At 61.7% G+C, this 114,561-nt stretch carries 103 protein-coding genes, 2 pseudogenes and 1 riboswitch (2 of these 106 running past the window's edge); of the genes and pseudogenes, 66 read left to right on the forward strand and 39 right to left on the reverse strand.

What is annotated here, in order from left to right:
* The 19 genes from P3T22_RS07025 to P3T22_RS07115 all read left to right on the forward strand — a co-directional run.
* Positions 1-53, forward strand: the 3' portion of a protein-coding gene (locus P3T22_RS07025) for an ABC transporter permease (protein WP_063499806.1). Its footprint begins 949 nt before the window's first position; only the last 53 of its 1,002 coding nucleotides appear in the window; its start codon lies off the left edge, out of view; it ends in the stop codon at positions 51-53.
* A gap of 46 nt (positions 54-99) precedes the next feature.
* Entirely contained in the window at positions 100-1,032 is a 933-nt protein-coding gene (gene rbsK, locus P3T22_RS07030; protein ID WP_429324596.1) for a ribokinase, read from the forward strand.
* Between the two features lie 247 nt (positions 1,033-1,279).
* Positions 1,280-2,524, forward strand: coding sequence for a Crp/Fnr family transcriptional regulator (locus P3T22_RS07035; protein ID WP_063499804.1), 1,245 nt, complete (start codon positions 1,280-1,282; stop codon positions 2,522-2,524).
* A 71-nt stretch (positions 2,525-2,595) separates the two neighbouring features.
* Positions 2,596-3,360: a flagellar motor protein gene (locus P3T22_RS07040; RefSeq protein WP_063499803.1), complete on the forward strand. Its 765-nt coding sequence runs from the start codon at positions 2,596-2,598 to the stop codon at positions 3,358-3,360.
* An 84-nt stretch (positions 3,361-3,444) separates the two neighbouring features.
* Positions 3,445-4,155: an OmpA family protein gene (locus tag P3T22_RS07045; RefSeq protein ID WP_429324597.1), complete on the forward strand. Its 711-nt coding sequence runs from the start codon at positions 3,445-3,447 to the stop codon at positions 4,153-4,155.
* A gap of 1,066 nt (positions 4,156-5,221) precedes the next feature.
* Positions 5,222-5,401 carry a Flp family type IVb pilin gene (locus P3T22_RS07050; RefSeq protein ID WP_429324598.1) on the forward strand — a complete coding sequence of 60 codons (180 nt, stop codon included), beginning with the start codon at positions 5,222-5,224 and terminating at the stop codon, positions 5,399-5,401.
* Between the two features lie 136 nt (positions 5,402-5,537).
* Positions 5,538-6,074, forward strand: a complete 537-nt coding sequence (locus P3T22_RS07055; protein WP_429324599.1) for an A24 family peptidase — start codon at positions 5,538-5,540, stop codon at positions 6,072-6,074.
* Positions 6,075-6,110: 36 nt separating this feature from the next.
* Positions 6,111-6,944, forward strand: coding sequence for a Flp pilus assembly protein CpaB (gene cpaB / locus P3T22_RS07060; RefSeq protein ID WP_429324600.1), 834 nt, complete (start codon positions 6,111-6,113; stop codon positions 6,942-6,944).
* Positions 6,945-7,030: 86 nt separating this feature from the next.
* Positions 7,031-9,022 carry a type II and III secretion system protein family protein gene (locus P3T22_RS07065; protein WP_429324601.1) on the forward strand — a complete coding sequence of 664 codons (1,992 nt, stop codon included), beginning with the start codon at positions 7,031-7,033 and terminating at the stop codon, positions 9,020-9,022.
* Between the two features lie 23 nt (positions 9,023-9,045).
* Positions 9,046-9,339 (forward strand): hypothetical protein, encoded by a 294-nt coding sequence (locus P3T22_RS07070; protein ID WP_429324602.1) that lies wholly within the window; start codon positions 9,046-9,048, stop codon positions 9,337-9,339.
* A 46-nt stretch (positions 9,340-9,385) separates the two neighbouring features.
* Positions 9,386-10,588 (forward strand): AAA family ATPase, encoded by a 1,203-nt coding sequence (locus P3T22_RS07075; protein WP_429324603.1) that lies wholly within the window; start codon positions 9,386-9,388, stop codon positions 10,586-10,588.
* A gap of 55 nt (positions 10,589-10,643) precedes the next feature.
* Positions 10,644-12,029, forward strand: a complete 1,386-nt coding sequence (locus tag P3T22_RS07080) for a CpaF family protein (RefSeq protein ID WP_429324604.1) — start codon at positions 10,644-10,646, stop codon at positions 12,027-12,029.
* Between the two features lie 34 nt (positions 12,030-12,063).
* Positions 12,064-13,041, forward strand: coding sequence for a type II secretion system F family protein (locus P3T22_RS07085; protein WP_429324605.1), 978 nt, complete (start codon positions 12,064-12,066; stop codon positions 13,039-13,041).
* A 53-nt stretch (positions 13,042-13,094) separates the two neighbouring features.
* Complete coding sequence (locus P3T22_RS07090) at positions 13,095-14,063, forward strand: type II secretion system F family protein (RefSeq protein WP_429324606.1); 969 nt, start codon at positions 13,095-13,097, stop codon at positions 14,061-14,063.
* 34 nt (positions 14,064-14,097) lie between these two features.
* The gene (locus P3T22_RS07095; RefSeq protein WP_429324607.1) at positions 14,098-14,964 is read left to right on the forward strand and encodes a sterol desaturase family protein; all 867 of its coding nucleotides are present in this window, start codon (positions 14,098-14,100) and stop codon (positions 14,962-14,964) included.
* A complete protein-coding gene (locus P3T22_RS07100) occupies positions 14,961-15,479 on the forward strand; it encodes a TadE/TadG family type IV pilus assembly protein (protein ID WP_429324608.1) in 519 nt (172 codons plus the stop codon). The genes P3T22_RS07095 and P3T22_RS07100 overlap by 4 nt, the downstream gene beginning before the upstream one ends.
* A gap of 1 nt (position 15,480) precedes the next feature.
* On the forward strand, positions 15,481-16,113 hold the full coding sequence (locus P3T22_RS07105; RefSeq protein ID WP_429324609.1) for a TadE/TadG family type IV pilus assembly protein: 633 nt from the start codon (positions 15,481-15,483) through the stop codon (positions 16,111-16,113).
* 48 nt (positions 16,114-16,161) lie between these two features.
* Positions 16,162-17,523 (forward strand): TadE/TadG family type IV pilus assembly protein, encoded by a 1,362-nt coding sequence (locus tag P3T22_RS07110; RefSeq protein WP_429324610.1) that lies wholly within the window; start codon positions 16,162-16,164, stop codon positions 17,521-17,523.
* Between the two features lie 55 nt (positions 17,524-17,578).
* Positions 17,579-18,295 (forward strand): methyltransferase family protein, encoded by a 717-nt coding sequence (locus P3T22_RS07115; protein ID WP_429324697.1) that lies wholly within the window; start codon positions 17,579-17,581, stop codon positions 18,293-18,295.
* 108 nt (positions 18,296-18,403) lie between these two features.
* Here the strand turns inward: P3T22_RS07115 and P3T22_RS07120 are convergent, their stop codons facing one another.
* From P3T22_RS07120 to P3T22_RS07140, 5 genes are all read right to left on the reverse strand, one after another.
* Entirely contained in the window at positions 18,404-19,459 is a 1,056-nt protein-coding gene (locus P3T22_RS07120) for a HoxN/HupN/NixA family nickel/cobalt transporter (RefSeq protein ID WP_429324611.1), read from the reverse strand.
* Positions 19,460-19,620: riboswitch (adenosylcobalamin (AdoCbl) riboswitch) on the reverse strand.
* A gap of 214 nt (positions 19,621-19,834) precedes the next feature.
* Positions 19,835-21,223, reverse strand: coding sequence for a PepSY-associated TM helix domain-containing protein (locus P3T22_RS07125; RefSeq protein WP_429324612.1), 1,389 nt, complete (start codon positions 21,221-21,223; stop codon positions 19,835-19,837).
* 149 nt (positions 21,224-21,372) lie between these two features.
* On the reverse strand, positions 21,373-23,751 hold the full coding sequence (locus P3T22_RS07130; protein WP_429324613.1) for a TonB-dependent receptor: 2,379 nt from the start codon (positions 23,749-23,751) through the stop codon (positions 21,373-21,375).
* A gap of 83 nt (positions 23,752-23,834) precedes the next feature.
* Entirely contained in the window at positions 23,835-24,236 is a 402-nt protein-coding gene (locus P3T22_RS07135; protein ID WP_063500817.1) for a DUF2946 domain-containing protein, read from the reverse strand.
* Positions 24,237-24,341: 105 nt separating this feature from the next.
* Positions 24,342-24,938, reverse strand: a complete 597-nt coding sequence (locus tag P3T22_RS07140; RefSeq protein ID WP_063499785.1) for a hypothetical protein — start codon at positions 24,936-24,938, stop codon at positions 24,342-24,344.
* 682 nt (positions 24,939-25,620) lie between these two features.
* On the opposite strand from P3T22_RS07140, the gene P3T22_RS07145 reads away from it, so the two are divergent.
* The 4 genes from P3T22_RS07145 (at position 25,621) to P3T22_RS07160 (ending at position 27,609) form a co-directional block, all read left to right on the forward strand.
* On the forward strand, positions 25,621-25,818 hold the full coding sequence (locus P3T22_RS07145) for a hypothetical protein (RefSeq protein WP_063499784.1): 198 nt from the start codon (positions 25,621-25,623) through the stop codon (positions 25,816-25,818).
* A gap of 104 nt (positions 25,819-25,922) precedes the next feature.
* Positions 25,923-26,492, forward strand: a complete 570-nt coding sequence (gene phaP, locus P3T22_RS07150) for a TIGR01841 family phasin (protein WP_429324614.1) — start codon at positions 25,923-25,925, stop codon at positions 26,490-26,492.
* Positions 26,493-26,639: 147 nt separating this feature from the next.
* Complete coding sequence (phbB, locus tag P3T22_RS07155; protein ID WP_063499782.1) at positions 26,640-27,383, forward strand: acetoacetyl-CoA reductase; 744 nt, start codon at positions 26,640-26,642, stop codon at positions 27,381-27,383.
* A 28-nt stretch (positions 27,384-27,411) separates the two neighbouring features.
* Positions 27,412-27,609, forward strand: a complete 198-nt coding sequence (locus P3T22_RS07160; protein ID WP_063499781.1) for a hypothetical protein — start codon at positions 27,412-27,414, stop codon at positions 27,607-27,609.
* Here P3T22_RS07160 and P3T22_RS07165 read toward each other — a convergent pair.
* Positions 27,602-27,739, reverse strand: a pseudogene (locus tag P3T22_RS07165) (LysR family transcriptional regulator); the annotation flags it as partial. The gene P3T22_RS07160 and the pseudogene P3T22_RS07165 sit on opposite strands and share 8 nt — an antisense overlap.
* Before the next feature lie 7 nt (positions 27,740-27,746).
* Here P3T22_RS07165 and P3T22_RS07170 point away from each other — a divergent pair.
* Positions 27,747-27,836 (forward strand): annotated as a pseudogene (locus tag P3T22_RS07170) (transcriptional regulator); the annotation flags it as partial.
* Between the two features lie 32 nt (positions 27,837-27,868).
* Here the strand turns inward: P3T22_RS07170 and P3T22_RS07175 are convergent.
* Positions 27,869-29,062 carry a porin gene (locus P3T22_RS07175; RefSeq protein ID WP_429324615.1) on the reverse strand — a complete coding sequence of 398 codons (1,194 nt, stop codon included), beginning with the start codon at positions 29,060-29,062 and terminating at the stop codon, positions 27,869-27,871.
* 83 nt (positions 29,063-29,145) lie between these two features.
* Here P3T22_RS07175 and P3T22_RS07180 point away from each other — a divergent pair, with 83 nt between their 5' ends.
* From P3T22_RS07180 to P3T22_RS07195, 4 genes are all read left to right on the forward strand, one after another.
* Positions 29,146-29,400 carry a hypothetical protein gene (locus P3T22_RS07180; RefSeq protein WP_429324616.1) on the forward strand — a complete coding sequence of 85 codons (255 nt, stop codon included), beginning with the start codon at positions 29,146-29,148 and terminating at the stop codon, positions 29,398-29,400.
* A gap of 213 nt (positions 29,401-29,613) precedes the next feature.
* On the forward strand, positions 29,614-30,516 hold the full coding sequence (locus tag P3T22_RS07185; RefSeq protein WP_429324617.1) for a LysR family transcriptional regulator: 903 nt from the start codon (positions 29,614-29,616) through the stop codon (positions 30,514-30,516).
* 106 nt (positions 30,517-30,622) lie between these two features.
* Positions 30,623-32,590, forward strand: a complete 1,968-nt coding sequence (locus tag P3T22_RS07190; protein WP_429324618.1) for an aconitase family protein — start codon at positions 30,623-30,625, stop codon at positions 32,588-32,590.
* Between the two features lie 136 nt (positions 32,591-32,726).
* Positions 32,727-34,190, forward strand: a complete 1,464-nt coding sequence (locus P3T22_RS07195; protein ID WP_429324619.1) for an MFS transporter — start codon at positions 32,727-32,729, stop codon at positions 34,188-34,190.
* A 56-nt stretch (positions 34,191-34,246) separates the two neighbouring features.
* Here P3T22_RS07195 and P3T22_RS07200 read toward each other — a convergent pair whose 3' ends face one another.
* Genes P3T22_RS07200 through P3T22_RS07210 form a run of 3 tightly spaced genes read right to left on the reverse strand, consistent with a single transcriptional unit; the run spans position 34,247 to position 38,169 of the window.
* On the reverse strand, positions 34,247-36,310 hold the full coding sequence (locus P3T22_RS07200; RefSeq protein ID WP_429324620.1) for an ATP-binding protein: 2,064 nt from the start codon (positions 36,308-36,310) through the stop codon (positions 34,247-34,249).
* Positions 36,297-37,784: an ATPase domain-containing protein gene (locus P3T22_RS07205; RefSeq protein WP_429324621.1), complete on the reverse strand. Its 1,488-nt coding sequence runs from the start codon at positions 37,782-37,784 to the stop codon at positions 36,297-36,299. The genes P3T22_RS07200 and P3T22_RS07205 overlap by 14 nt, the downstream gene beginning before the upstream one ends.
* Before the next feature lie 25 nt (positions 37,785-37,809).
* Positions 37,810-38,169, reverse strand: coding sequence for a HigA family addiction module antitoxin (locus tag P3T22_RS07210; protein WP_063499547.1), 360 nt, complete (start codon positions 38,167-38,169; stop codon positions 37,810-37,812).
* Between the two features lie 337 nt (positions 38,170-38,506).
* On the opposite strand from P3T22_RS07210, the gene P3T22_RS07215 reads away from it, so the two are divergent.
* From P3T22_RS07215 to P3T22_RS07285, 15 genes are all read left to right on the forward strand, one after another.
* Positions 38,507-39,472 carry a LysR family transcriptional regulator gene (locus P3T22_RS07215; protein WP_063499546.1) on the forward strand — a complete coding sequence of 322 codons (966 nt, stop codon included), beginning with the start codon at positions 38,507-38,509 and terminating at the stop codon, positions 39,470-39,472.
* A gap of 173 nt (positions 39,473-39,645) precedes the next feature.
* Positions 39,646-40,137 (forward strand): hydroxyquinol 1,2-dioxygenase, encoded by a 492-nt coding sequence (locus P3T22_RS07220; RefSeq protein ID WP_429324622.1) that lies wholly within the window; start codon positions 39,646-39,648, stop codon positions 40,135-40,137.
* Positions 40,138-40,174: 37 nt separating this feature from the next.
* A complete protein-coding gene (locus tag P3T22_RS07225) occupies positions 40,175-41,167 on the forward strand; it encodes a hydroxyquinol 1,2-dioxygenase (RefSeq protein ID WP_429324623.1) in 993 nt (330 codons plus the stop codon).
* A gap of 95 nt (positions 41,168-41,262) precedes the next feature.
* On the forward strand, positions 41,263-42,726 hold the full coding sequence (locus tag P3T22_RS07230; RefSeq protein ID WP_063499543.1) for an aldehyde dehydrogenase family protein: 1,464 nt from the start codon (positions 41,263-41,265) through the stop codon (positions 42,724-42,726).
* Positions 42,727-42,732: 6 nt separating this feature from the next.
* Positions 42,733-43,791: a maleylacetate reductase gene (locus tag P3T22_RS07235; protein WP_063499542.1), complete on the forward strand. Its 1,059-nt coding sequence runs from the start codon at positions 42,733-42,735 to the stop codon at positions 43,789-43,791.
* Positions 43,792-43,852: 61 nt separating this feature from the next.
* Positions 43,853-44,050: a hypothetical protein gene (locus P3T22_RS07240; protein ID WP_181448437.1), complete on the forward strand. Its 198-nt coding sequence runs from the start codon at positions 43,853-43,855 to the stop codon at positions 44,048-44,050.
* 8 nt (positions 44,051-44,058) lie between these two features.
* A complete protein-coding gene (locus tag P3T22_RS07245; RefSeq protein ID WP_063499540.1) occupies positions 44,059-44,412 on the forward strand; it encodes a Rieske (2Fe-2S) protein in 354 nt (117 codons plus the stop codon).
* Positions 44,413-44,423: 11 nt separating this feature from the next.
* The gene (locus tag P3T22_RS07250) at positions 44,424-44,669 is read left to right on the forward strand and encodes a hypothetical protein (protein WP_429324624.1); all 246 of its coding nucleotides are present in this window, start codon (positions 44,424-44,426) and stop codon (positions 44,667-44,669) included.
* 158 nt (positions 44,670-44,827) lie between these two features.
* Positions 44,828-45,670, forward strand: a complete 843-nt coding sequence (locus P3T22_RS07255) for a dioxygenase (RefSeq protein ID WP_082855510.1) — start codon at positions 44,828-44,830, stop codon at positions 45,668-45,670.
* A 14-nt stretch (positions 45,671-45,684) separates the two neighbouring features.
* Positions 45,685-46,434 (forward strand): SDR family NAD(P)-dependent oxidoreductase, encoded by a 750-nt coding sequence (locus P3T22_RS07260; protein WP_063499537.1) that lies wholly within the window; start codon positions 45,685-45,687, stop codon positions 46,432-46,434.
* Positions 46,435-46,451: 17 nt separating this feature from the next.
* The gene (locus P3T22_RS07265) at positions 46,452-47,333 is read left to right on the forward strand and encodes a 3-keto-5-aminohexanoate cleavage protein (RefSeq protein WP_429324625.1); all 882 of its coding nucleotides are present in this window, start codon (positions 46,452-46,454) and stop codon (positions 47,331-47,333) included.
* Positions 47,330-47,869, forward strand: coding sequence for a gamma carbonic anhydrase family protein (locus tag P3T22_RS07270; protein WP_063499535.1), 540 nt, complete (start codon positions 47,330-47,332; stop codon positions 47,867-47,869). Before P3T22_RS07265 ends, P3T22_RS07270 begins: the two co-directional genes overlap by 4 nt.
* A gap of 11 nt (positions 47,870-47,880) precedes the next feature.
* Positions 47,881-48,858: a quinone oxidoreductase family protein gene (locus P3T22_RS07275; RefSeq protein ID WP_429324626.1), complete on the forward strand. Its 978-nt coding sequence runs from the start codon at positions 47,881-47,883 to the stop codon at positions 48,856-48,858.
* Complete coding sequence (locus P3T22_RS07280) at positions 48,855-49,205, forward strand: cupin domain-containing protein (RefSeq protein ID WP_063499533.1); 351 nt, start codon at positions 48,855-48,857, stop codon at positions 49,203-49,205. The genes P3T22_RS07275 and P3T22_RS07280 overlap by 4 nt, the downstream gene beginning before the upstream one ends.
* Positions 49,206-49,295: 90 nt before the next feature.
* A complete protein-coding gene (locus tag P3T22_RS07285; RefSeq protein WP_429324627.1) occupies positions 49,296-50,033 on the forward strand; it encodes a helix-turn-helix domain-containing protein in 738 nt (245 codons plus the stop codon).
* An 18-nt stretch (positions 50,034-50,051) separates the two neighbouring features.
* Here the strand turns inward: P3T22_RS07285 and P3T22_RS07290 are convergent, their stop codons facing one another.
* Complete coding sequence (locus P3T22_RS07290) at positions 50,052-51,149, reverse strand: LacI family DNA-binding transcriptional regulator (RefSeq protein ID WP_429324628.1); 1,098 nt, start codon at positions 51,147-51,149, stop codon at positions 50,052-50,054.
* Between the two features lie 312 nt (positions 51,150-51,461).
* On the opposite strand from P3T22_RS07290, the gene P3T22_RS07295 reads away from it, so the two are divergent.
* The 11 genes from P3T22_RS07295 (at position 51,462) to P3T22_RS07345 (ending at position 63,873) form a co-directional block, all read left to right on the forward strand.
* Positions 51,462-52,460: a sugar ABC transporter substrate-binding protein gene (locus P3T22_RS07295; RefSeq protein WP_236720979.1), complete on the forward strand. Its 999-nt coding sequence runs from the start codon at positions 51,462-51,464 to the stop codon at positions 52,458-52,460.
* A gap of 95 nt (positions 52,461-52,555) precedes the next feature.
* Positions 52,556-54,067 carry a sugar ABC transporter ATP-binding protein gene (locus P3T22_RS07300; protein ID WP_063499530.1) on the forward strand — a complete coding sequence of 504 codons (1,512 nt, stop codon included), beginning with the start codon at positions 52,556-52,558 and terminating at the stop codon, positions 54,065-54,067.
* Between the two features lie 51 nt (positions 54,068-54,118).
* The gene (locus P3T22_RS07305; RefSeq protein WP_429324629.1) at positions 54,119-55,042 is read left to right on the forward strand and encodes an ABC transporter permease; all 924 of its coding nucleotides are present in this window, start codon (positions 54,119-54,121) and stop codon (positions 55,040-55,042) included.
* Entirely contained in the window at positions 55,039-56,046 is a 1,008-nt protein-coding gene (locus P3T22_RS07310; RefSeq protein WP_429324630.1) for an ABC transporter permease, read from the forward strand. The genes P3T22_RS07305 and P3T22_RS07310 overlap by 4 nt, the downstream gene beginning before the upstream one ends.
* A 535-nt stretch (positions 56,047-56,581) precedes the next feature.
* Positions 56,582-57,700, forward strand: a complete 1,119-nt coding sequence (locus P3T22_RS07315; RefSeq protein WP_429324631.1) for a porin — start codon at positions 56,582-56,584, stop codon at positions 57,698-57,700.
* 108 nt (positions 57,701-57,808) lie between these two features.
* Entirely contained in the window at positions 57,809-58,939 is a 1,131-nt protein-coding gene (locus tag P3T22_RS07320; RefSeq protein WP_063499527.1) for a YncE family protein, read from the forward strand.
* A gap of 117 nt (positions 58,940-59,056) precedes the next feature.
* Positions 59,057-59,389, forward strand: coding sequence for a hypothetical protein (locus P3T22_RS07325; protein ID WP_063499526.1), 333 nt, complete (start codon positions 59,057-59,059; stop codon positions 59,387-59,389).
* A 149-nt stretch (positions 59,390-59,538) separates the two neighbouring features.
* Positions 59,539-60,117: a GlcG/HbpS family heme-binding protein gene (locus P3T22_RS07330; RefSeq protein WP_082855372.1), complete on the forward strand. Its 579-nt coding sequence runs from the start codon at positions 59,539-59,541 to the stop codon at positions 60,115-60,117.
* A gap of 39 nt (positions 60,118-60,156) precedes the next feature.
* Complete coding sequence (locus tag P3T22_RS07335; protein WP_429324632.1) at positions 60,157-61,359, forward strand: acetamidase/formamidase family protein; 1,203 nt, start codon at positions 60,157-60,159, stop codon at positions 61,357-61,359.
* A gap of 102 nt (positions 61,360-61,461) precedes the next feature.
* On the forward strand, positions 61,462-62,751 hold the full coding sequence (locus P3T22_RS07340; protein ID WP_082855371.1) for an MFS transporter: 1,290 nt from the start codon (positions 61,462-61,464) through the stop codon (positions 62,749-62,751).
* A 162-nt stretch (positions 62,752-62,913) separates the two neighbouring features.
* A complete protein-coding gene (locus tag P3T22_RS07345; protein ID WP_063499525.1) occupies positions 62,914-63,873 on the forward strand; it encodes a fumarylacetoacetate hydrolase family protein in 960 nt (319 codons plus the stop codon).
* A gap of 63 nt (positions 63,874-63,936) precedes the next feature.
* On the opposite strand, the gene P3T22_RS07350 is transcribed toward P3T22_RS07345, so the two are convergent.
* Positions 63,937-64,812, reverse strand: a complete 876-nt coding sequence (locus P3T22_RS07350; RefSeq protein ID WP_158515344.1) for a helix-turn-helix domain-containing protein — start codon at positions 64,810-64,812, stop codon at positions 63,937-63,939.
* Positions 64,813-65,103: 291 nt separating this feature from the next.
* Here P3T22_RS07350 and P3T22_RS07355 point away from each other — a divergent pair, with 291 nt between their 5' ends.
* Entirely contained in the window at positions 65,104-65,892 is a 789-nt protein-coding gene (locus P3T22_RS07355; protein ID WP_429324633.1) for an alpha/beta fold hydrolase, read from the forward strand.
* A gap of 23 nt (positions 65,893-65,915) precedes the next feature.
* Here P3T22_RS07355 and P3T22_RS07360 read toward each other — a convergent pair whose 3' ends face one another.
* On the reverse strand, positions 65,916-66,119 hold the full coding sequence (locus P3T22_RS07360) for a hypothetical protein (RefSeq protein ID WP_063499522.1): 204 nt from the start codon (positions 66,117-66,119) through the stop codon (positions 65,916-65,918).
* Positions 66,120-66,494: 375 nt separating this feature from the next.
* On the opposite strand from P3T22_RS07360, the gene P3T22_RS07365 reads away from it, so the two are divergent.
* Positions 66,495-69,407: an ATP-binding protein gene (locus P3T22_RS07365; protein ID WP_429324634.1), complete on the forward strand. Its 2,913-nt coding sequence runs from the start codon at positions 66,495-66,497 to the stop codon at positions 69,405-69,407.
* Between the two features lie 65 nt (positions 69,408-69,472).
* Here the strand turns inward: P3T22_RS07365 and P3T22_RS07370 are convergent, their stop codons facing one another.
* From P3T22_RS07370 to P3T22_RS07385, 4 genes are all read right to left on the reverse strand, one after another.
* Positions 69,473-71,011, reverse strand: a complete 1,539-nt coding sequence (locus P3T22_RS07370; protein ID WP_429324635.1) for an efflux transporter outer membrane subunit — start codon at positions 71,009-71,011, stop codon at positions 69,473-69,475.
* Positions 70,990-72,111, reverse strand: a complete 1,122-nt coding sequence (locus P3T22_RS07375) for an HlyD family secretion protein (RefSeq protein ID WP_429324636.1) — start codon at positions 72,109-72,111, stop codon at positions 70,990-70,992. Before P3T22_RS07375 ends, P3T22_RS07370 begins: the two co-directional genes overlap by 22 nt.
* 64 nt (positions 72,112-72,175) lie before the next feature.
* The gene (locus tag P3T22_RS07380) at positions 72,176-73,786 is read right to left on the reverse strand and encodes an MFS transporter (RefSeq protein ID WP_429324637.1); all 1,611 of its coding nucleotides are present in this window, start codon (positions 73,784-73,786) and stop codon (positions 72,176-72,178) included.
* A gap of 221 nt (positions 73,787-74,007) precedes the next feature.
* On the reverse strand, positions 74,008-76,374 hold the full coding sequence (locus P3T22_RS07385) for a DNA polymerase II (protein ID WP_429324638.1): 2,367 nt from the start codon (positions 76,372-76,374) through the stop codon (positions 74,008-74,010).
* Between the two features lie 171 nt (positions 76,375-76,545).
* On the opposite strand from P3T22_RS07385, the gene P3T22_RS07390 reads away from it, so the two are divergent.
* Positions 76,546-76,971 (forward strand): PRC-barrel domain-containing protein, encoded by a 426-nt coding sequence (locus tag P3T22_RS07390; protein ID WP_063499518.1) that lies wholly within the window; start codon positions 76,546-76,548, stop codon positions 76,969-76,971.
* Positions 76,972-77,156: 185 nt separating this feature from the next.
* Here P3T22_RS07390 and P3T22_RS07395 read toward each other — a convergent pair whose 3' ends face one another.
* On the reverse strand, positions 77,157-78,167 hold the full coding sequence (locus P3T22_RS07395) for a DUF2891 domain-containing protein (protein ID WP_429324639.1): 1,011 nt from the start codon (positions 78,165-78,167) through the stop codon (positions 77,157-77,159).
* 208 nt (positions 78,168-78,375) lie between these two features.
* Positions 78,376-79,572, reverse strand: a complete 1,197-nt coding sequence (locus P3T22_RS07400) for an amidohydrolase family protein (protein ID WP_063500778.1) — start codon at positions 79,570-79,572, stop codon at positions 78,376-78,378.
* Between the two features lie 292 nt (positions 79,573-79,864).
* Here P3T22_RS07400 and P3T22_RS07405 point away from each other — a divergent pair, with 292 nt between their 5' ends.
* Positions 79,865-80,746, forward strand: a complete 882-nt coding sequence (locus tag P3T22_RS07405) for a LysR family transcriptional regulator (protein ID WP_063499516.1) — start codon at positions 79,865-79,867, stop codon at positions 80,744-80,746.
* 124 nt (positions 80,747-80,870) lie between these two features.
* On the opposite strand, the gene P3T22_RS07410 is transcribed toward P3T22_RS07405, so the two are convergent.
* From P3T22_RS07410 to P3T22_RS07460, 11 genes are all read right to left on the reverse strand, one after another.
* Positions 80,871-82,193 carry an NAD(P)/FAD-dependent oxidoreductase gene (locus P3T22_RS07410; RefSeq protein WP_063499515.1) on the reverse strand — a complete coding sequence of 441 codons (1,323 nt, stop codon included), beginning with the start codon at positions 82,191-82,193 and terminating at the stop codon, positions 80,871-80,873.
* A complete protein-coding gene (locus P3T22_RS07415) occupies positions 82,193-83,485 on the reverse strand; it encodes an NAD(P)/FAD-dependent oxidoreductase (RefSeq protein ID WP_063499514.1) in 1,293 nt (430 codons plus the stop codon). Before P3T22_RS07415 ends, P3T22_RS07410 begins: the two co-directional genes overlap by 1 nt.
* Positions 83,486-83,558: 73 nt before the next feature.
* Positions 83,559-85,163 (reverse strand): DUF3138 family protein, encoded by a 1,605-nt coding sequence (locus P3T22_RS07420; RefSeq protein WP_429324640.1) that lies wholly within the window; start codon positions 85,161-85,163, stop codon positions 83,559-83,561.
* A gap of 39 nt (positions 85,164-85,202) precedes the next feature.
* Positions 85,203-86,114, reverse strand: a complete 912-nt coding sequence (locus tag P3T22_RS07425) for an ABC transporter permease subunit (RefSeq protein ID WP_063499512.1) — start codon at positions 86,112-86,114, stop codon at positions 85,203-85,205.
* On the reverse strand, positions 86,111-87,085 hold the full coding sequence (locus P3T22_RS07430) for an ABC transporter permease subunit (RefSeq protein WP_063499511.1): 975 nt from the start codon (positions 87,083-87,085) through the stop codon (positions 86,111-86,113). The genes P3T22_RS07425 and P3T22_RS07430 overlap by 4 nt, the downstream gene beginning before the upstream one ends.
* Entirely contained in the window at positions 87,082-88,245 is a 1,164-nt protein-coding gene (locus P3T22_RS07435; RefSeq protein ID WP_063499510.1) for an ABC transporter ATP-binding protein, read from the reverse strand. The genes P3T22_RS07430 and P3T22_RS07435 overlap by 4 nt, the downstream gene beginning before the upstream one ends.
* A 209-nt stretch (positions 88,246-88,454) precedes the next feature.
* Entirely contained in the window at positions 88,455-89,576 is a 1,122-nt protein-coding gene (locus P3T22_RS07440; RefSeq protein WP_063499509.1) for a polyamine ABC transporter substrate-binding protein, read from the reverse strand.
* A gap of 73 nt (positions 89,577-89,649) precedes the next feature.
* The gene (locus P3T22_RS07445; RefSeq protein ID WP_429324641.1) at positions 89,650-91,092 is read right to left on the reverse strand and encodes an aspartate aminotransferase family protein; all 1,443 of its coding nucleotides are present in this window, start codon (positions 91,090-91,092) and stop codon (positions 89,650-89,652) included.
* Positions 91,093-91,153: 61 nt separating this feature from the next.
* Positions 91,154-92,488, reverse strand: coding sequence for a glutamine synthetase family protein (locus tag P3T22_RS07450; RefSeq protein ID WP_063499507.1), 1,335 nt, complete (start codon positions 92,486-92,488; stop codon positions 91,154-91,156).
* A gap of 32 nt (positions 92,489-92,520) precedes the next feature.
* The gene (locus P3T22_RS07455) at positions 92,521-93,315 is read right to left on the reverse strand and encodes a gamma-glutamyl-gamma-aminobutyrate hydrolase family protein (protein ID WP_063499506.1); all 795 of its coding nucleotides are present in this window, start codon (positions 93,313-93,315) and stop codon (positions 92,521-92,523) included.
* 329 nt (positions 93,316-93,644) lie between these two features.
* Positions 93,645-93,848 carry a hypothetical protein gene (locus P3T22_RS07460; protein ID WP_035516723.1) on the reverse strand — a complete coding sequence of 68 codons (204 nt, stop codon included), beginning with the start codon at positions 93,846-93,848 and terminating at the stop codon, positions 93,645-93,647.
* Between the two features lie 436 nt (positions 93,849-94,284).
* Between P3T22_RS07460 and P3T22_RS07465 the strand changes: the two genes are divergently transcribed.
* The 3 genes from P3T22_RS07465 (at position 94,285) to speB (ending at position 97,523) form a co-directional block, all read left to right on the forward strand.
* A complete protein-coding gene (locus P3T22_RS07465; protein WP_063499505.1) occupies positions 94,285-94,836 on the forward strand; it encodes a cupin domain-containing protein in 552 nt (183 codons plus the stop codon).
* Positions 94,837-94,925: 89 nt separating this feature from the next.
* Positions 94,926-96,419 (forward strand): aldehyde dehydrogenase, encoded by a 1,494-nt coding sequence (locus P3T22_RS07470; protein WP_429324642.1) that lies wholly within the window; start codon positions 94,926-94,928, stop codon positions 96,417-96,419.
* Between the two features lie 135 nt (positions 96,420-96,554).
* Entirely contained in the window at positions 96,555-97,523 is a 969-nt protein-coding gene (gene speB, locus P3T22_RS07475) for an agmatinase (RefSeq protein WP_063499503.1), read from the forward strand.
* 186 nt (positions 97,524-97,709) lie between these two features.
* On the opposite strand, the gene P3T22_RS07480 is transcribed toward speB, so the two are convergent.
* From P3T22_RS07480 to P3T22_RS07500, 5 genes are all read right to left on the reverse strand, one after another.
* Entirely contained in the window at positions 97,710-99,329 is a 1,620-nt protein-coding gene (locus tag P3T22_RS07480) for a T6SS phospholipase effector Tle1-like catalytic domain-containing protein (RefSeq protein WP_429324643.1), read from the reverse strand.
* Between the two features lie 32 nt (positions 99,330-99,361).
* Positions 99,362-99,895 (reverse strand): DUF3304 domain-containing protein, encoded by a 534-nt coding sequence (locus P3T22_RS07485; protein WP_429324644.1) that lies wholly within the window; start codon positions 99,893-99,895, stop codon positions 99,362-99,364.
* A 103-nt stretch (positions 99,896-99,998) separates the two neighbouring features.
* The gene (locus tag P3T22_RS07490) at positions 99,999-100,496 is read right to left on the reverse strand and encodes a MarR family transcriptional regulator (protein ID WP_429324645.1); all 498 of its coding nucleotides are present in this window, start codon (positions 100,494-100,496) and stop codon (positions 99,999-100,001) included.
* A gap of 32 nt (positions 100,497-100,528) precedes the next feature.
* Positions 100,529-101,548: a VTT domain-containing protein gene (locus P3T22_RS07495; RefSeq protein WP_429324646.1), complete on the reverse strand. Its 1,020-nt coding sequence runs from the start codon at positions 101,546-101,548 to the stop codon at positions 100,529-100,531.
* A gap of 379 nt (positions 101,549-101,927) precedes the next feature.
* Positions 101,928-103,874, reverse strand: coding sequence for a putative bifunctional diguanylate cyclase/phosphodiesterase (locus P3T22_RS07500; RefSeq protein ID WP_063499499.1), 1,947 nt, complete (start codon positions 103,872-103,874; stop codon positions 101,928-101,930).
* A gap of 659 nt (positions 103,875-104,533) precedes the next feature.
* On the opposite strand from P3T22_RS07500, the gene P3T22_RS07505 reads away from it, so the two are divergent.
* Complete coding sequence (locus P3T22_RS07505; RefSeq protein WP_006049832.1) at positions 104,534-104,812, forward strand: HU family DNA-binding protein; 279 nt, start codon at positions 104,534-104,536, stop codon at positions 104,810-104,812.
* Between the two features lie 263 nt (positions 104,813-105,075).
* Here the strand turns inward: P3T22_RS07505 and P3T22_RS07510 are convergent, their stop codons facing one another.
* The 3 genes from P3T22_RS07510 to P3T22_RS07520 form a co-directional block, all read right to left on the reverse strand.
* Positions 105,076-106,194 carry a 3-deoxy-7-phosphoheptulonate synthase gene (locus P3T22_RS07510; RefSeq protein ID WP_063499498.1) on the reverse strand — a complete coding sequence of 373 codons (1,119 nt, stop codon included), beginning with the start codon at positions 106,192-106,194 and terminating at the stop codon, positions 105,076-105,078.
* A 122-nt stretch (positions 106,195-106,316) separates the two neighbouring features.
* The gene (locus P3T22_RS07515; RefSeq protein WP_148662322.1) at positions 106,317-107,123 is read right to left on the reverse strand and encodes a DUF72 domain-containing protein; all 807 of its coding nucleotides are present in this window, start codon (positions 107,121-107,123) and stop codon (positions 106,317-106,319) included.
* Positions 107,124-107,282: 159 nt separating this feature from the next.
* Entirely contained in the window at positions 107,283-108,014 is a 732-nt protein-coding gene (locus P3T22_RS07520) for a TetR/AcrR family transcriptional regulator (RefSeq protein WP_429324647.1), read from the reverse strand.
* Between the two features lie 279 nt (positions 108,015-108,293).
* Between P3T22_RS07520 and P3T22_RS07525 the strand changes: the two genes are divergently transcribed.
* The 4 genes from P3T22_RS07525 to P3T22_RS07540 all read left to right on the forward strand — a co-directional run bounded on the left by P3T22_RS07525 (position 108,294) and on the right by P3T22_RS07540 (position 114,147).
* The gene (locus P3T22_RS07525) at positions 108,294-109,475 is read left to right on the forward strand and encodes an isovaleryl-CoA dehydrogenase (RefSeq protein WP_063499496.1); all 1,182 of its coding nucleotides are present in this window, start codon (positions 108,294-108,296) and stop codon (positions 109,473-109,475) included.
* A 134-nt stretch (positions 109,476-109,609) separates the two neighbouring features.
* Entirely contained in the window at positions 109,610-111,217 is a 1,608-nt protein-coding gene (locus tag P3T22_RS07530; RefSeq protein ID WP_063499495.1) for a carboxyl transferase domain-containing protein, read from the forward strand.
* A 29-nt stretch (positions 111,218-111,246) separates the two neighbouring features.
* Entirely contained in the window at positions 111,247-112,032 is a 786-nt protein-coding gene (locus P3T22_RS07535; RefSeq protein WP_429324648.1) for an enoyl-CoA hydratase/isomerase family protein, read from the forward strand.
* An 87-nt stretch (positions 112,033-112,119) separates the two neighbouring features.
* A complete protein-coding gene (locus tag P3T22_RS07540) occupies positions 112,120-114,147 on the forward strand; it encodes an acetyl/propionyl/methylcrotonyl-CoA carboxylase subunit alpha (protein ID WP_063499493.1) in 2,028 nt (675 codons plus the stop codon).
* Positions 114,148-114,156: 9 nt separating this feature from the next.
* On the opposite strand, the gene P3T22_RS07545 is transcribed toward P3T22_RS07540, so the two are convergent.
* A protein-coding gene (locus P3T22_RS07545; RefSeq protein ID WP_063499492.1) for a phosphate/phosphite/phosphonate ABC transporter substrate-binding protein crosses the window boundary here: on the reverse strand, positions 114,157-114,561 show its 3' portion. The gene runs 387 nt beyond the window's last position; the window shows 405 of its 792 coding nt (coding positions 388-792); the start codon falls outside the window, past its right edge — the gene reads right to left on this strand; it ends in the stop codon at positions 114,157-114,159.

Consider the following 114,561-nt stretch of genomic DNA (forward strand, 5'->3'; position numbering starts at 1 on the left):
TTGTCGTGGCTGTCGTGCTGGATACATATAGAAGCCGGCGCCGCGCCGCATAAATTGACCAATATGGACCATGCGTAGATGGTCAGCAGGAGAGTGAACGTGTCGAAAGAAGCGAAGCAGGGCCGCGTACTCGTGGTGGGCAGCATCAATACCGACCTGGTCGCCCGTGCCCCGCATTTGCCGCGGGCCGGCGAGACGATCGGCGGACATGAGTTCTCGCAGGTTGCCGGCGGCAAGGGTGGCAACCAGGCCGTAGCGGCCGCTCGCATCGGCGCGCGCGTGGCGATGGTTGGCCGCGTGGGGAAAGATGCGAACGGCGCCCAGCGGGTCCAGGATCTGGAAGCGGAGGGTATCGACTGCGCGGGTATTGACGTCGACCCGGCCCAGCCTACCGGCGTGGCGATGGTGACGGTGTCGGACGACGGGCAGAACACGATCGTGGTGGTCGCGGGCAGTAACGGCGAACTCACGCCTGAGAACGTCGCGCGCCACGAAGCGGCGATCAAGGTCAGCGACGTCGTGGTCTGCCAACTGGAAACGCCGTGGGATTCCGTCCACGCAACCCTCGCGCTCGCACGGCGGCTGGGCAAGATCACCGTGCTGAACCCGGCGCCGGCAACCGGCCCGCTGCCCGCGGAATGGCTGCCGCTCGTCGACTATCTTGTGCCGAACGAGGTCGAGGCCGCGATACTCGCCGGCCTGCCGGTCGAATCGCAAAGCGGCGCGAGAAGGGCGGCGCTGGAACTGCAACGCGGCGGCGCCCGCAACGTGATTGTCACGCTCGGTGCGCAAGGCGCTTACCTGTTGCCGGAAGGCGGCGAAGGCACGCATTTTGCCGCGCCGCAGGTGCGGGCGGTCGATACGACCGCGGCCGGCGATACCTTTATCGGTGTCTTTGCCGCCCAACTCGCCGCCCGGCAACCGCTGGAAGGCGCGATCAGCCTTGCACAACGCGCGGCTTCGATTTCCGTCACGCGCGCGGGTGCTCAGCCGTCGATCCCGACTCGCGCGGAAGTCGACCGCGCAGCCTGAGAATCTGTCATAGGGCCGAGGTCCGGCTCAGACCCGGCCCGGATCGAACAGATTCGAACTGAAATCGCAGCACTGCGCGGCGAGCCGTGCGATTTCTGCATTGAGCGATACGTCTGACGATTGAGAAGGTTAAAGATTTGCGTTCTGCATGTCGTTATCCAGTCCAATAGGTCGGGACCATCGGACATATTCGTGCCTCACGAAGGGATGGGATGAACGATGCAATAGCTCTTCGGGGGAATGAATCTTGAATCACCAACGATCGCCATGGTCGCGCGCAGCGGCTCCGGGCGAAGTCATCTATTCGGAAGGCTTCGCAGGCGATGCCGTCATCTACGTGATCGCAGACGGCAAAGTCGAAATCTCCACTCAATGCGACGACAAAAAGGTCATTCTCGCCACGCTGGGAAAGGGCGAGTTTTTTGGCGAAGTGTCCTTGTTGCCGGCCGAACCGCGCGCACACACCGCGAAAGCCATTAGCTTCTGTCAGTTGACCGTGATCGCGGCAAGCGTCGTGGAAGAGGAGCTCGAACGCGTATCGCCGCTGCTGCGCCATATCGTGCGCACCATGATCCGCCGCGTGAAGAAGAAGGACGATATCCTCGCCACCAATACGCATGCCGATTTTCTGCCAGGTGTTCTCTCGTACGCGCATGTTCTGTCGCTGATGGCAGGCACTGAGAACGCAGACCGGGTGGACGGACGCACGCGTCGCGCTCAAGGGGAGGAATTCTCGCTGCCCCTGCCTGAAGTCATCAAGAAGTGCCATGCGATTGCGGGCCATTCCCGTCCGCATGTGATGGCGATGCTCAAGCGCATGGAAAAGCTCAACCTCGTGACGCTCGAACCGGGCCGCTCCGATCGCGTCAGCACGATGTCTGCGCGCTATTCGACGCAAGACGGCGCAGCCGGGCGGCAGCTCGTGACCTTCGATCCCGTGCGGATCACGGAACGGGCGCAGCAGGTGGCGGACCACGATCTCGATGTCTCGATCAATAGCGAACTGGAACTGATCGAGCTCGCGGACCTGGAAGCGCTGATCGGCGTCGAGAAGAATCTGATTCTCAACAAGCTCTCGAATGGGGAAATTGCGGAAGACATCTTCGCGTTTCGCAAGACCCGGGTACTGAACTACGTCGAGGAAAAGGGCATCACGTATTTTTCCCGGCGCAATCCTCGTGGCACAAGCGAAATCAAGTCTCTGGCCGACCTGGAGTTTGTCGACCAGCGAACCTTGTTCGAAGCCGTGAGCGCCTTCGACACCTATGACCTCGCAAAATTGCTCGCCGCGGTGACGGGCGAGCCGGTCGCCGATCGTTTGTTCTCGGTGATGACCGAGGCGCGAAAGAAGGAGGTGTCGTGGGTCATGCGTCGTGAAATCAAGATCGATCCGCTCGAGATTGCCGAGATCGAAGAGCGATTCATCGAGACCGTACGCGCGATCAAATCGTCGGCCGCCTCTGCGGCGCCGCTTTCCAATGTGGATGTCTGACGCCTGGTGGTCGGACAACAGGCCGCGTTCAGGTCCGGTCCGATGACCGGGGCAGCCATTCGAGAGGATGTATGGATCTTTTGACGCTATTTGGCGCCCTGTTTGGCGTGACGGCCATCGTGGCCGGATTTTCGCTCGAGGGCGGGCACTTCACCTCGCTGTTTCAGCTGGAGGCGTTCGTGATCGTTTTGGGCGGCACCTTTGGTGCGGTGATGATCCAGAACACGTGGGCCAGGTTTTATGACGGCGTGAAGCAACTGCGGCTCGCCTTTGTGAAAGCGCGGCAGGTCGACCGGGAAAGCTTGTCGGTCCTGCTCGAGTGGGGCGATCAGGCGAAGCTGAACGGCATGCTCGTGTTCGAGTCGATCGAGGCTGCCGGCATCAATCCGTTTGCCAAACGAGGCCTGGAGCTGCTGGCCAACGGGGTCTCGACTGCCGTGCTCGAAGACGCCTTGCAACGGGAACTGGATGCCTATGAGCGCAATCACATGGCGGCCGCGCGGATCTGGCAGCAGGCGGGTGGCTATGCGCCGACGTTCGGCATTCTGGGCGCGGTGCTTGGCCTGATCCAGGTGACCGGCCATATGCTCGAGCCGGCGCAACTCGGGCAAGGTATTGCCGTCGCGTTTGTCGCGACCCTGTACGGTCTCGCGTTGGCGAATCTGGTCTTTCTGCCGTTGTACGGAAAGATCAGGGCGCAGGTGGATAGCGAATTGCGCTTTAGACGCTTATACCTCGATGGCTTGCTCGCGATTTCGCGCAAGGAGTCGCCCCACACGATCGAAACCCGGCTGGCGGGCGACATCCGGGAAAGATCGGCTGAGTTGCTGGGCTAAGCGGCCTCGAAGCCGGCCTCGAGCGGTTGGCGGCAGCGCGCCAGGCGCCCATTCAAACGCAATTCGGAAGCAGACGTTTCGAGCATGAGCACCTCTTCGGGTAACAAGCGCCTTGCGGCGGACAGAACCGGCTATCAGCACGACGACCACGACGGCGACGGCGAGGCGCAGTCCGGGCGCTGGCTGATTTCCTATGCGGACCTCATCACCACGCTGATGGTGCTGTTCCTCGCGCTTTACGTGCTGCAGTTGGCGAAAAACCGCGAGCTCGAAGTAAAGGCGCTCGCGCACCGCGAGGTGAACGGGCAGACGCCTGCCGGCAGCGCTCGCGCGCCAGTCGCCGTGGCTGGCGTGCCCGATGCCGCGAGGCGGCAGCTTCTTTCGTTGCTGGCGCCGCTTCAGGACAACCGCCAGATCACGATTTCGAATGCCTCACAGGGTGTGGAAATCGCCATCAACGCGAAAGTGCTCTTCAACTCGGGCGACGCGCATTTGTTGCCGGAATCTTTCGGGGTGTTGGATCAGATCGCCGGGGTACTGCGCGACCGTTCGAAAAACAATATCCTCGTCGAGGGACACACGGACAGTGTGCCGATATCGACCGCGAAGTACGAATCCAACTGGGAACTGTCGTCGGCACGCGCCGGTGCCGTGGTTCGATTCTTTGCCGATAAGGGAATCGAACCTCACAGAATGGCCGCTATCGGCAGGGCGGACAACTTTCCGCTGATCATCGGCGACGATGCGGCAGCGCGAGCTGCGAATCGCCGCGTCACTATTCTTGTGGAATATTGAGGCGCGAGAAGAGTGAGCTCGCTGCGAATCAACACGTGTCTCTCTGCCGTCCACATGAATCAAAACAGGTCAGTTCACGCGGCTTCTCATGCAGCGGTGAACCAAGCCGGACGCCATATGCTTCGCGAGCATCCACGGTGCCATGTGACGTGCGAGGCGCGATGCTTTTCTGTCGGCCGCTCGCAAAACAATATCGCTTGAAACACACCGTTTCGCCGCGTGGCGCGCTACCAGTAAGGCGCGGCGCTTAATGCGAGGCGAAGCGGGCGCATCGCGTGCGCCACTCAAAAAAATGCACGCGGTGCGCCGCTTGTCACACGTTCAAGCGATTCATAAATCCTCCGTCAATCCGCGTAGTGCGGGCCAGCGCACATAGCGATGTAAGCGCCGGCCGCGTCGACTCTGCGACACATCGGACAAAACGACGGCTCGCCGTCTCAAACTTGCGACAGTCCGGTCCGCGAACTGAAAAAGCTCCCTCATTGATTTACGGTTCGGCATATTTGACCTGAGCATTCGTCAAATCATTACCAGTCCTTGTGGCCAAGGGTTTTCCCGCCCTCCGGAAATGACGCGAGGCACATGGCGGCCATCCGCAGCGACGGCCATCCACGGTGTATCAGACGCGAATCAACGTGCGATGCGACCCCCCTTGCGGCAGGGTATGACGAATCGCTCATCACCGCCTGGCAAGGCGTTGAAGGCACCTGGCACAGCCCGTGCAATAAGCGAGTCACAAAGCGAAACACGTTGCAGCCGGGAAGCAGAAAACGAGTGGCAGCACAGAGCACATCCCAGCAGCAGCAAAAGTCTTCGTAAAACGCGTCGGGGAGTTCAACGCGCTTTACGAGGTGCGGCGGGGCCAACGAAAACGGATGTCGAGCAAGCACGGCGCGATTGATCGATACGGGGTATCGGCCATTCGCGATCGGGACGACGTGAAGCGCTGACCTCGCCACTTTTTCCGTCTCTAAGGGCGGACCTTGAAAGCCGCGCCAGTGGACCTGTTTTCAGGCAGCTGTGACGGTACAAACCGAAGTCAACTTTCACTCTTACGGGGGTTAGCATGAAGAACACGATCCAACAATTCCTGCGCGAAGAAGACGGTGTTGCAGCGATCGAATATGGCCTGCTGGCCGGGCTGATTGCGGTGGCGATCATTGCGACTGTGACGACCCTGGGTGGTCGACTCAACGCCGTGTTTGGGTACGTTTCGACGGCATTGAACATCACCGCCCCGGCCTGACGCATCACGCAGCAACAAGCGCATACCCGATCGCCCGCCCTGTTTCGACGGTCTTTCGAAACAGGGTAGCGACGGCCCTCACGCTTAAAAGAAACGACTCCAGAAGGGCAATTCGATCATTGAAACGGAGCAGACAATGAACGGGGTTCCTTTTCCGGTTGGGCCGTGCGTGATGACGTTGGCTCTCCTCGCGGCTTTGTGGGACATGCAAACACGCCGGATTCCTAACTGGTTGGTAGCGACAGGATTGATCGTGGCGATACCGGCGCAATGGTTCACGCAAGGCGTTATCGACGGAATGCAGATGTGGTTGGGCGGCATGCTCGTGGGCGGCGTGTTTTTCCTGCCGGGCTACGCGATGCGGCTGATGGGCGCGGGCGACGTGAAGCTGATGGCAGCGATCGGCGCTTTCTGCGGCGCTTACGGCGCACTCGAGATTGGGTTGGCGACCTGCGTGATCGGCGGGATCGGGTCGCTGACGATATTGTTCCGGCGGCGCCAGATGCGCGCCGGACTGAGCGGGGCGGCGGCATTGCTGATGAGTTGCACGACGCCGGGGAACGGCGCAATGCAGCGGCAAGGCAGTGTGGCCGAAAGTAGTGCGACGGGGTCCATGCCATACGGAGTGGCCATTGCAATAGGCAGCGCACTCGTGTTGTTCTACAGCGTGTGACGCAGACCAGCAGGCCAAAAAAATCGGGGGTTGAAAATGAAAAACGCGCGCGCTGTAACGATGCTGCTGATCGCGACGCTGGCCGGCCTAACCGCGGTCGTGTTCGCTTCGCGGTGGATGGTCTCGCAGGCGTCGAATGCCACCACCAAGGTAGTGGTGGCCGCAACCGATATCAATCTGGGTCAACGGATTGGACCTGACTTTCTGAAGCTCACCGACTGGCCGTCGAACAGCGTGCCGCCGGGTGCGTTCACCGACGTCCAGAAACTCGACGGCCGCGTGCTCAAAGAAAGCCTGCTGCACGGCGAGCCGATCGTCGAAGCGAAGCTGACGCCGGTCGGCACGCTCGGCGGCTTGTCGGCGGTGATTGGCGAAGGCAAGCGGGCCATCACGGTGCGCGTGAACGACGTGATCGGCGTAGCGGGCTTCGCGCTGCCGGGCAACTACGTCGACATCATCGTCAACACGCAGAAAGACACTCGCGATCCCGGCGCTCAGCGCGACCAGAACATCTCGAAGATCGTGCTCGAAAAGATTCTCGTGCTGGCCGTCGCACAGGAAGTCGGCCGCGACGAAACCAAACCGAAGGTGGTCGATGCGGTGACGCTCGAAGTGTCGCCGGAACAGGCCGAGAAGATCGACCTGGCGCGCAGCATCGGCACGCTCTCGCTGGTGTTGCGCAACCAGATCGATCCGCAGGCGATCGACACCGCCGGCGCGACCAAGGCAACGCTGCTGAAGATGCCAGTTGCCGTGGTCGCTGCGTCTGAACCGAAACCGGTGCACATCGTACGGAAAGTGGCGGTACGCGCACCGGGCAACTGCGTGCGCGTGCTCGACGGCTCGGACGTGAGACAAGAATGTTTTTGACAGGCCTTAGCCTGCAAGCCGTGACCGATGCGTGACTGACCTCCAGGTACAGCACGTAAAAAAGCGGCACATAACGGGGGTAGGACATGAACGCCAGAACCAATCAGCGCGCTCGCGCGCCGCAGGACCCGCTCGGCCCGCACAAAGCGAATTCGTGCTCGCCACGCGGCCGGACCCGGATCGCCGGAGCTTGCACCTGCGTGGTGGTCGGACTGTATCTGTCGATGCTGCCGGTGGCGCAAGCGGCCGGCCAGAATGCGGCAGACAACGTGCCCGTCCTGCCGGACATGCCGCTCAGCGTGGCGTCAAACGGAGCCGTGCATCTGACCATCGCCGCCACAAGCATGGGCGGCGCTGCATCTTCCGGCGGCGCGGCGCAAGCCAGCCGCGGACCCAACTGCAGCGGCCCGGTCGCCGAACATAGCTCGGTCACGATCCCGGTCGGCAAGTCGGCGATGGTCGACGTGCGCGAACCCGTGCGCAGCCGCACCGTCGGCAATCCTTCCATCGTGCAGGCGATGCTGGTGTCGCCGCAAACGCTTTATCTGCTCGGGTCGGACGTCGGCACTACCAACATGATCGTGCAGGGCCGAAGCGGCTCCTGCACGATCATTGACGTGAGCGTCGGCGCGGACCCGGGCGGGCTGCAACAGACGCTCGCCGCGTTGATGCCGGAGGAAACTGGCATTCAGGTCAAAACAGCCGCCGATACGCTGGTGCTGACCGGCACGGTCACTGATGCAGTCAAGGCCGAGCGCGTGATGGAACTGGCACGCGCCTTCGTGGCCCGGCCGACTACCGCGTTGCAAGGCGGTGCGCCGATGGGAAGCGGCCCGCTGCCGATCGGCACGCCGCCGCGCGCAATGGGGGCGCCGGCGCCGTCGCTCGGCGGGGCGAACGGCGAACGCATCATCAACATGATGCGTGTGGCCGCGCCGCAGCAGGTGATGCTCGAAGTGAAGGTTGCCGAAGTATCGAAGACGCTGATCGACCAACTGGGCGTCGCGGCCAACATCCAGGGTGGCATCGGCAGCTGGAGTTTCGGTTTGCTGGCGAATTACCTGTCCGGCGGATTGAGCGCGTTGACCGCTTCGAAAGCGAACAATCGACCGCTCAATCTCGCGGTCGACGCGCAGAAAACCGATCAGCTCGTGAAGATCCTCGCCGAGCCGAATCTGATGGCGATCAGCGGGCAGGAAGCGAGCTTCCTCGCGGGCGGCAAGGTTTACATTCCGGTACCGCAAAGCAACGGCTCGGGCGGCACGACGATCGTTCTCCAAGAAGAGCAATACGGTGTCGGCCTGACCTTCACGCCGACGGTGCTCGAAGGCGGCCGCATCAACCTGAAGGTGTCGCCGGAAGTGTCCGAGCTGTCGTCGACCGGCGTGGTGGTGAGCGCGGGCAATTCGAACACGACGACGATCCTGCCGCTGATCACGACGCGGCGCGCCTCTACCACGCTGCAGGTGTTCGACGGGCAGAGCTTCGCGATCGGCGGCCTCCTGAAGAGCAATGTGACCGGCTCGATCAAAGGCCTGCCCGGCGCGGCCGAACTGCCGGTGCTCGGCGCGCTGTTTCGCAGCACCAGCTACGAGCAGGACAAGACCGAACTGGTGTTCGTCGTGACGCCGCGTCTCGCCAAGCCGCTGCCGCAGCACTATCCGATGCCGACCGATGGCTTTAGCGATGCCAGTGAAGCGAACGTGTATCTGACCGGTCATATGGAAGGCACGAAGCGCGCCGCGCCGGCAGCGGGGGCCTCGGCACCGGTTGCACCGAATTCGCCCTCGACACCGGCCGCGCCTGACACGCCCGCGGCAATCAGCCAGGCACCGGTGGTGACCACGCCTGTCGCAACGCCGCCCACGTCCACGCAACCGTTGTCACCCACGCAACCCAAGCCAGGCCAGGAGGATCATACGCCGGCTCCGGTGGCGGCCACCCCGGCCCTGCCATCGACGGCAACGGACGGCGGCGCGCCGCAATTGCTTACGGTCGTGAAACCCGACCCGGCTCACGACGCCGCGCTCGTCAGCCAGGCATCGGCGGCCGGCGCCGACTCACACGCCGCGCGCTGAATCGCGGCTCATCGGAGATCGACATGACATCCACCAAGACACTGATTCGTGCCGCCGTGTGCGCCGGCCTGAGCGCCGCACTCGCCGGCTGCCTGACTTCGACGCCGCACTGGGACGCAACGTTCGGCGACTCGGTCAACCAGATCAAGGAAATGCAGACGCTCAATCCGCAAGGCTCGGCCAACACCGATCCGGTAGCGGGCATTGACGGCACGGCGGCGGCCGCGGCGCAGAAGAGCTACGCCAAATCGTTCACGGCGCCGCCCGCGCCGACCAACAGCTTCACGATCGGCATTGGTTCGTCGAGCAATTACTGAAACGGCGTAGCCCGGCGGCTCGGGCTCAAGCCAACGGAGACTCACCATGATCGATACCCTCCTGATTTCGTCCAGCGCCGAGCGCGCGCCGCAGATCGCCGCGCGTCTCGAAGCAAGCGGCATCGCATTCCGGCTGCACACGCTGTACGGCACCGTGAGGCAGTTGCGCGTGCACGCCGCGGCGATCAAGAGCGCCGATCTGCTGATCATCGACGACGCCGAACTGACGCCGCGCGAACTGAGCAGCGTCGAGGAGGCGCTGTCTCCCACGCCGAATCTGCACTGCATGCTGGTGACGTCCGCGCCTTCGACCACCCTTTTGATGGCGGCCATGCGCGTCGGCGTGCGGCACGTACTGTCCTGGCCGCTCGACGAGGCGGAACTCGTCGACGCGCTCGCCCATGTCTCGGCCAAGAAACACGCGGGCGTACGCCGTGATGGCCGTGTGGTCTCGTTCACATCGTGCAAGGGCGGCAGCGGCACGACGCTGATCGCCGTGAATCTCGCATACACCCTCGCCGCGCAGCGTGACAAGCGCGTGCTGCTGATCGATCTGAACCAGCAGTTCGCTGACGCTAGTCTGCTGGTCGCCGACAAACCTCCGCCGGCGACACTCGCCGACCTGTGCGCGCAGATCGACCGGCTCGACGCCGCCTTCTTCGAAGCCTGCGTGATGCACGTTCATGCGAACCTCGATGTGCTGGCTGGTGCGGGCGACCCGGTCAAGTCGGGCGAGCTGCGCGCCGCGCATCTGGAGCGGATCCTGACGCTGGTACGCGAGCAATACGACGCGGTGCTGATCGACGTCGGCCAGAACATCAATCCGCTTGCCATTCATGCGCTCGATCACAGCGACGCGATCTGCATGGTGGTGCGGCAGAACATCCTGTATCTGCATGCAGGCCGCCGCATGCTCGACATCTTCAAGGAACTCGGTTATCCGGCAAACAAGGTGAGGTTGATCGTCAACCAGTACGACAAGAATGCACGCATCGATCTGCCGACGCTCGAAGAAACGCTCGGCGCGAAGATCGCGCATCACTTGCCGCGCGACGAAAAGCAGGCCACCGAGGCGCTCAACCACGGCGTGCCGCTTGTCACGTCGGCGAAGGGCGGCGCGCTCGCTCAAGGCATCGCGCAACTGGCTGACATGCTGTGGCCGCGGCCCGTCGAGGCACGTAAGAGCGTGCTCGGCCGGCTGTTCCAGGGCCGGCCGACTTCGCCGCCGCAACTGAAGGCCGGACACTGAACCGGGCCAGGACTAACCAGACCCGGCTGCCATTGAAAAGAAAGCGGAGAGCACCATGTCATTGCGCGAACAGTTAATGATGCAAAACGGCACCGTGCCGTTCGACAGCACGGACGGCGGCACCGCGGCGGCAGCTGGCATCGCGGCCGAAAGCCTCGCGGCGCGCCGCGCGTACCAGCAACTGAAGATGAGCATTCATCAGGCGATCATCGACCGGGTCGAGCTCGACAAGCTGCAACGCCTGTCGCCCGAACAGATCAAACGCGAACTGGCGCAACTAGTGGAACGGATCATCGACGAGGACAAGATTCCGATGAACGAACTCGAGCGCCGCCGTCTCGCGCAGGACGTCCACGACGAAATGGTCGGGCTCGGTCCGCTCGAACCGCTGCTCAACGACCCGACCATCTCCGACATTCTCGTCAACACGTCGCAGCACGTGTACGTGGAGCGGCGCGGCCGCCTCGAACATACCGACGTGACTTTCTACGACGACGCCCATCTGATGAAGATCATCGAGCGCATCGTCTCGCGCGTGGGGCGCCGGATCGACGAATCCACGCCGATGGTCGATGCGCGCCTGCCCGACGGTTCCCGTGTCAACGCGATCATTCCGCCGTCGGCGATCGACGGTCCGCTGGTCTCGATTCGCCGCTTCGCGGTGAATCCGCTGACTGTCACCGACATGGTGAACAACCAGAGTTTTACGCCCGCGATGGCGCAACTGCTCGAAGCGCTCATCAAGGCGAAGCTGAACGTGCTGATCTCCGGCGGCACGGGTAGCGGCAAGACCACGCTGCTCAATCTCCTGTCGGGGTTCATTCCGAACGACGAACGCGTCGTGACGATCGAGGACGCGGCCGAATTGCAGATGCGTCAGGAGCATGTGCTGCGACTCGAAACACGGCCGCCGAACATTGAAGGCAAGGGTGAAATCTCGCAACGCTCGCTGGTGCGTAACGCGCTGCGGATGCGCCCCGACCGTATCGTACTCGGCGAAGTGCGTGGCGCCGAAGCGCTCGATATGCTGCACGCGATGAACACCGGCCACGAAGGCTCGATGGCCACATTGCATGCGAACACGCCGCGCGACGCGCTGACGCGGCTTGAGAACATGGTCGGCATGGCCGGCCTGACGATGCCGATCAAAGCAATCCGTCAGCAGATCGCCTCCGCGATCACGGTGGTGGTGCAAGCCTCGCGTCTGACCGACGGCCGCCGCAAGCTGATGAGCATTCAGGAAGTCACCGGCATGGAAGGCGACATCATCAACATGCAGGAGATTTTCACTTTCAAGCGCACCGGCGTCGACGAAAACGGCATGATCAAAGGGCATTTCTGCGCGACCGGCGTACGGCCGAAGTTCTGTGACCGGATGGCAGGCTTCGGCATTACGCTGCCGGACCAGATGTTCGATCCGGCGCGGCGCCTGGAGGTGTGAGCATGCAGCGCGCAATGGCTTCGGGGAGACGGACATGAACACATCGTTTATTGGTTTTGCGGTGCTCGCATTTCTCGCAATCGTGCTGCTGATCGAAGCCGTCTATCTGTTCTGGAGCAGCCGGCATGGCACGGCCGTCAAGCGCATGGACGAGCGCCTGCGGGCGCTCTCGGCGGGCGGCAATGTCAGCGACGAGCAACTGTCGATCCTCAAGCAGCGACTCCTGAGCGAATCGCCGTTCATTACGCGGCTGCTGCTGCACGTGCCGCGTGTGCATGCGCTCGACCGGCAGTTGCAGCAGTCCGGGTTGCGTTGGTCGGTGGCGCGGTTTTCCACCTATACGCTGCTGTGCGCACTCGCCGGTGCCGTGCTGGGTTTCCTGATGCATACGCCCGCTTTGGTGTCGGCGGTTCTGGCGGCGGTACTGGGCCTGCTGCCCGCGACGATCCTGCGCCGCAAGCGCGCGAAGCGCGTGCTGCAACTCGAACGCCAGTTGCCCGACGCCGCCGACCTGATTGCCCGGGCGCTGCGCGCCGGCCACTCGTTTCCCGCCGCGCTCGGCATGGTCGGCGAAGAACTGCCCGACCCGCTCGGCGGCGAATTCGCGCTGGTGTTCGACGAGATCAACTACGGCGTGTCGATGAACGATGCGCTCCTGAACATGGTGAGCCGCGTGCCGGTCGACGATCTGCGCTACTTCGTGATCGCCGTGCTGATTCAGCGTGAAGCGGGCGGCAATCTGGCGGAGATTCTCGCCAGCATCAGCGGCATCATTCGTGAGCGCCTGAAGCTGCTCGGCAAGGTGCGCGTGCTGTCCGCCGAAGGACGTCTGTCCGCGTGGATTCTCGGCGTCCTGCCGTTCGCGATTCTCGGCTTGTTGTCGGTGCTCAATCCGGGCTACATCAGCGTGTTCTGGAAAGACCCGGCGGGCGTGCAGCTCGCCACGGTCGCGCTCACGATGATGCTGTTGGGCATCTTGTGGATGCGCAAGGTCGTGCGCATTCATATCTAGACCGCTGATTCCATCGGTTCGAAAAAGAGGAGCGCGGGCCCCGCCCGCAGACCATGAAAACAGAACAGATCGTCATGCTGGGGGTGATGTTCCTGATCGTGTTCGGCGCCGCGCTGAAGGCGATGATGCTGCTGAAGCCCGATCCGGTGCAACGGCGTATCGAGGAAATTGGACAGTCCGGCGGTATGAATCATGCCGATGCGGAAGGCGACGCTGGTGCACAGAAGAGCTGGATCGAAACTGTCACCAAGGTATCCGAACATGTCGCCAAGCTTTCGCTTCCGAAAGACGACTGGGACAAGTCGGCGCTGCGCCGGCGCTTTGCGAACGCGGGCATTCGCACGCCGGCCGCGCCGGCCGTCTATTTTTCCGCCAAGACGCTATTGGCGCTCGTGCTGCCGGCCGTCGCGCTGATCTTCCTCGGCAACTGCTTCGATGCCGACAAGCGGATGGTGTTGCTGCTGGTGGAACTAGCGGTGTCGGCGGTCGGCTTCTATTTGCCGAACCTGGTGCTCACGCGTCTGATCGACAGCCGCCAGCGCAAGCTGTTCGAAGACCTGCCTGACGCGCTCGATCTGATGACTGTCTGCGTGGAAGCGGGCCTCGGGATCGACGCGGCGATGATGCGCGTCACCCAGGAAATCGGCGTCAAAAGCCGCGCACTGAAGGACGAGTTCGAGATGGTGCTGCTGGAATTGCGTGCCGGCTCGGGGCGCGACAAAGCGCTGCGCAACCTGTCGCTGCGCACCGGCGTTGAAGATATCGACACGCTCGCCGCGATGCTGATCCAGGCAGACCGCTTCGGCACCAGCGTCGGCGATTCGCTACGCGTTTATACCGACAATCTGCGCACCAAACGGCGCTTGCGCGCAGAAGAACAGGCTGCGAAGATCGCGTTAAAGCTGCTGTTTCCTCTGATGTTTTTCATTTTTCCGACGCTTCTGACCGTGCTGGTTGGCCCTTCGGTGATCCAGGTCGTACGTCAGCTGTTCCCGACCATGACCGCCATGTCGGGTGGCTGAGCGGCCGAGCGCACCGTACTTACCGGGGGGTTACATGTTTGCGTCGAGCCCGTTTCCTGAACTGCTGAACCACGCACGGCACTGGCTGGGCGGCTTCGTGCTCGCACTGGTGATGATGGCCGTGGGCGCGGCGCTGGAGCGGCGCTGGCCGGCCGAGTTATTGCAATCGCGCGCCGGGATGCGCTTTAACGTCGTCTACTCGGCACTGTATATGGCGCTTGCCGAAGCAATGCGGCCGCTGATGGCGGTGGCCAGCGTCGCGGTCATCAATGCGCTCGGCGGCGGCTGGGTCGTGCTGGTCTCGCGGGGGTGGGGCGCGTTGGCTTCCATCGTGATCGTGCTGTTGGCGTTCGATCTGCTGGAGTATGCGTTTCACCGCCTGCAGCATGCGTGGCCCGTGCTATGGAAGCTGCATTCGTTGCACCACAGTGCAGCCGAGTTCAATGTCACAGTGACGTTCCGGCATCACTGGTTCGAAGTGCTCATCAAGGGTTGCCTGCTTTATCCGGTGGTGGGCGTGCTGTTCAAGGTCGAGCCGTGGATCGTCGGTGTGACCGTGATTATTTTCATGTTCGGCAATTACTTCGCGCATATGAACCTGCGTGTCGACTTGGGCCGCTTCACGGCGTGGGTCAACAATCCGCAATATCACCGTCTGCATCACTCAATCCGCCCGGAGCATTTCGATCACAACTTCACGCAACTGCTGCCGCTGTGGGACCACGTGTTCGGCACGTTGTGGGTGCCGGCGAAGCACGAATGGCCGGCCACCGGTCTGGATGACGGCGCGCAACCGCGTTCGCTGCTTGGGGCGTTGAGCTGGCCGCTGCGCTCGCAGGCCGGCCTTAGCGCCGGTTTGGACGGCAGGCGTGTCGAGATTCTGGACAAGGAGGCGAAATGAAAGCTACCCGGAGTGCCAGCGGCCTGAAATCTGCCCAAAGAGACAATACGCGCAAGCAGTGCGGCGTAGCGACGATCGAATTCGCGCTGCTCGCGCCGCTGCTGTTCCTGATTCTGTGCGTTGCGATGGACCTGGGCATCGCGCTATGGGTCAATCTCACGATGCAATATGCAGTGCGGGAAGGCGCGCGTTACTCGGTGACCGGGCAAAGCAACCTCGATCCGAACGCGACCAATCAGCAGCGTTATCTGGCGATCGTGCAAGAAATCAAGAACAGCTCGATGGGTCTCTACACGCTCGTTTCGCCGAGCTATGTGATCACGATCAACGGCGCGACCCAAACCTACACCACGCAGACGAGTTACAGCACGGGCATGTTCGGCAATCCAGGCGACATCGTCGTGTTGCAGATCAATTGCATCTGGCCGCTGCTGACGCCGCTGGTCAAGCCGTTCTTCGCCAACGGCAAGTTCAGTTTCAGCGTCGCCGCGACGATGCGTAACGAGGGCTTCTGACATGCGCACACGTTCCTCTCCAGGAAGCCGCCGCGCAGCCAGAGGTATCGTCAGCGTGGAAATGGCGTTGTTGCTGCCCATGCTGGTTGCGCTCGCGCTGCCGGTGTACGACATCGCGCGCAACATTCAGGCGCAAATGATTCTGATCAACGTGAGCCGTGAAGGTGCGAACCTGTCGTCGCGGGCGGCGCTCACGTATCCGATGCAGACCATCATGTCGTCGCTGACCTTGACCACACCGCCGCTGAACATGAACGCCCACGGGATGATCTACATCACCGAGATCATGGGGAACAACAACTGCGATAGCAGCGGCAACAACTGCACGGGCGTCGTGGTCGCCCAGTACCGCTGGAACGGCGGAAATTATGCTCCGGCGAGCCGGCTGTGGAACTGCGGCAGTAGCGGCACGAACTGGGCGACGGACGGTAGCGGCAGTTGCAGCGGGATTCCGGCGGCAGGGACCACGTCGCCGGTGGTGAACCTGCTGCAAGGCAAGCTCTATAGCGGCCAGATCGCCTATGCGGTCGAGGCGTTTTATCTGCAAACACCGCTGCTCGGGTCACTGAATCTGGGTGGCGGCATTAAAACACCGGCGCTCTCGCCGAATCTCTATGCGATGACGGTGTTCTGATTCAAGCAGGTGTTGACGCAAATAAGAAAACGCAAGTCGGGGGATTCAATGAAAAGAATAGCAACACCTAAAAGGCAGAAGGGCTCGGTCAGCGTCATCGTCGCTGTGTCGCTGATTGCGCTGCTGGGCATTATCGGGCTCGCGGTGGACTCCGGCCTCGGCTACATGATCAAGGCGCGGCTCGACGCCGCCACCGACGGCGCGGTGATCGCGGCGGGCGAAGCGGTCACACGCGGCAACAACCAGACTGAGCAGACCACGAACGCGCAGCAGGCGGCGTCCGCATTCTTTACGGCGAATTATCCGGCGGGTTTCCTCGGCTCCAACGCGACGGCGGGTACGCCGTCGGTCGTGTTCAACGCCGGCACGGTCACGATCGGCATGACGGCGCAGGCGAGCGTGCCGGTTACGTTCATGCAGACGCTCGGCTTCAAGGTGCTGAACGTGAGCGCCTCGTCGCAGGCGATCCGCAAGACGCTGGACATGGCGTTCGTGATCGATAACACCGGCTCGCTGAACTCGCCCGGCGTGCCGGCCGCCGTGCGCTCGAATGCGATTGCGTTCCTGAACAATTTCGACGTTACGAACGATCGCGTGGCGTTGATGCACTTCGCGTTCGGCACCGTGGTGGACGTACCATTCAACGGCAATACACGGGGCTTCGATCGCGCGACGATGGCCGCCGATATCAACAATTACACCTTCAACGGCAACACCAATTCGGCTGAAGCAATCTGGAATGCGCGCAACCAGTTGAATACGGTGATCACGCAGCCGTCCAGTCTGCGGGTGATCGTGTTCTTCTCGGACGGCGCACCGAATAGCTTCTCGTCGTTCTTCCCGACTAATCAGAGTGCCTGCAACAATAATAAAGCCGGCACGATCGCAAGCGGCGACGCCACGAACGGCTTCCTGTCAGGGCTGGACAGCATAAGTGCCCTAAGTCAGCCGTTCCCATCGCCGTGCTATAAGAACGGCCTGACGAAGACCAACGACGCGGGTACTCTCGTGACCGCGTTGCCGAAGTGGTACAACGCACACAACATCAACGAACAGATCTTCCCCATCTGGCCCGTGACCGCGCCGCGCGCCGTGCCGAACGGCAATGTCACGTATGTGAACGTTAACCGCGTGTCGCGCAATCTGCTTGAAGCGATGGCGGCGCAGGCGCGCATCGAGGGCACCTATGTGTTCACGCTGGGTTATGGACCCGAACTCGTCGCGCCGGCAGGCCCGGACAACGAAATAGGCGAGGACGTCCTCAAATGCATGGCCAACACGCCGGATTCGCTGCCCCGTTGCTACAACCCGCAACAGCCGGTCGGCGTGTTCTGCTACGCTGCGACGCCGGCCGATCTATTGCCGTGCTTTACGCAACTGGCCTCGCAAATCCTCCGCATTTCCAAGTGAGCGCGCCATGACACCGACGACACCTTTGCAAGATCTGCCGCTCGCGATCAGCCCTATGGACGCGGCGGCCGAACCTCCTGCATCCGCATCCGCATCCGCATCCGCATCCGCATCCGCATCCGCATCCGCATCCGCTGCCGATACGGGCGCGTCCTCCGGCCTGCGCTACGCGCTGGTGGAAATCGCCGCCCGGCTCGGCGCCGCGACGATGCTGAGCCTGTTCGCCTACGCCGCGATCACGCAATGGCGCGCGGCGCCGTCGCGGATCACGTTGCTGTTGCTGGTGGTGGCCGCGTGCGTGACGGTCGGTTTGTCGCTGTTCTCGCGTGTGCCAATGAAGCGCGACTGGCGGCCGTTCGCGTTCATCTGTTCGATGGGCGGCACGTATTATTTTCTGGCCGTGCGCCTCGCCCCCGGCGCGCAACTCGTGCCGGAGACGGGCGGCGCGGCGTTGCAACTGCTGGGGATTTTCTGGCAATTATTCGCGAAGGCATCGCTGCGGCGCTCGTTCGGCATTTTGCCCGCCAACCGTGGCGTCGTATCCCGCGGCGCATATCGCCTCGTGCGTCATCCGATGTATCTCGGCTACTTTGTCACCGACGTCGGCTTTCTGCTGGTGAACTTCGGCCTGCAAAACCTGCTGGTGTACGGCTGCCAGTTTGCCTTGCAGGTGGGGCGGATCGTGCGGGAAGAGCAGCTTCTGTCGGCGGACGAAGGTTATCGCACGTACAAAGGCCGGGTGCGCTATCGGGTGATTCCGGGCGTGTTCTAGGCAAGGCTCGCACGGTGCACCGCTTTGCCGCCCGGCAGGCAGACGATCAGCGTAGCCACGACGAGCACGCGCGGAAAGGCCGGCCCCCACTGCACACCCTGTCCATCCCTATCGGCCGATTTCCAGATCGTCGAATTTTTTCGCGCGATAGATCAGTACGGAGGCCACCCAGCTCAGCACAAAAATGCCGATGATCAGATAACCGAGCATGCCGAAGTGACCGTTCAGCGCGCCGACCGCATCCCACACCGGCCCTTGCAAATTCAGTTTGTCGGAAATCAGGCCCAGCGCTTCGATACTGCCGATCACAATGGCCACGATCACCGACACCAGTGTGATCGTCATGTTGTAGTAGATCTTGCGGATCGGCTTCAGATAAGCCCAGCCGTAGGCAGCGAGCATCAGGTGCCCGTCCAGCGTGTCGATCAGCGACATGCCGGCGCTGAACAGCACCGGGAAGACCATGATCGCCCAGGGCGACAGTCCCTGAGACGCCTGGGCGGCGGCGATGCCGAGCAGGGCGATTTCGGTGGCAGTGTCGAAGCCGAGGCCAAACAGAAAACCGAGCGGGTACATATGCCAGCTGCGCGTGAGCATGCGGAACAGCGGCTTGAACAGGCGGGAGAAAAAGCCGCGGTTGGCCAGCAGCAGATCGAAATCGTCGTCGACATAGCGGCCGCCATTTTTCACATTGCGCCAGGCCTGATAGATCGAGTTCAGGATGACCAGATTCATCAGGGCAATCGCAAACAGGAACAGCGCGGAGACGAGTGTCCCGATCACACCGCCAATTTCCTTGTAGTGGTTAAAGCGCCCCTGCATGACGGACGTGGCCGCTGCGACCGCGAGCGAGGCCAGCACCACCACGGTCGAATGGCCGAGCGAAAAGAAGAAGCCGACGGTCACCGGGCGCTTGTTCTCCTGCATCAGCTTGCGCGTGACGTTGTCGATGGCGGCGATGTGGTCCGCGTCGACGGCATGGCGCAAGCCGAAACCATACGCCAGCAGCGCGGTGCCCAATAGAAGGGGATGGTGGCGAAACGCCGCGAGTGCCCAGGCCCACGCGAGCACGTTGGTGGCGATCAGCACGCCGTAGATGCCGAAAAGCCGGCTCCGAACGCCAGTGTTCGAATCACTGAAAATCTGTTTCAGCTGCGAAATCATCAACTGTTCCTTGGGATACCGCGTCCCGAACGAGATTGAACGATGGCGAAGCGAGGTCTGACTCCCAGCTTGGATTCAACAGGGCTTACATGCTGGATACAGTGGCGCGACCGCGCCGGATTCTCACCGGCTTCCCGCTTCGCCAGGTGGGACGATGCCTGCAAAGCTTATACACGCGCCCAGACGGGTTGTCGATGCAATCGAAATTCTTCTGAATAGACAGCATCGGCAGCTCGTCAAGGCGCTATCCGGTATGTTACTGGCTCATCGTACTCGCACTTTTCACGGGAATGAAGCGCACAGCAAGGCGGCGGGTAGAAGTTCGCGTGATGTCTTCAAGAGGTGCTCCTTGATTTTGACAGCGGGAATGAAGCCTTAAGCAGGTTGCCGCGCGACGCGGCCAAAAATCGTGCGGTCGGCGAGCCACACCGCGAGCAGCGTGGCGCCCATCAACGGGAAGACGATGCCGAGCAGAACGAGGCCGGTTTTCCAGCCACGCATTGGCGGCGCAGCGCGCTCGCGCGAGGGTGCGCCGAGCGAGCGCTGCGGCCGCCGCTTCCACCACATCACACAGCCGGTTACGGCCATGCCCGCTAGTCCAAGTGAAATCGCGGCGCAGAGAATCTGATTGGCGACGCCGAAATAGCGGCCCATATGCAGCGACGTGCCGTACGACACGGCCTTCGACACCGCACCGTAGTGGCCGTAACGGATGTCTTTCAGCACCGCGCCGCTGTATTGGTCGATGTACAGCGTGCGCTCGTCTTTCGGGTCGGCGGGAAAGTACGAGACGGTGTAGACGCCCGTAGCGGAGGTGGGCAGCACGATGTCGTAACCGCCCGGGACACCGAGCGATGCGACGAGAGCAACGATGCGTCCAAGCGGCAGCGCCTGCGCTGCGTGTGCATCGGCGGATTGCGGTACTGGAGTGTTGCCGACGGCCCATGGCGTAAGTGGCAAGGGCAGGTCGTCCATCACCATGCCCGGCATCGCGGAGCGCAACGGCAGGCCACCCCACGATCCCGGCGGTGCGCCGAGATTGGCCGCGCTCGCGAGTGCCTTGAACTGCTTACCCCATGAGCCTGTCCACGGCAGACCGCTCAGCACGAATGCCAGCGTGCCGAGCGCGAGCCAGATGCCCATCACGGTGTGAAGGTTTTTCCAAAGCGCGCGCCCTCGCAGCGAGAAGCGCGGCAGCAACGCCGCGCGTGCAGTGGTTTTTTCGCGCGGCCACCAGAGCGCGACACCGGTGCCGATCATCACCAGCGTCCAGCACGCGGCCAGCTCCATCAGCAACTCGCCTGGTTTGCCGAGCAGCAGCTTGCGGTGAAGCATGCGGCCCACCTGCATGAAGCGGCGCTCGACGCTGAGCGTGCCCAATACTTCGCCGTTGTATGGGTTCAGATAGACGCTCTGCTTTTCGCCGTTGGCGAGACGAAAGATGAACTCGGTGCTGCGCTCCGGTGCATTCGCGATGGGAGCCGTCACCGCGCGCGCATCGGCCGGCATCGCCGCGCGCGCTTTGGCAAGCAACGCATCTTCAGTCAGCCTGGGCGTGGCTTGCGGTGCGACGATCAGGTGGTGCGGGTAAAGCAGCGGCTCGATTTGCGGCTGGAAGCAATACAGCGTGCCGGTGATTGCGAGCACCACCAGAAACGGCATCACAAAGAGGCCCGCGTAAAAGTGCCAGCGCCACAGCGTCCGGTAGCCGGCGCTCGTGGCGCTCGTTGCGGAGGTCGTGCGTTGAGCGGTGGTGGTGGACATTCAATCCTCCTGAAGCAAATAGTGGGTCGATCGGTTTGCACAGCGATGCACGCGCTGGTTTGCATCGCGCGAACGCATCGAGCGCATCGAGCGCATCGAGTAGCGGACAAGCACGACACGAGCACAAGCCGTGCATGCCAATCGCGTGTTCACATGCGCAGCTTCGCTTCGACGTAAAACGTACGGCCCGGATACGGGTGATAGACGAAATAGCGCGCGTCGAACAGGTTGTCGACGCCAATGCCGACTTCACTCACTTTGGTAGGCTTGAACGTGAACTTCGCGTCCGCCACCGTGTACGAACTGGTGCCGCCGAATACATCGGGATTCGTGTCGGTATTGGTGAGCGTGTTGTATTCGCGGCCGGAGTAGCGCGCGGCGAGCGTAAGCGCTGCGCGTTCGTCGATGTGATACGTCGCGGCGAGATTGGCGCGCCACAGCGGAATCCGATAGAAGTACTTGCCGACGGTCGTCGGGTTCTGCGCGTTCGCGATGATCTTCGACTGCGTGTACGCCACACTCGCCAACAGATCGAGCCCGCGTACGAACACATCCTGTCCCGAGTAGCTCGTTTCGACGCCACGCGAGCGCACCTTGCCGATGTTCTGGAAGTTCGTCACGTTCGGAATCACGGTGGTATCGGTCTGACTGAAGATCGTGTTCTTCACGTCGTCCTGAAACAGCGAGAAGCGGAATATGCCATTCCAGTGCGCCCATTCGGCGGTCAGCTCTTTCGAGAGATCGTCTTCGGGCTTCAGGTTCGGATTATTGTTGATGATCGACGAGCCGTTGATTTGCCCCTGGAACATCTCGCCCACAGTCGGAAACCGATAGGCGCGGCCGACGGAAGCGCGCAAGCTCAGATCGTCGGTGACATCGAACGACAACGCGGCTTTCGGCGAGAAGCGATGCTGGTTCGCGTCGCTGTACGGAATGGCTTTGCCGGGGAGCGACTGCGAACCGCCGTAGGCTTGCCAGTCTTCGTACCGCACACCGTAGACCAATTTCCAGCGTGGCAGAAAGTGCCATGCATCCTGCGCGTACAGCGCCTGAGTCTGCGTCTTGCCGGCGAACGCATTGGCAAACGACGCGGCCGCGCCGTCACGCCAGTTCAGCGTGTTGTAACTCTCGTTGGCGAGGAAGTAGTTGTCGTAGTGATAGCCGAAGCTCAGCGCGTGGTTTGTCAACCCCGCTTGCGGCGTGACGGGTGTGTAAGTGGTGCGCAGATCGAGCGTTTTCCAGCCGGTGCCGTCGCCGAAGATCACCGTGCCGGGGCCGTTGCCCGGCGCACCGGAACTGGCAGTACGCGCCACGCTATTGCCGATGTCGTAGTACGAAGCAATCGCTTCGCCGTTCCAGCCGGTGGCGTTGCGAGTCTTCAGCGTGAGCCCGTATAGCCAGTTCTCACTATGCCCGAGACTCGGGGCGAGGGTGGCCGCCGGAATCGTGTATTCATAGCCGCCGATCGCAACCTTGCCGCTGTATACGGGGTTGCCGTTCGCGTCGCGCAGGAAGCTCGAGGTCTCGCTGTTATAGGTCTGGTGCCAGTAGCCGAGCGTGAAGGCGCCCTGCAATGTCGGCGTGAAGTCGTACTGCATCTTCAGCTTGAACTGGTCTTGCACCGTGTGTTCGATCCCTTCGCCGTTCACGCCGAGCACCGCGGTCGGCGTATTGGTCTGGTTGTTGTAGAAGTACGCGCCGGTCACGGGCGTGTCGCCGGCCTTCGCGGGTGTGCTGGACTTGGCGAGCGTGGCGAATTGCAGCGGCTGGCTCGTGTTCTCCAGATGATTCACGCCCAGCAAATACGAGAACTTCCCGATCTGGTTGCCGATCGACGCACTCGCCTCGCTGCCATTGAAATTCTGATTCACGCCGAACAGGCTGAAATGCTGGGTGAAGGCTTTGACGTCCGCGTCGGCTTCGAACTGCTTCGGCATGCGGGTGCTGATGAGCACCGTAGCGCCCAGCGAATTGCCCGGATAGAGCGCGGAAAATGGCCCGTAGATCACGTCGGCCTGCTGGATCTCGTCGGGAAACACCATCGACCAGCGTGGCGGAAACGAATAGCTGTTGCCGAGCAGATTGCTGAGCAGAAGGCCGTCCGCATAGACGAGACCGCGCGCGCTCTGCGTGTTGCTGGTGCCGCGTACGGCGATGATCGAATTCAGATCGCCGATAAAGCGCTTGCGCACGGCGAGGTTCGGCATGGTCTTCAACACGTCTTCCGTATTGACGACGTTCCAGTTGTCGAACTGTTCGCGAGTCACGGTCTCGACCGAGGCCGGCAGGTTAGGGTCGACGGCGCGCGGGGTCGCGACGGCGTTCGCGGTGACGCTGACGGCAGGCAGCGTGGCGTCGGCGGGTGCGCTCTCCGCGTGAGCCGGAGAGGCGATCAATGCCGGTACGAACGCCGGAACTAACGCTGGAAAACATGCCGGAAAATACGACAGCGGCCGCCGGCCGGATGGAATGCGCCGGGCGCCGCGGCGGGCGCAAAACGGCAGCCTTCGCAGAGCGAAGTTGAACATGAACGTTTCCTTGATGCATTGAACAGGCGATCGCGCGCCCCCTCAGCGGGTGCGGCAAGATGCGCGATCAGGAACAACAGCGTTCAGGAAACGGCAGGCGGGTCTCTTGGGCGCCCGGACGGGAACGCACCGAGCGGCGTGAAGCGGGTGGAGAGTGCAGGCGGCGCGGTGCCGGCAAGGGCGAGCGCGGCCGGCGGCTCGACTGCCGCGACGCTCGGTAGGGCGAGGTGATGTTGGAGCAGATGGCAGTAGCCGCATGCGCCGAAGGCGTCGTCGTGGCTGAGGTGGACCGGCGCCGGGCTGGCCTGCGTGGACTGGCTCGCGAGACTCTGGCTGCCCGGCTGCAGCGCCGAACAGAGTGCGGCGAAGGGCTCGTGCGCGCGGTTCGATACCAGCATCTGACTCGCGACCGGCGCGAACACGACGAGCCACATGGCGATCAGGCCAAGCCATGCGGTCATGCGGTTGCGCGAGCGTGGAGTCATGAGGGTGAACATAAGGACGCGGGCGATTCTAGCATTGCCGCGCGTTCTTTTCTTGCTGCTCAAACCGCTCGGGCGGCTGTCGGCTGTCGGTGGCGACGGCGCTCACTACGCCTGCGTCACCTGTATCTGGTACAGGCCCCACGGCGACAACACGAAGCGGTCTTTTAGCGGTTTGCCCGCGAGTTCGGGGATGTGGTCGGGGTCGTAGACCGCCCATAGCGGCCCCAATCCGCCGAGGGGGAGCGGCTTGCCGTCCATATGCGTCGCCACGATCATGCGGTAGTCGTGCACTTTGTCGAGCGTCGTCATCACGGCATAGCCGTCGACCGCGCGCATGACGATTTGAGTGCTTCCCGCGGCCGGTGCGCCGACGTGGTCGAGCACATCGCCGAGCAAGGGGCCGCTCAGGGTGTGCGGCCGGGCATCGTATTCGATGGTGGGCTTGATCGTCACCACCGGCATGCTTGCGATGAACGGAAGATCGACCCCATACGCCTGCGAAAACTTTACCTGATGCTTTGCCAGCAATGGGTCGAACGCCGGGTCGAGGGCGCCGCGATTGCTGCGCTTGATCGCACCCGCGATGGTCAGGATAACGGGGGACGCCGCGCAAGCGGCATTGCCGGCACGCTTGCTGGCGAACGCAGGCACTGCGGTGGCGCCCAACGCGGCCGTGCTGGCTAGAAATTGACGCTTATCCATTTGCGGTTGCTCCCGGATTCGTAAGACGGGCGGACGTGGGTGATGAATTCTTCGCGCCCCCATTCTTGCAGAAAACCGCCGGGCCAGTGCTGCGCCGACACCTGCCGATAAATATATTAGATGCCGTTGCACGCTCCTTTAGGGGCTTCCAGACCGCGCAGCTTCATTGCGCATCGCTGCCATGCGTCGGTCGGCGTCCTTCTGGTTATTCGAAAACTCATTCGCGCTGTAATAAATATTTCGCAATTCCCGTGTAAGGGTGGTCGAGCTGAGTTCCGCCTGTAAATAGAATATTCAAATATAAACAAGCCAAATGAAATCAAAGTGAACTGATTTCGTTAATTAAGTAAACAGTGCAAACACGGTAGGTTGGCCGGATCGACTCACGGCCATGCCAGACGGGTGTCTGCGCGGGCGGAGACGGTGTTGTGGGTTGGCGATGTGTGGCGTTTTGAGGCGAAAATATTCAATAGACGAAAGCACTTTCAACAGACAAAACGGCTGCCACAATAAAACGCATTCGGCATATTGCATTTGAAAATTGAGCAGTTATGATGGCGTCTCCGTAAGGTGATTTCTCGCATGATTGCTTTACGGAGGCGGCAGAAATATTTGCCGGGCATTCATGTTGGAGGGGGTAATTAATACTTTTCGCGCAGATAGATTAAATCGAGGAGACGATATGCTGAGTCCCCATGAATTCGCTACCCTAATGCTCATCAAGAACGCGCCGGATCAGATTGAACTGGGCCGCGCCGAGCTTGACGCCCTGTTCGAGCGCCAACTCATATCACTGGAAAACCTTGCGTCGGGACGCTCACGTCCACGGATCACAAGCGACGGCGATTCCATTCTCAAGGCAATTGCCCGGATGCGCTAGGCATCTGCGACATCCGTTTCGATTTATTCACCACCGCGATCCGCCGCAACACACCCGTCCGATTGGGGCTTCGCGCGCCGGACCGTATTTTGAGGAATTCAACCATGACTCTATTGAGTCCCGATCAGGTTGCTGGCGCAAAGACCAACGTCGACGCGTTCTTCGGGTTGGCTGGAAAGATATTTGAAGGCGTCGAAAAACTGGCCGCTCTGAACCTGCAGGTCATCAGGGCCGCGTTGGCCGAGGCGCAGGAGAACATGGCGAAGGTGTCCGGCACGACGGAGCCGCCGCAATGGTTCACGCTGCAAGCAGGTTTCACCGGACCTTTCGCGGAAAAATCGCTGTCCTACGGCCGGCAAGTGTTCGATATTGCATCGACCACCCAGGCTGAGATCGCGCAACTCGCACAGACGCAGTACGAGCGGTATAGCAATCGCGTGCAGGCACTCGTCGATGAAGCGGCGAAGAGCAGCCCCGCGGGTTCCGAAGCAGCGATCGCTGCGTGGAAATCCACGATTGCCGCCACCACGACCCTGTATGAAACGCTGCAGAAAACGGGGCAACAGGCCGTGCAGGCGGTCGAGAGTAATTTTGAAGCAGTCACAGCCACAGCATCAAAGGCCTTGCGAAGCAACGCCGAGCAAGCTCCCGTAGCCGGGGGCGCGAAGCGATAGAGCCGACGCGGGCAGCGATGCCCGTGGTGAGGTTCATGCACCATAGGTAGGATTCCTCATGTGGAAGGATTCGAGTTTCAAATTGGTGGACTGAACATAGTGTTGCTCCAGATGAGCATGGCGACGACTTTTTAGGAGGACGATTCGATGGCAAAGCAGATCGCGGTGGTGACGGGTGGAATGGGCGGACTTGGCGAAGCGATCAGCATCAAGCTGCATGACGCCGGGTATGCGGTCGTGGTCACCTGCTCGCCGGGCAACACCGGTGCGAACGAGTGGCTCGCCCGAATGGAAGCGCAGGGACGGCAATTCCTTGCCTACACGGTCGACGTCGCCGACTACGACTCGTGTGAAAAATGCATGGCGCAAATCAGAACTGAGGTCGGAGCGGTCGACATTCTGATCAACAACGCCGGCATCACGCGGGACGCCAGCTTCAAGAAGCTCGACAAGATCAATTGGGACGCGGTAATCCGCGCCAACCTCGATTCGGTGTTCAACATGACAAAGCCGGTGTGCGACAGCATGGTCGAGCGTGGCTGGGGTCGCATCATCAACGTCTCGTCGATCATCGGCTCCAAGGGCGGCTTCGGCCAGACCAACTATGCGGCGGCGAAGGCCGGCATGCATGGCTTCACGAAATCGCTGGCGCTCGAGGTGGCGAAGAAAGGCGTCACCGTCAACACGATCTCGCCGGGTTATATCGCAACGAAGATGGTGATGGCGGTGCCTGAGGACATCCGCGAGACGAAGATCATTCCGCAGATTCCGGTCGGCCGGCTCGGAGAGCCCGACGAAGTCGCCGCACTCGTGCTGTACCTGTGCTCGCGAGAAGCGGGTTTCGTGACTGGAGCCAACATTGCAATCAACGGGGGGCAGCACCTGCAGTGAAGCCGATGGTTCTGCAATGGAGGTTGCAATGAGTGAATCAGTGGGAATCGTTATGGGTTGGTTCGTGCTGGCGATGGCACCCGTGTTCGTCGCCGCTCATTATTATCTGGAGCAGATGCGTCGAAAGCGGCTTAGGCAGCTGGATCACCGTCACTACTGGCCGCACTGGCGCAACGCCCGGCATGGCGATGCGCCAGGCGAGTCCACGCACGCAAAGACTATTTAGCAGCGGTACTGATCGTGCGAGTCACGACGACAACCGACAGCCGGATCGCGTCGGTCAACGCACGCGCGGCAGGTGAGGGTGTGCCGGCTGCTCGCATGGTCAGTCTTATGTCGCGCCGGGTGTTGTGCAACTGCAGGGACTTGTCGTTCAACGCGGGTGTCTCACAGCGGCATGTCAGTTTTATCGAAAGCGGCCGCTGCGTGCCTATCCGGATGTGCAAGCTGACTCGAAGTCTTCTCAGTGCACCTTCCCGGACCCATCAGAACCGGTGCCGCAAGCCAATACTCACGATCGCCTGCGACTGTGTGTCCGACGAGTGGCTGTTGCCCTTGTCGCTGACTGACGCGGTGGCCGCGACCGGATTGCCGAGCGCATCCAGCGTGACGCCGGACGCGTGCTGATAGCCACCTATCAGATAGACCGTGGAGCGCTTCGAGACGTTGTACTGCGCGCCGAGCGTCACGTTGTGATATTGCGCGCGCTCATCCACACCCTCCACTTCGCCGCCACGTGTGTAGCTATAGCCCGCGAACAATTGCACGGACGGCCGGATCGTCCACTGGCCGAACACGCCCGCGATGTTGAACGTCGCATGTCCGTTGAACAACGAATCGGCGCCCGAGCGATATTGCACGTTGCTGTAGTTCACCCCGACGATAGCCGGACCGAAATCATACGTCGCGCCTGTGGCGATGATCTGCTGCGATTGCGCGCTCGCGTAGCCCTCATTGATCGACGAATTGAACAGGCCATCGTCCGTGCCGTTCCATTTGCCGTATGTCGAGTCCTTCGTGCCGCTCTTGCTGTTGTCTGAACGCTCGTAGCCGACGCCCACATGCAGCGGCCCGTTGCCGTACGCCGCGCCCACACTCCACGTGTTCTGCTGCTTCAGGCTGCCCGGTTGACCACCGAAGCCATACAGCGCGCCGAACGTAAAGCCCGAGTAGTTCGCGCTCGTGTACTTGACCGAGTTGTTGACCCGCGCGGTCTGATCGAGATCGTCGATATCGCCCGGATGCGCACCGTAGCCGCCGACCACGGCGACCGGCGCAACCGGCGAGACGAAGTCGTTCAGCGAGGTGTACTGGCGGCCAAGCGTGACCGTGCCGTATTGCTGGCTGCCGATGCCGACGAACGCCTGACGGCCAAACAGCCCGCCGTTCTGGCCGGTCTTGCCGTTCGTGATGTCGAAACCGTCTTCAAGCAGGAACATCGCATTCCAGCCGCCGCCGAGGTCTTCCTGGCCCTTGATGCCAAAGCGGCTGCCGGAGAGGTTGCCGCTCGTCAACGCGACGTTCGAGTGTCCTGTGTAAGCGCCCGTGGTGCCGGTGCGCTCGTTGCTGCGATACGTGATACCCGCATCGACGATGCCGTACAGTACGACGGAACTCTGCGCGGACGCGATGCCGGCGAAAGACAACAGCAGGGGTGCAGCAATCAATTGCTTTTTCATCGTAGTTATAGCTTGGTTGAATCGTCTATCTCAGGTCGCCTGAATGGCGATCTCTCTTTGTTCCGCGTGCACGCAGTCCACTCTTGAACAACGGAGCAGACCGCGTGAAGCGGGGGAAGCGGCGTGCGCGATCCTTGCCACGCGCTCTGATTGCGGACGCGTTGCAAGGTGTTCTTTATCGCGAGATGGGAGCGCGCCATGGCGCCCACGGGCAGTCGTCGGATCGCGGCGCCATGGTAAATGGAACCGGTTCCGAAGTGTTTCTACTTTTTTACAAAAAGCCGTTTCATGAAGTGACGAAGTCTCGTTTTGCAAGAAATATCGCTTTTAAATCATAGGTATTTTTTAGGCGATGTGGCCCTCGGCGGGGTTGACGCCACGCAGATGAAACTGACGCGAAAAAGCGACGTTTCGGGATGCGCCCTCGAAGGGATGCCTTTCCGGCGACAGGCCCGGCGCCGCTCGCCGATACGCGGGGGCTTTTCCGAACGGTGCTTTTGCGGATCACCCAAGGCACGTCACAATCGAGGTATTCACCGTCAGGCGACACCATGGAAAACCTCCTCAAGCGACTCGACCTCACCTCATTGCGCCTGTTCGTCGCCGTCTGCCAGGAGCAGAACATTGCGCGCGCCGCCGAGCGCGAGTTCATCGCGTCTTCCGCCGTGAGCCGGCGCATTGCGGAGATCGAGGCGCTGATCGGCTTGCCGGTGATTCAGCGCCAGTCGCGCGGCATTACGGTGACGCCGGTCGGCGAGACCGTGCTGCGCCATGCGCTGGCGATCATCGGCAACATCGAGCAGATGAGCGCCGAGTTGTCGCGCTTTTCGTCGGGGGCGAAGGGGCGGGTGCGGGTGGTCGCGAATCTTTCGTCGATCGTGCAGTTTTTGCCCGAAGACATGGCGGCATTCGGGCGCGTGTTCCCGGAGGTGTCGATCGAACTCGAAGAGGAGAACAGCGCGGAGGTGCTGCGTATCGTCGACGAACACGGCGCGGACTTCGGCATCTGCAATCCGGTGGCGGGCAGTGAAGCCTTCGAGCAGGCGCCGTATCGGGAAGACCGCCTGGCGGTGCTGGTGCCGGGCGGCCATCGTCTGGCTTCCGCTTCACGCGTGGTCTTCGACGAGTTGCTCGGCGATAGCTTCGTCGGCCTGCGCAGCGAGAGCGCGCTGACGAAGCTGCTTGCGCAGCAGGCGGCCGGTGCGGGACGGCAGCTCGACGTCAAGATCCGCGTCAGCAGCCTCGATGCGCTGTGCCGGATGGTCCACGCTGGTCTGGGCATCGCGATCGTGCCCGAACAGGTGGGGCTGCTCTACGTGAATGCACTCGACGTGCGGTTACTGTCCTTGAGCGACGCCTGGGCGGTGCGGCATCTCATCATGATCTTCAAGTCGCGCGATCAGTTAAGCGCCAGCGCGGCGGCGCTGGTGGGGTTCCTCGGCAGCAAGCCCTAGCGCGCGGGTCGCCTCGCATCGTTCTCCAAACAAGACGTCTGCGTTGCTGGACCGGCACTTCGGCATCGCCGGCGCGAGCCGTATAGTGAGCGCAAGGAGAGTGCATATGAGCGATACGATTCGTCTGGACGGCCGCGTGCTGTACCTGTCCCAGGACCCCGCGGTGATCGAGGCACAACTCGCCGGTGAAAATTTCACGCGCGCCACGGCAGGCCCGCTGCGCGATGACGTCTCCACCGACGAAATCACGCCGGTCACCGTCATGCTTACCTATGACGAACGCCTCGGCCAGTATCCGTACGTCGGTTTCAAGGCGGGCGAGCGTCTGCCGATCGGCCGCAATGCGGTCAAGGACGGCGGCTTCCAGGTGGCGGTGGCGGGCAAGCGCTACGGCAAGGGTTCGTCGCGCGAATCGAGTCCGTTGGCGGAGTTGTCGGCGGGCATCCGCCTGATCGTTGCCGAGAGTTTCGAGCGGATCTATCAGCAGAATTGCGACAACATCGGCATTCTCACGACCACCGATTTCTCCGTGCTCGATCGTTTGATTGCGGGAGAGGCGGTGCCGATCGACGCGTTTCTCAAAGGCCGCGATGCGCTTACGCAGCAGATCATTCGCAGCGGCGGATTGCTCGCGTACAGCAAGTTCGCGGACTGGCCCGCGCCGCGTGTGCGGGAGATGGCTAACGCCGCGAATGCGGTAACCGCTGCAAGCGTCGCCGAGCCGAAGACGCTGGTCGAGAAGATCATCGAACGCCATCTTCATCCGGGCATTGACAGCGCGCGGCGCGGCGAAGGCGTCTTCATCGCCGCCGACTGGCGCTTTAGCCACGATTACTTCACCGGCATGTGCGCGCATCTGATGCATCGCGCGTTCGGCAAGCCCGCGCCGCTGCACGCGCCGGATCACATCATCGCGTTCCAGGATCACCTGGTGCTCGCTTCGCAAAGTATTCCGCACGTCCGCGACGGATTGCTGCCGGGCGTTGCCAATCTGATGGAAGGGCACATGTCGTTCTCGCGCGACTATCCGGTGCGCTCGCATGGCGCGCTCGACAACGCGCCGGGTTCCGAAGGCATCTGTCATGCGCTGATGGCCGAGCAGTACGCGTTGCCGGGGCAGGTTGCGTGCGGCACCGATTCGCACACGCCGCATTCCGGCGCGCTTGGCTGCCTCGCATTCGGTGCGGGCGCAACGGAAATCGCCAATAGCTGGGTGACGGGCTACGTGCGCTGCAAAGTGCCAGAAACGTTGCGCATTGAAATCGACGGCGCGTTGCGCGATGGCGTCACCGCGAAGGACGTCGTGCTGCATCTGTTGCAGATGGACGCGATCCGCTCGGGTGGCGCAATCGGCCTCGTGTTCGAATACGGCGGCGCGGCAGTGCGCGCGATGTCGATCGACGAACGCGCCACGCTGACCAATATGGTCGCCGAGCTGGGCGGCTTCACGGGCATCGTGGCACCGGACGAACGCACGGTGGCGTTTCTGAAGGAGCGGCGCGGCGTCGATTTCGCCCTTGAAGACTGGATGAAAAGCGATTCCGGCGCCACGTATCGCGACACGATTCGCATCAATGCGAGCGCCATCGAACCGATGCTCGCGCGGCCGGGCGATCCGGGCAACGGCGTGCCGGCACCGCAACTGGAGCAGGACGTCGCGATCGATATTGCGTATGGCGGCTCATGTACGGCGGGTAAGCGCGAAGACTTCGACTTCTATCACGAGGTATTGCGCTGGGGTGTGGAGCAGGGCATGCGTGTGCCCGAGGGCACGCGTCTCTTCCTGCAATTCGGCACGATGGCGGTGCGCTCGTATTGCGAGGAGCAAGGCTATTTACCGGTCTTCGAGCGCGCGGGTGTGACGCTCGTGATGCCCGGTTGCGGTTCGTGTGCGAATTGCGGACCGGGCCAATCGGCCAATGCGAACGAGGTGACGATCAGCGCGATCAACCGTAATTTCCCCGGCCGTTCAGGCCCGGGCAAGGTGTGGCTCGCGAGTCCGTACACCGTTGCGGCGAGCGCGCTGGCCGGGAAAATCACCACCTTCGAACAATTGAAGCGCGCCCGCGGCTAGAATGCTGGCCGGACCTTGCGGCCCGGCATCTCAGTGCGCGTGACGCGCGAAAGTACCCAAGGCTGGCGCAAGACCGGCACCGGCGAGCATCATCGTGCATCGCCCGTATGACCCGCATCACCAGGAGACAAACCCTATGGCATCCCCCGACCACGCCGGGTCCGTCGCGCGCAATGCCGGCGGCGCGGCGTCTTCCGCAACAGCTGCGGCGTCCCCGGCGTCCGTTCTGCTCGACGCCGGCAGCATCTCCGCGCGCCTCGACCGGCTGCCCGCCACGCGTTCCATCTGGAAGCTCGTGGTGCTGCTGAGCCTCGGCTTCTTCTTCGAACTGTACGACCTGCTGTACTCGGGCTACGTCGCGCCCGGCCTCGTCAAAAGCGGCCTGCTGACCGCGACGACGCACGGCCTGTTCGGCTCGACCGGCGTCGCGAGTTTCATCGCCGCGCTGTTCAGCGGGCTGTTCATCGGCACGATCGCGTGCGGCTTTCTGGCGGATCGCTTCGGACGCCGTGCCGTGTTCACGTATTCGCTGCTGTGGTACACGGCGGCCAACGTCGTGATGGCGTTTCAGGAAACGGCGACGGGATTGAACTTCTGGCGCTTCGTGGCGGGGATCGGCATCGGCGTCGAGCTCGTGACGATCGGCACGTATATCTCGGAGCTGGTGCCCAAGCAGATTCGCGGCCGCGCTTTCGCGTGCGAGCAGGCTGTCGGTTTTACGGCGGTGCCGGTGGTCGCGTTTCTGTCCTATCTGCTGGTGCCGCGCACGCTGTTCGGACTCGACGGCTGGCGCTGGGTGGTGCTGATCGGCGCGCACGGTGCGCTGTTCGTGTGGTGGATCCGGCGCGCGTTGCCGGAAAGCCCGCGTTGGCTCGCGCAACAAGGGCGTCTCGCCGAAGCCGAGCGCGTGATGAATGAACTCGAGGCGAAAGTGCGCAGCGAATACGGCCGTGAACTGCCGCCGCCCGCACCGCCCGTGCCGGTTGCGCCGCGCGGCCGCTTCCGCGATATGTGGGTGCCGCCGTACCGCCGCCGCACGCTGATGATGACGATCTTCAATATCTTCCAGACAGTCGGCTTCTACGGCTTCGCGAACTGGGTGCCGACGCTGCTGATCAAGCAGGGCATAACGATCACCACGAGCCTGATGTACTCGAGCGTCATTGCGCTGGCCGCGCCAATCGGTCCGGTGATCGGCCTCTTTATCGGCGACCGCTTCGAGCGCAAGACGGTGATCGTGGCGATGGCGGCCGTGAATATCGTGTGCGGTCTGTGGTTTAGCCAGGCGTCCGGCGCGGTGTTGCTGGTGAGCCTCGGCGTGTGTCTGACGCTCGCGGGCAATATCATTTCGTACAGCTACCATGCGTATCAAACCGAGCTTTTTCCGACCAGCATCCGTGCACGCGCGGTGGGCTTTGTCTACTCGTGGAGCCGTTTTTCGGCGATTTTCACAGCGTTTCTGATTGCGGCGGTGCTGAAGCACTTCGGCACGACCGGCGTGTTCGTGTTTATCGCCGGTGCGATGCTGGTCGTCATGCTGGCGATCGGTCTGATGGGACCGCGGACGAAGGGCATTGAACTGGAGAAAATCTCTCAGTAGCCCACGGACTCTGAGTGGTGCCGAAAGCTGTCGACCCCGTGCGGCCCGCAAAGAAGCTAGTCAGAGCGCGCGTTTTGAAGAGCCCGGGCTATCTCTGCCACGAGCTGATGCTGTTGATACGGTTTGCGCAGCCTTGGGATGTCCAGGCTCGCCCCCTGTGGCAGATCGGCGTAGCCTGTGGCGAGGAGAATCGGAAGGTTCGGTCGCAACTCGCGTGCAGCGATGGCCAACTGCACTCCGGTCATCTTTGGCATCGAGTAGTCGGTAATGAGGAGATCCACCTTCTGCCCGTTCTTCAGTACTTCGAGTGCCTTTGCGCCGGAGTCCGCTTCAATGACCTCGTGCCCCATGTCCTCAAGCAGGTACGCCGTGCTTGTGGCAATCAAGGCGTCGTCATCGACGACGAGGATGGTGGCATGTATGGAATCGATAGGATTGCCTTGAGGCTTAGGTTCTGTCAGCCGTGGCGCAATCGGCTCCTGTGAAGTAACCGGCAGCCATAACGATGCCCGGGTGCCACGCCCCAATTCACTTTCGAGCCGTAGCGAGCCGTTCAATTGCAGCGCCAGTCCGTGAATCATCGACAGGCCCAGTCCGGTGCCCTTGCCGAGTTCCTTGGTCGTAAAGAAAGGCTCCGTCGCCTTGGCGAGCGTTGCGGCGTCCATGCCTTTTCCCGTGTCGCTAACGGTAAGGCACAGATAGTCACCGGCTGTAAGTTCATCTCGCCCCGGCGAATTAGCCACGTCAACGCTAATTGATAATGTCCCCCCGTCCGGCATCGCGTCGCGGGCGTTGACGACAAGATTGAGCAACGCGAGCTCGATCTGGTTTGCGTCCACCAAGGTAAGCGGCAACGTATCGGGTAGGTCGAGCTTGAGTTCTATCTGCGACCCGATCGACCGTTCCAGCAAGTCAGTTATCCCGCGAATCAGGTGGGAGAGATGCGTCGGTTCAATCTTGAGGTCCTGTTGCCTTGCGAAAGCCAGAAGACGTTGCGTCAGGGCGGCACCCCGTTGCGCTCCCTTAAGGGCGCCGTCGATCAAACGCCCCGTCTTCGGATCGTCCGGAATCTGCTTGCGCAACAGTTCAAGATTGCCCATCACCGCCATCAGCAGGTTGTTGAAGTCGTGGGCCACACCTCCGGTTATCTGGCCAATCATTTCCATCTTTTGACCCTGGCGCAGAAGTTCTTCTGTGCGCTCGCGTTGCCGGATCTCATCCAGGACAACCTGATGGGCACGTTCGAGTTCCGCGGTCCGCTCGGCAACTTTCGTTTCAAGCGTCTCATTGACACGGCGCAGGCTGTCTTCGGTGGTTTTGCGCGCGGTGACATCGGATGCCACGCCGACAAGCCGCATACCATTCCGTGATCCGTCGCGTACCAGGCGGGCGCGAAGTTCAGCCCAATGCAGGGTTGCATCGGGCCAGACGGTGCGGCATTCAATCGTGAAATCGCAGGCTGTTGCGTAGCTCTCGTTCACGGCGTTCCGCATCCGGTCACGATCGTCGGGATGGACGCTCGCGATGAGTTGCCCATATGAGAAATCCGCGTTCGGCACACGTCCGAAGACTGCCTTGCAGGTGGCCGACGTGATGAGGCCGGAGGTCGACAGATCCAGCTCCCAGGAACCCAGTTGGCCAGCCGTGAGCGCGGTGTGCAGGCGCGCCTCGCCCTCATGCAACTCTTCAATGCGGGAGCGGGCCTCGAACTGTCGAAACCGGCCGCGCAATGCGGTGCCTACCACGCTGATAAATGTCGTCGGGTGAAACGGACGCTCGAGAAAGGTCACGTTCCCGAGCATCGTCGATAGCTCGGCGAGTTGCCCATCTCCATCCGGCGTGCCTCGATGCTGGGTCAGCACGATAAACGGGAAGTCTGACCATGCGGGTTGCGCCGCTACCCAGGCCGCTAGCGCACGGAGGTCACCACCGCGGAGCGCTTCTTCGGTGACGACCGCGCAACTGATCTCGTCGCTCAGCATGGCAGAGAAACGCACGAGGTCCGGGCACACAATCGCTTCCGCTCTCGCTTCGCGCAGAAGGGCAAGCGCCACGGAGGCGTCCCGCCCTGCCGGCGTGAACACTAATACCGGGCAGAGGGTGCGGTCAGTGGGGTTCATTGCCGGCCGCACCCGGGGTCAGCAGCGGTCCGGTAGTGCCGACAAAAGTCGGCACGCCGCGCAGCACCCCCTGAAAATCGTCCAGAGGTGCGCCAAGGATCAGGCCGCTCTGGCCGATGCGAAACTCCCGGATGGATTCTTCGTGGTGACCGGTGCGTTTCTTGATGATGGAGACCGCGCGCCGCACCCGGCCCAAGGCCTCGAAATAACGCAGCAGGATGACTGTATCCGCGAGATAAGTCACATCCACCGGCGCCTTCATATCGCCGACCAGGCCGTGCTGCGCCACGGTCAGAAAAGTGGTCGCGCCTTGCCTGTTCAGATATTGGAGCAACTCATGAATATGCAGCACCAGCGCGTTTTCCTGGGGCATCGCAGCCTGGTAGCCGTTCAGGCTGTCGATGGCCACGGTCTTTGCCTGCGCATGGTCGACGCGCTCGCGTACGCGATGAGCGAACTCGCCAGGAGACAGTTCCGCGGCATCGACCTGCTCGATAAGCAGGTTGCCCGCGTCGCGCATGGCTTCCAGATCAAAACCCATTGCGAGGGTTCGGTCAAACAGCAGTCCGAGTTCCTCGTCAAAGACGAATAGCGCCGCTTTCTCGCCTCGTGCGATCGCTGCGGCAATAAACTGGAGCACGAAGGTGCTCTTGCCTGTACCAGCTGGACCAAGAACCAGCGTGCTGGACCCTTGCTCCACACCACCGCCAAGGAGCGCGTCCAGTTCGGCGACGCCGCTGGCTATCTGCCGGCGCTCGAACTTCGTCCGATGTTCTGACGCGACGAGGCGCGGGAACACTGAAATGCCGCCCTTCTTGATCGAGAAGTCGTGATATCCGCCACGAATCGCGTGGCCGCGGTACTTCGCGACTCTGAGCCTGCGCCGCTCGGCCCCATAGTCGGGCGCAAGCTCCTCAAGCTTGATGACACCGTGGGCGACGCTATGAACGGTTTTGTCCGCAGCGTCCGAGGTCAGATCATCCAGCAACAGGACTGTCGCACCATGGCGCGAAAAGTAATGCTTGAACGCGAGAACCTGGCGGCGATATCGCAAAGAGCTTTGAGCGAGCAGACGTATTTCCGACAAACTGTCGAGGACTACGCGCTTTGGCTTCACCCGTTCGAAAGCGCCCAGAATCAGCCTGGTGGTCTCACCGAGTTCGAGGTCTGAGGAATACAACAGGCTTTGCTGCTGGTCGGCGTCAAGCAGGCTTTCCGGCGGCACGACCTCGAACACCTCGATTTTGTCGTTCAGACGCCAGCCGTGAGAAGCCGCACCGCTGCGCAACTCCTGTTCTGTTTCGGACAAGGTGATGTAAAGACCTTGCTCGCCGGTCTCCGCGCCCGCCAGCAGGAAACGCAGAGCGATAGTGGTTTTCCCGGTCCCAGGTTCGCCTTCGAGAAGGAAAAGATTTCCTTGAGTCAGGCCGCCGCTCAGAACGTCGTCCAATCCCGGCACGCCGGTTGGGGCCATGGGTCTCGTACCTGTGATGCCTGTCTCAGCGTCCATTGAGCGCTCCCAGTTCCTTCATGATTTTGTGGGGAAGAGTGCGTCTTGGGATTCGGAGCAGAGCGTCCGCCAGTGAAACGCGAGCTCGCTGGAGGTCGTACTCGCACTGAATACGCAGCCAGAAGATAGGGGGTAACCCGGCGAGCACCCCAAGGCGCGTGGCCATCTCCGGGGTGATCGCAGTGCTGCCGTCGAGGATCCGATGCAACGTTTGGCGCGAAATTCCGAGATCGCGAGCGGCCTGGCTCACCGAAAGCGTCAAGCCAGGTAAAACATGGTCGCGCAGGAAGGTGCCCGGGTGGGGTGTTTCGACGAGTCTTGAAGACCCTTTAGCGGCCGCCGCTTTCATATCGCGCTGTCAACTCCCGTATGACACTCGGTCCAGAGTATCACAGGATGTTCTGCCGTAAGCGCGCGCTATTTATGCGTCACGGTTCCTCATGAGACTACGGCCTCGTGTCGACGGACATTTCGCCCTGCCTATGCCAGAGCTTCTGCTCTGAGAGCGGGGCGCCCACGTATCGGTGTGACGCGATCCTCTGATTGCGTCGCTGTCCGGTTTGACCCACGGTCGCAAACGATCCTGCCTACGCAAGCGGTGCCCCGGCCCAGACTCCCGAAGCAGACTACACTTCCGTTAACAAGGCCAAAGCGGCCTGCAGGCCACGGTGACCGGAGGAGACAGCATGGACCTGTTCATGTCGATGGAGGCGTTCGTACGAGCCGCGGAAGCGCAGAGCTTCGCCGGCGCCGCGCGCCAGCTGGGTGTCGCCAAATCGGTGGTGACCTCGCGCGTCAAGCAGCTCGAAGACCATTTCGGCGTGCCGCTGTTTCATCGTTCGACGCGGGCAGTGCGCCTGTCGGAGCTCGGCGAGACGTACTACCGCGAATGCGCCGAACTGGTCAACAAGGTCCACGATCTGTCCGGACGCTCGCGCGGCGATCCGCAAGCGCTCGCCGGCACGCTCAATATTCACGTTCTGCCGGGTTTCGCGCTTGGCCATTTTTCGCAAACGCTGATCGAATTCCGCGCCGCTTACCCACGCGTCGAGTTCGTCGTGACCGTCAACGACCGGGTGATCGATCCGGTGCAGGAAGGCTTCGACCTGGCCTTGCAGATCTATCCGCCGGCGTCGAATCTGCTGGTGGAGCGGCGTCTGTTTCCCGTGCGTGGCGTGCTGTGCGCCGCACCCGGTTATCTGAAGGAAGAGCCGGTGATCGAGACGCCGCTCGACCTGCTGCGGCACGATTTCGCCCGTTACTCGTACTATCCTTGGGGCGACAAGTGGCCGCTGATGCGCGGCAGCGAGTGCTTCGAAATCGCACTGAATCCCGTGCTCAAAACCAATAGCGTGCACCTGCTGCTCGAGTTCGCGCGGGCCGGTGCGGGCGTCGTCTATCTGCCGACCATGGTCGCCGCGGCCGATCTGCTCGAGCGGCGCCTTGAACGGGTGCTGCCGGAGTACGCGGCGCCGCCGCTGTGGCTGTCGGCGGTCTATCCCGCCTCACACCGCTCGACCACCAAGGTCAAGGCTTTCGTCGACTTCCTGCGCACCCGCTATCTGCGCGAACCGCAGTGGGACAGGGCGCTCGGCATCACGCCGCCGGACGACGAGACCAAAAGCGTCGGCGAGGAGCTGGCCGAGGACTGAGAACCCCCCGCAGGGCTCTCGGGGTTCGCCACCAGGTAGTTTCCCTGGCGCGATTTTGAAGCACCCAGGGTTCGCGTTTCCCGACCCTCAGAACATTGCTGTTGCGCCTGCCGCAACTTAATCTTCGATCCAGGCAACGCATTCGTGGATTCGTAGATTAACTGGAGGCAGACATGCAACAGACCTGGTTCGGCAGCCTGGACAATTTCCGCAAAGGCTCCATCGAAATCATCAAGGGCAAACCGGAGCATTACGCGATGTCGAACGTGTTCGACGTAGCGAGCCGTGCAGCGCCCTACGAGAAAATCGTCGTCGGCAAGAATCTCAAGTACGTGATCGAGACACTGCGCGCGGAAGGCTCATCGCCGTGGTTCGCTGCGTCGCACGATGAATTCGCGGTCGTGCTCGACGGCGAGATCGATATCTATTTCATCAAACCGTCGGACGGACCGCTGGTCGACGCGCAGACCGAAGGCAGCGTGCGGCTCGACGGCCAGCCGTCGGGCCAGTCGATGGGTTTTGTGCGGCTGCGCCGCGGCCATCAGGCGCTGCTGCCCGCGGGCGCCGCATATCGCTTCGAAGCGAAGACGAAGGGCGTGCTGCTGGTGCAGACGATCCTCGGACGTTATTCGGTCGAGAAGTGGGCCGACATCTGCATCCACTGATTCCCTCTACACGATCGATCTTCTCCTGGAGCCCATCATGGACAAAAGCACCCTGCAAAACGTCACCGCGAGCGAGGCCGACGCGGTGTCCGGTTATCGCACGTTCCGCCTCGGTGATTTCGAATTCAGCCGCGATGCTTATTTCGCTACCGTCAAATGGCCGGCCAAAGGCGAGACCCGCTCGCACCAGATGCATGCCGACGACTTCCTGCGCGCGATGATGCGCGACGTGGCCTGGGGCTTCTTCTACGGCTGGGTCAATTTCGACGAAGTGATCGGCACGCGCAATCACTACGGCAAGGTCGACATGTACGCCGGTGCGTACAACGCGAGCTTCAAGGAAGCGGGTATCGATCACGCGCAGCAGTTCGATACGCCGCTCATCATGGCGACCTTCAAGGCCATTCTGAGGGACTGGGTCAACGAAGGCTTCGACCCGTTCGCCGCACCCGAAGAAACCGGCTCCGCGTTCGGCACGAAACATGGCGACAACATCGCCGCGATCGAGCGCACGCGGATCGCCACCAAGCGTATGCCGGGTCTCGAAGGCGATTCGCCGTTGCGCGACGACTTGCCGGTCAACCGCCAGTTTGCGGACGTCGGCCAGGACGAACCGGAGATTCACGCGGAGCCCGGCTTTGAAGGCGCACTGCATGCGTTCAGTCTCTTCAAGTACCTGTCGCGCTCGGACGTGACGTGGAATCCGTCGGTTACGTCGGTCTGCCAGCAGAGCCTGTTCTGCCCGACCACCGAGGAATTCGTGCTGCCGGTGTTTCATGGCAACGACCGTGTGGAGTGGTTCTTGCAACTGTCCGACCAGATCATCTGGGACGTCGCCGACAAGGACAGCGGCGAGCCGCGCGCACGCATCACGATGAACGCGGGCGATATCGCCGCCATGCCGGCTGACATCCGCCACAAGGGCTATTCGCAGAAGCGCTCGATGCTGCTGGTGTGGGAGAACGCCACGCCCGATCTGCCGAAGCGCTACGAAAGCGGCGAACTGCCGCCGTATCCGATCCAGATGTAACGCCCCGGCATTCCCTCCGATCGTCGATCGAACGGCGCCAGACCGCTGGCGCCGCGGGGAATGTCACGCCCCGCTTTTACTTGCATAGGACTGACATGCAAACGCAACTCTTCATCGGCGGCCGCTTCGTGCCGGCTGCAAACGGCGAGACCCTCGCTTCCCTCAATCCGCACGACAACTCGGTGATTGCCGACGTCGCGATGGCCGGACCCGCCGATGTCGATCGCGCCGTGGCGGCGGCGAAAGCGGCGTTTCCGAAGTGGAGCAATCTCGCCGCGATGGAGCGGGGGCGCTTGCTGCTCAAGCTAGCCGACGCAATCGAGGCGAACGCCGACGCGCTGGCACGTCTCGAATCGCTCGACACCGGCCACCCGATTCGCGACACGCGCAATCTCGACGTGCCGCGCACGGCGGCTACGTTCCGCTATTTCGGCGGCATGGCCGACAAGTTCGAGGGCTCGGTGATTCCGGTCGAGCAGGGCTTTCTCAACTACATGACGCGCGAGCCGGTCGGCATTGTCGGACAGGTGGTGCCGTGGAATTTTCCGCTGATGTTCACGAGCTGGAAGATGGCGCCCGCGCTCGCCGCAGGCAACTGCGTGATCATGAAACCCGCCGAACTCACGCCGTTGTCGAGTCTCGCCATCGCGGAACTGATGGCCGAAGTTGGATTTCCGGACGGTGTCGTCAATATCCTGCCGGGCCTGGGTCATGTCGCCGGCCAGTACATTGCCGAGCATCCGGAGATCAGCAAGGTCGCCTTTACCGGCTCGACTGCGATCGGCCGCAAGATCGTGCAGGCGTCGAGCGGCAATCTGAAGAAGGTACAGCTCGAACTCGGCGGCAAGGGCGCGAACATCGTATTCGGCGACGCGAATATCGATGCCGTCGTGCAAGGCTCCGCATTCGCGATCTTCCATAACCAGGGGCAGGCGTGCATTGCCGGCTCGCGGATGATCGTTCACGAATCGATCGCTGACGAAGTGCTCGAGAAGTTCACCGCGTTGAGCCGCACGATCCGGATCGGCAATCCGCTCGATCCACTGACCGAAATGGGCCCGCTTACCTCGCGTCAGCATCGCGACCGCGTGCTGTCGTTCGTCGACGTCGCACGCGAACAGGGTGGCCGCGTGCTGGCGGGCGGCAAGGCGCCGGACGATGCCGCGCTGGCGAATGGCTGCTATGTCGAGCCGACCATCGTTGAGGCAAAGCCGGAGCATCGGGTATCGCAGGAAGAGGTGTTCGGTCCGTTCATGACCGTCACCACATTCCGCACGGACGAAGAAGCGCTCGCGATTGCGAACGGCACCGAGTACGGTCTCGGCGCGGGTCTCTGGACCCGCGACCTGCAACGCGCGCATCTCGTGGCACGTGAGATTCGTGCCGGCATGGTGTGGATCAACTGCTACAAGCGCGTAAGCCCCGCGTCCCCGTTCGGCGGCGTCGGCGCGAGCGGCTATGGCCGCGAGATGGGTTTCGAAGCGATGCGCGAATACACGCAGCCCAAGTCGGTCTGGGTCAACGTGGATGCGCAGATTCCCCCTTACTACCCGCGCTGAACCACCATGGAACCGTTTATCTATAACGGCCTGCCGTCCCGCGTGATCTTCGGCGCGGGCAGTCTCGACCAGCTCGATCGCGAGATCGGTTTGCTCGGCGCAACGCGGGCGATCGTGCTGTCCACGCCGCAACAGCGCGCCCAGGCCGAAGCGCTGGCTGCAAGCCTTGGCTCGCGGGCCGCGGGCGTCTATGCCGAAGCCGTGATGCACGTGCCGATCGAAACCGCTCGCGCGGCCCGCGACTTTGCCACGCAGGTCGGCGCCGATTGCGCGATCGCGATAGGCGGTGGCTCGACAACCGGACTCGGCAAGGCGATCGCGCTCGAAACCTCGTTGCCGATCATCGCGATTCCGACCACCTATGCCGGCTCCGAAATGACGCCGATATACGGCCTGACCGAAGACGGCGTCAAAAAGACCGGCCGTGATCTGCGTGTGCTGCCGAAGACGGTGATCTACGACCCGTCATTGACCACCTCGCTGCCGCCCGCGTTATCGCTGACGAGCGGCATCAACGCAATCGCGCACGCGGCGGAAGGGCTTTACGCGCAGGACACGAACCCGATCGTCGCGCTGATGGCGGAAGACGGGATCCGCGCGCTCGGCCAGGGCCTGCCTCGCGTGATGCAGCAGCCGGACGATCTCGCTGCACGTGGCGAGTGCCTGTATGGCGCATGGCTGTGCGGCGCGGTACTCGGCAGCGTCGGCATGGCGCTGCACCACAAGCTGTGCCATACGCTCGGCGGCACGTTCAATCTGCCGCATGCGCAGACGCACACGATCGTGTTGCCGCACGTGCTTGCCTATAACCGCGCGGCCGCACCCGAGGCGATGAAGCGCATTGCTCGCGCGCTGCATGCCGACGACGCCGCGCAAGGCGTTTTCGATCTGGCACGCGATCACGGCGCGCCGACCGCACTGAAAGACATCGGTGTGAGCGCAACCGATCTCGACGTCGCGCTCGATCTCGCGCTGAAGAATCCGTACTGGAATCCGCGGCCAGTCGAACGAACGCCGCTACGCACGCTGCTGGAAGCTGCCTTCGAAGGCAGACGGCCGGATTAGCGCGAACGACCCCACTCATACAAAAAAATTCAGGAGACGATCATGGACGCACATTCCTTCGATGCCAAACGCCGCCGCTTCGTCACGCTCGCAGCGGGCGGCGCTGCCGTCGCCGATCGTCACGTTCGGATTGTCGATCGTGATCCAGAACGTGTTGCAACAGGTGTTCTCCGCGGATCCGCGTTCGGTCGCCACCGGCAGCTTCGAGTCGCAGAGCATCACGCTTGTCGAAGCGCCGTCGACTCCCCACCGTGCATGAGGTCGGCCATGAACGCGGCGAATCCCGAACCTCTGGCGGTCTTCCTGTGCGCGCTCGACGACATTCCTGACGGCGGTGCGCTTGAAATTCCGGCTCAGCAAAGCGGCGCGCCAGGCATCGTCGTTGTGCGCCGCGGCGACGACGCATGGGCCTACCGCAACGTATGCCCGCACTTTTCGATTCCGCTCAATTACGAACCGAATACTTTCTGGGCCTACGACGCGGAATTGCTGATGTGCGCGCATCACAGCGCGATGTTCCGCTTCGAAGACGGTCAGTGCATCGACGGCCCATGCGAGGGCGCGGCGCTCACGCGCGTTGCGATCCGTATCGAGCAGCGAAAGATATTCAATGACGAGTGAAGAAGACGGGCATGAAGAAGACGAAATCGAAGCGCACCACCGGTTACGTCGAAGCGATTTATCAGCGCGCGGGGGGGCGATGCGGCGGTGACGCGGGCGTGGATCAACGGCTTGTTGCAGCCGGACGGCGCGGCGAGCAACCGGTCGCAGACGCTCGCGCGCATTGGTTTGCGCACGAGTTTTTGAGCGGGAAGCCATTCGTGCGCAATCGGTTGCGTAACTCGCGAATGTCTGAATCGCCCTGCCTGACTGAGTAATCAGGGTTAACTATGGCATCTTTAGGCTTTGACATCGGCAAATTTGCAATTTATTATGCAAACGATTGCACTGATGGAGATGCCCCGTGGAAGATTCAAACCATCTGAAGAACATCGTCGACGACGCCGCTTCGATCACCGCGGTTGTCAAGGCGGCCATGAGCCAGACTGACAATCCCCGGCTCAAGGAGCTCCTCGACGCGCTGGTGGAGCATGGCCACGCGTTCCTGAAGCAGGTCAAGCTGACTGACGAGGAATTCGAGAAGGGCCTTGATTTCGTGAGGGCGGTCGGCCTGGCTTGCAACGACAAGCACAACGAGGTCGTTCTGCTCGCCGACGTGCTGGGTCTTTCAACCCTGGTTACGTTGCTGAACAACTCGGACGCAAGCGGTCGCACACCGGGCGCCCTGCTGGGGCCGTTCTACCGGGGTGATTCGCCGCAATACGCGAATGGTGAAAGCATCGCATGCGAGAACTCGCCCGGCTCCCCGCTCATCGTGAGCGGACGCGTGCTCAACACCAAAGGCGAGCCTGTTGCCAACGCCAAAGTCGACGTCTGGCAGGCCTCGCCAGTCGGCTTGTACGAAAACCAGGATTCGAGCCAGCCCGACAAGAACCTGCGCGGTCACTTCTACACCGACAGCGAAGGGCGGTTCACCTGCAAGAGCGTGCGCCCCGCCGGCTATCCTGTGCCCACTGACGGGCCGGTAGGCGTGCTGCTTGAACAGCAGAATCGCCACCCGTTCCGGCCAGCGCATCTGCACTTCGTGATCATCGCGCAAGGCTACGCAACGCTGGTCTCGCAAGTGTTCGCCGATGACTCGGAGCATCTGAATTCCGACGTCGTGTTCGGTGTCAACCGCCGTCTCGTCGGCACGTTCCAGCGCCACGATTCCAGCACGGGTCCGAGGCAGGACATAGACAGGCTGTACTACACGCTCGACTACGACTTCGTTCTTGCCGAAGGAACGCCGACCTACCCAACTCCCCCCATCAAGTAAAGAAGAGGTCTCACGTGTCGAACACACTTTCAGGGAAGGTTGCGGTCATCCTCGGCGGAACCGGCGGTATCGGCGCTGCTGCGGCTCACCGTCTTGGGCAAGCCGGCGCCCGCGTCGTGGTGGTCGGTCAGCGTGACCTCGCCAAAGCGCAGCGGGTAGCCGACGATCTGCCGGGTGAGGGCCATACCGCGGCGCTCGCTGCCATTACCGAGAGCGAGAGCCTGAACGCGCTGGCCGGGTTGGTGCGCGACCGGTATGGCCGCGCCGATATTCTCGTGAACACGGCGGGTTTCACCCAGCCCGTCAAGCATTCCGACCTCAATGCGCTCACCGACGAATTGATCGATGAGATTCTGAAGGTCAACTGGCGCGGGCAATTCGCGGCCATCCGCGCTTTCCGCGAACTGCTCGATGCGTCGGGGGACGGCCTGGTCGTCAACGTTTCCTCGATTTCCGGCACCACGGGCAATGGCAGCAACATCGCCTACTGCGCGGCCAAAGCCGGGCTTGATGTGATGGCGGCCTCGCTTGGCCGTGCGCTTGCACCTCGCATTCGTGTCCTGAACGTGTCCCCGGGGGTGGTCGACACCTCGTTCGTTCCGGGGCGTGGCGATGACTTCAACGACAAGGTCGCGGCCACCACGCCGCTAGGCCGCATCGCGACGCCGGACGATATCGCGGCGGCCATCGAGGCCTGTGCCACACATCTGAAATTCAGCACCGGGGTGACCATCGTCGTCGACGGTGGCCGTCGCCTGAACTAGTTGCAGCGAGGCCCACCATGCATTCCCGCAAGACCATCATCACCTGTGCTGTAACAGGCAATATCACCAAACCGGAGCAGCACCCGGGGCTGCCGGTCACCCCCGGGCAGATTGCGACCGCCTCGCTCGATGCGGCACGCGCCGGTGCGGCCGCCGTTCACATCCACGTGCGCGATCCCGAGACGGGGCGGCCCTCGATGGAGGTGGCGCTTTACCGGGAAGTCATCGAGCGCATCCGCGCGGTGAATGCCGACCTCATCATTAATCTCACCACAGGCCCGGGCGGCCGCTTCATCCCGAGCGACGACGACCCCAGGGTCGCGGCGCCAGGCACCACCTTGCTGCCACCGGAAAGGCGCGTCGAGCACATTCTCGAACTCAAGCCGGACATCTGCAGCCTCGACCTGAATACGATGAACTCCGGCGGCGACGTTGTCATCAATACACCTAAGAATGTCACGCGCATGGCTAACGTCATCCGCGAGGCGGGTGTCAAGCCTGAACTTGAGATTTTCGACTCCGGCGACTTGCACCTCGCGTTGGACCTGATCAAGGAGGGCGTTCTCGACGGGCCGGGGCTTTGGACCCTGGTGATGGGCGTCAAATACGGCTTCTCGGCCAGTCCGGAAACGCTTCTCTACGCGCGTAACCTGCTACCCCGTCAGGCCGTCTGGTCGGCCTTCGGTGTCGGCCGTTCCGAATTCCCGATCGTCGCCCAGGCATGGCTGGCGGGCGGCCATGTCCGGGTCGGACTTGAAGACAACATTTACATCGCCAAAGGCGTGCTCGCCGAAAGCAATGCGGAGCTGGTCACGCGTGCGCGCGACATCGTGCATTCGCTGGGCGGCGAACTGGCGAGCAGCCAGGAGGCGCGCGAGCTGCTGGGGCTGAAACGATGAGCGCGCTTCAGGACGCGTCGGTATTTGGCGCGCCACAGGTGGATCCGAGCGTCTACATCGGCCATGGCACGACACTAGTCGGCGACGTGAGCATCGGCCGCCAGTCGTCCGTTTGGTACAACTGCGTGCTGCGCGGCGACGTCCAGAAAATTGTGGTCGGCATGCGCACGAACATCCAGGACGGCACGGTCATCCACGGCACGACCAACGGTCTGCCAGTGATCATCGGGGATGACGTGACCGTTGGCCATGGCGCGATTTTGCACGCCTGCACCATAGAAAACATGGGGTTTGTCGGGTTCGGGGCGCGCGTACTCGATGGGGCCGTCGTCAGGTCGGGCGGCATGCTGGCCGCAGGGGCGGTCCTCACGCCGCGCAAGGTGGTAGGGGCGGGTGAGTTGTGGGCGGGAAACCCGGCGCGGCTGTTGCGCACGCTGAGTGATGAAGAATTCGAGGGCATGGCAGCGTCAGCTGTCCGCTACGCGACACTTGCCGAGCGTTATAAAACCGCTCGACCTGTCATCTTGACCTTTTAGGAAATCAAACAATGAAAACAGTTCGTGTATTGGAAAAGAGCGCCGACATCGAATCGCTCGATCTGCAGATTGGCGCGCAAGATGCGCCGGACGTCGACTTTGCCGAGTGTCTCGTGCGCGTGGTGAGCGCCGCGGTGAATCCGAGCGACGTGAAGGCGGTGCTGGGCTTCATGCCGCATGCGGTCTGGCCGCGCACGCCGGGCCGGGATTACGCCGGCGTTGTTGTCGAGGGGCCGCAGGAGATGCTCGGCAAGGAAGTGTGGGGCAGCGGCGGCGAACTGGGTATCCGGCGCGACGGCACGCATGCCGGCTATCTCGCTGTGCCCGTGGGCAGTGTGCGCGCCAAGCCGGCCAATCTGAGCATGGAGGAGGCGGGCGCGATCGGCGTCCCCTTCGTGACCGCTTTCGAAGGACTGCAACGAGCGGGCGGCGTGAAGGAGAGCGACGTCGTCCTCGTGCTGGGCGCAAACGGGAAGGTGGGGCAGGCAGCGATCCAGCTTGCGACCCAGGCCGGGGCGAAGGTGTTGGGTGTCGAGCGCACGAATGAACCGTACATCGGCCATGCGAACGCCGACGTCACCATGATCGACGCCTCGTCGCAAAACCTCGACGAGGTGGTGCGTCAATTGACAGACGGCCACGGCGCGGACATCGTGTACAACACGGTTGGCAGTCCATACTTCGAAAAAGCCAACAAGGCCATGGCGGTGCGAGGGACGCAGATTTTCATCTCTACCATCGAACGTCCGGTGCCATTTGACATCTTCACGTTCTATCGGGGGCAGCACACCTATGTCGGCATCGATACGCTCGCGCTCGACAGCACGGAAGGCGCACTCATTCTCGACGCGTTGCTGCCGGAATTCGAACGTGGCACGTTAAAGCCGTTTCCGATCGTTGATGATTTTGTCTTCGATCTCTCCGACGCGGCGCTCGCGTATCAGGCCGTTTTCCGCGGCGCGGCTAACCGGGTTCTGCTCAAGCCATGAACGTAACCCGCTTCGAAGAGGCGCCGGAATATTTTCCGCCCAACCACTTTTCAATGCGGTGCGTCCGGCTTCAAGGCCATGAAGCCGGACCGGCGGAATCGCTGTGGCTAGGCGTTTCGGCGATCGAGCCGGGCGGCTACACCACATCGGATGCGTCGCCCGTTGAAAAACATTATGTGGTGCTGGAAGGTGAGGTCGTCGTGGTGACCGATGAAGGTGAGGCTATTCTCACGGCCTTCGATTCGTGCCGCATTGCACCGGGAGAACGGCGCGCATTGCACAACCGTTCCCGCAGCCCGGCGAAGATTCTGCTGGCGATGCCGTTTCTGCGGCCTGAGCAATGCTGATACGGCGACGGCAGCGATGACCGCCCGCATGCTTTCCATGGCGGCCCGCAAAGGTTGCGCATGATGCATTCCAGCTGTGTTGCGACAGATATGCGGCTTGGCGCGGGTGAACAGCGGCATGCCCAGGCCGCCGCTGCCGGCTGCTTTCTCTATGTGCGGCAAGGCGGCGCATGGATAACGGCGGGCCGGCGCGCGTACTGTGTGACCCAAGGCAATGGCATCTGGCTTCCGCAGGCTGTCACCTATTGCGTCCTGGCCGTGTACAAAGCCGATATTTGCGCGCTGCGAATCGATACCGTCCCGAGTGCCGATTTTGTACCGGCGGCGCGCGTTCTGAATTGCTCCGACGTATTGATCGCGATTTTCTCGGCGACGCAACGATCGACTATCGAACGCTCATATGCAGCGGTCGTGGCCCTGTTAGCCGACGAGCTGCGCGCGGTGCCTGAAACCGCGGGGCATTTTGCTGTCCGCATGCCGTCATCCGGAAGCCGTGTCGCGGCGCTATGCGAGGTGCTGCTCATGCATCCAACCAGGGATTTGGCGCTCAAGGACGCGGCAAACCGGGCGGCAGTCAGCTGCCGCACCTTGAGCCGGATTTTTACCAGGGAACTGGGCGCCAGTGTCGGCCGATGGCGCCGGGAGGTGCAGATAGGGGCGGCGATGTGCGCCCTTGTACATGGGATTTCCGTGGCGGAGACGGCCCGTGTTCTTGGCTTCACATCGAGCGCGTTTTCGACGCTCTTTAAATTGCGGATCGGCCATTCACCACGCGAGTGGCTCGCGCTTCAGTGCATCCGCTTGCCTGAACGAAGCGCTTCAGGCTGAACCTGAGCGCTTCTATGCTCACTCGGCAGAAGCGGGCGCGGTTTTCGATGTTCTCGTTCGCAACGGCGTGTTGCGCGGCGCGGCGGTCGAGCCGCGCACCATCAGTTCGGGGGGGAGCGTAATGCGGTGTGGGGCCGCGCCGGGTGCGGCAATCATCCCGAGCAGCAGTCTGGCGGCCTGGCGGCCCATTTCCCGGTGCTGGATGCGCAGCGAGGTGAGCGGCGGATGGAGCATGTCGAGAAGCGGCATGTCGTTGTGGCCGATGAGCGAAATATCGTTTGGGCACGTCAGATGTTGTGCTGCAAACACGTCATAGCACCCCAGCGCGATCAGGTCATTCGCGGCAATGATCGCAGTCACGCTTTTGTGCTCTTTCAGCAGCTGGTCGCAGGCCACCCGGCCCGCTTCCCGCGTGAATTCGGCGGCTTCGAGGATGACTGTCCCGCTCAGGCGATGCTGCTGCGTCGCCATCTGGAAGCCCTGGATTCGCGAGAGGCCGGTTGCGAGGCGCTCAGGGCCGGCGAGATGCGCAATCCGCTTGTGCCCTAGCTCCACCAGGTGATCGACCGCAAGCCTCATGGAGAGGAAGTCGTCGTTAATCACTTCCGGCACCTGTCCGCCTTCCTCCGCGCGATTCACCAGCACGACGGGTATGCCGTCGAGAATGCAGCGGCGCACCAGGGGGTCGTGACGGGCCGCGGTTGCGAGGACCAGGCCGTCCACCTGGCGCTCGAGCATCTGCTCAAGCATGCGTTCCTGGTCTTTCAACGTGCCGACGGTGTTGGCGATCAGGACGCCATAGCCAACGGCTGCGAGTTCTTCTTCGATGCCACAGACAATTGGCGGGAATACCGGGTTCTCGATATCGGGCAGGCACACCCCGACCACCCTCGACTGGCCCCCGCGAAGCGCCGACGCGAGCTTGTTCTGACGGTAGCCCAGCGATTTCGCGGACGCCAGCACCCGGCGGACGACTTCGTCTCCGATCAGGTGACGGGTTGCAGGATTGAGGGCGCGCGAGACCGTCGACGCGTTGACAGATGCATGCAGCGCGACTTCGCGAATCGTGACGCGGCTCGTTGCCCGGGATTCTGATGTTTTGGCCATGGAAGTCATTGTATAGGTGCAAAGGGTTGCTCTCAATGTTGCAGGTACAAACCCTATGTGCTGGGCGTCATAAATGAATTGACAAGTGTATCTATCGGGATAGTATATGCATACGTTTGCATAAAGATTGTTGCATAGTAAAAAGGTAAAAACTGCATTCGTGACACAGTAAAAGATTACTAATTGATTTGCTTTAAAGCAAACGATTGCATTGATTGTGCGCAAGATTGAATGTGCTTCCCGGGATGCATTCCTGCAACCGGGCTGGCGTACCGGGCACTCGCTTGAGGGCCGCCGAAAAACAGTTAAACGGAGACGACCTTGAAACTGACGACAAAACTCACGAGCCGACTGGCGAAAAAACGCATTCTCATCACCTGTGCGTTCGCACTGGGCATGGCCGCGGGACCCAACGCGTTTGCAACAGGCGAGACCGTTGCGGCCTTTTACAAGAATCAGGTCGATCCGCATTTCGCGCTCGTCCACGCCGGCGTGGACGCAGCAGCGAAGGATCTCGGCGTTTCGGTAACCCATTACGCGCCGACGCGTCCCAATGATCTTGGCGAGCAGCTCAGCGAGCTCGAGGACGTCAGTGTCAAGAAACCCAGCGTCGTGCTGTTCATGGGCGTCAACCCTCATGGCGTCGTTCCGGAGATCGAGAAGGTCAATGCGATCGGCATCCCCATCATCAACTACAACGATCGGGTCGCAGGCGGAAAATTCGCCTCCGTCGTCGTTGCCGATGACTTCAATCTGGGGCTGGACGTCGGCCGTTATCTGCTGAAGAGCATGGGCGGGACAGGCAATGTCGTCATTCTCGAAGGTGTGAAGGGTTCCACCACGAGTGACGAACGGGTGCGCGGTTTTCACAAGGCGCTGGAGGAATTTCCGAACGTCAAGCTGCTCGCCTCCCAGCCGGCGAACTATCAGCGTTTGCAGGCGCTTCAGGTGATGGAGAACCTGATTCAGTCGAATCCGAAGATCGACGGTGTTCTGGCGGCGGCGGACGTGATGGCGATGGGGGCCATCGAGGCATTGGAGGCGGCCGGCCAGAAGCAGGTCAAGGTGGTGGGTATCGGGGGCGTGCCGGAGTCGGTCAAAGCGATCAAGGACGGCCGGCTGCTGGCGACCGCCGAATTCAACGGCTACAAGATGGGCTGCATTGCCACGATGGCTGCCGTGAAGACGGTGCGTAAGGAGCCCGTTCCGCAGACCATTCTGATCAAAGGCATCGTCATCGACAAAACGAACTATGCGCCATTCGAAGTGCCGGGCGACAAACGGCAGTGCCCGAAATGGGGCGATGTCGTGAGTAACTAACGCGCCACGCGTTCGCGCTGCCGCGCTGCCGGATATCGCTCGAACGATACGCCGGCACCGCCAGTGACTGCTCAAGCCACACAATGAAGGCAAACATGGAAACAACGATTCCGACCCTCGGCGTGCCTCTTCTGGAATTGCGCAAGATCTGCAAGAGCTTCCCGGGCGTGCGCGCCCTGACTGACGTCGACCTTCAGCTGTATGCCGGTGAAGTGCATATGCTTCTCGGGGAGAACGGCGCAGGGAAGTCGTCCTTGATGAAGGTACTGTTCGGCGCGTATCGAGCCGACTCCGGCGAGTTCTTCAGCAACGGCCAGCCGATCACAATCGAGTCGCCCGCCGACGCCAAACGACTCGGCATTGCGGTGATCTTCCAGGAGTTCTCCCTCGTACCGCATCTGAACATCGCGCAGAACATCTACCTGGGGCGTGAACCGCGCAATCGCTTTGGCCTGATCGATCATCGCAAGATGCATCTCGACGCGAGAGCCGCGCTCGAAGAACTCGGACTTGCCTACGATACCTACGCGTACGCGGCCGACCTCGGCGTTGCGCAGCAGCAGATGGTGGAGATCGCGAAGGCGCTCTCGCACCATGCCCGCGTGGTGGTCATGGACGAGCCGACGGCAGCGATTTCCGATCGCGAGGCCGAGGCGCTGTTCAGCGTCGTCAGGAAGCTGCGCGAGTCCGGCGCTGCGATTGTCTATATCTCCCATCGCATGAAGGAGGTGTTCGACCTCGGCGATCGCGTCACGGTATTGCGTGACGGCCGTCTGGTCCAGTCGATGCTGGCCACCGCGGCGACACCCGATGAACTGATCGCATTGATGGTGGGCCGGTCAGTCGGGACGGTGTACAAGCGCCAATATTTCGGCGAGCCGGGCAAGGTCGCGCTCGACGTGCGCCAGCTGACCACCACCACCGGCGTTCGCGGTGTCGACCTGCAGGTCCGGTGCGGCGAGATCGTCGGACTCTCGGGACTTGTCGGCGCCGGGCGCACGGAGGTCGTGCGGGCGGTCTTCGGCGCGGACCCGATTGAAACCGGCCAGGTCACCGTTTTTGGGGAGGCGGTGACCGGCGGTCCTCACAAAGTCGCGGCGATGGGCGTGGGGCTGATTCCTGAGAACCGGAAGCAGGAGGGGCTGGCGCTGAAGCGCTCCGTGCATGAAAACCTGCTCACTGCCAGCCTGTGGAAACTTTTCCCGAGAGGATGGTATCAAGCGGAGAAAGCAAGGAGTGCGACTAAAGCGCTCATTGATTCCTTGCGGATCGCACCTGGTGACCCCGGTAAGAGCGCTCGTGTCCTCAGCGGCGGCAATCAGCAGAAGATCGTGATTGGCAAATGGCTCAGCGCCGGCTGCAAGCTGTTCATATTTGATGAGCCGACGCGCGGCATTGATATAGGCGCAAAGACGGAAATTTTCAATCTGATCGAGAAACTGATCAAAGACGGTGCCGCCGTTCTGCTCATCAGTTCTGAATTGTCGGAGATTGTTCATGTTTGCGATCGCGCATACGTCATGCGCGAAGGCGTGGTCTCGGGTGAATTGCCCAGAGAAAGCCTGAGCGAACAGAACATTCTTCGCCTGGCGATGCACGGGAGCTAAATCATGGAAGCAACTGTTGAACGAGTCGGTGTGATACGAAAGCGGCGGCCTGTGCCGTCGATTGTCGCGGCGAGCGGCATACTCGTGGTGGCGGCGATGCTCGGTGTGCCCGGGTTTGCATCGAGTGGCAACATCGTCAACATCGGACTGCAGGTCTCGATCCTGCTCATGATTGCCATGCCGATGACGCTGGTCATTTTGAGCGAGGGGCTCGACCTCTCCGTGGGTGCGCTCCTCAGTCTCTGTGCGGTCGTTTTCGCCCAGGCTCTGGGGTTGGGGTGGGGCATCGCGCTAGCGTTATGTGCTTCAGTAGCGGTGGGGATGCTGACCGGTCTCTTCAACGGCGCACTCATCGCGAAGCTGGGGCTTCCTCCCTTTGTTGTCACACTCGGTACGCTCGGTATTGCCCACGGTGTAGCGCTCGTTCTGACGGACGGCAACGCGGTTGTCGTCGCGAACCCCAGCGTCGCTCAGCTCTACGCGTGGACCCTTCTCGGCATTCCGCTTCCGGTGATCTTTGCGCTCCTCGCGTATGCGTTCACGCATCTCCTGCTGTATCACACCCGGTTCGGCACCTATGTGTTCGCCATCGGCGGTAATCGGGATGCGTTGCTTCTCGCCGGTATCAAGGCCAAAGTCTTTCACATTGCGATCTATGTCTTCGGCGGATTGATGGTCGGATTGGCGGCATTGGTGCTGGTCGGCCGGATGAATTCTGCCGAGCCTAACTCGGCAATCGGCATGGAGTTCGATGCGATTGCGGCCGTGGTCCTCGGTGGCACGTCTTTCGAGCGTGGCGAAGGATGGTTGTTCGGCACGGTCATGGGCGTATTGACGATCGGCGTTTTGCGCAATGCGTTGAACCTCCTTGGCATTGAGTCTTCTCTTCAGGTGGTGTCCGTCGGCATGCTGGTACTCCTTGTCGTTGTCATCGATAGTGTGCGCAAGTCCAGAGTCAATGGAGCGAAAGCATGAGTATTCTGAACAACTCCCGCTTCGTATGGTCCCGCGTCAGCCAGCTGGATGTGCGTCATCATGTCCGCGAGGAAACGGCCACGCTGATCTATCGCGGCGTACTCATCGTTCTGATTGCGATGGCACTGGCTCTCGCGACGTCTGCGTTCTCCACAGCCCCCAATCTGCTCAACGTTCTGCGTCAGGCCAGCCTGATGTTCCTGCTCGCTTCCGGCCTCACGCTGGTGATCCTGTCCGGCGGCTTCGATCTCTCGATCGCGGCCAATCTTACGCTGTCGGCCTGTCTCGCGGCGGGCGTCATGAAGACCGGCGGGTCGCCGATTCTGGCGGCCGCAACCGCGCTTTCATGCAGTACGCTGATCGGCCTGCTCAATGGTCTCGCCGTGACGTTGCTGCGGCTTCCACCGTTTCTCGCCACCTACGGGATGCTGTGGGTCATTCAGGGGCTCGCGTTCCATTACATGGGCGGTAACGAAATCTACGGCTTTCCGACGGGGTTCAGAACACTGGGCACAGGCTTCCTCGGCGGCATACCGTTGCCCGTGTACATGATGGTGTTCGTGCTGGTTGGCGCGACGATCGTCACGGGAGGGCTCAATTTCGGCCGGGAAATCTATGCGATTGGCGCCAATAGCGAGGTTGCGAGGCTCTCAGGCATACCGGTGCGCCGCCGCAAAATTGCTGTTTATACGATCAGTGGCTTGATGTCCGGGATTGCCGCGCTCATCTATCTGGCGCGGGTCAACGCAGCGGATTCGGCCATGGGCGAGCCGCTTCTGCTTCCCGTTATCGCGGCCATATTGATTGGCGGCACGTCCCTGTTCGGTGGCGCGGGGAGCTTGCTGGGCACTCTGTCCGGGTGCCTCATTCTTGCGCTCGTGATCGACGGGATGAACCTCCTCAACCTCAACGCAAACTGGCAGCCACTGATCATTGGCGCCGTTCTGCTGATTGCCGTGCTCGCGGACGTGCTGGGACGGGGCAGAAAAGAGCGGATCGGCTGACTCTGCCGGTGCCGGGCGGCAAACGACCTCAGGGTTGTTTGCCGCCTGTTGTTTTTTCGTCTTGCATACACCTTTGCCGCCGTTGCCGCTATGTCAAGTAACCGTTAGTCACGAAAACGGACTCTTTGATAAGCGGCGAGACTTCGAGGTCAAGGACTTTAAGACGATGTTCCGTATTATCTGCATAACGATCCGGTCGACACAAATGCAATCGATAGCCAGATCGGTCTGATTGAAATGCCAGGGGAAAACGTGAGTCGATAAATTCTTTGGCCAGCGAGGATCGCGTAATACAATGCAAACGATTGCATATGTATTGCAGAAGTAGGGCTTGAGGAAGGATTTGGCGTGGTGGTGGGGGGAGAGCTGGCTAAGGCGACGACCGCGGCAATCTGGTTGTCTTGCAGGTGCGTCGTGCGTTTTTTTTAGCCTGTCTTTCCTGCCTGGACGATTCGTAGAACGAATATATAAATGCGAGCTGCGGAGTCGGAAGCGGCTGGCTGTGAATCCATTACTAAGAGCGAGTGAGGAAGACATGAAACGAAGGACGATTGCCGCAGTCATTGGCGCGGGGCTGTGCAGCGCTGGTCTGAGCTGTGCGAGCTTTGCGCAGAGTAGCATCACGATGGCGGGCAAGCTGGACGACGGTATCACGTTCGTCGACAACGATGGCGGTCACCACAATTACAGGGCCGACAGCGGCGTGCTGTTTCCCAATCTGTGGATATTGACGGGCGTAGAGGATCTGGGCGGTGGCGTCAAGACAGTGTTCAAGTTGTCGACTTTGTTCAACCTGAACAACGGCCAGCTCAATCAGCCGAATACCTTGTTTGGCCAGCAGGCATGGGTGGGTCTGCAAACCGACTACGGTACGCTGACCATGGGCAATCAGTTCGATTTCAGCGCGGATTTCTTTGGCCAGTTCAACGTGGGCGCTTCCGGCAGCGGCTACGCGATCCACCAGGGCGACTTTGACCACACCAACAATGACCGCATAAAGAACTCCATCAAGTACACGAGTCCTGTATGGGGCGGCTTCACGTTTGGCGCGATGTACGGCTTTAGCAACGTGGCGGGAAGCTTCCATGACGGCAGCGGTTGGAGTGCCGGTCTGCAGTACGCCAACGGACCTTTGACTGTGGGGGCGGCTTACACCTACCAGGCCAAGCCCACGCTGGACCCCTATGCGCAAATCGGTGTCCATTCGTTCTTCAATGTGCCTGTCGCCACTGTGTCGAACAATACCGCGACCGATCTGATGCCCGAGTTCCAGATCAGTTCTCTGGGAACGTTCGGAATCGGCGCATCGTACGCGATTGGAGACTTCACGCTCTATGGCGACTTCAGCGACACGGTTCTGAAGTACCAGGCCCAGACCTCGGTCATGCATGTCTATGAAACCGGCGCGACTTACCAGGTCACGCCTGCCACGCAGCTGGTTCTCGGTTATCAGCACACCGGCTTCGAAGGCCACACGTGGAACCAGGTGACTGCAGCGGCGCTTTATTCGCTGTCGAAACGTACCCAGGTCTACATCTCCTCGGACTACCTGAAGGCGTCATCCGGTGTGGATGCCGTTATCGGCGGAAGTTTCGCGCCCTCGCTGGCGGGTCAGCAGACTGACGTGCGAGTCGGTATCTATCACGCTTTCTAACCCCGTCCATTTCGCAGATTCGTCTGCGTTGCGATAACCGAATTGGGGAAGTGCTCCCCGCCCCAGCTGCGGCTGGACATTTTAACGACTGATTGGAGGAGTCAACACATGAAACGTACCTACCTTGGACTGGCTTTAGCGGGTACTTTGGCGGCCGGCGCTTATGCGTGGGCGAGCGACGCGGCTGAGACCGCGCCCAAATGGCTTGCGAATATTCCGGTGACGAGCGCCAAGCCGTTCGGCTTCGATATCAGCGCGTCGGCGGACGGCAAGTACTACCTTGCGGACGGTGCGAACGCCACGCTGGACGTATTCGACACGAAGACGGCCACGCTGCTCGACCAGATTAAGGCGGACTTCGCCGGCATTGGACCCAACCATGACAAATCGGGCCCGTCGGGGGTCACCCCGTTGCCGGGCACGTCGCTGGTGTACGTGGGGGACGTCAATGCGGTCAAGGTGATCGACGTCGCCACCAAAAAGCTGGTTAAGACCATTACCGTCAGCAGTTCCGGCATTCGCGCCGACGAGAGCTGTCTGGACCCTGAGCATCACGTCGTGATGTTCTCGAGTGGCGCGGAGGAACCGCCGTTTGCCACCTTCATCAATACGGATAGCCAGGAGGTGATCGGGAAACTCACGTTGAAGGACTCGACTGGTCTGGAGGCGTGTGGGTACGACCCGAAGGGCAAGAACTTCGTGTTGAACAACGACGGTACGAAAGCCAACCCGAAAGGCGAGGTCGATGTGATTCCGGTCGCGTCGGTTCTCGAAGGCAAGCCTGCCATTGCGAACGTATTCACACTGAAGGGTTGTGAAGGTCCGACCGGTCTCGCAATGGGCCCGGGCAACGATGCCCTGATCGGATGCGATCCGGACGAAGGTGGCAAGCAGACCTCGGTGATCATCGACCGTACGAACGGCAAGACCCTGGCCGAGTTGCCGTTCGGCGGCGCGGACGAAGTCGTGTACGACCCGGTGTCCAACCGCTACTTCCTGGCCGCCGGCCACCGTTCGGCCGACAACGTCTCGCAGGTTGGCAGCAAGACGGCTAAGTTCGACCCGGCGCTCGGCATTGTCGACGCCGCTTCGCGCAGCATCGTCGCGATTGTTCCGACCACGGCGGGTGCCCACTCGGTGGCGGTGGACGGCGAGTCTCATCGTGTCTTCGTGCCGCACGGCCCGGGCCACTCGGAGCAGTTCGCAGGCGCCGGCGTAGCGGTATTCGCAACGCAGTAAGCGACCTGGTAAGCGACCCGGCAGTCGTCCGGCGCGATCGCGCGCGCCGGACGGCGAGACTTCACGGCACCACGATCCATCTATCCTCAGTCATTCAACTTCCAAAGAGACTCAATCATGGTCCAGTTTCGTGCAGTTTCAGCTGCACTCGTCGCATCGCTTGGCTTGATGCTTGTCGACGCGCCTGTGGCGATGGCTCAACAACCGGCCAGCGGGGATCAGGCGTCCGCATCCATCAGCGCCTCAACGCCAAAGCAGGTCGCCAAAGCGCAGCGTAAGGCGGCGCGCAAGGCGCGGCGGGAAAAGAAGAACGCCGAGTTGAAGGCGCTCGAAAAGAACGGCTATCGAGAGTCGGGCAATCAGGATAACTATCCGCAGAACCTCATGGACGCGGAGCGCAAGGCAGCTGCATCGAAACAGGCTGCGCCGGCGTCCGCATCGGGTCAATAACGCGACTGAGGGTGGCGCTGGGGCCGCGTCCTCAGCGATAAGCCCGATCAAAGATTATCGGACTTGTTGGTAAGCGCGCAATCTTTCTGGTTATAGCGACGCGCCCCCCCCGGCATAAGCTTCATCTATCGAGCGTTGCTCGATATGTCATGAAGGAGATCAGCTTGAAATTCTGTCGTTCAACGCCGTCAAAAAAGGCCGTACTGGCCGCACTACTTGGTTCGGCTTGCCTCGCTTTTGTGGCCAACGTTTGCGCCGCCGACACGACCGCGGCGCAACAGGCGGCGTCCCCGCTTGCCAGCTATTCGCTGAGCATGAAGCAGGCAATGAAGCTCGTTGAGATCGCAACGGCAACCGCGCAAAGCCGCCATCTTGCAATGAGTTTCGCCGTGCTCGACCCGGGCGGCCACCTCATCATGGCCGTACGCATGGACGGCGCGCCCTTTGTCAGCGTTGATTTCGCACGCGGCAAAGCCTTCGCCTCCGTTGCGCTCGGCGGTCAGTCCGGCGCGACGCTGGAGCAGCGCTTCAGGGACGATCCTTCGGAGTACAGCAATGTTTCTGGGGCAGGGTATTTCGCCCCGTTTCTGCCGGCACGGGGTGTGTTTCCTGTCTTTGCCGGCGGGCATCTCTTAGGCGCCGTTGGCGCGAGCGGTGCGCCCTCCGAGATCGATGATCAGGTCATCAAGGGTGCAATTGAAGCAATCGGTGCGACGACTGTGCGATGACACGTCGTGTCCTATAGAAACGATATCAGGAAGATATTCATGAAACGCGAAACAGAACAACGCGATGCCGTGGGTGTAACTGGCGCCACGGACGACAGGCATGCTTCGACTAGCGATGCTACCGACGCTTGCCGCCGATCGATTCTGAAACTGGGTTTCGGTGCGTTTGCGGCGGGCGCTTTGGGCTTGTCCGGCGCAGCGCGCGCGCAAAGCGGCACGTCGCAGGAGGCGGCGGTTGCGGCAGCCTCGCGCGAAGGTCAGACCATCAAACTGGCGCCGTCGCTGGACACGGTCAGGGTCGGGCAGATCGAGCCCAGCGCGCCGACGGCGGTCACGATCAAGTCGGGCGATACGGTGTGGTATGACGGTACATGGACCAATTGGGGCAATGAAGCAAAGTACGGGCTGACCTTCAAGGAGCGCGAACCGATCCGCAAGAAGTACCCGAACGGTCCCTTCTCGCTGATTGGGCCCGTTTCGATCATCGGTGCCGAAGCGGGCGATCTGGTCGAGTGCCGTATGTTGAAGATGCGGCCGATCGACTGGGGCTGGAACTCCGCGCCTCCCGGCGTCGGCGCATTGCCGCACGATTTCAAGCCTTATCTGCGCTATCTGAAATTCGACAAGGAAAGGACCGCCGCCGCGTACGTGCCCGGCGTCAATATTCCGCTGAAGCCATTCCAGGCGTATATCGCCGCGCAACCGGCCGGCGAGAAACCCATCAGTGCGAATCTGGCCGGCAATTACGGCGGCAATCTGGACTGTGCCGTGCTGGGTGTGGACACGTCGATCTTCCTGCCTGTGCAGGTGAGCGGCGCGCGGGTGTGGACGGGCGGCTCCATGGGGGCCTCGGGTGAAGGTAACGTCGATCAGACCTCGATTGAGACAGCCTTCGAAGAGATGCGTATCCAGTACATCCTGCACAAGGGCGCTGCACTGAATGTGCCGATGGCAGAGACGCCTGATCACTGGATCGGCTTCGGGTTTTCCGACTCCCTCGAGAATTCACTGGTTGCCTGCCTGCGCCAGATGATCAGCTGGCTGTCCGCCGCCACCGGCATTGCACCGGAAGATTGCTACGGCATCTATAGCGTGGCAGGCAGCTTCCGTGTGACGCAATACGCCAATCAGACCGGGACGGTCTACTCGACCATTCCGCCCAAGGGTATTCACTGCATGCTGCCCAAGCGCATTTTTACCCCCGCGCTGCAGCAGCGCATCGCAGCGTCTATACGGGCCTGAGTCCATGGTGGTGCGTCAGTTCAAGAGGCGTGTGCTCACGCCTGGCTACAGCATGTCAGCCGGGCCGCGTGCCCGCGCTAGAGTTGCAAAGGAGATGATTCGATGATTGCGAAAGACCCAAAACCGTCCATGGAAGGCGGCCTGGCCAAAACACGCCGCATGGGGCCCGTGCTGGCCCTGCTGGTGTGCTTCCTGGTGATCGTTCTGGACGGATTCAACACCACGTCGATCTCCTTTGTCGTGCCGAGGCTCGCTCATGAATGGCATCTGGCGCCGGCGCTCTTCACCACCGTTTTCGTCGCGACGAACATTGGCGCGGCGATTGGTTTCATGATTTCCGGTCCGCTCGCTCAACGTTTCGGACACCGTTGCATTGGCGTAGCGAGTGTTGTGCTGTTCGCCGGGAGCACGCTCGTGACGGCGTACGCGAGCAATATCGCCAGCTTGTCCGTCATGCGCCTTGCCGCGACCGTCGGCTTGGGCGCGGCGTTGCCGATCGCCATTACGGCGGCGGCCGGCATCATTGGCGCGAAGCATAAGGTGGCGGCTTCCTTGCTCGTTACGACCGGCATGTCCGTGGGCGCGGTCGCTGGCGGCATGACCGGTGGTCCTCTGATGAGTCACTTCGGCTGGCAATCCATCTTTGTGACCGGCGGTGTCCTGCCTTTCCTGCTGGTTGTCGCGTTCTTTCGCATCCTCCCCGCGCGCAGCCCGGTGGTCGCGAATGCCGCCGCCGTGCGTGCGTCAAACCCGCTTAAGGCGCTGTTCGAAAATGGTCTGGGCGCCTATACGTGCCTGCTGTGGCTGTTTTCATTCCTGATCTTCATGGACGTCTATGCGTTGCTGTTCTGGGTGCCGACGCTGCTGGTCGACTTCGGCTTCTCCGCGGACCATGCGTCCGTCGGCATGGCGGCCTTCAGTATCGGTGGCCTGAGTGGCAACGTCCTGATGACGCTGGCTGTCACGATGATGACGCTTGCTGGCAGGCTCAGGGTGAAATCGGCGCTGGTTGTGGGCTTGTTGCTGGTGATTATCAGCGTCGGCAGCCTTAGCCAGGTAGCGGTGACGCCGGCCATCGTGCTGCTGTGCATCGGTGTGATCGGTGCCGGGCTGGTCAACGGCATCATGGGCCAAACCGCGCTCGCAGTCGCCTTCTATCCGCCGGAGATTCGTGCAACCGGAGTGGGCTGGGGGCATGCGATCGGGCGGGTCGGTTCCTTCGTTGGGCCGGCGATTGGCGGAGGCTTGCTGTCGCTCGGTTGGCCGGTGCGCGAGATTCTCCTCACCTCCGTTGCGCCGGCTGGCGCCGCGATCCTCGTACTCGGCGCCCTGTCGCTGGTCGGTCGCAGAGCGGTGCAAAAGTTTCCCGATAGCGCCGTGGCGGAGAACTGAGACTCGCCACGTCACGCTTGCTCACTGACACATCGTCAATTGGACTCACGAACGCTCGAAAACGCCAGCGCGCTGCTGGCGCCAACGAGGCACATGGGACCGCGCGCCTACATTCAGACTGCGCATCCAGCTTCTTAATCCAACGCAAAGACATTTTCGATCATGAAGATTATTGCTTACGCCGACGGTGGCCGCATCGCACTCGGCATCGTCACCAGCCCGACTCATTTCGTTGCCGTCTCCGACATTGCGCCGGACCTGCCGTCCAGCCTCATTTCAATCCTGGAGCAGGAGGATGGGCTAACGCGCCTGCAACAAGCAGCACACGGACGGCAAGGCGATCGGGCCCTCGCCGACGTCACACTTAAGCCCTTCCTGGACCGCCCGAACGCGATGTGGGCCCTGGCGTTGAACTTCAAAAGCCATATCGCGGAAACGGGACTGCAAACGTCGATGGAGTATCCGCACCTTTTCATGCGTACGGCTGCGTCTTATGTCGGCGCCGGCGAACCGATTCTGGCGCCGCTCGAATCCGTGGCGCGCGCGTTCGACTATGAGGGCGAACTGGGTGTCGTCATCGGCGCGCCTGGACGTTATATTCCGGTGGAGCGAGCGCTGGAACATGTGGCGGGTTACACCTGCCTCAACGAAGGATCGGTTCGCGAGTTCCAGATGCACAATCGCCAATTCGGCCTCGGCAAGAATTTCGAGGCATCCGGGTCCTATGGGCCGTGGCTGATGACCCCAGACGAATTTGGCGATCCTGCCAGTCACACGATCAAGACTCGCGTCAACGGTGTCGTTCGTCAGAGCGCACCGCTCGACGATATGCTGTTGAGCGTTGCGCAAGTGATCAGCTATCTGAGTCAGGGTTATCGTTTGCGGCCTGGCGACCTGATTGCGATGGGCACGCCGGGTGCGTTGAAGCCTCAGCCGGATGATCTCGAAGGCAACGACCTCTCGCGTCAATACGGTCCCTTTCCGACACCGGGTCTGGTGCATATGCGGGCGGGAGACTGGGTCGAGGTGGAGATCGACGGACTGGGCGTGCTCGGCAATCGCGTAGCCACCGATACGGCCATTAGTGAAAGCGGTCACGCAGTAGCGAAGTCCGCGGCCTGATTGCAGTTACGGCAATCCTTGCTTTCAGGTGGTGTGGGGTCATTCGAGGCCCCACATCCCCGCTCAGCCGTGCTGATTGGCCAGCGTCACCGAATGCCTGCGAAACTCACTGGGTGGCACACCCATGTGTTGTGCGAAGAAACGGGTGAAGTGGCTGTGCTCTTCGAACCCCAGTTCTTCGGCTACATTGGAAAGCGGCTTATCACTAGCTCCAAGCAGCTGGATCGCATGAGACATGCGGACCCAATCGATATAGTGCTGCGGCGAAATGCCCATGCATAGCCGGAATTGCTGGAAGAATCTCGACCTGGACAGGCCGACTTGAGCCGCGACCTGAGCGACGGTGGGATTCGTCACCGACGCATGCTTGATGAAATCCACCGCTTTGCGGATGCGAAAATCGATCGGCCGGCCTGACGGGATGATGCCGGCCGTCAAAGCCGGATCGGCAAAATCCCGACCGAGTGCGGTCACCAGATCCGCAAGAATGGGCATGCAATCGTCGTCCTGGGCGACCAGGTGGTTGGTGATCGCCGCGGCGATACGATCCACGTGATGCCGCACGTCCGGCGTGACGACAACTCCAGCCTTCGGGAAGATGCTCGCGGTGCCGTTTTCAGCAAGTTTCAATTGCTGGCGCAGCCAGGGGGCTTCGATGACGAGGGAAAGGATCAGGGAAGGTTCGTCGTCGCTGCAGCTTTTCGAGTGTTCGATCCACGGATTCAGGCAGATTGCCCGCTCCGCTGTCAGCGCGCAATCGTCTGCGCCGATGCGGAAATTACAGTTGCTTCCGCCAAGATTGAAAAGGAACTGGTATTGGGCGTGAGCGTGAGCGACAAGCGGACGGCTAATCAAGTTCACCGTTGCTCGCCCGAAACTTCCTTGCAAAATCCAGACGGGCTTGTCTCCATCAATTGGTACTGTCGTCATACCCAACATTTCTCCACGTGGAACGAGGCAGTGCATTGCGCTTTGCCGGATTCCATGAATACAAAAAAGACGCTTCGGTAAGCGGCGAGATCTTGCGGCGAGCCAGTCGATTGAACATTCGCGTAGGCGCTACTTAATCAAAAGTAAGGAGTGCAGTCAATGGGTAGAAACCTGCGCTGACATGAAAGGAAGTTTATAAAGTCAGGACGATTTGACAAGCAATCGGCGCTTTTGGTCAGGTGTTCCGGCGCAGCTCGGCTTATATTGAATCCACCGTGTTATTCGAAAGTAGGGATCGGCATGCCGTTTTTTGAACGAGAAGGGATACGCTTCGCATACGATGAGTTCGGCCCTTCCGGGGCGCCCGTCGTTGTCTTTAGCCATGGTTTTCTGATGGACGGCGACATGTTCCAGCCGAACATTGCGGACCTCCAGAGCGAGTTCCGCTGCGTCGTTTGGGACCAGCGCGGTTTCGGGGCAACGGGAGCCACGACCCGGCCCTTTAGCTACTGGGACTCCGCGCAGGATCTGATTGCCTTGCTCGATCATCTGGAGGTTGCCTCGGCTTCGCTTGTGGGCATGTCTCAAGGCGGCTTTATATCGATGCGCGCGGCCTTGCTGGAGCCGGATCGCTTTCGGGCGATCGCCCTGATATCGACACGCAGCGATGTCGATTCCGACGCAGTCAAGCAGTCTTTCGAAGAACTGAAAGCGGAATGGGCACGCAATGGGGCGAAAAATGTCGCGCAGAATCTGTCGGCGTTTCTGTTCGGCCCCGAGTACGCGGCATCGGCGTGGATCCGGAAATGGTTGAACGCTAGCGCGGATCACTTCGAACATCCGGTCAATGCCCTTGTCTCCAGGGACGACATCACGCCGCGCCTTGGCGAGATTACCCATACGTCGATCGTATTCCATGGACGCGACGACGCCGCCATCAGCCCTGACTGCGCAGAGGCGCTCGCCGCCCAGTTGCCGAACTGCAAAGATCTCATCCTGGTGGACCGGGCGGGACACACGCCGAATTTGACGCATGCCGATATGGTGAATCCGCCGTTACGGGATTTCCTGCTTCGCTATGCGCGCTAAGTAGAGACACCCGCTCCTCGATTTCACTTGCTGCCCGGCACGCCCGGACTGTTGTCCTGTGGCGCCTGAACCGGTGTATTTTGATCCGAGCCGCCCTGGTTCGCGCCGGGCGGTTGATAGCGGGTGTGTTCGTGGTCGTGATTCACATGCATATGCTCACTGGCAAAAGCCGGCGTAAAAAGGGACATGCTTAAAACCACAACCGCAAAAAACGCAGTGACTTTCATGATGATCCTCTCCGCTTGATCTGAAGCGCGTCGGTTTAACGCTCTATCCATTCTAGTCACGGTGAGAATCAGTGGAAACCCGTGGGTGGCTCGATCTGAGCGATCGCATGTACATTATTCGTTTTATGGACAACAACTTGGCCCTATCGTCGTTATTGGCGTAACCTCGTCGGCACGCACGGCGAAAAAGCGTTTCATGAAGCATGGTCGAGCGGCCCAGGCTCGGACCATTTTTCAATAACGTTGGATATGAGCCTGCATCCTCGCAATTGTTCGAAGGGGAATGGGGCGTTGCCATCGGCACATGACCTGAGCGGATCGCTGTTTCCCAGACATCGTGGTCTGGGATCCACGCTTGACATGTTGAGGCCGGAAATGATTCAGATCGGCAAACTGCAGTTTTTTATCGAACAGCGGGAGCTAAGGCGCGATGGCGCCCCCCTGCACATCGGCTCCCGTGCTCTCGACATTCTCGAACTGTTGGTCAACGCAAAGGGTTCACTCGTCTCCAAAGACCAGATCATGCGCGCTGTCTGGCCGGATACAGTCGTCGAAGAAAACAATCTGCAGGTCCATATCGTCGCGTTGCGCAAGGCTCTGGGTGAAGACCGCGAACTGATCAGGACGATACCCGGCCGAGGCTATCGGCTCCTGTTTGCAGAGGGAACGCAGAACGCGGAGCCGCACTGTGAGCCGCGCAGTCCCCCGGATGAAACCGCTATTGCTTTGCCCGTGCGCGATTTTGCGGTGCCGTCGAGTGCTTCGGTATTGATCGGCCGGCAGGACGACGTACTGGAGGTGACAGCCGCGCTCGAGCGCTCACAGATTGTCACGCTGGTGGGTGCTGGCGGAATTGGCAAGACCCGGCTGGCTGCGGAGGTGGCGAAGGGTCTGGCCGCAAAGTTTCCCGGCGGCATCGTATTTGTCCCGCTTGCGGCCGTGACCGATGCGCGATTCGTGCTGGACGCGCTCGCGACCGCGTTGGGCATGAAGCTGTCGGCAGGCCGCCTGTCGCTCGCGCATATCGCGGACGAAATGCAAGGCAGGCACGCGCTGATTGTTCTGGACAATTGCGAACATGTGATCGAAGCAGCAGCCGAAGCGGCCGTGGTGCTGGAAGGCGTAAGCGGCACCGTGCGTATCCTTGCGACCAGTCGCGAGGCGCTGAGAGTGCAGAACGAAGTGCTGTATCAGGTTCCCGCACTGCAGGTGCCCGACCAGCAGAGCCTGACTGACGAGGTTCTTCAGACCAGCGGGGTCCAGTTGTTTCTTGCGCGCGCTCATGCGCTCGATCCTCGTTTCTCTTCTGACGAGCGCAGCATTTTCCTGACCGGTCAGGTTTGCCGGTGTCTTGACGGCATCCCGCTGGCGATCGAACTGGCTGCCGCCCGCGCGGCCGTACTGGGCATCGACGTGTTGGCGGATCATCTCGGCGACCGCTTCCGGATCCTCACCGGCGGCTGCCGGACTGCGCTGCCGCGGCATCAGACGCTGAAGGCGACGATGGACTGGAGCTACCGGCTGCTCGATGACAAAGAGCGGACGATCCTGCGTTACCTGGGTGTGTTTGTGAACGGCTTCACGTTCGATGCAGTGAACCATGTCATTGCGGACAATCACTGGACGCCTGTCGAAATCATGGACGCACTGGGCGGACTGGTGAGCAAGTCGATGGTGATCCTGGAGTGCGGCGGATCGCTGCCGAGATTTCGTCTGCTGGAAACGACGCGCGCCTACGCGCTGCAACAACTGACCGACAACGGCGAGCGCAAGCGTGCCGCGCTGGCGCACGCCACCTATTTCTGCGAGCTGTTTGACCGCGTACGCAAGCACTGGGCCGAGCGGCCCGTGTCGGACTCGCTCGCGGATTTCTGTCACGAACTGGGCAATTTGCGCACAGCGCTGGACTGGGCGTTTTCGCCGTCAGGCGAACGCTCCGTTGGGATCGAGCTTTCAGCGGTGGCCGTGCCGTATCTGTTCGAGCTCTCGCTGGTCGAGGAGTGTTGCGAACGGGCGCGGCAGGCACTGGACGCGGCACAGGACGAGGCGGCGTACGCCGTCTCGCCGATGACGAGACTGAGGCTCGGCGTCGCGCTTGCGTCGGGTCTCGTCTATACCGTCGGACCCACGAAGGATACGCATGACAGGTGGTCCGATGTATTGTCGCTGGCGATCGCCGTCGGCGATGCGCACTTCGAATCCCAAGCCGTGTGGGGGCTCTGGAATGCGCACCAGTACGGTGGTGAAGCGCACGAGGCACTGCTGCTTGCCCGCCGCTTCAATGCGCTTGCACAGCAGCACGGCGATACGACCAATAGGGTGATCGGGCGCCGTATTGAAGGAATCGCGCTGCATTACGCGGGAGAACAGGCCGCGGCCCGCGAGCAGCTTGAAGGAATGCTTAACACTTATGTGCCTGCGGTGCACCGCTGGAACGCACTCGGTTTCCGGATCGATCATGGCATTGTCGCGCGCGCGACACTGGCGCGGGTCCTGTGGGTTCAAGGGGAAACTGAGCGGGCATTGCGGCTGGCTGAGATTGCCGCCGAGGCGGCTCAGGACTACGCACATGAGATGGTGACGTGTTATGTGCTGGTCGAAGCGCTCGTGCCGATCGCGCTCATGATGGGCGAACGCGATATCGCGGCCCGAGCACTCGCGATGCTGCGGGACATTGCTTCCCGCGTGGGGTTTTCGATCTGGCTGAGTGCCTGTTCCTGTTACGAGGAGTATCTGTTTTCCGTCGTGCCCGGTGAGCATCGGCAACGGCTTGCCCTGTTTCGTTTAGCGATCGACAAACTGCACGAGACGGGTTTTCTGGCGCCTTTGACGTTCCTTCTTTGCCGCTTCGCACAGGCACAGGCGGACTACGGACGTTTTGACGAGGCGATGACGGCGATCAACGAGGCGTTGCGGCATTGCGAGCGGACCGGGGAGCGTTGGTACTACGCGGAGATTTGCCGGGTCAAGGGTGCGATCGTCCAGATGACAGGCGGGGGCGGCGATGCAGGGACGTGGTTTCTGGCCGGCTTGGAATCGGCCAGCCGACAAGGCGCGGGGGCGCTCGAGGTACGCGCCGCGAGCAGCCTCGCGAACTGGCTTGCCATGCAGGGCCGGCGAGCCGAAGCCCTGTCGCTTCTTTCGCCTGTGTGCACGCGCTTTCCCGAGCATCGGGGTTGGGGCGACGTGCACGACGCGCACGAACTTTTGCGCTCGCTGAAGGCGCCCACCCTGGCTGATGACAGCCAGCCTTTGACCGGTCCGAACGTCGCCGGCTATTGCAATTAGGAAGTGGCTGTTGTCGCGAGCGGTTCGTTGCCACTAGCCGACGGCGCCACCTCTTGCTGCCTGCATCACGGATGCTGCGCGGCGGCACCGGAGGCGTCGGCCGCCTCCTGCCAGCCGCCACCCAGCGCTTTGTAAAGCGCCACGAGCGCAAGCGCCGTATCACGATCGCTTTGCGCCAGTTTGTCGTCGGCGGCGTACAGCGAGCGTTCGGCGTCCAGCACCGACAGGAAGTCATTGAGTCCTTGCCGGTAGAGCCGCGTCGCGATAGACACCGCCTCCCGGTCGGCGGCGACCTCGGCAGCCAGCCGCTCATGCCGCACTTGTGACTGCGCGTACGACACGAGCGCAGTCTCGACATCGCGCAATGCCCCTAGAACAGTCCGCTGATACACCGCCGTGGCCTCAGCAGTCCGCGCTTCTTCGGCGCGCATTTCGAAGCGGACCTTACCCGCATCGAAGATGAGCCAGCTGATGTTCGGACCGATCGAGAAATAGCGGCTCGGCGTGGTGAGAAACGTCGACGCGTTCAGGCTCTCCAGGCCCGCCACGCCAGTCAGCGAGAAGTGCGGATAGAGATCGGCCTGAGCGACGCCGATACGGGCGTTCGCGGCGGCAATCCGGTGGTCGGCCGCACGGATATCCGGCCGGCGGCGCAGAAGGTCGGACGGAAGGCCGACAGGCACGTCCGCCACGGCCAACGGAATCGCCTGCGGGGTATCCAGTTGGGCCAGCAGCTGTTCCGGCGGATGCCCAATCAGCGCGCCAATGCGATAAATGGATGCGCGTTCGTCCGCCTCGAATGTCGGGATGGCGGCTTCAGTATCGGAGACTTGAGCCTGCGCGCGCAGGACATCGAGACGCGAGGCGAGGCCGGCGTCGAACTGCGAGCGGGTTAGCGACAGCGAGTCCCGCTGGATGGACAAATTGCTGCGCGCGACGGCGAGTTGCCGCTGCACGCCGCGTAACTCGATGTAGTTGCGCGCAACCTCCGCGAGCAGCGTCAGCTCGACATCGCCGAGGTCCGCGACGGCGGCCTGATACGACGCGTCAGCCGCCTCGACGCCGCGACGCTTGCCGCCGAACACGTCGATCTCCCACGAAGCATCGAACCCCGCCTGCCATAGATTGCCGTTCGCGCCCGGACCGAGGCCGCCGGGCGGTACGCCGACCGGCACGTTTGCGCTGCCATGCGTGCGATCGTATTTCGCGCCGACGTCGACGGTAGGATATTGGTCTGCTCCGGCGATGCCACGCAAGGCGCGCGCTTCGCGTATGCGCGCCTCGGCAACGGCGAGCTCGGGCGCGGATTGCAGCGCGTCCGCCATCAGCGAATCGAGCGTGGCGTCGCCAAAGCCTTTCCACCAGGCGTCGTCCGAGGGTTGCGGTGCTTTCGCCGCGCCGCTTGCCGCGCCGGTTTGTTCGGTAAAGCTCGCCGGCATCGCTGGCTTGGGCGGCACATAGTCGGGGCCCACGGTGCAAGCCGCGAGGAGTCCAGCCGATGCAGTCACGCTAGCGGCAAGGCTGACGACAGAAGTGAAACGGCGCCGCAGGCCATGCTGGAGGCTCGCCGGCTGCGCCGCCGCTAGTTCCCGAAGCCGAGCCATGCCGGGCGCTCCCTGACGAAGATTTCCGTTTCGACAGACATGCCCGGCGAGATCAATTTAAGCGCTTGCCCAGGGTTGTCGAGTTCGATTTTCACCGGCACGCGCTGCACCACCTTCACGAAATTGCCGGTTGCGTTTTCCGGCGGCAGAAGCGCGAAGTGCGAGCCGGTCCCGCGCTGGATGCTGTCGACGTGGCCGCGCAGCCGCAAGTCCGGAAACGCGTCGACGCGGATCGTGACGTACTGGCCCGGCCTAACATGGGTCAATTGCGTTTCCTTGTAGTTCGCGATCACATAGAGTTTGTCCGGGACCACTGACAATAGCGTTTGTCCAGGCTGCACAAAGTTGCCCTGTTCGACGCTCTTGTTGGCGACGCTGCCGGACTCGGTCGCGTAGATCTTCGTGTACGAGAGGTTGAGCGTCGCCTGCGCGAGCAGGGCTTGCGCCTGAGCGACCGAAGCCTCCGCCGTTTTCACCTGGGCGCGGGCAAGCGTCGCCTGCGCCTGCAATGCGTCGACCTTGACCTGGGCCGAGGTCACGGAAGCCCGCGTGCCGTCGGCGGCCGCCTTGCCCTCATCGACGCGCTCCGATGACACGGCGCGCACATCGGAGACGGATTGCAGCCGCGCCAGATTGGCGACGGCCAGTTTCGCATTGGCGCGGGCAACGTCAAGTTCCGCCCTTTGCTGGCCGATATTGGCGTCGGCCACCGCGACCTGATTGCGCGCCTCCTCCAGCTTGCCAACGGTCGCTGCGACATTGGCGCGCGCCAGATCCACCTGAACGACATAGTCGCGCGGGTCGAGTTCGACGAGGAGATCGCCGGCTGTGACCTTGCTGTTGTCGTTGACATGAAGAGTTTGCACATAAGCCGGGACCTTCGGAATGACCGAGACCAGATGCGCGTCGACATAGGCGTCGTCGGTCTCTGTCTCGTACAGGCCTGGCACCAGAAAATACGCGGCGATCGCCAGCAGGACGATCAGCGCAAGCAGGCCGAGGATCAGCCAGCGTCGATTGTCGGGCAGCGGGGGCGGTGCAGGCGCAATGGCGGAGGGCGGCGTGGTGGCCGGTTTTTGAACCGGTGGCGTTTCGCTCATCGCTGCCTCCGGCCGAGCGAATGGATCGGGTTTGGAACAGACAGGGTTTGCATGGCCGCGCTCCTTATTTTTTGGCTACCGGGGTCGGCGGAATGATGGGGACGAGGCACAGTGCGATTACGCCGACCGCCGCCATGAAGGCGAAAGCGTCCGCGTAGGCGAGCGTGGCGGCCTGGTGCGCGCCTGCTTCGGCGAGCATCCTGACTGCTGCGCGCTGGCTCTCGATTGGAGAATAACCGCCGCGCGCGACCAGCGTCGTGCTCACCGACGCGAGCCAGTCTTGCGTGACCGGATTGTCGTGGCGCAGGTGTTCGAACAGGCGCGATGAATGAAGTGTCTCGCGGTGCCCGATGAGAATGGTCAGCAGCGCGACTCCGAGCGACGCGCCGAACTGCCTGAAAGTCATGTAAAGGGAGACGCCGTCGAGCAGCTTGTTCTGCTCGATCCTCGCCACCGTGCCGCTGCCCACGGCGGGCAGCAAGGGCGACAGGCAGCAGGCGTAAAGAATCAGCGGAATGACGTAGTAGTAGCCGGGGGTGTCCGTCGTCAGCAGGCGATTGAACAGGACCATCGACGCAATCAGCATGACGAGCGCGATCACGATCGTTTTGCGTTGGCCGAGTCGCGCGATAAGACCGACCATGAGCGGCCGGATGGCCGCCGCGGTCAACGCATAGACGCATAGGATCTGTCCGGTCTGAGTCGCGCTATGGGTATGGGTTGAAAGATTGCGCAGAAACTCGGGCAGAACGAACAGGCTGCCCGACAGGATCATGCCGGTGAAGACACCGATCAGCGCTGACGATAGCACGTAGCGGTCGCGCAGCAGGCCGAGCCAGAGGAGCGGCGTTCGATTCGCGGGACTCGCCTGCCAGACCACGAAGAGCAGCAGGGCCGCGCCGCTCGTCCAGGCCAGCAGGCGAATGTGAAAGGACCCGAACCAGTCGTCGATTTCACCGCGATTGAGGATGATCTGCAGCGAAATCAGCGCCGTGGCGAGGAGGACAATGCCGAGCCAGTCGGTCCGGATCACGCGGTCGGAGGCGGGGGGCGGAAGGGTCGGAAAGTAGCGGGCCAGCAGCCATATCGCGGCGGCCGCGTACAACAGGTTCGGCAGAAAGATCAGCCGCCAGTTGAAATGGTCCGTGATATAGCCGCTGACCAGGAGGCCCGCGGCGCTTGACAGATAGAGCAGCGTGGAAGCCTTCATCAACGAAGGGCTGCGCTGCGGTTTGGGCATCAGCACGTAGATGCTCGCGCGCCACCATACAACCAGGCCGGCCCCGGCCAGCCCCTGGATGGCGCGCCAGATCAGCATCGAATTCAGATCGGGGGATATCGCACAGCCTATGGAGGCGATCGCGAACGCGACAATGGTCGAGATCAGGAAGCGCTTGTAGCCATAGTGCCCGGCCATCCAGACCGAAACCGGCACGCCGAGAAACAGCGCGCAGCTATAGACGGTCAGCAGCCAGCTCGCTTCGTCCGCCGATACGCCCAGCGTGCCGGTCAGATCGGCCAGCACCAGGTTCATGCTGTCGAATGTGTAGAACTCCATCCCGGTCGCGAGACCCAGGCCCATGAGCAGAAGGCGCGTATGCGCCGGCGGCATGGTGAGCGCCGCCATGGGCGGAGGCGCATTCGGCACCGAGGTGGGCAGGGCCGTGTCACTCATTGCGGCGCGATCCCGCGACCACGCTGGCGATGGGCGAAAACGAGCCGTGCGGCATGGGAGACTCCTGGGTGAATGGGCGCTGCCGGTACCGCAAATGACGCGCATGAGTATGTGGATGGTGGCGCAAGACGACCTTAAAAGTCCTGAAGGGACAATAAAAACGTCCTGCGGTGCCGGTGCGGCGTTGCTGCCGCCGATGTTTCGGCAGCGCGGCGCCCCCGTCAGAACAACTGTTTCTGCCCGGACATCAAGGTCGTAAAGTCGTCGCGCAAGAGCGGCAGGATCGCGTCGGCGACCGGTTGCAACTGCCGTGTCAGATAGTGTTCGTAGTCGATCGCCGAGCGCAAGGTTTCGAGCGGTTCGGGGCCGGCGGTCGTCATCACAAAGCTGATCCAGCCGCCGTTCTGGTATTGCAGCGGACGCCCCTGTTGCCGGTTGAACTCGTCGGCCACGCGTGCCGCGCGCACGTGCGGCGGCACGTTGCGCTCGTAGTCGCCGAGCGAGCGGCGCAGCCGCTTGCGGTACACGAGCTGATCGTCCAGTTTTCCTTTCAGGGTATCGCGCACGTAGTCGCGCACATAGTCCTGATACGGCTGTTGCCTGAAGATTCGCCCATAGAGTTCCTGCTGGAACTGCTGGGCGAGCGGCGTCCAATCGGTCCGCACCGTTTCGAGCCCTTTGTAGACGATCTCCTCGCTGCCGTCCTGCAAAACAGTCAGCCCGGCATAGCGTTTCTTGCTGCCTTCCTCGGCGCCGCGAATCGTCGGCATGAAGAAGCGCTTGTAGTGCCGCTCGAATTGCAACTCGAGCGCGCTCTCGAGGCCGAAACGCGCTTGCAGATTTTGCCGCCACCACGCATTGATATGCTCGACGAGCGCGCGGCCGATGCGGCTCGCTTCTTCTTCGCTATGGGCGTGCTTCAGCCACACGAAAGTCGAATCCGTGTCGCCGTAAATGACCTCGTAGCCTTGCGCCTCGATCAGCTCACGCGTGGTATGCATGATTTCATGACCGCGCATGGTGATCGACGACGCGAGACGCGGGTCGAAGAACCGGCAGCCGGTGGATCCGAGCACGCCGTAAAAGGCGTTCATGATGATCTTCAACGCCTGCGAAAGCGGTTTGTTGTGCTCACGTTTGGCGGCTTCGCGCCCTTGCCATACCTGGCCGACGATCGACGGCAAACAATGGCGGGTGCGCGAGAAGCGTGCGCCGAGAAAGCCCGGCACCGATCGATCGTCGCTGGGATTCAGCATGCCTTCCACGAGCCCCACCGGGTCGATCAGAAACGTACGGATGATCGACGGGTACAGGCTCTTGTAGTCGAGCACTAGCACGGAATCGTAAAGGCCGGGCCGTGAATCCATCACGAAACCACCGGGGCTCGCGGCACCGGCGACGTCGCCGAGATTCGGCGCGACGTAGCCTTGCCGATGCATCCGCGGCATGTACAGATGCGTGAACGCGGCGACCGATCCGCCGCTGCGGTCCGCGGGCAGGCCGGTGACCGTCGCGCGCTCCAACAGAAACGGCAGCAACTCGGTCTTCGCAAAGATGCGCGTGACCAGCTCGCAGTCTTTCAGGTTGTACTGCGCAAGGGCGGGCTTGTCTTCGTCGAAGCGGCGCTGGATTTCATCCATGCGCTGATAGGGATTGTCGATCGCCTTGCCTTCGCCCAGCACGGAACGCGCTACATATTCGAGGCTGAACGAAGGGAAACTCCACGTTGCGGAGCGCAACGCTTCGATACCGTCGATGATCAATCTTCCTGCCGCACCCGCGAAGAAATGGTTCTGTTTATGGCCGTGCTCGCGCCATTCCATCACTGCGCCGCCGCGGCCGAGCCGCAGCGGCACGCGATATTGTTCGGCGTGCTGCTGCAGCACACGCAAATCGAACTGCACCAGGTTCCAGCCGATGATCGCGTCGGGGTCGTGCCGTTCCAGCCATGTGTTCAATTTTTCGAGCAACTGGGCGCGGGTTTCGCAGTATTCGAGGTCGAAGTCGACACCGCTGGCGTCGCCGTTCGGCGGTCCCAGCATATAGACCTGACGCTGTCCGCACCCTTCGAGCGCGATGGAATAGAGCTCGGCGTGCGCGCTGGTTTCGATATCGAGCGACACCAGCTTCAAGGGCGGCCGGTAGTTCGTAGCCGGCTTCAATTCGCTGTTCAGCAGCGGGCCGGCATGCTGTGCGTCGCCACCGAACCACACCGGCGCCGTGATGAAGCGTTCCATCATGTAGCGCTCGGGCGGGAAAATGTCGGCCTCGTAGACATCGACACCGCCTTGTTTCAGGCGTTTCTCGAAGCCCGTCAATTGCCGGTACTGCAGACAGTAAAGCCCCATCACCGGCCGATGCTGGAAATCGCGGAGTTCGAGCGGGCGCAGATCGAGCGGCGCCTCACGGCGCAGGATCGTTGCCGCGCGCTCCCGGTGCTCGGCCGGAATGAAGGCCACCGAAGGCTGAGGGCGCAGGCGGATGTGACGGGGCCCGCCGTCGGTTGCCAGCCAGAACTCCACTTCCGTGCCGGCGGGTGTATCCCGCCAATGTCGGGTCAGAATGAAACCCTGTTCAAGCTCAGTCAAACTTGCACCTCTAAACGGGCGTCAGCGCCTGGCTCGATTTTACCGGTATGCGGTTGTGGCCGTTGCCTGTCTGGATGCAGACGCGCCGCGCAGTCTGTATGATCGTTTTGCAGCGCTTCCTGCGGCGCGGGCCTTGCGCCGGTCAAGTCCACCAAGAACGGAGTGAACGATATGACGTTGAGCAAACTTGTTGTTGTGGTCGCCGTAGCTGCAGCCAGCTTTGGTGCGCAGGCGCAAGTTGCCGGTACGCAACCCTTGAGCGTCACGGTCGAGCAGTCGAATGCGCTGCTGAGCGGCTGGAGCGTGAAGAAGAGCATTCTCGGCAAGGCTGTGTACAACGACCAGAACGAAAAGATCGGTTCGATCCGCGATCTGGTGGTGGCTCCCGATGGCTCGCTGTCCGCCGCAATCGTCGCCGCCGGCGGATTTCTGGGCGTGGCGTCGCATGACGTAGCGGTACCTGTCGCTGCGCTGGATATTCGTTCTGGGAATTTCTATCTGGCTGGCGCGACCAAGGATGCCTTGAGGGCGACCCCCGAGTTTCAGTACAACAAGGTTCAGACGCCGCCGAAGCCTAAAAAGCTGACCGGCGAGTAAGGCACGGAGCCGGCGGATTCGCGGGCCCAGTCGCAACAGGCGGTTCCCGACTCGCGCGGTAAAACAAAACGGCAGAAAACGGCGCTCGCGGCGCGAATCGGTAGATTGCTAAAACCGTTTCACGCTTGCGGCGCCGTTTTTGCATTCGTATTTTGCCTTCAATGAGGGCCCTGTCCGGCCACCGTTCACGCTTCCAAAGCGAGCGTGGCGAACGTGCCCAGCCAGTGTTCGCCCATATAGTCGCCGGCCACGTGCGGCAGGGCGCTTTGCAGATGACGCTCGGCCGAATCGAACAATACGGTCCGGCGCACGTCGCCCGCGGGCAGCGCGCGCGCCAGCGACCGCTGGCACCATGCGCGGCTCAGATTCAGGCCATCCAGGTGGGCAATCTTGCCGTCGGTGCGGTCGGTCACGGTGACGGGTTCGAACAGCGTGGCGGGCTTCTTCGCGCCGAGATCCGGCAGAAAACGCCTGAACCATTCGACGAACTGTGCGGGCGGCAACACGCGCCGCATCAACTCCGCCTCCATTAGCGAAGGCGACAGGAACTCGTCGCCGGCGGGCTCCCATGCCTGACAGGCGACATCGTTCAGAAACCAGCGCTCCGCCGTATTCACCAGCAGCGCCTCAAGCGATTCACGCGACGTTTGCCGCGCGAAATCGAGCGTGAGCGCCAGCGCGAATGCCATGTTGAAGTGCGTCCCGACGCGCAACGGGTAGGTCGCTTTCGGCAGAAATTCCTCGAAGCGCCCGACAAAGGCCTCGGTAAGCGGCGCAAAAGTCCTGGACCAGCGCGCGGCTTCCGATAGCTTCAGCGAATGGAGTTGCGCGCTCAGCGCGAGCAGCCACGCCCACCCATACGGGCGCTCGAAGCCGCGGTTATGCGGCAGATCGAGATACGCCAGTTCGCCGGCCACATTCGCTTCGGTGAAATGCGCGTCGACCACCGCGACGATGCGCGCCGCTTCAGGCAGATCGGGAAAGCGGTCGAGCAGATGCAGGATCAGCCAGTAGCCATGCACGCACGAATGCCAGTCGTAGCTGCCGTAAAAAATCGGATGCAATGCGCGCGGGCCTTGCACGTCTTGCGGGCCGGCAAGCGAATGGGTCAGCTTGTTTGGATACTCGCGCGTGAGGTGAGCGAGTGCGAGATTGGCGAATCTGGACGCGAATTCGGGCGTGAGTTGAATGGTCATCGGCGCCTCCTCAAAAGCGGCATACGAACAGGTACGACAGTATGGTATCGACGATCGGCAATAGTAAAGTGGTCGGCCACTGTGCCTTGAGCGCGCCGTTCTGGTCGTTCCGTTCCAGCAGCGCGGCCGTTAGCCGTGCTCGATCAGCACGTCGACCGGTTGCTTATCGTTCATATACGGATTTTTCTAATGAGGTGCTCGCGCACGGTTATACAGCGTCGACCAGCTCGCCGTCGCGCGCGACGATGCGTCCGTTCGCCATGACCAGCTTGCGCTTCGGCCGGGCAGCCACGGCATGCGCGACGCATTCCGCATCCACTAGCACGAGGTCCGCGCGTGCGCCGACCCGCAGGCCATAGTCGGCGAAACCGCAACATCGAGCGGCAGCGTCGCTCACACAGTCGAATGCAATCGCGAGGTCGTCGTCGCGCCGCAAGTCGTAGCGCATGCCGATCAGCATCGCGCGCTCGAGCATGTCCGGGACGCCATACGGCGACCAGGTGTCGCGAATGCCGTCGTTGCCGCCGAAGATCGTGATGCCTTTGTCCCTGCAAAGCTTGAGCGGCGGAACAGGGCAAGACGGCGGCGCGCTGGTCAGCAGCGCCACGCGCAGATGTGCGATCCGCTCGAGCAGCGCGTCGCGCTCACGTTCTGGTAATGCGCCGAGGCAAAATGCGTGGCTAACGACGACCTGACCCTGCATGCCCATCGCCTCGACGCGATCGAGCAGCAGTTTCAGCGTGAATGCGCCAACTTCGCCGGGTTCGTGCAGATGAATATCGATCGGCTTGCGGTAGCGTTCCGCGAGTCCAAAGGTCGCGTTCAGCGACGCGACGGGGTCGCCGTCGATCAAGGCTGGATCGAGTGCGCCGAGTACGTCGGCGCCTGCGGCGAGCGCGCTGCCGAGCAGTTCGACCGTGCCGGGACGGATCAACATCCCCGATTGGGGAAACGCGACGATCTGCATGTCCAGCACATCGCGCATCGATTGGCGCGTGTTGAGCACACCTTCGATGTAGCGCAGCCGCGCGTCGGTATCGACGTCGACATGGGTGCGCAGGCGCGTCGTGCCTGCCTGCACGAATGCCCGCGCTAGCGCGAGCGAGTGGACGGCCGCATCGTGTCCCGACGTCTTGCGCCATTCGCGCTCGTTATTGATCCGGTCGATCAGTGCGGGTCCGACCTCGTTGCGATACCACGACCGGCCCCAGTGGCTTTTGTCGAGGTGCGTGTGCCCTTCGACGAAACCCGGCAGCAGCAACGCGCCGCCGCCGTCCTCGGCCAGCGCGCCGGGTTGCGCGTCGACCTGCGGCCCGAGCGCCGCGATGCGACCGTCGGCGATGGATACGGAAACCGTCTGGCCGTCAGCCAGCCGGACATTGGAGAGCAGAAGAGAGCGAGTCATGTTGGTCATGCCGATTCGACGGAAGTGGCAATACGGGCCCGCAGCGCGCGCAGCGCGGCGCTGACGACAATGCTTGATGTTATCCATCTCGCCCGGCATTCGAAAATTAAATGTTCAACTGCCAGTCAGTTAGAAACCGAATACTATTGGTCAGATGTATGCCGTTGTCAGGCGCAGCGTTGCCTGACTGCAGCGGAGCAGCGATGTGCCGTTCATGAGGCCCGCGCGCGATTGCCGGCCTGCCTGATGCGTGATAGAAATCGGCGTCCGCATTCAAGGATCAAATGGTTCGATGAAACACAACGCCAAAGCACGTACACCGTTGTTCGATCTGGATCTGCTGAAGGCCATTGTCATGGTGGCCGATTGCGGCACGTTTACTGCGGCTTCCGCACGGCTTCATTCCACCCAGTCCACCGTGAGCCAGAAAGTGCGGCGCCTGGAGGACATGGCAGGACACAAGCTTCTCGAGCGAGGCAGTCGCGACGTAACGCCGACCGATGCCGGCGAAACCTTGCTCGCCTATGCACGCCGGATGCTGGCCCTCAACGATGAAATGATCGAGGCGCTGTCGGGCGCGACGGTGGGGCTAACTGTCCGGCTGGGCGTGCCGGAAGATTTCGTCGGCGGCCCGACAACCCATATGCTCGCCGCGTTCAACCGCAAGCATCCGCAGGTCAAGCTGGAAGTGACCAGCGGATTGAGCCGCGACCTGAGCAACAGCTACGATCGCGGCGACCTCGATCTGATCCTCGTGAAGCAGCGGCGCAACAGCCGCGAGGCGGTCGCGTGCTGGCCGGAGCAATTGAGGTGGATCGACAGTGCGAAGAGCCCTTCGATCCAGCTTGATCCGATTCCCATCGTCGCGTTTCCGCCGCGCGGGCTGTACCGTGACGACATGACCAATGCGATCGAAGGGCTCGGACGCCGCTGGCGGATGAGCTTCATCAGTTCGAGTTTGAGCGGAATCCAGGCGGCCGTTGCCGATGGTCTCGGCATCAGTCTCCTGCCCGCGCGCGCGGTGACAGCGGACCACGTCGTGCTGACACCGAAAAGCGGGCTGCCTGCAATCGAAACCATGGATATCGCGCTGCTTCACCGCCCGACAGCCGATGCCGCCGTCAAGGAACTCGCGCGTGCGTTGGCGCGTATGTTCGGGCCGCAGCGCCGATGAGGCACGCGAACATTGGCGGCCGTGGTCGTAGTCGTGGTTCTGGGTGTGCAGCATGTGCGGGGGATGCACATGCACAATGGGCGGGCGCTAATAAAGGCACTCAACTCGTTGCCGGAAGAGCCGCCTAGAACAACTCGAGAATCCGGTGATACATCATCCCGAGTTCTAGCGCCGGCCCACGCAGTGCCGGACCGCCCGGAAAGCGCGCATGCCGCAACTGTGCGAACAGATCGAAGGCCGCCGTCTCGCCGGCCATGGCTTTCGCAATCACGCGTCCGGCGATGCCGGTCAACGCGACGCCGTGCCCGGAAAAGCCTTGCACGTAGAAATAGTTCGGATCGATCGAGCCGAAATCGGGTGCGCGATTGCGCGTCACGTCGACAAAACCGCCCCACGCATAGTCGATTCGCACATCGCCGAGTTGCGGGAACACGCCGATCATGCGCTTGCGAATCTCTTCGCCGAGTTGCACGGGCGACGCGCCGGTCGAACTCGCGCGCCCGCCGAACAGCACGCGATGATCAGCCGACAGACGGAAGTAATCGAGAAAGAAGTTGTTGTCGCAAATCGCCTCGCGCCCTTTGATCAGGGCGTCCGCACGCGCTTTGCCTAGCGGCTCCGTGGCGACGATATACGACGCAATCGGCGCGATGCGCGCGGCCACCGGCGCGGGCAATACATCGCCGATCGTCGCATTGCCGCACGCCGCGACGAAGCGGCAGCGCACCTCGCCGCTAGCGGTACGCACTACAGGCCGCGCACCGCGCACGACTTCGATTACCGGCGAATGCGCGAACAGTTGGGCGCCTTCACGGCGTGCCGCATCGGCGAGGCCGAGGCAGTATTTGAGCGGATGCAGATGGCCGGAAAACGGATCGTAGACGCCGGCCAGATAGCGTTGCGAAGCGACGCGTGAACGCACTTCATCGGTATCGAGCCACGAGAGTTTCGTATAGCCCCAGCGTTGCGAGGCCGACTCCATCCACGAACGCAAATCCGGTACGCGCTTCGGTTTGGTCGCCACCGTCAGATAGCCGGCGGTGAAATCGCAATCGATGCCGTAACGCTCGATGCGCTCGCGCACCAAAGCGACACCCTCCACCGACATCGCCCACGCAGCACGCGCGCCGTCGAGACCGAGCTGACGTTCGATGATCTCGTCTTTCGCGAAGCCGACCAGGGTCTGGCCGCCGTTGCGGCCCGATGCGCCCCAACCCGGACGGTGCGCGTCGAGTACGACCACCGATAACCCGCGCGCCCGGCATTCCAAGGCCACCGACAAACCGGAGAAGCCCGCGCCGATCACACAGACGTCGGCCTCCAGGGCGCCGTCGAGCGTCGGATCGTCGGCAAACAGACGCGTGGCGCTCGCTTCGTAGTAGGAGTTGGCGATCAGCGCATCGGCGCGGCGGTCGAGGGTGTTAAAGCCAGGCGTCGGAGCATTCATCAAAGCAGGTCCTTCATTCGGTACCAGGCCATCGCAAGCACGAGGGCAGGGGTGCGCAGTGTAGCGCCGCCGGGGAAGTCGCGGTGACGAATCTTGCCGAACAGATCGAAGCGCGACGCCTGGCCGTCGATCGCCTCGGCGATCAGCTTGCCCGCGAGGCCGGTGGTGTTCACGCCGTGGCCGGAGAAGCCCTGCGCGAAATACATAGTGGGCGACAGCCGGCCGAAATGCGGCGCGCGATTCATTGTAATGTCGACGAAACCGCCCCACGCATAGTCGATTTTGACATCGTCGAGTTGCGGGAAGGTCTTCAGCATATCGCGGCGCATCGCCTCGGCGAGGTTGCGCGGCTCGAAGGTCGAATAGCTGACTTTGCCGCCCCACAGCAGGCGGTTGTCCGGGGCTGGCCGGAAATAGTCCAGCACGAAGCGGCTGTCGCACACGGCCGCTTTTGCCGGCATCAGCGCTTCGGCGCGATCGGGGTCGAGCGGTTCGGTGGCGATCACGTAGGTGCCGACCGGCATGATCTTGCTGGCGAGATCCGGTGCGAGTTCGCCGAGATAGGTATTGCAGGCGAGCACGACGAATTGCGCGTTCACCTTGCCGCGCGCGGTTTCGGCCACATGCCGGCCGTTTTCCTGGCGCAGCGCGGTGACGCAGCTGTCTTCGAAAATCTGTACGCCGGCGGCGCGTGCCGCGCGCGCCAGGCCGAGCGTGTAGTTCAGCGGATGCAGATGGCCGCTGTCCGCATCGAACAGGCCGCCGAGGTAGCGTTGCGATTGAACATAGTCGCAGACGCCATCGGCGTCGACATAACTGAAGCGGTCATAGCCGAAGCGCCGTTGCGCTTCGTCGCGCCATTTTTGCAGCGCATCCGTATCGCGCGGCTTGTTCGCCGCGGTTAGATAGCCGATGGTCAGGTCGCAGTCGATCTGATGCTTCGCGACGCGCTCCTTGACGATATCCAGGGTTTCAAGCCCCATGTTCCAAACTCGCTTCACGTCATCCGCGGGCATGAACTTCGCGAATGTGTCGATATCGCAGGCAAAGCCGCCGATCAACTGGCCACCGTTGCGGCCGCTCGCGGCCCAGCCGACTTTCGATGCTTCGAGCACCGCGACCGAATGACCGCGTTCGGCGAGATTCAACGCGGTCGAGATGCCGGTGAGGCCCGCGCCGATCACGCAAACGTCGACGTTGAGCGTTTCTTCGAGCGGGGGATGGCGGGTGGTGTCGTTAGCGGTTGCTGCGTAATACGAGGTGACGTGAGGCTGGTTTGAGAATCGGAGCATAGGCAGAGCATGCGGAAGAGACCTTGGCGCGTGGCCCGCGGTCAAACCGGGCCACGCGATGAGGCGGGTCGTTTTAGAACGAGTAGATGAACTGCGTCGCGAGCAGGTCGTTGGACTTGCCGTACGAACCGTCGTTCTTCAGGAACACCTGTTTGTTCGCCCAGTCGTGACGGTATTCCACTTTGACCGTGATCTGCTGGGTCGGGTAGAACAACAGATCGAGCGCGGCGTCCTGATGGATTGCGCCCCTGCACTCGAAGCCGAGGCCGCCGTTCGTCTTCGAATTGGCGAGGCAGTCCGCGCCGATGCCGAAGCCGTCAGCCGTGTCCATGCCGTTCGCATTCAGCGCAACGCCGCCGCCGCCGCCGCCGTTCTTGCTGTCGACCAGCAGGTCATAGCGAGCGGTCAAGCCCATGCGGCCCACCACCGGCATGCTGAACTTGCGGTGCGCGAGCAGCGACAGGCCGTACCATTGTGCCTGGCCGCCGTTGAATGCGGCGTTCTGCTGCTGGCCGTAGTCGACTTCGGCGTTGTACTGGACGTCGGCCTGCGTGTAGGCCAGATCCGCTTCACCGAAGAAGAACGTGCCGAAGGCGTTGGATGCCTGACCGCCCACGCCGTAGACGAACGAGCCCGGAATCGGGTTGCCGTTGGCGTCGGTTGCCTGTGCGCTAGCCAAAGTCTGACGGCCGATATTGAACGAGCCGCCAATATCCAGCGCGCTCGACCACGTGTAGTCGACGCGAGCCGTGAAGGTCGGGATCTTGTTGCTGCTGCTGATCGGGTCGCCCAGCGCATTGGTGCCCGTCTGCACCACCGAGCCATACGTGCGGTACTGTTCGTTGCCCAGCATGAACTTCCATGCCCAGTTGCTGCCGTCGCCCGTGTAGTTCACGCCGACGCCGACATAGCTGCCCGGATCGGAGAAGTCATACAGCAGGTTGTGCGTGAGCGTCAGCATCTGGTTTGACTGCTGCACTTCATAGCCGCCGAAGCTCGGCATCAAACCGGCCACGAAGGTCGTCGTTGCCGTCACCGGGACGGTCACGACAGCCGTATTCAGAATGTTGTTGCCGATATTGCCGTGCTCGTTGGCCAGCAACGTGATGCCGTTGCCGCGGTTCGGCATCAACGTGACCTCGGCGGAAGGCGCCATCGGGCCGACACCGAAGGTCTTCTTGATGTCGAGGTACAGATCGCCGAACGTACTGTTGAAGTAGTTGTAGCTGCTTTCGTGGTTCGCGAACAGGAACGACGAGCTGCTAGCCGCGCGGTTGTAGATATAGGTCGGATCGATATAGCCCGTCACCGACAGACCCGCGAGAGGGCCGGTATTCTGCGCGTCCACCAGCGAATCGACCTTCAGCTGCTGGTTGGCGAGCTGCTGCTTCATCGAATCGACCTGGTCGTTGGTCAGCGTCGCGCGTGCCTTGCCGTAGTCCGGCGAAGAGATGTCCACCGGCGCTTCCGCGACGGCCGGCGCCGGGGCCGGTGTGGCCGCAGCCGCAGCCGTAGCCGCTTTAGGCTTGGATGCTACCTCCGAGCGCAGCTGCTTCACCTCCTTCTGCAGTGCGTTGAGCTGGGCCTGGAGCGCCTTGATCTGGTCGCTGGTGGCGTCCGCCATGGCAAAGCCAGGCAGACTCCCCGCCACCAACAGACAGATGAGCTTCTTTCTCATGCAAAATTCTCCTTATTAGTCGTATTGCAAAAAGACTTCTTATGCGCTGGCCGTATCGAGCGACTTCCGTACGGCGGCTTGTTGTGGTGCTGACGGCAAGGGGTCGGCGGCTTCGGCGAGTGCGAAAGCCATCTGCATGTCGCGGTTGCGCTTGCGTTCACGCAGCTGCATCCAGCGGTTGACGGCGATTACGCCGATCGTCACCGTGGTGATGAAGATAGTTGCCAGCGCATTCATTTCCGGATTCAAACCGAGGCGCACGCGCGAGAATACGACGAGCGGCAGCGTGGTCGAGCCGGGACCCGACAGGAACGCGGACAGCACGAGGTCGTCGAAAGACAGCGTGAACGACAGCAGCCAGCCGGACATCAGCGCCTGCGAGATCAGCGGCAGCGTGATCAGGAAGAACACCTTGAGGGGCGTGGCGCCGAGATCGAGCGCGGCTTCTTCGAGCGACTTGTTGAGCTCCTTCACCCGCGATTGCACGATGATCGCCACGTAGGACACGCACAGCATCACGTGGCCGATCCAGATCGTGAAGAGACCGCGGCCCTTCGGCCAGCCGAGCATCTGTTCGAGCGCGACGAACAGCAACAGCAGCGAGATGCCCTGAATCACTTCGGGAATCACGAGCGGCGCGTTGATCATGCCGGCGAACAGCGTAAAGCCGCGAAAGCGTCCGAAGCGGGCCAGCACGAACCCTGCCCACGTACCGATCACGACGGAGGCGAACGCGGTCAGCAGGCCGATCTTCAGCGACAGCCACGCGGCATTGAGCAGTTCGTCGTCCTGCAGCAGCGCGCCATACCATTTCAGCGAGAAGCCGGACCAGACCGTGACGAGCTTCGACTCGTTGAACGAATACACCACCAGGCTGATGATCGGGATATACAGAAACAGAAACCCGATGGTGAGTACAGTCGTGGACAGCGTTTTATTAGGCTTGATCATTTCGCGCCCTCCAGTTCCTTGACCTGGTAGTACTGGAACACGGCCATCGGCACGAGCAGCAGTAGAACCATGGCGACGGTGACGGCGGATGCCATCGGCCAGTCCATATCGTTGAAGAATTCATCCCACATCACACGGCCGATCATCAGCGTGTCGGCGCCGCCCAGCAGTTCAGGAATCACGTACTCGCCGACCGCCGGAATGAACACCAGCAGACTGCCGGCGATGATGCCGTTCTTCGACAGCGGCAACGTGATGCGCGTGAAGGCGGTCCACGGTTTGCAGCCGAGGTCGTAGGCCGCTTCGAGCAGCGTCAGATCCATCTTCACCAGGTGCGCATACAGCGGCATCACCATGAACGGCAAGTACGAATAGACCATGCCGATATAGACGCCAATATCCGTGTGGTAGAGGCGCAACGGCGAATGAATCATGCCGATGGCCATCAGCGTGTGATTGAGCAGGCCGTCGTCCTTCAGGATGCCGATCCATGCATAAACGCGGATCAGGAACGACGTCCAGAACGGCAGCATCACGCCCATCATCAGCAGGTTGCGCCTGGTGGGTTCCGAGCGGGCGATGTAGTACGCAATCGGATAGCCGATCAGCAGGCAGAAGAAGGTCGAGATCCCGGCCATCTTCAACGAGCTGATATACGTCGCGACGTACAGATCGTCCTGAAGAAGGAACGCGTAGTGGCCGAGCTGCATCGCCAAATGCACCATGCCGTCCTTGACCGTCACGAGATCCGTGTACGGCGGAATGCCCAGGCGCAGATCGGCGAAGCTGATCTTCAGCACCAGCACGAACGGCAACGCGAAGAACACGAAGAGCCACAGGAACGGCACGCCGATCACGGTCGTGCGGCCCGACGGCAGCAGCATGGAAAGGCGTTGTTTCAGCGAGCCGAGCAGACGGCTGCCGGACGGCGCGCCGAGCGCCGCGGGGGAGGAGGTAGTGGGATTGCTCATTGCGTCAGCACCACGCCGCTAGCCGGCGACCAGTAGACGAACACGTCGTCGTTATAGGAAGGGGCACCTTCGCTCATCAGGTGCGAGCTGGAGAGATTCGACACGATCGTCTTGCCGCTCGGCAGGCGCACGTGATACAGCGAATAGCTGCCCATGTACGCGACGTCCGAGACCACGCCGCGCGCCCAGTTGTGCGGCGTAGAAGGCTTGTCGAGCGAGACCTTCACGCGTTCCGGACGCACCGAGATGCCTACCGGCATGCCGAGCGGGCCGGTAATGCCGTGGCTCACATAGATGCGCGATTCGAGGTCCTCGCTTTCGACAAAGATGTGATCCGGTTCATCCGCGACCACTGTGCCTTCGAACAGGTTGGTCGAGCCGATGAACTCCGCCGAGAAGCGGCTATTCGGAAACTCGTAGACCTGGCTGGGCGAGCCGATCTGCACGATGCGGCCTTCGCTCATCACCGCGAGGCGCCCGGCCATCGTCATGGCTTCTTCCTGATCGTGCGTGACCATCACGCAGGTCACGTCGACCTTCTCGATGATGTTGACCAGTTCGAGCTGGGTTTTCTGGCGGATCTTTTTATCGAGCGCCGACATCGGTTCGTCGAGCAGCAGCAGCTTGGGGCGCTTGACGAGCGAGCGGGCCAGCGCCACACGCTGCTGCTGTCCACCGGACAACTGATGCGGCTTGCGCTGCGCGTATTTGCTCATCTGCACGAGATTGAGCGCGTCGCCGACGCGTTCCTTGATCTCGTTCTTCGGCACGCCTTCCTGCTTGAGGCCGAACGCGATATTCGCTTCGACGCTCATGTGCGGGAACAGCGCGTACGACTGGAACATCATGTTGACCGGCCGCTTGTACGGCGGCATCGCGGCGAGATCTTCGCCGTCGACAAAAATGCGCCCGGACGTCACCGTCTCGAGCCCTGCGAGCATGCGCAGAAGCGTGGACTTGCCGCAGCCGGAGCTGCCGAGCAGCGCGAACAGCTCATTCTTCGCAATGCTCAGGTTGACGTTGTCGACAGCGGTGCTGTCGCCGAATTTTTTCACGACGTTTTCGATGCGAACGAATTCGTCTGGTTTCGATTTTGTCGTCGATGCGGGGCGGGCCATCTGGGTGGCGCCGGCTGCGCTTTTTTGTGTCGTCGAGTTCATGATGTAACCATTCCTTGCGGATCACGGGCGCAAGTGTCTCCATACGAGGCGCGGAAAGCGGCTCACAAATGCGCTGCGATCGGAAAACATGGGACTGCGCGCAGGTGGGACGCTGGAAGCGCGCAGGCTGACTACCGTTACTGCCATTCATGCGCTCAGGGTTCGAGCGATCCCTGAGCGCGGGATCGATTCTTTTTAATTTGGCTTAATCAATGGCCGGTTTTAAGCTGCGCCCAAAGACGATTTTCAAGGCGCAGAACATCGGTCGGCATCGGCTTCATCAGTGTCATCTTGCTCAACACTTCGTCGCCCGGATAAACGGTCTTGTCCTGACCGACCGCCGGTGTGACGAACTGGCGCGCGGCCTTGTTCGCGGTCGGGTAGAACACTTCGTTGGTGATGGCAGCGTTGACCTTCGGATCTTCGATGTAGTTGATCCACTTCAGTGCGGCTTCAGGATGCGGGGCGTCTTTCGGGATCACCATCACGTCGAACCACAGCAGGCCGCCTTCCTTGACGTTCGAGAATTTCACTTCGTATGAACGCTTGGCTTCTGCAGCGCGGCGGCTGGCGATGCCGACGTCGCCCGACCATGCCACCGCGACGCAGACGTCGTTGTTGGCGAGGTCGTTGATGTAGCCCGACGAGTTGAACTGGGTGATATACGGGCGGACTTTCTTCAGCAGTTCGAACGCTGCCTGATAGTCAGCGGGGTTTGTGCTGTTCGGGTCCTTATGCATGTATTGCAGCGCGGCAGCGAAGACGTCGACGGGCTGATCGAGGAACGACACGCCGCAGCCCTTCAACTTCGACAGATTGGCCGGGTCGAACACCAGTGCCCAGCTATCCACCGGGGCATTGGCGCCGAGCGCCTTCTGCACGGCTTGCACGTTGTAGCCGACACCGTCAGTGCCGTAAGCCCAGGGCACACCGTACTGGTTGCCCGGATCGGCATCGGTAATCATCTTCATCAACACGGGGTCGAGGTTCGCGAGGTTCGGCAGCTTCGACTTGTCGAGCTTCTGATACACGCCGGCCTGAATCTGCTTGGCCATGTAGTTCGACGTCGGGACCACGATATCGTAACCGGAGCTGCCCGCGAGCAGTTTGGCCTGCAACGTATCGTCACTATCGTAGTTGTCGTATTTGACGTGAATGCCGTCCTGCTTCTCGAAGTTCGGAATCGTGTCCTTGGCGATGTAGTCCGACCAGTTGTAGACATTCAGTTCCGTGTCGGCCGCAAGGGCCGGCGTAACCGACAACGCCGCAAAACCCGTGAAGGCGAGAAGCGCGGCCCCCGCGACCGCATGACGAAGATGACAAACGCTCATGGTTTTTTCCCTTGATATGAAGAACCGGCATGAGCGTGATTTGTGGGTGTGCCCATGCCGGAACAAACTGCCGTTACGAAATTCCGAGTTGTTGTGCGGTCGCATCGACGGCTTTTTTGGCCTTCGAAACGATCTCGTCGATTTCCAGCTTATTGATCACGAGCGGCGGTGAGAGCAGCATCCGGTCGCCGGTGGCGCGCATGATCAGGTTGCCATTAAAGCAGAAGTCGCGGCAGATCGTACCGACGTCACCGCCATTGGCGAAACGCTTGCGCGCTTTCGGGTCTTCTGCGAGTTGCAGACCGGCCACCAGACCCGCGCCGGAGATTTCGCCGACGATCGGGTGATTGGCGAAGGTGTCGCGCAGCTTCTTCTGGAAGTACGGACCCGTGTCGGTTTTGACGCGCTCGATGATCTTCTCGTCGCGCAGCAGTTTCAGATTGGCCACCGCCACGGCTGCCGCCACCGGGTGACCGGAGTAGGTGAGGCCGTGATTGAAGTCGCCGTGCTCGATGATCGCTTTGGCCACGCGATCATGCAGACCGACTGCGCCCATCGGCACATAGCCGCTCGTCAGGCCCTTGGCCAGTGTGATCAGATCCGGCTCGAAACCGAAGTGCTGATGCGCGAACCATTCGCCGGTCCGGCCGAAGCCGCCGATTACTTCGTCGGCGACCAGCAGGATGTCGTACTTGCGGCAGATGCGCTGGATTTCCGGCCAATAAGTTGAAGCCGGGAAGATCACGCCGCCCGCGCCCTGGAAGGGCTCACCAATAAACGCGGCGACATTGTCCGCGCCGATTTCGAGGATCTTCGCTTCGAGTTGCTGCGCACGGGCCAGCGCGAATTCTTCCGGCGTCAGATTGCCTTCTGCTTCGCCGAAGAAATACGGCTGGTCGATATGCACGATGTTCTCGACCTTCGAGGGCATCTGTTCGTGCATGTAGCCCATGCCGCCCAGCGTGCCGCCGGCGATCGTCGAACCGTGATAGCCGTTCTTGCGCGAGATGACAAACTTCTTCGAATGCTTGCCTTGCGTCGCCCAGTATTGATGGACGATGCGCAGCACGGTGTCGTTGCCTTCCGAACCGCTGTTGCAATAGAAGAAGTGGTTGAACGGTTCCGGTGCCAGTTCCGCGAGCAAGGCCGACAGTTCGATCACCGGCGGATGCGTCGTCTTGAAGAAGGTGTTGTAGAAGGGCAGTTCCTGCATTTGCCGGTACGCGGCGTCGGCCAGTTCCTTGCGGCCATAACCGACGTTCACGCACCACAAGCCGGCCATGCCGTCGATGATCTTGTTGCCTTCCGAATCCCACAGGTACACGCCTTGCGCCTTGACGATCACGCGGCTGCCGGCGCGATTGAGCGAACCCATATCCGAAAACGGATGGATGTGGTGCGCGGCGTCGAGTGCGCGGTATTCGGCGGTGCTGCGTTGTTGCGTGGCTTGTACGCTTGCGGCGGCGCTGGGTTGCGCCGGTTGCACGTAAGCGACTTCTTCTGTTCTGTAGCTCATACTGCCTCCAATTTTTTCGCGTTTGCGGGCGACGTCGTGAATAGAGACCCTGGATCCGGTCTTAAACGTGCAGCAGCAAATGCCGGCGTTCCCACGAGCTGATCACGCGGAAAAACGCTTCGTATTCGGTTTCTTTCAGTGCGAGGTAAGCCTTGACGAATTTTTCGCCGAGAATCTCGGCCATCGGTTCGCACGCGCCCATCAGCGTCAGCCCCTCTTCCAGATTGCGCGGCAACTGGTAGGGCAGTTCGTAACCGTCGCTGAGCAGCGGCTCGGTCGGTTCGAGCTTTTGCGTCATGCCAAGATACCCGGCAGCCAGCGTCGCTGCGATCGCCAGATACGGATTGCAGTCCACACCCGGAATGCGGTTTTCGATGCGGCGCGCGGCCGGGCCCGAATGCGGAATCCGGAAGCCCACCGTGCGGTTGTCGTAACCCCATGCCACGTTGATCGGCGCGGCCATGAAGCGCGACAGGCGGCGATACGAGTTGATGTACGGCGCGAAGATCGGCATCAGCGCCGGTGTGTATTTCTGCAGGCCGGCGATATAGCCGGTGAACATCGACGTGGGCTTGCCGTCCGGACCGGTGAACAGGTTCTGGCCGGTTTCTTCGTCCACGAGGCTCTGGTGCATGTGCATCGCCGAGCCCGGTTCGCCTTCCATCGGCTTGGCCATGAAGGTCGCGTACATCTTGTGACGCAGCGCGGCTTCACGCACCGTGCGCTTGAACAGGAACACGCTGTCGGCGAGTTTCAGCGGATCGCCGTGCATGAAGTTGATTTCCATCTGCGCGGCGCCGACTTCGTGAATCAGCGTGTCGACTTCCAGTTCCTGCACTTCGCAGTATTCATAGATGTCTTCGAACAGCGGATCGAATTCGTTGACCGCTTCGATCGAATACGCCTGGCGGCCGGTCTCCGGACGGCCCGTCCGGCCGATCGGCGGTTGCAGCGGCAGATCCGGGTCCTTGTTCATGTCGACCAGGTAGAACTCCAGTTCGGGCGCGATAACCGGCTTCCAGCCTTTGGCCTTATAGAGTTCGAGCACGCGGCGCAGCACACGGCGCGGCGAGATCGCGACGGGCGTGCCGTCGAAGTGAACGCAATCGTGAATCACCTGGGCGGTCGGATCGACGGCCCACGGAATCATGCGGATGGTGCTGGCGTCGGGCACGCACACCATGTCCGGATCGGTGACGCCGGTGAGCGTGCCGTCTTCCGGATAGTCCCCTGTGACGGTCTGGATCATCACCGCCTGCGGCAAGCGCATGGACTCGCCCGATTCGAACTTGCTGCGCGGAATGATCTTGCCGCGTGCGATCCCGGCCATATCCGGAATGATCGCTTCGATTTCGGTGACGCGGTTCTTCTTCAGGAATTCGTCGATTTCATGCATGGTTATTCTCTCAGTTTTGGTGCGCGACCGGCTCAGGCATGCGTGGCAGCGGCGGATGCCGCGCCATAGCCGGCCTTGGTGCGCATTCGATCGCGGCAGGCATCGCCGAAGGCGCGAAAGATCGCGGTGGAAAGCGCGTCGTTGGCATGCTTCCATTCCGGGTGCCACTGCACACCCAGCGCGAAGGCACGCGCATCTTTCACACTCACCGCTTCGATCAATCCGTCCGGCGCGGTGGCTTCAGCCACCAGTCCCACGCCCAACCGCTCGACGCCCTGACCGTGCAATGAATTCACACGCGCTTCATTCGTGCCGCCCGCGAGGCGCTGCAACAAGCCGCCCTGCGTCAGCGCGATCGAATGCGACGGTGCGTATTGCACGTCGAGGTCGTCTTCCTTGTTCTCGCGATGGTCGTTCAAGCCGGCCACCGCGTGAACGCTTTGATGCAACGTCCCGCCGAACACCACGTTCATTTCCTGAAAGCCCCGGCATACCGCCAGCACCGGCACGCCGGCGGCGATCGCCGCGCGCAGAAGCGGCAGCGTCGTCGCATCGCGTGCGGCGTCGTGCAGCGTGCCCGGCGCGCTGGGATGACCACCGTAGCGATGCGGCTCGACATTCGAATAGCTGCCGGTAAACAGTAAGCCGTCGACGGCGTCCAGCACGTCCTCGGTGGACTGACGCTCGCCGAGCGCCGGCAACAACATGGCCAGCGCCTGGGAGCCGTCCACGATCGCGGCGATGTACTTCTCGCCGGTGACGTGCGACGGGTGGACTCCCATCATCGTTCTGTCGGCGCTGATGCCGACGAGAGGTTTGTTTCGCATATCGGATAGACGTGTATGTTCCCCGCGGGACGCGGCATGAACAACGTTAAACACAGCGCGACACGATTCCGCAACCGGACGTAAGGCGTCAGGCCACCGGCGTAGTGCAGGCGTCCGTCGTCAACAGAACGCGCCGCGCGTGGTAGTCGGGGGTGGCCGTTCGATTCGATCCGCTGCGACGCGCAACTGATCTGATCCGTATGAGGCGCATAGGAATCCCTATGAGGCGCATAGGCGGCAGACGGCGCCGCACATGCACGAACGCCTGACTCAAGAGAGCGCGCTCACGCAACCGGACAAATCGAACGGCAAAGAAAAGGGGGGAGGCGCTACGGCAGCAGCGAGGCGACTTCGTCCGTGCGTACGGCAATGAAGGCGCGCGCGGAGATGGAGTTGTGACGTCGAACTGAACGGCGGGACAGGATCGTGAAGACGGACAGGAAGCGGCGGAACGCAAGGCTGCCGTTGCTGCCGTCGGCGATGGCGCCGTCAGCGCGAGGACAACTCGCCTGACTACGATTCCATCTCACCAAAGGGCCTCGGACTCTCACGATTACACTCGACTAGCGACGTTGAAAGTATTGAACGCTTGCTCGAAAAACGCACGGGGCGTTTAAAGAAACATCACGCTGGGATGATCGCCTTTGACCTATGCGAACCGGGTTCGCTGCATCAAAAAACACCCTTTCGTGCTTCGTGACGTCGGCATGACGATCGCCTGAGAACCATCGTATACGAGCCAATAATGCCGTCAAATCATTTTTATAAAAGATTTATCAGGGCTTTCCCGGGGGTGTCGTCAGAATCTCAGCCTGTGGGAACATTCATTGCGCACGTCATATTTCGGAATCCTTTCAGGGTTTTCCCCAGCGGCGCGACGATTAAAGTGATTAGAATATTCAACACTCGCGGGTGCAGGTTGCCCGAGCTCACGCGCCTCGATCGTCTCCCATGTCAGAGAACCTAGCGATGTCCATAGAAGTAGCGACCCGCCTGCAGTACATCCGTAAGAAGAATGGCCTGTCCCAGCGTGAACTGGCCAAACGGGCAGGGGTGACCAACGGCACGATCTCGCTGATTGAGCAGAACCGCGTGAGTCCGTCGGTTGGGTCACTGAAGAAGCTGCTCGAATGCATACCGATGAGTCTTGCCGAGTTCTTCACCTTTGAGGTCGAAGTGGAGCGCTGTGTCGTGTCGCGCCGCGCCGACATGCCGAATCTCGGCAATGAGTCGATCGAGTTCTATCTCGCGGGCTCCAGTGTGAAAGACCGCAACATGGGCATTCTGCGCGAGGTCTATCAGCCTCTGTCGGATACGGGGCCGGAAATGCTGGCGCACGAGGGGCACGAGGGCGGGGTGGTGGTTCGCGGTCAGATCGAACTGACGGTGGATGGCGTCACGTGGCTGCTCGACCCTGGTGACAGCTATTACTTCGAAAGCCGTCTACCGCATCGTTTTCGCAATCCCAGCGCGGAGCATCTCTGCGAGATCGTGTCGGCCAATTCGCCGCCCACGTTCTAAAGACTCCGCGCCAACGCGCCGCGACGCAGTTCCAGGCAGCTCGAAATCGGAGCCGGCGTGCGTCGAGCGCATAACATTGAGGCATCCTGATGGACAAGAAATCTCTCGCTTTCTGGCAAGACAAAGCCGCTACGCTTTCGATCGAAGGCCGTGCGTTTATCGACGGCGAGTACCGTGACGCCGCAGGCGGCCGCACCTTCGACTGCCTGAGCCCGATCGACGGCAAGCTGCTTGCCAAGGTGGCCGATAGCGGTGCGGCGGATGTCGACGCCGCCGTGGCAGCCGCACGCCGCGCGTTCGATTCCGGCGTGTGGTCCGGCCTCAATCCACGCAAGCGCAAGGCGATTCTCCTGCGGTGGGCCGCGTCGATCCGCGAGCATAGGGACGAACTCGCGCTGCTCGAAACGCTGGACGCAGGCAAGCCGATCGCCGACACCACCTCGGTGGACGTGCCGGGCGCGGCCTATTGCGTCGAGTGGTTCGCTGAAGCGATCGACAAGGTCGGCGGCGAGGTCGCGCCGGCCGATCATCATCTGGTGGGCCTCGTGACGCGCGAGCCGATCGGTGTGGTCGCCGCGGTGGTGCCGTGGAATTTCCCGATCCTGATGGCGTCGTGGAAGTTCGGCCCAGCGCTCGCCGCGGGTAACAGTGTCGTGTTGAAGCCTTCGGAGAAGTCGCCGCTTACAGCGATTCGCCTCGCTCAGCTCGCGCTGGATGCGGGCATCCCCGACGGCGTGTTCAACGTGGTGCCGGGAGCAGGCGAACCGGGCAAGCTGCTGGCGCTGCATCAGGACGTGGACTGTCTCGCCTTCACGGGCTCGACCAACGTCGGCAAGCTGATCATGCAATACGCCGGCCAGTCGAACCTGAAGCGCGTCTGGCTCGAACTCGGCGGCAAGTCGCCGAACATCGTGATGCCCGATTGCCCCGACCTCGACCGCGCGGCCAATGCGGCGGCCGGCGCGATCTTCTACAACATGGGCGAAATGTGCACCGCCGGTTCGCGCCTGCTCGTGCATCGCGATATCAAGGACGTGTTCCTCGACAAGCTGATCGCCGCCGCGCGCAGCTATACGCCGGGCAACCCGCTGGATCCGCAAACCTCGATGGGCGCGATCGTCGACAACGTGCAACTCGAACGCGTGCTCGGTTATGTCGAAGCGGGCCGCGCCGAAGCGAAGCTGTTGCTGGGTGGATCGCGCGTCAAGCAGGAGACCGGTGGTTTTTATATCGAACCTACCATCTTCGATATCCCGGCTTCCGGGGCGAAGGTTGCGCGTGAGGAGATCTTTGGGCCGGTGTTGTCGGTGATTACTTTCGACACGGTTGAGGAAGCGATCAGGATCGCTAACGACAGCGAATACGGTCTCGCCGCTGCCGTGTGGACCTCGAACCTGACCACCGCGCATGAGGTGTCGCGCAAGCTGCGTGCCGGTACGGTATGGGTCAATTGCTACGACGAAGGCGGGGACATGAATTTCCCGTTCGGCGGTTACAAGCAATCGGGCAACGGCCGTGACAAGTCGTTGCACGCGCTGGAGAAGTACACCGAGCTGAAGTCCACGCTCGTTCGGCTGCGCTAAAGGATTCGCAAGCCAGCGCGGCGACGCGCAGCAGGGCGCCGTCGCGTTCCCAATGAATCCGAAGCCGGACGCCGTACGCATCACCAGGAAGCCCCGCGTGCGGCTCCGGCATGTTTATCAGGTATCAGGTCATCTATGACTGAACTCGTTTATGGCGACGGCGCGATCCGTCGTTCGTCGCTTTATGGCTCGTCGATCGAAAACACCTATGCGGGTGTGTTGTCGTTCATGCGCCGCAAATACACCCGCGAACTCGACGGCGTCGACGTCGTGGTCTCCGGCGTGCCGCTCGATCTGGCTACCACGTTCCGCTCAGGCGCGCGTCTCGGCCCCGCGGCGGTGCGCGCGGCGAGCGTGCAGTTGTCGGAGTTGCACCCGTATCCGTGGGGCTTCAATCCGTTCGACGATCTTGCCGTGACCGATTACGGCGATTGCTGGTTCGACGCGCACAATCCCATGACGATCAAGGAGTCGATCGTCGATCATGCGCGCACGATCCTGCGCTCGGACGCGAAGATGCTGACGCTCGGCGGCGATCACTACATTACGTATCCGCTGCTGATTGCGCATGCGGAGAAGTATGGCAAGCCGCTCTCGCTGATCCATTTCGACGCCCACTGCGATACCTGGGCCGACGACAGCCCGGACAGCCTGAATCACGGCTCGATGTTCTACAAGGCAGTGAAAGACGGGTTGATCGACCCGAAGACCTCGGTGCAGGTCGGCATTCGCACGTGGAACGACGATTTTATGGGGATCAATATCCTCGACGCCGCGTGGGTCCACGAACATGGCGCACGAGCCGCGGTGGAGCGGATCACGTCGATTGTCGGCAAGCGGCCCGCGTATCTGACCTTCGATATCGACTGTCTCGATCCGGCGTTCGCGCCCGGCACGGGTACGCCGGTGGCGGGCGGTTTGTCGTCGGCACAGGGGCTGGCCATTGTGCGTGGGCTCGGTGCGTTGAATCTGGTGGGCGCGGATGTGGTGGAAGTGGCGCCCGCGTATGACCAGAGCGAGATCACGGCGATTGCGGCCGCGCATATTGCGTGCGATCTGTTGTGTCTTTGGCGGCAGCGGAAGGTGGCTGAACGCCAGGTGTAGCGGCTTGCATTTGAAAGCAGCCGTGCTTGCATTCGACGCGTGTTTTTGCTCGTAATAGCGGCAACCAGCGGCGCGGCGCATCCGGCACATGTCGATACGGATTGCGCTTGCCCGCTGGCCTCGATAGCGGTCGCGCGGGTTCTCTGTCACGTTATCGACGACACGCCCGCTCACCGGGCAACGCAGCTAGGTCGCAGCGGCATTGCCAGGTTGGCGGATGCCGCGATTGTTGGCCTGGTAGCTGGATTGGTCGCAATGAATGCCGCGCGGGTCGTACAACGCGCACGGCCACGACGTGAAGTGCGCCACTGAATCATGCACGTATTCCGCCAGCAATCCGTCCACCGCGGATGGCACTGCGTTTTGCTCATCCCACGCAGCAAGAATCTGTTCTTCATAGGCGCTTCGTGGACGCGGTGCCGGTGGCGGCCAGTCGCGGCTGCCGGCGCGCGGATCGACGGGGTTGCGCAGAAACGCGACCCGCTGCACGAGGCGGCGCTGCTCGGCAAGCAGTTGCCGCGCCTGTTCTTCAGGACGGGGCGGGACGTCATAGACCCACCTGTTGGGCGAGCAGGCGGGATGATCGCTATCGGTGGCGGGTGGCACGCTCGCGCAGGCTGTCCGACTGACCTTGCCATAGAGCTGCCCGAGTACGCGCGTGTCGGTGGACTGCCGGGCTATCATGCTGCGCCACTGAAAGTTCAGACGGCGATGGGCCTGGATCAGTGATTCCACGTCGCTGCCGCTCGCAGCAGGCAGGGCCGCCATGTAGCCGCGATACAGGCTCACCACCGGATCGTCGTCACCTAGCTCATAATCTGCGCGTAGTTTTGTATCCATCTGCTCCGGCAGTTGCAGCGGTACGCCAGCACGCAGCGCCTCGGCAAGCATATGGCGCAGCGGGATGCGCGACAGCCGGTTGCTGCGGCCCTGCTCGTCGGGCGCGTAGCCGCCGCCCACGTCCGAATGCACGCCGGGGTAGACGACTTCCTCGCAGTTGGCGGGATAGGCGCGGTCTACCCGCACGGAGTCGAGTGGAAACGCCTGTCTTACCTCGTGTGCGGCGACGTAATGCACGCACCGCTCCACTTCGGGCGGGATCGCCAGTTCCGCACCCCAATCGAGATGCAGTGCGGGTCCGCCGACCGACGCGACCGTATCGAACAGCCCCATGAACCTGATACGCAGCGGCACGCGCTCGCCATCCGGCGCTTTCCACCTCAAGCCACCATCGGTGCGCTCGCACCGGGTTTCAATCAGTTTTCGCACGAAGGCACGCGCCTCAGTAGCTCCACGCGAGAAGCCGAAGATGGCGAGGCTGATGAACTGCATGTATTTCCATGAAGGTGGACTCCATTCGCGTTCGAGGATTTGGGAAAACTCGGCGAGCGCAAACTTGATGCGCATGTCGCCACCGGCGCCCAACCCGAGTCCTAGCATGCCGCCCTGATCATCCCCGAGTGCGTCGGTGTAGCCCATGATCTTACGAATCTTGAACGGTGTGCCAACGCCTGGGATGTAGCGAGCGGATATCCCTCGTTTCTTCCGGTCATCGATCGCAGCCCTGAAGAGTTTGGCGACGTTCGACAGACGGTTAAGCGGGGTGTCCCGGTCCAGATTATTGTTGGTGCCGTCGAAGAAGAAGCTGAGCTTGGGATACAGGCGGCATTTGGCGTCTTTGAAAGAGTGCGGGCCGTCTTTGTTATCCGGGCGAAAGAGCTCACCAATGAGCTTGTCTCCGCCCTGACGGGCGGCCAGCTTGAATTCCTGGTCGGCAATTGGTGCGCCGGCTTGGCGAACGGTCATCTGTTTCCCCTTAAACGCTTTTGATTTGAGAGTTACTGATCGGCGCAGCCTGAAGCAGTAGGCGAAAACGCAAGTTCTGCCTTGTCGAGGTCACGCAGAATCACGCAGACGTAAGCGTCGTCCTTCATCGGATCGTGATCGCTGTGCGGGCCGCTTGCCGGGAAACGGGCGACAACCGTGCGCTGTTCGTCTGGTTTCAGAACTGCTTTTGTCTTGGGATCTTCTTCCCAGCCCCACGTCCACGTGACCGTAACGGGTTGACTCCAATCCTCAAGACCCGGGTAGCAGCAGGCAGCCTTGCCTCCTCCTGATTGCCTCGTTGCATCTCCCGCCCAGTACTTGTCGATAAAGATGTTAACGGCGTAACGGTCCGTATGATTGATCGGCACCATCGCCATCGCCGCGCCCTCTCCGGCGAATGGGTCATCGGGCAGTCCGGTTCCCGCGCAAGCCGACAGGGTCAGCAATGCACCAACGGCCAAACCGCTCACGCACCGTGAAAGTGCGCCTCCGTTGCCATAACGGATGCTGCGATGTCGGGAAATCGTCTTCAGTTGGGTTGTCATTCACCGTCCGGCCAATAAACAAAGGTTTATCGGATGCTGACCGGGCACGGATCAGATATCACCGCGAGCCCCATAAAAGTCATCCAGTATCAGCGTCCATCTTTCAACGCCCGAATATATAGAGGACTTCTATCGCAAAAAAGCGAATTCGTATGTTGATGAGGTACGCTCGCGCCTCGACGATTCTGGCGCTCTCATGCACGCGCGGCTGGTTGAATGCAAACCGCTCCAGGCAGGCTTGTTCAATCGGCTTGAAACGCAACCGTCTCACTTGAGGCGTCAGCCCATCGACGACGATCGATCGGGTTGACGCCGGCCTTCGCGTAAGCCGAGCGTATAGGCAACGAGCGCGCCGCTCATGATCGCCAGTTGCAACATCAGCATGTCGCTCGCGCGCCGTTTGCAGGCGTTTGGCTTCGCGCTTGCCGGAAGCGGTCAAAGCAAGCGCGACGGAACGTTTATCCGTGCCGGATTTCTTTTCGACGAGACCCGCGTCCACCAGACCCGCAACGGCGCGGACCGCGGCCGGATGCGAAAGATCGACCGCCTCGCGCAATACTTCAATGGATGAATCGGGATATTGACCGACCGCGTTGAGCATGGCGCGGGTTCAAGCGCCCGCGCTTCCCATCATCACTTCGCCAATCGCGCCCGCACGGTGTACTCGCCCTCGTGGCCCTCGTCTTCCGCCATATGGGCCATCGCCGTCTCGAAGTCGGACGGCAACGGCTCGACCGGATATCCGCGTTTTTCCCACGCGTCGAGGCCGCCCTTGAGCGCGCGGACGTGATGGATATTCTTTCGATGCAACTGAGTGACGATCTGCTTGGCCGTCGCTTCGTTAGGACAGACGCAGTAAACGACAATCCGCCGCTTCAGTAACTCGGGCTGCAGGGGCTCCGGCGAATCGAGATCCAGCAACTGCGCGCCGGCAATCCGGTGTGATTCTTGCGCGCGTATGCTGCGCGGCCGCGCATCGAGGATCAGCGGCGGCTCATTGGATTTCATCAGTTCATCGAGCTGCTCCGGCGAGATGCGTACATGCGCGAGCCAGCGGCGAAATTGCCAGCGGCGCACCCAGCGATAGAGGAGTGCGGCAACGAAGATCGCCGCGAACGCGTCGAAAATCGTGCCGCCGTTATGGCGCACGAGCAGAACGAGCTGCACGATCTGATCGTCAAGCGCCGCACCGCCGATCACCCATACGCTGGCCCACAGCGCCGCGCCGACAAAATCCCACAGCAGAAACACGCCGACTTTGATTGGCGTGGTGCCGAGCAGCGGCGCCGAAATCAGACCGAGGCCGGGCAGGAACTTCGCGATGGTGAGAATCGGCGCGCCGTAGCGTTCATAGGTATTGCGTGCGACGCGCACGGTGGTGTCGAGCGAGAGCGAGAAGCGCACCAGATGATTCAGCAAGCGCCGGCCGTACGCCCGTCCGGTGAAAAACCACAGCGAGTCCGCTATCAGCGTTGCGCAGACGGCGGCGCCAATGATGCTGGCGTAAGAGGTCTGTCCCATAGCGGCCATGGTTCCACCGAGGATCAGCATCGGCGCCGCTGGAACCGGCAGGCCGAGTTGCGTGACGAGCACGCTCATGAATACGGCCCAGACGCCCAGCGAGGGTGGAATCGCAACCGGAAAATGCCACACAACCACGCTCCTTTTGATGCAATGAAGGATTTGAAACCGTCGGTGCCCAGTCCGTGCCCAGTCGGCGTGCGTTGCGAACACGTCATACATGGTCGGTTCCTGCCGGACAGCGGGAGACCGCACTGCTCGTTCAGCCGGCCGGCACGAACACAGCAGCGCAACGTTCGGATTTAAGCACAAGTTGGCAAAAGGGCGCTGCGAGGCGGGCTGAATGCCTGCAAAGATTCAAGTGGGCGGGACGCACCCGCGCTGCTGTCTTACGCCGTTGCGCGTATGAGAGGCTTTCACGTTCCCCACCAGATGATCCTGCCGACCGGGCCGGATGCCGCGGATTGAGAGGAGGTGCGGCAGTGCGCGGCCAGGCTCTCGCCGCATAGCCCTATGCGAGCGACGCTTGTAGATAGTCAGTGACGGCGTTCGCCCGCATCGGCTTGCCGAACAGATAGCCTTGCACCGCACGCGCGCCCAGCGCTTTGACAACCTCCGCTTGCGACGACGTCTCGAGTCCTTCCACGACACACTCGAGTCCGAGGTTCCGGCACAGATCGAGCACCGACTTGACGATCTTCTTCGACGCGCTGTTGGAATCCACGTCGCTCATGAAGCTGCGATCGATCTTGATCGTATCGAAGGGCAGGCGATGCACATAGCTGAGGCTCGAATAACCGGTGCCGAAATCGTCGAGCGAAACACGGCAGCCGGCTTGCTTGATCATCGTGAGCGAGCAGTGGGCCTGCTCGAAATCGCGCGTGACCGCGGTTTCCGTGATCTCGAAGTTGACGTGATGCGCGGGCACGCCGCTGCCCAGCACGATATCGACCAGGCGGCGAGCGCGCGGCGAAGTCGAGATATCGATAGCGGAGAGATTGAACGACAGATAGAGGTCGGACGGCCAGCGCGATGCTTCCTCAAGCGCTTTGCGCAGCAGCACTTCAGTGACGCGCAGAATCAGTTCGGTACGCTCGGCAATCCGGATGAATTCCTCCGGTCTGACCGCGCCTAGCCGCGCATTGTGCCATCGACCGAGCGCTTCCATGCCGATGGTGCGTTGCGTGAGCACATCGTAAATCGGCTGAAACTCGAGGAACAGTTCGGACTCCAGGTCCGCATGGCGGAGTTCCTGGGCGACGAGACTCGAGCGCCGGATCCGCGTCTCATGTTCTCTCGAGAAGATCACAGGCGTGCCGCGGCAGCCTTCCTTGCCGACATACAAGGCCGCGTCGGCACGTTCGAAAACTTGCTGGACCGTCGTGCCTGCTTCCGGAAACGTTGCCCAGCCGATCGTTCCTGTCAGTTCGGCGACATTGCCGGCCACCCGGTACGGCTGGCTGAGTGCTTCGCAGATGCGCTCACCCAACTCGACGAGCGTCTCGTTTTCCAGTTTGTGCTGGGCCAGCACGCCGAATTCGTCGCCGCCCAGGCGCGCGAAGAAGATGCCAGGCTCGGCGAGCGCCAGCAGCCGCACGCCGACTTCCTGCAGCACGAGATCGCCGCTTGCATGTCCATAGATGTCGTTGACCTGTTTGAAGCCGTCGAGATCGATCAGCCCGACATTGAAGCCGCCACCGGTTCCGGGCGCGTGTTCCGATAGCGCGTGCAGCGAGGCGAAGAAGCTGCGCCGGTTGGGCAGGTCGGTCAGGCTGTCGATGCTCGCGAGCCGGAAGTTGTCGTCGCTGAGTCTTTGCGTATTCTGCTGGCTTGCCTGCAATTCGCGCTGCGCATGCACAACGCCGGTGAACGTCCGGTAATACAGTTCAATGATGAAGGCGAGTGCGACGCCGACCAGCGTCATGTCGATCGCCATCGCGATGAAGACAGGAGAGCGCGTGGAAACCAGAAATGTCGAAAAGCTCAGGACGACGATCGAAAGCAGAAGCAGGGCGGCCGCGCGCAGATGCATGAGGCAGAACACGCAACCGACCAACGTCGTCGCCATGTAAAACGCGACTTGTGCCTGCTCGTAGGCCGTGCCGTAGGGAAACAGTAGTAGCGACCAGGTGCTGAAGGCGACGGCGAAGAGGCCCGCGAGCCAGATCAGCTTGCGCAGTTCGGGCACGGCCTGTTCGTGCGTCAGAGGCCGGCGCCGGACGCGCCACCAGCGCGCGCAACGGATGACGCACAGCGTGCAGAGCGCCCCGGGGAAATATAGGGACAACCATGCCGGCGCCAATTCCAGATGCGTGACAGCCACAGCCATCGTGTTGACGATCAGGATGAAATAAAGCAGCGGTATCTGGTAGCCGAATGCCTGGAGTTGCGAGCGCACGAGTTCAGGGTCGCCTTCCGCGACCGATAGCGCTTCTCTCAATCTGGCTAACCGATCCATTCCCGTCCTTGTAACATTTGCAGCGCAGTCGCAAATTTGTATATCGGCCGCTCCGGAGGGACCTTGAGGGCGCTTTCAGTGGAAATAAAGCATGCGCGGTGAGCGAACGGTAAATACGCCCGGCGAGTGACTCGGCCGCGAGTCATTTGTGCCGCGCCAGCTTGCACGAGATTTGCCGACCGGCGACGCAAAGGCGCGTCCCGCTTTGCGGTGCCGACCAACGTCGCACAGTCAATATCGCAGGCCGCGGCGGTGGCGCAAGACCATGCGGAGGGCATCGCGCATGTTGCATTTGGGAGAATTTTCGTTGTTTTACTTTTCCCGGATTTTTAATTGCTGAACACGGTGCGGGGCTGAATGCCGAATCTTTGCGATCCGCCCTAAGATAAGAAAAAAGCCTGACTGCAGCTGGTTTTTCACCGCTAAATCACTGAAATTGCAACGGATTGTGATAAGCCAAGGGCAGCCCTAAAGCGGGAGAAATGCGTAAGCGCGCGATTCTTATGGCACTTTGGAACAAAAAAACGTCAAATTGCCGCTGGGCGGGCGATACAAGGCTTACATCCAAGGTTTGCGCGAATACGCGCCTATGCGTTAGTGTGTCGGTCCCGGCGCAACAGATGTGGCGCCGGTTCCATGATTACCATACGGGAAGTGCTATGAACAAACAGGAACTGATTGATGCAGTCGCCGCAGCGACGGGCGAAAGCAAAGCGGCCACCGGCCAAACCATCGACGCTATCGTCGAAGCGGTGACCAAAGCCGTGGTGGGTGGTGATACGGTGCAACTGGTCGGTTTCGGTTCTTTCTCGACCGGCGCGCGCGCAGCACGCGTGGGCCGCAATCCGTCGACCGGTGCCGAGATCCAGATCGCCGCAGCCAAGACGGTGAAGTTCACCGCCGGCAAGGCATTCAAGGAAGCCGTCAACGCGTCGTAATGCAACGCGCCTCGCGCTGGAGCATCCACGCGCGTGGCTGTAGCGCGCGGCGCCCGATGCATCGGGCGTGAGGAATCACGCGCTGCCCAACCCCGGTGATGGTGTCGAATCGCTGGTTGGTGCGGCGCGTGGGGTGCTTATGACGGTGTTGTTTGCTTCAGTTTTGCTTCAGTTTTGCCTCATGCACGCTCGCGGTCCGGCCGTTGGTGACGGTTGGCGACGGTCATTGGATGCGCGAGATCGTGCAGGCCGCGCCGGCGAGTTCAGCCCGCGCGCCGTTTTCGGGTCGCTTCGGCGAGAGTATCGAGTGCCGGTTCGGTTTGCGCCCAGCTTACGCAGGCGTCCGTAATCGAGACGCCGTAACGCAGCGGCGCACCGGCTTTCAGATCCTGACGGCCTTCTTCCAGATGGCTTTCGAGCATGACGCCGATGATGCGGTGCTCGCGCTGCGCAAGTTGCTGCGCCAGATCCTGCACCACCTCCAGTTGACGCAAATGCGATTTGCCTGAGTTCGCATGCGAACAGTCGATCATGACCTGCTCGCGCAGGCCTGCCGATTTGAGCGCCGCGCAGGTTGCTTCTACGGATGCGCTGTCGTAATTCGGCCCTTTCTTGCCGCCGCGCAAGATGACGTGGGCGTCGTCATTGCCACGCGTCTCGAAGATCGCCGCCATCCCCATCTTTGTCATACCCATGAACGCGTGACTCGCGCGCGCCGCGACGATTGCGTCCGCGGCGATTTGCACACCGCCGTCCGTGCCGTTCTTGAAACCGATCGGGCAGCTCAATCCCGATGCAAGCTGCCGGTGACTCTGGCTCTCCGTCGTGCGCGCGCCGATCGCTCCCCACGCGATCAGATCCGCGATGTATTGCGGACTGAGCAAGTCGAGAAATTCGGTGGCCGTGGGCAGGCCGAGGCCGTTGATGTCGAGCAGCAGTTGCCGTGCGAGACGCAGACCTTCATTGATGCGGAAGCTGCCGTCGAGGCGCGGGTCGTTGATATAGCCTTTCCAGCCTACCGTTGTGCGCGGTTTTTCGAAGTAGACCCGCATGATGATCAGCAGATCGTCCTTGTAGGTCTGCGCCGCGACCTTGAGCTTATGGGCGTATTCGATTGCCTGGTCGTGGTCGTGAATCGAACACGGGCCGACGATCATCACGAGCCGGTCGTCACGGCCGTGCAGAATGTCGGCGATTTCCGCGCGGGTTTTCTCGACGAGCGTCTGCACCGAAGGCGGCACAGTCAATTCGTCCTGCAGCAGGGCAGGGGAAATCAGCGGACGTACGGCGCCGATACGAACGTCGTCGATGCGCGTGGTGTCCTGGGTGGCGTCGGCCGAGCCAACTTCCTGATCGTGCAAAGGATTGTCGATGGCACTCAAAATATTCTCCCGGACCTTGGATGTTGAGGGGGCCTCACGGCCTGAATGTGTGAGTGTTGGTGCGTCGGTGCATGGGTTAGCTGCCGGGATTATGACACTCGCGCGTGCGGGCCGGATGATCGTTATTCGAGGCGCTTGATCAGTGCCATGGCGGCTGCCGGATTGCGTTCCTTGAAGCCGCTGATGACATAGAGGTAGACGTCGCGCGCCGTGGTTTTTGCGGGGGCCGCGGCCGAGGTTTCCAGGTCGTCCGGCGTCGTGCCCGCGGCGAGTTGGCGGGCGCGTTCGACCCAGGCGTCTAGGGCTTCGGTCGAATAGCCTTTGGCTTCTTTGTCGCTTGTACCCATGATGCGGGCGTAGACGAATGGCGCGGTAATGTCGGCGATTTGCGGGTATTCGCCGTCGGCTGCCAGCACGATGGCGACTTTGTACTTTCTGGCTAGCGCGATGAATTCGGGGGTTTTGAAGGTGTCGTTGCGGACTTCGATTGCGTGTCTTAGTTTTTGGCCTTCTATGCTGGCGGGCAGCAGTTTCAGAAAGGCTTCGAAGTCTTCGGGGTCGAATTTTTTGGTGGTGGCGAATTGCCAGTTGATCGGGCCTAGCTTTTGTTTTAGCAGTAGCACGCCGCTGGCGAAGAAGCGTTCGATGGTTTCATTGGCGTCTGCCAGGATTTTTCTGTTTGTTGCGTAGCGGGGGGCTTTTAGCGAGAAGACGAAATCTTCCGGGGTTTCCTGATACCACTTTTCGTAGCTTGCTGGTTTTTGCAAGCCGTAGAAGGTGCCGTTGATTTCTATCGATGTGAGGTGTTGGCTCGCGTGTTGGAGTTCGCGATTTTGCGTGAGGTCTGGTGGGTAGAAGGTGCCTCGCCAAGGGGCATAGGTCCATCCGCCTATGCCGATTCGGATTTTGCCGGTTTTCGGGGATGGCATTTGTGCCTCTTTTTGTTGTGGCTTCGCCGGGAGAGGTAGATTAGCGTATTTGGATGGTTTGGTTGTCTTCGAAATCAAGGAAGGCCCAACCCTGCGGGCATACAGACAAAATTTATGACAGGCCCAAAGCGCCATGCAGGCAAAAAAACCAAAAAACCACTATCCGCCGCGAGGCGCCCGAGCCGCCTCCTCAAACCGCCGGTTCGCCTCGGCCACCTCGGCCCTGAACTGCTGCAGAGCGCTCACCGACACATCGGGCGGCGTCAGAGCCGCCCACAGAACATCGATCAACTGATCCGCGGTAGCGTCGATGTCGATATGGCGGTTCGCCAGCGTGGCGTCCCACAACACATGTTCCATCGGCCCGAACACCATCGAGCGCAGCAGCCTCAATGGCATATCAGCCCGAATCTGCCCGGTTTCCTGACCCTGCGCCAACACCCGCATCAAGGGCGCCGTGTACTGCCGCTGCAATTCGGTCAAAGCCTCACTCAACTCATGATGCCGAGCCCGCCCTTCAGACAACACCAAAGCACACAGGTCCGTGCCATTGACCAGCATCAACCGCAAATGCGTGCGCACAATAAAAGCAAATTGCTGCCGCACATTGCCATCGCGCGGCAACCCGGATTCGATCGCTTCAATGATTTCGTCATACCAGTCGCCGATCACCCGCGCGCATAACTCGCGCTTGCCGCGGAAATAACTGAATACGGTCGCCTCGGAAATGCCCAGGCGCTGCGCAATTTCCGCCGTCGTCGCGCGCTCGTAACCCTTCTCGGAGAATACGTCGCGGCCCGCCTGCAAGATCTCCTTCACGCGCTGCTGCGACTTGCGCCCGGCCGGCTGGCGGCGCGAGGCAGGTAACTCAGCCTTCAAGACAACCGTCATATGAGTTCAGTTCAGTTTTGTGGGGTCCACAACCCCGATGACAGCGATCCTATCACGGTATGGCAGCGTCTGAGCTACGCCGAATGGTTTCTGAGTTACACTCAAAAATACCTATTGACGCTTACGTAAATCTGGCGTGAGAATGCGCCTTGAACGTTTCGCGCCTCGTGCGGGATGGTGAAGGCGGCCCACAAGGCCGTCGCCGTCCGCTGAGCCGCACTCAGACGAGCTGGTGGCCACTCAGGCCTCGGCCCGCCAACAAACTCTGGAGACACAGCAATGAGCAACCTGCCCGGTTTGCAATTCCCGCTCGGCGAAGAAATCGAAATGCTGCGTGACAGCATCGCAGGATTCGCTGCCAAAGAAATCGCCCCGCGTGCCGCGGAAATCGATCGGTCGGATCAGTTTCCCATGGACCTGTGGCGCAAATTCGGCGACCTGGGCGTGCTCGGCATGACCGTTTCGGAGGAATACGGCGGCGCGAATATGGGCTACACGGCGCACATGGTCGCGATGGAAGAAATCTCGCGCGCGTCGGCATCGGTCGGTCTCTCGTACGGCGCGCACTCGAATCTGTGCGTCAACCAGATTCATCGCAACGGCACGGCTGCGCAAAAGGAAAAGTATCTGCCCAAGCTGGTTTCCGGTGAGCACATTGGCGCACTCGCCATGAGCGAACCGAACGCGGGCTCGGACGTCGTCAGTATGAAACTGCGCGCGGACAAGAAGGGCGATCACTATGTGCTGAACGGCACGAAAATGTGGATCACCAATGGCCCGGATTGCGACACGCTCGTCGTCTATGCAAAAACCGATCTCGAAGCGAATTCGCGGGGCATTACCGCGTTTATCGTCGAGAAGGGCATGAAAGGTTTCTCGGTCGCGCAAAAGCTCGACAAGCTCGGCATGCGCGGCTCCCATACCGGTGAACTGGTGTTCGAGAATGTGGAAGTGCCGGAAGAAAATATTCTCGGCCAGTTGAACGGCGGCGTGAAGGTGCTGATGAGCGGCCTCGATTACGAACGCGCCGTGCTCGCCGGCGGCCCGACCGGCATCATGGTCGCGGTCATGGACGCAGTCGTGCCGTATATCCACGACCGCAAGCAGTTCGGCCAGCCGATCGGCGAATTCCAGCTGATTCAAGGCAAGGTCGCCGATCTGTACACCACGCTGCAAGCGTGCCGCGCGTACCTCTACGCAGTGGGCCGGCAACTCGACACGCTCGGCAAGGAACACGTGCGCCAGGTGCGTAAGGACTGCGCGGGCGTGATTCTGTACACCGCTGAAAAAGCGACGTGGATGGCCGGCGAGGCGATCCAGATTCTCGGCGGCAATGGCTATATCAACGAGTATCCGGTCGGCCGTCTGTGGCGCGATGCCAAGCTCTATGAAATCGGCGCGGGCACGAGCGAAATCCGTCGCATGCTGATTGGCCGCGAACTGTTCGCCGAGACGGCTTGAGCCACAGCAGTGCGCATTGTGCTGCCTGACAGATCACTGCGGACCACTGCAGCACAAGGCGCGCAACTGCGCACAACCCAATGCAGTGCGTCACTGCAGGCCGACAAAAAGCGGCGAACCGGAGAAGCCACGCAATGCCGATCATCGAATCAAAGCTGAATCCGCGCTCGGACGACTTCCGCACCAACGCGGCGGCGCTCGAAGCGCTAGTCGCCGATCTTCGCGCGAAGATCGAGAAACTCGCGCTGGGCGGCGGGAAAGCGGCGCGCGACAAACACACGGGCCGCGGCAAATTGCTGCCGCGCGATCGTATCGAGAAACTCCTCGATCCGGGCACGCCATTTCTCGAGTTCTCGCAACTCGCGGCCTATGGCATGTACCACAACGATGCACCCGGCGCAGGCGTCATCACCGGCATTGGCCGCATCGCAGGGCAGGAGTGCGTGATCGTCTGCAATGATGCGACGGTCAAAGGCGGCACTTACTATCCCGTCACCGTGAAAAAGCACGTGCGGGCGCAGGAAATCGCCGCCGAAAACCATTTGCCGTGCGTCTATCTGGTCGACTCGGGCGGTGCGAATCTGCCGAATCAGGACGACGTGTTCCCCGATCGCGATCACTTCGGCCGCATCTTCTTCAATCAGGCGAATCTGTCCGCGGCCGGCATTCCGCAAATCGCCGTCGTGATGGGCTCGTGCACGGCGGGCGGCGCCTATGTGCCGGCCATGAGCGATGAATCGATCATCGTCAAGAATCAGGGGACGATTTTTCTCGGCGGACCGCCGCTCGTCAAAGCCGCAACCGGTGAAGTGGTGAGCGCGGAAGACCTCGGCGGCGGCGACGTGCATACGCGTCTGTCGGGCGTGGTCGATCATCTCGCGCAGAACGACGCGCATGCGTTGGGCATTGCGCGCAGCATCGTCGGCAATCTGAATCGCTCGAAGCAGGTGCCGGTGGCATTGCAGGAGCCGAAGCCGCCGCGCTATGACGTGAAGAGCATGTACGGCGTGATTCCCGTCGATACGCGCAAGCCGTTCGATATCCGCGAGGTGATCGCGCGTATCGTCGACGATTCCGCGTTCGACGAATTCAAGGCCCGTTACGGCACCACGCTCGTGTGCGGCTTCGCGCATATCTGGGGGCATCCGGTCGGCATCATCGCGAACAACGGCATTCTGTTTTCGGAGTCGGCGCTCAAGGGCGCGCATTTCATCGAACTGTGCTGCCAGCGCAAGATTCCGCTCGTGTTCCTGCAGAACATCACGGGTTTCATGGTGGGCCGCAAGTACGAAAACGAAGGCATCGCCCGCAATGGCGCGAAGATGGTGACGGCCGTGGCCACGGCGAAGGTGCCGAAGTTCACGGTGATCATCGGCGGTTCGTTCGGGGCCGGCAACTATGGCATGTGCGGCCGCGCGTATTCGCCGCGCTTCCTGTGGATGTGGCCGAACGCGCGCATTTCGGTGATGGGCGGCGAGCAGGCGGCGTCGGTGCTGGCCACGGTCAAGCGCGACGGCATCGAAGGCAAAGGCGGTTCGTGGAGCGCCGAAGAAGAGGATGCGTTCAAGCAGCCGATCCGCGAGCAATACGAGCATCAGGGGCACCCGTACTACGCGAGCGCGCGTCTATGGGACGACGGTGTGATCGACCCGGCGCAAACGCGCGACGTGCTCGGTCTCGGCCTCTCGGCGACGATGAATGCGCCGATCGAAGACACGCGTTTCGGCGTGTTCAGAATGTGACAGAGCGCTACGGGAGAGGAGCTGCAACGATGCAATACGATACGCTGAATGTCGCATTCGCCGGTCAGATCGCCACGGTTACGCTGAACCGGCCGGACGTGCGCAACGCGTTCAACGAAACGATGATCGCCGAGGTGACCTCGGCCTTCATCGCCTTGAGCGCGCGCGACGACGTGCGCGCGGTGGTGCTTGCCGCGAACGGCAAGGCGTTCTGTGCAGGCGCCGACCTGAACTGGATGAAGAAGATGGCCGGCTATTCGGACGACGAGAACCGCGCCGACGCAATGCTGCTCGCGAACATGCTGTCGTCGATCTATCGCTGCGCCAAACCGGTGATCGCGCGCGTGAATGGCGACGCGTACGCGGGCGGCATGGGTTTGATCTCGGCGTGCGATATCGTCGTCGCGGTGGAGGGCGCGCGGTTTTGCCTCTCGGAAGCGCGTCTCGGCCTGATCCCGGCCACCATCGCGCCGTACGTGATCCGCGCGTTGGGCGAGCAGGCCTCGCGCCGCTACTTCGCGACCGCCGAGCAGTTCGATTGCGCGACGGCGTACCGCCTCGGCCTCGTCAGCGAAGCGGTGGGCATGGAGCAACTCGACGCCACCGTGCAGCAGATCGCTGAGACGCTGTGCGCAAACGGCCCGCAAGCGGTGCGTGCCTGCAAGCAACTCGTGCAGGACATCGCTGGCCACGAGTTGAACGAGGTCATGATCGAGGACACGGCGGCGCGCATCGCGCGTACGCGAGCGGGTGCGGAAGGCCGTGAAGGCGTCGCGTCGTTCCTCGAAAAGCGCACACCTTCCTGGCGCAGTTGAAGCGTCACAAAGGCACCTATCCCGAGGCGCATGCTGGCCTCCACCAGAACAACACAGCCCCGAACGGGACCATCACCGAGATACCTCATGTTCAACAAGATCCTGATTGCCAACCGCGGCGAGATTGCGTGCCGTGTCGCCGCGACCTGCAAGCGGCTCGGTATTGCGAGCGTGGCCGTGTATTCCGATGCGGACGCCAACGCGAAACACGTGGCCGCCTGTGACGAGGCGGTGCATATCGGCGGCTCGACCGCGGCGGAAAGCTATCTGCGCGTCGAGCGCATTATCGAAGCCGCTCGTGCAACCGGCGCACAGGCGGTGCATCCGGGCTACGGCTTCCTGTCGGAAAACGAAGACTTCGCGCATGCCTGCGAAGCGGCCGGCATCGTATTCATCGGACCGCCGGTCGAAGCGATCGCCGCGATGGGTTCGAAGGCGGCCGCGAAGGCGCTGATGCATGCGGCCGCCGTGCCGCTCGTGCCGGGCTATCACGGCGACGACCAGGATCCGCAGTTACTGCACCGCGAAGCGGATGCCATCGGTTATCCGGTCTTGCTGAAGGCGAGCGCGGGTGGCGGCGGCAAAGGCATGCGCGTCGTCGAGCGCACGGAAGATTTCGCGGCGGCACTGGCATCGTGCAAACGCGAAGCGGCCAGCAGTTTCGGCAACGATCGCGTGCTGATCGAAAAGTATCTGACGCGGCCGCGTCACGTGGAAGTGCAGGTGTTCGCGGACCGTCATGGCGGCGCGGTGTATCTGTTCGACCGCGACTGCTCGGTGCAGCGGCGTCACCAGAAAGTGCTGGAAGAAGCGCCGGCACCGGGCTTGTCCGAGGACATCAAGCGCGAGATGGGCGAAGCGGCCGTGGCCGCCGCGCGTGCGGTGAATTACGTCGGTGCGGGCACGGTCGAGTTCATCATGACCGGCACGGGCGATTTCTACTTCATGGAGATGAACACGCGCCTGCAGGTCGAGCATCCGGTCACGGAAATGGTGACGGGGCAGGACCTGGTGGAATGGCAACTGCGCGTCGCTGCGGACGAACCGCTGCCGCTCACGCAGCAACAGCTGAAAATCGACGGCCACGCGATCGAAGCGCGTATCTACGCCGAGCATCCTGCACGCGGCTTCCTGCCGTCGACGGGCACGCTCAAGCATTTGCGCATGCCGGAAGGCGTCGAATTCTCCATCGGCGCGGCCGGCCTGGGCGAGCCCGGCCGCAAGGCGCCGGTACGCATCGACAGCGGCGTGCGCGAAGGCGACACCATCACGCCGTTCTACGATCCGATGATCGCCAAGCTGATCGTTCACGGCGCGACGCGTGAAGAGGCGCTCGCGCGTATGAGTCGTGCGCTGCGGGCCTGCGAAGTGGTCGGCCCGCATACCAACGTCGAGTTCCTGCAACGCATCGTCACGAGCGAACCGTTCGCGACCGGCGATCTGGATACGGGTTTGATCGAGCGTCATCACGATGCCCTGTTCGCGCCCGTGAAGAAGCCCTTCAAGGAGGCGTTGGCGCTCGCCTGCGCCGCGTTGCTGACGCGCGAAGGCGGCACCGCCCATGGCGCGTCGCCGTGGGATGCGCTGTCTCACTGGCGCCTTAACAGCGGCTATACACAAACGCTCGGCTGGCGCGATGTCGAGAACGACGCGGCTTTCGAAGTCACGTTTGCCCGCGACGGCGCCACACAAACCCTCGAACGCGATGGCGTGCGCGAGGACTTCACATGGTCGGCTGGCACGGGCGAGCACGAATACCGCGCGACGATCGGCGACGCGCGGGTAACGGGGCGCGTGTTCATCGACGTCGATACGTTCCACGTATTCTGCCTTGGCGAGGCGCTGGCGTTCGAGTGGCAGAACCTGCTCGCGCATGCCGCGGATGCTGAAGGTGGCGAAGGCCGCTTGACCGCGCCGATGCCGGGCAAGGTGATCGCGGTGCTGGTCGAACCGGGCACGGTGGTGGAGAAGGGCACGCCGCTGATCGTGATGGAAGCGATGAAGATGGAGCACACGATCGGCGCGCCGGCGGCAGGCACGGTGTCGGAAGTGCTCTATGCGGTCGGCGATCAGGTCGCCGATGGGGCACAGCTTCTGGTGCTGAATGTGGGCTGACCGCGAGTCTTAAGCGAGGCGCGCGTAGCCTGAGGCACGTGCCTCGTTTTCGAGTTGCTCGATCCGCTCGTAGTCCGTGAGCGGCAACGCGGAAAAGCCCTTCAAACGCAGGCGTTTGGCGCGCTCGGGCTGTGCAAGGTGCGCCTCGCTCAGTGCCTCGCGCAGCGTCTCGATTGTCGCGGCCGGCACGTTGTTGGAGGCAATCAAGGGCAAACCCGGAGAGGCTGCCGTCACGCCGATTTGCCGAACCTGCCGTGCCAGTTCCGGCAATTCATCGCAGACAAACGCGAACGTCACGCAGTCGATGGCGGCGACGTCCGCGCGATTTTCGACCACCGCTCGCAATGATCCAAGATGCGAACCGGTGCGCAGGACCGCGCTGAAAAACGCACCGCCGCGCGCAAGCGGCGCCAC

Origin of the sequence: Paraburkholderia sp. GAS348, assembly GCF_050434205.1 — a bacterium.
Taxonomy (GTDB): Bacteria; Pseudomonadota; Gammaproteobacteria; order Burkholderiales; family Burkholderiaceae; genus Paraburkholderia.

What these genes read in the sequence shown, in the direction of transcription:
- P3T22_RS07075 (WP_429324603.1), top strand. Translation starts at nt 9,386, where the DNA reads ATGATCGATACCCTCCTGATTTCGTCCAGCGCCGAGCGCGCGCCGCAG.
- P3T22_RS07390 (WP_063499518.1), top strand. Translation starts at nt 76,546, where the DNA reads ATGACGTTGAGCAAACTTGTTGTTGTGGTCGCCGTAGCTGCAGCCAGC.
- P3T22_RS07270 (WP_063499535.1), top strand. Translation starts at nt 47,330, where the DNA reads ATGAGCGCGCTTCAGGACGCGTCGGTATTTGGCGCGCCACAGGTGGAT.
- P3T22_RS07310 (WP_429324630.1), top strand. Translation starts at nt 55,039, where the DNA reads ATGAGTATTCTGAACAACTCCCGCTTCGTATGGTCCCGCGTCAGCCAG.
- P3T22_RS07160 (WP_063499781.1), top strand. Translation starts at nt 27,412, where the DNA reads ATGAGTGAATCAGTGGGAATCGTTATGGGTTGGTTCGTGCTGGCGATG.
- P3T22_RS07435 (WP_063499510.1), bottom strand. Translation starts at nt 88,245, where the DNA reads ATGAACTCGACGACACAAAAAAGCGCAGCCGGCGCCACCCAGATGGCC.
- P3T22_RS07110 (WP_429324610.1), top strand. Translation starts at nt 16,162, where the DNA reads ATGAAAAGAATAGCAACACCTAAAAGGCAGAAGGGCTCGGTCAGCGTC.
- P3T22_RS07090 (WP_429324606.1), top strand. Translation starts at nt 13,095, where the DNA reads ATGAAAACAGAACAGATCGTCATGCTGGGGGTGATGTTCCTGATCGTG.
- P3T22_RS07285 (WP_429324627.1), top strand. Translation starts at nt 49,296, where the DNA reads ATGCGGCTTGGCGCGGGTGAACAGCGGCATGCCCAGGCCGCCGCTGCC.
- P3T22_RS07050 (WP_429324598.1), top strand. Translation starts at nt 5,222, where the DNA reads ATGAAGAACACGATCCAACAATTCCTGCGCGAAGAAGACGGTGTTGCA.
- P3T22_RS07365 (WP_429324634.1), top strand. Translation starts at nt 66,495, where the DNA reads ATGATTCAGATCGGCAAACTGCAGTTTTTTATCGAACAGCGGGAGCTA.
- P3T22_RS07350 (WP_158515344.1), bottom strand. Translation starts at nt 64,812, where the DNA reads ATGTTGGGTATGACGACAGTACCAATTGATGGAGACAAGCCCGTCTGG.
- P3T22_RS07220 (WP_429324622.1), top strand. Translation starts at nt 39,646, where the DNA reads ATGCAACAGACCTGGTTCGGCAGCCTGGACAATTTCCGCAAAGGCTCC.
- P3T22_RS07070 (WP_429324602.1), top strand. Translation starts at nt 9,046, where the DNA reads ATGACATCCACCAAGACACTGATTCGTGCCGCCGTGTGCGCCGGCCTG.
- P3T22_RS07135 (WP_063500817.1), bottom strand. Translation starts at nt 24,236, where the DNA reads ATGACTCCACGCTCGCGCAACCGCATGACCGCATGGCTTGGCCTGATC.
- P3T22_RS07240 (WP_181448437.1), top strand. Translation starts at nt 43,853, where the DNA reads ATGCCAAACGCCGCCGCTTCGTCACGCTCGCAGCGGGCGGCGCTGCCG.
- P3T22_RS07190 (WP_429324618.1), top strand. Translation starts at nt 30,623, where the DNA reads ATGAGCGATACGATTCGTCTGGACGGCCGCGTGCTGTACCTGTCCCAG.
- P3T22_RS07505 (WP_006049832.1), top strand. Translation starts at nt 104,534, where the DNA reads ATGAACAAACAGGAACTGATTGATGCAGTCGCCGCAGCGACGGGCGAA.
- P3T22_RS07340 (WP_082855371.1), top strand. Translation starts at nt 61,462, where the DNA reads ATGATTGCGAAAGACCCAAAACCGTCCATGGAAGGCGGCCTGGCCAAA.
- P3T22_RS07085 (WP_429324605.1), top strand. Translation starts at nt 12,064, where the DNA reads ATGAACACATCGTTTATTGGTTTTGCGGTGCTCGCATTTCTCGCAATC.
- P3T22_RS07245 (WP_063499540.1), top strand. Translation starts at nt 44,059, where the DNA reads ATGAACGCGGCGAATCCCGAACCTCTGGCGGTCTTCCTGTGCGCGCTC.
- phaP (WP_429324614.1), top strand. Translation starts at nt 25,923, where the DNA reads ATGACTCTATTGAGTCCCGATCAGGTTGCTGGCGCAAAGACCAACGTC.
- P3T22_RS07410 (WP_063499515.1), bottom strand. Translation starts at nt 82,193, where the DNA reads ATGAATGCTCCGACGCCTGGCTTTAACACCCTCGACCGCCGCGCCGAT.
- P3T22_RS07210 (WP_063499547.1), bottom strand. Translation starts at nt 38,169, where the DNA reads ATGAAAGCGGCGGCCGCTAAAGGGTCTTCAAGACTCGTCGAAACACCC.
- P3T22_RS07425 (WP_063499512.1), bottom strand. Translation starts at nt 86,114, where the DNA reads ATGATCAAGCCTAATAAAACGCTGTCCACGACTGTACTCACCATCGGG.
- P3T22_RS07115 (WP_429324697.1), top strand. Translation starts at nt 17,579, where the DNA reads ATGGACGCGGCGGCCGAACCTCCTGCATCCGCATCCGCATCCGCATCC.
- P3T22_RS07400 (WP_063500778.1), bottom strand. Translation starts at nt 79,572, where the DNA reads ATGACTCGCTCTCTTCTGCTCTCCAATGTCCGGCTGGCTGACGGCCAG.
- P3T22_RS07535 (WP_429324648.1), top strand. Translation starts at nt 111,247, where the DNA reads ATGCAATACGATACGCTGAATGTCGCATTCGCCGGTCAGATCGCCACG.
- P3T22_RS07250 (WP_429324624.1), top strand. Translation starts at nt 44,424, where the DNA reads ATGAAGAAGACGAAATCGAAGCGCACCACCGGTTACGTCGAAGCGATT.
- P3T22_RS07420 (WP_429324640.1), bottom strand. Translation starts at nt 85,163, where the DNA reads ATGAGAAAGAAGCTCATCTGTCTGTTGGTGGCGGGGAGTCTGCCTGGC.
- P3T22_RS07280 (WP_063499533.1), top strand. Translation starts at nt 48,855, where the DNA reads ATGAACGTAACCCGCTTCGAAGAGGCGCCGGAATATTTTCCGCCCAAC.
- P3T22_RS07480 (WP_429324643.1), bottom strand. Translation starts at nt 99,329, where the DNA reads ATGACCGTTCGCCAAGCCGGCGCACCAATTGCCGACCAGGAATTCAAG.
- P3T22_RS07185 (WP_429324617.1), top strand. Translation starts at nt 29,614, where the DNA reads ATGGAAAACCTCCTCAAGCGACTCGACCTCACCTCATTGCGCCTGTTC.
- P3T22_RS07125 (WP_429324612.1), bottom strand. Translation starts at nt 21,223, where the DNA reads ATGTCCACCACCACCGCTCAACGCACGACCTCCGCAACGAGCGCCACG.
- P3T22_RS07205 (WP_429324621.1), bottom strand. Translation starts at nt 37,784, where the DNA reads ATGGCCCCAACCGGCGTGCCGGGATTGGACGACGTTCTGAGCGGCGGC.
- P3T22_RS07215 (WP_063499546.1), top strand. Translation starts at nt 38,507, where the DNA reads ATGGACCTGTTCATGTCGATGGAGGCGTTCGTACGAGCCGCGGAAGCG.
- P3T22_RS07095 (WP_429324607.1), top strand. Translation starts at nt 14,098, where the DNA reads ATGTTTGCGTCGAGCCCGTTTCCTGAACTGCTGAACCACGCACGGCAC.
- P3T22_RS07315 (WP_429324631.1), top strand. Translation starts at nt 56,582, where the DNA reads ATGAAACGAAGGACGATTGCCGCAGTCATTGGCGCGGGGCTGTGCAGC.
- P3T22_RS07450 (WP_063499507.1), bottom strand. Translation starts at nt 92,488, where the DNA reads ATGCATGAAATCGACGAATTCCTGAAGAAGAACCGCGTCACCGAAATC.
- P3T22_RS07335 (WP_429324632.1), top strand. Translation starts at nt 60,157, where the DNA reads ATGAAACGCGAAACAGAACAACGCGATGCCGTGGGTGTAACTGGCGCC.
- P3T22_RS07395 (WP_429324639.1), bottom strand. Translation starts at nt 78,167, where the DNA reads ATGACCATTCAACTCACGCCCGAATTCGCGTCCAGATTCGCCAATCTC.
- speB (WP_063499503.1), top strand. Translation starts at nt 96,555, where the DNA reads ATGACTGAACTCGTTTATGGCGACGGCGCGATCCGTCGTTCGTCGCTT.
- P3T22_RS07225 (WP_429324623.1), top strand. Translation starts at nt 40,175, where the DNA reads ATGGACAAAAGCACCCTGCAAAACGTCACCGCGAGCGAGGCCGACGCG.
- cpaB (WP_429324600.1), top strand. Translation starts at nt 6,111, where the DNA reads ATGAAAAACGCGCGCGCTGTAACGATGCTGCTGATCGCGACGCTGGCC.
- phbB (WP_063499782.1), top strand. Translation starts at nt 26,640, where the DNA reads ATGGCAAAGCAGATCGCGGTGGTGACGGGTGGAATGGGCGGACTTGGC.
- P3T22_RS07345 (WP_063499525.1), top strand. Translation starts at nt 62,914, where the DNA reads ATGAAGATTATTGCTTACGCCGACGGTGGCCGCATCGCACTCGGCATC.
- P3T22_RS07515 (WP_148662322.1), bottom strand. Translation starts at nt 107,123, where the DNA reads ATGCCATCCCCGAAAACCGGCAAAATCCGAATCGGCATAGGCGGATGG.
- P3T22_RS07440 (WP_063499509.1), bottom strand. Translation starts at nt 89,576, where the DNA reads ATGAGCGTTTGTCATCTTCGTCATGCGGTCGCGGGGGCCGCGCTTCTC.
- P3T22_RS07265 (WP_429324625.1), top strand. Translation starts at nt 46,452, where the DNA reads ATGCATTCCCGCAAGACCATCATCACCTGTGCTGTAACAGGCAATATC.
- P3T22_RS07415 (WP_063499514.1), bottom strand. Translation starts at nt 83,485, where the DNA reads ATGCTCCGATTCTCAAACCAGCCTCACGTCACCTCGTATTACGCAGCA.
- P3T22_RS07380 (WP_429324637.1), bottom strand. Translation starts at nt 73,786, where the DNA reads ATGAGTGACACGGCCCTGCCCACCTCGGTGCCGAATGCGCCTCCGCCC.
- P3T22_RS07520 (WP_429324647.1), bottom strand. Translation starts at nt 108,014, where the DNA reads ATGACGGTTGTCTTGAAGGCTGAGTTACCTGCCTCGCGCCGCCAGCCG.
- P3T22_RS07065 (WP_429324601.1), top strand. Translation starts at nt 7,031, where the DNA reads ATGAACGCCAGAACCAATCAGCGCGCTCGCGCGCCGCAGGACCCGCTC.
- P3T22_RS07275 (WP_429324626.1), top strand. Translation starts at nt 47,881, where the DNA reads ATGAAAACAGTTCGTGTATTGGAAAAGAGCGCCGACATCGAATCGCTC.
- P3T22_RS07140 (WP_063499785.1), bottom strand. Translation starts at nt 24,938, where the DNA reads ATGGATAAGCGTCAATTTCTAGCCAGCACGGCCGCGTTGGGCGCCACC.
- P3T22_RS07200 (WP_429324620.1), bottom strand. Translation starts at nt 36,310, where the DNA reads ATGAACCCCACTGACCGCACCCTCTGCCCGGTATTAGTGTTCACGCCG.
- P3T22_RS07130 (WP_429324613.1), bottom strand. Translation starts at nt 23,751, where the DNA reads ATGTTCAACTTCGCTCTGCGAAGGCTGCCGTTTTGCGCCCGCCGCGGC.
- P3T22_RS07330 (WP_082855372.1), top strand. Translation starts at nt 59,539, where the DNA reads ATGAAGGAGATCAGCTTGAAATTCTGTCGTTCAACGCCGTCAAAAAAG.
- P3T22_RS07525 (WP_063499496.1), top strand. Translation starts at nt 108,294, where the DNA reads ATGAGCAACCTGCCCGGTTTGCAATTCCCGCTCGGCGAAGAAATCGAA.
- P3T22_RS07040 (WP_063499803.1), top strand. Translation starts at nt 2,596, where the DNA reads ATGGATCTTTTGACGCTATTTGGCGCCCTGTTTGGCGTGACGGCCATC.
- P3T22_RS07325 (WP_063499526.1), top strand. Translation starts at nt 59,057, where the DNA reads ATGGTCCAGTTTCGTGCAGTTTCAGCTGCACTCGTCGCATCGCTTGGC.
- P3T22_RS07530 (WP_063499495.1), top strand. Translation starts at nt 109,610, where the DNA reads ATGCCGATCATCGAATCAAAGCTGAATCCGCGCTCGGACGACTTCCGC.
- P3T22_RS07080 (WP_429324604.1), top strand. Translation starts at nt 10,644, where the DNA reads ATGTCATTGCGCGAACAGTTAATGATGCAAAACGGCACCGTGCCGTTC.
- P3T22_RS07100 (WP_429324608.1), top strand. Translation starts at nt 14,961, where the DNA reads ATGAAAGCTACCCGGAGTGCCAGCGGCCTGAAATCTGCCCAAAGAGAC.
- P3T22_RS07355 (WP_429324633.1), top strand. Translation starts at nt 65,104, where the DNA reads ATGCCGTTTTTTGAACGAGAAGGGATACGCTTCGCATACGATGAGTTC.
- P3T22_RS07470 (WP_429324642.1), top strand. Translation starts at nt 94,926, where the DNA reads ATGGACAAGAAATCTCTCGCTTTCTGGCAAGACAAAGCCGCTACGCTT.
- P3T22_RS07370 (WP_429324635.1), bottom strand. Translation starts at nt 71,011, where the DNA reads ATGGCTCGGCTTCGGGAACTAGCGGCGGCGCAGCCGGCGAGCCTCCAG.
- P3T22_RS07485 (WP_429324644.1), bottom strand. Translation starts at nt 99,895, where the DNA reads ATGACAACCCAACTGAAGACGATTTCCCGACATCGCAGCATCCGTTAT.
- P3T22_RS07360 (WP_063499522.1), bottom strand. Translation starts at nt 66,119, where the DNA reads ATGAAAGTCACTGCGTTTTTTGCGGTTGTGGTTTTAAGCATGTCCCTT.
- P3T22_RS07320 (WP_063499527.1), top strand. Translation starts at nt 57,809, where the DNA reads ATGAAACGTACCTACCTTGGACTGGCTTTAGCGGGTACTTTGGCGGCC.
- P3T22_RS07055 (WP_429324599.1), top strand. Translation starts at nt 5,538, where the DNA reads ATGAACGGGGTTCCTTTTCCGGTTGGGCCGTGCGTGATGACGTTGGCT.
- P3T22_RS07540 (WP_063499493.1), top strand. Translation starts at nt 112,120, where the DNA reads ATGTTCAACAAGATCCTGATTGCCAACCGCGGCGAGATTGCGTGCCGT.
- P3T22_RS07290 (WP_429324628.1), bottom strand. Translation starts at nt 51,149, where the DNA reads ATGACTTCCATGGCCAAAACATCAGAATCCCGGGCAACGAGCCGCGTC.
- P3T22_RS07375 (WP_429324636.1), bottom strand. Translation starts at nt 72,111, where the DNA reads ATGAGCGAAACGCCACCGGTTCAAAAACCGGCCACCACGCCGCCCTCC.
- P3T22_RS07300 (WP_063499530.1), top strand. Translation starts at nt 52,556, where the DNA reads ATGGAAACAACGATTCCGACCCTCGGCGTGCCTCTTCTGGAATTGCGC.
- P3T22_RS07500 (WP_063499499.1), bottom strand. Translation starts at nt 103,874, where the DNA reads ATGGATCGGTTAGCCAGATTGAGAGAAGCGCTATCGGTCGCGGAAGGC.
- P3T22_RS07235 (WP_063499542.1), top strand. Translation starts at nt 42,733, where the DNA reads ATGGAACCGTTTATCTATAACGGCCTGCCGTCCCGCGTGATCTTCGGC.
- P3T22_RS07255 (WP_082855510.1), top strand. Translation starts at nt 44,828, where the DNA reads ATGAGCCAGACTGACAATCCCCGGCTCAAGGAGCTCCTCGACGCGCTG.
- P3T22_RS07465 (WP_063499505.1), top strand. Translation starts at nt 94,285, where the DNA reads ATGTCCATAGAAGTAGCGACCCGCCTGCAGTACATCCGTAAGAAGAAT.
- P3T22_RS07120 (WP_429324611.1), bottom strand. Translation starts at nt 19,459, where the DNA reads ATGATTTCGCAGCTGAAACAGATTTTCAGTGATTCGAACACTGGCGTT.
- P3T22_RS07105 (WP_429324609.1), top strand. Translation starts at nt 15,481, where the DNA reads ATGCGCACACGTTCCTCTCCAGGAAGCCGCCGCGCAGCCAGAGGTATC.
- P3T22_RS07445 (WP_429324641.1), bottom strand. Translation starts at nt 91,092, where the DNA reads ATGAGCTACAGAACAGAAGAAGTCGCTTACGTGCAACCGGCGCAACCC.
- P3T22_RS07045 (WP_429324597.1), top strand. Translation starts at nt 3,445, where the DNA reads ATGAGCACCTCTTCGGGTAACAAGCGCCTTGCGGCGGACAGAACCGGC.
- P3T22_RS07490 (WP_429324645.1), bottom strand. Translation starts at nt 100,496, where the DNA reads ATGCTCAACGCGGTCGGTCAATATCCCGATTCATCCATTGAAGTATTG.
- P3T22_RS07230 (WP_063499543.1), top strand. Translation starts at nt 41,263, where the DNA reads ATGCAAACGCAACTCTTCATCGGCGGCCGCTTCGTGCCGGCTGCAAAC.
- P3T22_RS07430 (WP_063499511.1), bottom strand. Translation starts at nt 87,085, where the DNA reads ATGAGCAATCCCACTACCTCCTCCCCCGCGGCGCTCGGCGCGCCGTCC.
- P3T22_RS07195 (WP_429324619.1), top strand. Translation starts at nt 32,727, where the DNA reads ATGGCATCCCCCGACCACGCCGGGTCCGTCGCGCGCAATGCCGGCGGC.
- P3T22_RS07145 (WP_063499784.1), top strand. Translation starts at nt 25,621, where the DNA reads ATGCTGAGTCCCCATGAATTCGCTACCCTAATGCTCATCAAGAACGCG.
- P3T22_RS07455 (WP_063499506.1), bottom strand. Translation starts at nt 93,315, where the DNA reads ATGCGAAACAAACCTCTCGTCGGCATCAGCGCCGACAGAACGATGATG.
- P3T22_RS07405 (WP_063499516.1), top strand. Translation starts at nt 79,865, where the DNA reads ATGAAACACAACGCCAAAGCACGTACACCGTTGTTCGATCTGGATCTG.
- P3T22_RS07175 (WP_429324615.1), bottom strand. Translation starts at nt 29,062, where the DNA reads ATGAAAAAGCAATTGATTGCTGCACCCCTGCTGTTGTCTTTCGCCGGC.